A 113,666-nucleotide genomic window follows, 5' to 3' on the forward strand; every position below is an offset into this window, starting at 1 on the left:
CACCCCCCCCACCGCCGAGAAGTCAGTTTCTGACGCCGAGAAGTCAGTTTCTGGCGCCGAGGAGTCGGTTTTTGGCGCCGAGGAGTCGGCTTCTGGGACTCGTCGGGAATCGACCTCTCGCTGTCGAGAACTGACCTCTCGCTGTCGAGAACTGACCTCTCGCTGTCGAGAACTGACCTCTCGCTGTCGAGAACTGACCTCTCGCTATCGAGAACTGACCTCTCGCTGTCGAGAACTGACCTCTCGGCGTCAGGAATCGACCTTTCGGCGGGGGCGGCGGGCGGCCAAGTAGTCCGGCGGCATGGCTGGGCCGGGGCGTACGACCACCTCGGTCGGGGGGATGGGGCCGTGGTGGTCGCAGCGCGTCTCGAGGCGGACAGCGCCGCCGCAGTCTGCGTGTCGGTAGTCGATCGGACGGCCGTCAGGAGCGAACCACGTGTCGCCCCACTCGGTGAGTGCGATCAGCGCGGGACGTAGCCCTTCAGCCATGGCGGTCGGCCGGTAGTCGCCAGCGTCGTCGCGCGTCATCAGGCCGGCCTCGACGAGCGAGGCGAGGCGCGTCTTCAGGATGTTCGTGGAGATGCCGAGGTTGTGCTGGAAGTCGCCGTAGCGCGTGACGCCGGCGAAGATCGCGTCCCGCAGGATCAGCAGGGTCCAGCGCTCGCCCACGATCTCCAGCGACCGGGCGATGGAGCAGATCTGGCCGTCGTAAGTCTTTCCGAGCACGGTGAAGACTCTAGCAAACCACTTGCATGATGAAAGTTCGCAGGTCTACGGTGGTGCTTGCATGATGCAAGTGAGCCGACTTCAAGGAGACACCCGTGAGCGACCTGACCGCAACCTTCACCGTCGACGCCACACCTCAGCAGGCGTACGAAGCCATCAACGACGTACGTTCCTGGTGGGGGCACCACATCGCCGGACCCACCGACCAGGTCGGCGCCGAGTGGTTCTACCTGGTGCCGGACATCCACTTCTCGAAGCAGCGCGTGAGCGAGCTGGTCCCGGGGGAGCGCGTCGTGTGGGAGTTCACCGACGGCTACCTCGACTTCATCGCGGACAAGAAGGAGTGGGTCGGCACGACCGGACGCTTCGACATCGTCGCCGACGGCGGACAGACTCGCGTGACCTTCACCCACGAAGGCCTCGCGCGCGGCGACGAGTGCTTCGACGTCTGCTACGACGCCTGGACCCACTACATCACCGTCAGCCTCAGGGGCCGGATCGAGTCCGGAGAGGGCACGATCCGGACGCAGGACGAGGACAAGGCCGCGGTGGGCCGGTAACTCCTCGAGCGGTCGATGGGCCGTCAGTCGGGCTCTCGTGCCTGGTATTACTTGAACATGCTGAAGACCTGGCCCGGCCGCGGTCGTCTGGCGTTGTACGTCGCCGCGCTCGTGCTCGGGATCGTGGAGGCTGCGGTCCTCACCACCGACCCCTACGAGGTCGCGGGCGGGGTCGCTCTGCTGCTCGGTGTCACGCACGCCGCCTCGATTCCGTTGGCGCTCCGGCGTCCGGTGGAGGCGGCCGGCCTCTCGTTGGTCGCGGTCACCGTGGCCGCATTGGCGATCGCGAGGGTGGGCGAGGGCGGATGGCCATGGATGGTGCCGCCGCCGACCCTGACCCAGCTTCTGGTGCTGGTGGTGCTGACCCTGGTCGCCGGGTGGCGGCTGGCGGCGATCACCCTCGGCATCCAGGTCGCCGTCGGGGTGGTTCTGGCCGTGGTCGGGATGGCTTGGAACGACGTCGTCGACTCGCTCGTGGCGGTGGCCAACTTCGCCTCGCTCGCGCTGCTGCTGGGCGCCCTCGCCGCCGTCGCCAGACGGCTGGCCGAGAGTCGCAGCGCCTTGCGCGAGGAGCACGAGCGCCGCTCGGTGGTCGAGGAGAAGGCCCGCATCGCCCGCGAGCTCCACGACGTGATCGCCCACAACATGTCGCTGATCACCGTGCAGGCCAGGTCGGCGCCGCACCGGGTGGACGACGTCAGCCCGGCGGCCGAGGCGGAGTTCGCCGAGATCGCCGACCTGGCGGCCTCGGCGCTGCGGCAGATGCGCGGGGTGCTCGACGTGCTGCGTACGGAGGAGGGTCAGTCGGGCCGGGTCCCGGTGCCGGGCATCGACGGGCTGGCCGAGCTCTTCGAGTCGGCCCGCGGGACCGGCCAGCGGGTCCAGGTGCGCGGCGACATTCCGGAGCTCGCCGACGTCGCGCCGGAGGTGGGCACCGCGGCCTACCGGATCGTGCAGGAGGCGCTCAGCAACGCCCGCCGCCACGCTCCCAGCGAGCCGGTCAGCGTCGATCTGACGATGGGGGAGAAGGACCTCGAGATCCGGGTCGCCAACGCTCTCGATGGCGCCACTGCAGCGTCCGACAAAGAGGCGGCCGGCGGGGGTCATGGGCTGATCGGGATGCGGGAGCGAGCCAATGCGGTCGGTGGGAGCGTCACCGCCGGTGCCCGTGACGGGAACGAGTTCGTCGTCGAAGCGGTGCTCCCGGCCCAAACCGCGGTGCGCACACCGGCCAAACGCGGTAGGAAGACTCCGTGACGGTGAAGATCGTGGTCGTCGACGACCAGGAGATGGTGCGCTCCGGCTTCGTGGCGCTGCTCAGCACCCAGCCGGACATCGAGGTGGTCGGCACCGCCGCCGACGGCTCCGAGGCGTTGCAGGTGGTGCGGCGTACGCATCCCGACGTGGTGCTGATGGACGTCCGGATGCCGGTGATGGACGGGATCGAGGCGCTCCGGCAGCTGTCCGAGAACCCGGCGACCGCACAGACCAAGGTGGTCATGCTGACCACCTTCGACGCCGACGAGTACGTCCACGAGTCGCTGCGCCTCGGCGCCAGCGGGTTCCTGCTCAAGGACGCCTCGCCCGACGAGCTCGCGTCCGCCATCCGGGTGGTCCACGCCGGCGAGGCGCTGCTCTCGCCGTCGGTGACCCGGCAGGTGATCGCGCAGTTCGCCCGCGCCCCGCGCAAGCGCAAGCAGGACCCGCGTCTCAAGCAGCTCACCGAGCGCGAGCGCGAGGTGCTCGAGAACATCGCCCGCGGCAGCTCCAACAGCGAGATCGCCGCCGAGCTCTTCCTGGCCGAGCAGACCGTGAAGACCCACGTCAGCCGCATCCTCGGCAAGCTCGGGCTCCGCGACCGCGCCCAAGCGGTGGTGTTCGCCTACGAGAGCGGCCTGGTCGCGCCACACGTCTAGGGCGTCCTCGGGGACATCCCGCACTACCCCGGTAGGGGGTCGAATGGCTCCCGGGAGTGACGTGGAGCGGCACACCTGCTTCCTAACGTCACAGCCATGACAGTGACGCCGCTCAGATACGGCCTCGACGAGGCCGACGCAACCATCGGACCCCGGCTGCTCGCCTGCGACCCTCCCGGTGGCGCACGTGTGGTGGAGGCCTTCGGAGACGTCGTGAACGCCGACCACATCGCGGTCGTCGTGCCCGGCAACGGTCACCACCTCGGCAACTACTTCACCAGCCAGGAGGCGCACAGTCCGCGCTCCCGCGGCCAGCTCCTGCTGCGTACGATGCAGCAGCTCGCCCCCGAGAGCCGGTCGGCCGTCGTGGTCTGGGTGGGCTACCACGCCCCGCCGGAGTGGTACAACGCGATCACCAACGACGCCGCCTACGCCGGCGCGAGCGACCTGGCCGCACTCACCCACTACCTGCCGCGCGACGCCCACATCACGCTGGTCGGGCACAGCTACGGCTCCACGGTCGCCGGTCTCGCGATGGCCGGTGCCCGCGCCGAGGACTGCGTCGCGCTGGGCAGCCCGGGGATGGGTGTGGTGCACCGCTCCGAGCTCGGCACCGGGACCCGGCTGTGGGCCGGCTACGGCGAGACCGACCGGATCCGGCTGATCCCGCAGGTACGCCTCGGCCGGCTCGGCCTGGGCCGCAACCCGCTGCACCCCGAGCTCGGTGCGACCAGCTTCGGCACCGGCGACATCCCCGGCCACTGCGGCTACTACGCCGAGGGCAGCGAGTCGCTGCTCAACATCGCCCGGATCGCGCTGGGCCGCTACGACGAGGTGACATCGGCCGGCCTGGTCTCGACAAGCTCGACCACCGAGAGCCGGCCACCCCGATCCGCACGATCCATCGCAGCCATGGAGGCAGCAGCATGATCACCGACGAACCCGCCATCTGGACCCAGGCACTCCGCAAGAGCTACCCCGGCCGCGGCGCCGCCCTGGACGGCATCGACCTCGCCGTCCCCGCCGGCACCGTCCACGGCCTGCTCGGCCCCAACGGCGCCGGCAAGACCACGACCGTACGCATCCTGGCCACCCTCGCGAGCTTCGACTCGGGCCAGGCGTGGGTCGCCGGCCGCAACGTCGCCCGCGACCGGGCGGGGGTGCGAGCGCGCATCGGCATCGCGGGACAGTACGCCGCGGTCGATGGGATCCTGAGTGGCCGTCAGAACCTGGAGATGTTCGCCCGTCTGCACCGAATGCGGGCCCGGGAGGCACGAGCCCGCGCGGACGAGCTGCTGGAGCGCTTCGACCTCGTCGAGGCCGCCGGCCGCCCGGTCAAGGGCTACTCCGGAGGCATGCGCAGGCGGCTCGACCTGGCGGTCAGCCTCATCCGCAGCCCGCGCGTGCTGTTCCTCGACGAGCCCACCACCGGCCTCGACCCGCGCAGCCGGCTCGAGGTCTGGGACGCGGTCCGCGAGCTGGCCGACTCCGGCACGACCGTGCTGCTGACCACCCAGTACCTGGAGGAGGCCGACCGGCTGTGTTCACGCATCACGATGGTCGTCCGCGGTCGTGTCGTCGCCGAGGGGTCGCCCGCCGAGCTGAAGTCCAGCGTCGGCGGCCGTGACCTCGACGAGGCGTTCCTGCTCATCACCGAAGGAGCCTGAAATGACTGTGTCCATTTCTGGGGCGATGACCGACGCCGTCACCCCCCACGGATCACGCATCACGTGGGCGGCGGTCGACACCTGGGTCGTGGCCAAGCGCCACCTCCTCCATCTCGTACGCCGCCCCGACGAGCTCCTCGGCACCTTGATGATCCCGGTGATGGCGGTGGCCATGTTCGGCTTCGTCTTCGGTGAGGCATTCGGGGTCGCGATGGACGTGCCGGGCGCGGAGTACCGCGAGTTCCTGCTCCCCGGCCTCTTCGCGCTCACCATGGCGTTCGGCATCGGCAACACGACGATCTCGATCGCCGAGGACGTACGCGGCGGGGTGCTCGACCGGATGCGATCCCTCCCGATGTCGCCGGTGGCGATGCTGGCCGGGCGAGCCCTGGCCGACATGATCCTGGCCGTGGTCGAGCTGACCATCCTGCTGGCGCTGGGGACACTGTTCGGCTGGCAGGCCCATCTCGGGATCGGCGCGGTGATCGCCGCGCTCGGGCTCCTGGTCCTCCTCAGGATGGCCTTCTCCTGGGTCGGCATCCTGCTCGGTCTGCTGGTCAGCGGTCCCGAGGCGGCGATGAAGTACTTCGCGCTCGTCTTCCCGCTCGCCATGGTCGCCGACACGATCGTGCCGACCGACCTGATGCCGGGCTGGCTCGCCCTCCCCGCCGAGTGGAACCCGCTCTCCTCCACGGTCATCGCCACCCGCGAGCTCTTCGGCAACACGGCCGCCCCGGCCACCACCTGGGTCGGCGAGCACGCGCTGACCATGGCCGTCCTCTGGCCGGTCGCCATCATCGCGGTCTGCCTCCCGCTGGCCATGGCGCGGCTGCGCCGCCTGGGGCGGTGACCGCGATGACCACGGTCCCGGCCCAGGCACACCGTCAGGTCAACGCCTACACCGAGCTGATGAGCCGCGTCCGGCAGGAAGGTCTCCTTGAGCGTAAGCCGAGGACGTACGCACGGCGTGCGGCGTTCCTCGGCACCGGCTTCGCGCTCGCGCTGATCGCCATGCTCGCCCTCGGGCAGACCTGGTGGCAGCTGCTGGTCGCGGCAGCCTTCGGGGTCCTGTTCACCCAGACGGCGTTTCTCTCCCACGACGGCGCCCACCGCCAGATCTTCGCCTCGGGCCCGAAGAACGAATGGGCCTCGCGCATCCTCGGCAACCTGGTCGTCGGGCTGAGCTACGGCTGGTGGATGCGCAAGCACACCCGCCACCACGCCAACCCGAACAAGGTCGACGCGGACGAGGACATCCGCCCCTCGGTCCTGCTGTTCACACCCGAGGACGTCGAGCGACGTACAGGTCTCAAGCGGTGGCTCACCGCCCGCCAGGGATGGCTCTTCTTCCCGCTGCTGACCCTCGAAGGCATCAACCTCCACGTCGGCGCCGTCCGCACGGTGATCGGCGACCGAGACCTCAAGCATCGGCGTACGGAGGCGGCGCTCCTGGCGCTACGGCTGATCGGCTGGCCGGTGCTGGTCTGCTCGGTCCTGGGCCTCGGCCTCGGCGCGGCGTTCCTGGGCGTGCAGCTGGCCGTCTTCGGTGTCTACATGGGTGCCAGCTTCGCCCCCAACCACAAGGGCATGCCGCTGGTCCCGCGGGACACCAGGATCGACTTCCTCTCCCGCCAGGTCCTGACCTCCCGCAACATCCGCGGCGGGCGCTGGGTCGACTGGCTCATGGGCGGCCTGAACCTGCAGATCGAGCACCACCTCTTCCCCAGCATGCCGAGCAGCAGCCTCCGCCGGGCCCAGCCCCTGGTCCGCGCCTACTGCGCCGAGCAGGGCGTCCCCTACACCGAGGCCGGTCTCCTGGAGTCGTACGTCATCGTCGTCCGCCACCTCAACCGCGTGGGCCTCGGCGACCGCGACCCCTTCGCCTGCCCGTTCGTCGTGGTCAACAGGACCGGGTGACCGGGTCGAGCGTCCACAAGTCTGCAAACACAGAACTGTGCGCGACCGAGCTCTCCCCGACGTACCCGCATCCACGGTAGACACGGCGCATCGCTGGGGTGGCCGAGTCTCACCCCGCTGAGGAGAACAGGACCCCGCATGAGCGTTCGAACGAGATCCCGCCGCGTCCGCGTGGGGGTGGTGATGGGTTCGGTCGGGCTCATGGCGCTGACGCCGTTCACGTCGGTCTCTGCCGACCCAGCCGACCAGCCCGACCAGACCTCGCACCCGTCGGTGATCACCGGTGAGAACGCCGGCCGTACGACGCCCGAGGACGCCACTGTGGCGGGCGCGGTCACGCTGATCACCGGTGACACGGTCACGGTCACCGCAACCCCCGACGGCCGCCATGCGGTCAGCACCGAGGCAGCGCCCGGCACCTCACCGGTGTTCCGGACCGAGACCGGGGCCGACGGCGGCACCTACGTCTATCCCGACAGTGCCGCCCGTGGCATCGCGACCGGACGCCTCGACAAGGAGCTGTTCAACGTCACCCGTCTCCTCGAGGAGGGCCACGGCGACGACGGGTCGGCGACGCTGCCGGTGATCGTCGACTATCCCGGTGCCCCGGACCGGTCGACGCTGCAGGCCCGGGCCGCCGCCCCGGGAGCGACCGAGCAGCGCCCGTTGGCCTCGATCGGCGCCACCGCGATGGAGGTCGACAAGGCCGAGGCCGGGGACTTCTACCGCTACGTCGCCGACCGCACCCCGAACGCCCGGATCATGCTCGACGGTGAGATCACCGGGATGCTGGACGTGAGCGTCCCGCAGATCGGTGCACCCGAGGTCTGGGAGAAGGGGTACGACGGCACCGGCGTCGACGTCGCGGTCCTCGACTCGGGCATCGACGCGACCCATCCCGACCTGGCCGGCCGCGTGGTGGCCGAGAAGAGCTTCATCCCCGGTCTGGGCATCCAGGACGGCACCGGCCACGGCACCCACGTGGCGAGCACCATCGTGGGCAGCGGCGCGGCGTCCGATGGCGTCTACCGGGGTGTCGCGCCCGGCGCCGACCTCATCGTCGGCCGGGTCCTGGACGGCCGCGGCAGTGGCGACGAGTCCGGTCTCATCGCGGCGATGGAGTGGGCGGTGGGGCAAGGCGCCGACGTCGTCAACCTGAGTGTCGGTGCGGAGACGACCGAAGGCAGCGACCCGGTGAGCCGGGCGCTCGACGAGCTCAGCGAGTCCAGCGGTGCGCTGTTCGTCGTCGCCGCCGGCAACACCGGGCCGCGCTCGTCCACGGTGAGCTCACCGGGCACCGCGACGACGGCGCTGACCGTCGGCGCTGTCGACGACGCCGACCAGCTGGCCGGGTTCTCCAGCCGTGGGCCGACGGCGTCCGGGGCGATCAAGCCGGAGATCACCGCGCCGGGCGTCGGCATCGTCGCCGCCCGTGCCGCGGGCACGCGCGGCGGGACCCCGGTCGGGACCAGCTACGTCTCGATCAACGGCACCTCGATGGCCACGCCGCACGTGGCCGGTGCGGCCGCTCTGCTCGTCCAGCAGCACCCGGACTGGGGCGCCAGGATGCTCAAGGACGCCCTGGTCTCCACCGCTCGCCCGGGCGAGGGCTACACCGTTTACCAGCAGGGTGCCGGCCGCGTCGCGGTCGACCGGGCCTCGGCCGGGAGCCTCTTCGCCACCGCCACCGCCGACTTCGGCGACCTCTTCGCGGACCAGACGGTCCGCACGCGAACGGTCACGTACACCAACACCGGTACGTCACCGGTCACCCTGGCGCTCGACCTCGCCCTGGACCGCGGCGACACGGTGCCCGATGGCGCCGTGACCCTCGCAGACCGTGAGCTGCTCGTACCCGCAGCGAGCACGGTCGCCACCACGATCAACGTGGACCCGAGGCTGGGCGGGCTCGGTCGCTACAACGGCTACCTGCGTGCGAGCGGAAGCGGCGTCGACGTGGTGACCGCGGTCGGGTACGTCAAGCAGCCGCCGCGGCGTACGGTCCGCTTCACCCTGACCGGCCGCGACGGCCGTGCGGCGGGGCAGACCACCTTGGTGGTCACCGATCTGGAGGCCACGGAGTCGACCGTCTACTCGGAGAGCCTCTTCGCCGCCGGTACGCACGAGATGGTGCTGCCCGAGGGGCGCTATGCGATCCAGGCCGTCCTGCGCACCTACGACGACGCCGGATACGTGCTCGCCGACGACATCTACGCCGAGCCAGAGGTGGTCCTCGACGCCGACGCGACCTTCGAGCTCGACGCCCGCGATGCGAAGCCCGTACGCGCCACGATCACCGACGAGGGCAGGTCGCTTCAAGGCGGACCGATCACCGTTCAGGCCGTGCGCGAGCGCGCCCCCGGAGTGACGGTCGCAGTCGGCACCAGTGCGAACCTGTCGGAGCAGAGCACGGAGTTCGGGGTGATCCCGTCGACGACGAGAGCCGCCGACGGCTTCGACCTGACCGTGGACCGGGAGCTGCACGATCCGATCGTCAGCGCCCGTTGGGCCAGCCCCTCGACCGGTGAGGCCGGTCAGGACTCTGCGACGCTCCCGCTCTACCTGCCCGCGCTAGGGCAGCGATTCGACGGCACCCGCCGGCTCGACGCGGTCGACGCCGGGGAGGGCCGCGACGAGGACTACGCCGGTCTCGCCGTGACCGGCAAGCTGGTCGTCGTCCGGGCCAACGGCTGGCTCGCCGACGAGGCCAAGACCGCGGTCGCGCACGGAGCCGCCGGGGTGCTGGCCGTACGCACCACGCCCGGCGTGACCGTGGTCCAGGACGACGGGGCCTCGACCCTTCCGGTCGTGGCGACCCCGTTCGACACCGGGCAGCCGCTGCTCGACGCGCTGAGCGACGGGCCGGTCACGGTCACGCTGCAGGGGCGGACGAACAGCCGGTTCACCTACCGTCTTCCGTTCCACGCCACCGGCGCGATCCCTGCCGACCCGACCGTCACCGCGACCACCGAGGACTTCGCGCGGCTGGTCAACACCTACTACGCCGACGGCACGGACCGGCTCGCCGCGGACACGACCTTCGCGCTCTACCCCTGGCAGGAGGCCACCTTCCGCACCAACTCGCTGCACTCGGCTCCGGCGACCCGCACGGACCTGGTGTATGCGGACGGCATGAGCTACATGCAGCACGTGAACCTGTCGATGGAGTCGAGCAGCTACCTGCGAGACACGCCGCAGGAGTACGAGGCGGGCCGGATCTACCACCGGGACTGGGGTCGGGCGCCGATGCACCCGACGGTGCCGCTGCTGCTCGCCTGCCCGCTGTGCCGCAGCAGCTCGGCGGTCTCCCTGGTCCTGGCCCCGCTGGGCGACTCGGACACCGGGCACTTCGGCGCTGACGGCACCAAGCAGACGGTCCGCTATTACCGCGACGGTGTGCAGCGATCGCCCGCCGAGCTCTTCGCCGCCGAGAAGGCCGACTATCGCGTCGACTACCAGGTCGAGCGCACCCGGCCCGCCGAGGATGCGCTGGGGATCCGGACCAGCACGTCGTTCCTGTTCCGGTCGCAGGCCCCCGCACCTGGCACCACCGCTCCGGGATGCGATGCCCTCACCCCGGACGCGGAGGGCTGCGAGGTGCTGCCCATGATCTTCCCGGGGTACGACATCCCGCTGGATCTGCACAACGCGGCCCCCACCGGGCACGGGTTCACCTTCGAGGTGTCAGGCACCCGTCCGGACGGCTACCAGGGTGCCCCGGTGACCGATGTCGCGGTCGAGGTGTCCTATGACGACGGGAGCACCTGGGTCGCCGCGGACCACGTATCGCGCGTCGTCGACGGCCGCGCCAAGGTGCGGGTGGACCACCCGAAGGTGCCGCCGGGTGCCGGCCACGTCTCGCTCCGCGTCACCATGGCGGATGAGCAGGGCACCCGTACCGAGCAGACTGTGCTGCGGGCGTACGCGTTGCGATAGACGGTGGGGCGGAGGCGACCGGTCTGGTCGTCTCCGCCATCTCATCCGACGAAGACCTCGCCGCTGACCCGCCCGTGGTTGGAGTAGCCCGAGTCGATCTCCACGGCGCCGGACGGGCCCAGCTGCTCCTTCCAAGCCCGCGAGATGACCTCGGTCTCGCCCTGCTTCCGGGCTCGCCGGTCGAAGGTGACGCGGGTGACGTACCCGTCGTCGGACCAGACCAGGACGCCGTCGACCTCGGCCTCGAACCGGCTGCCGTCGGGCAGTACCAGATCGACGTGCTCGCTGTCGTAGTCGCGCATCCCGGGGAAGTTCTCGCCGTCCTCGGGCAGGCTCGAGAGCTCTACCGGCTCGCGCAGGTCGAGCTCGATCGTGTCGGGGTCGCCGGTGAACTGTGCGAACACGATCAGCCCGGCGACGAAGAGGACGGGCACCGCGAGCACGCCGACCCCGGACCAGGCCAGCGGCTTCGGGTTGTTCCCCGACAGACGTACGGCCCCGGCAGCGACGAGCAGGAGCACACCGACCGCGACGACGGCCAGCAGGATCACCCCGACGACGAGAATCAGAACCGCGCCGCCCGCACCCATGGCCCCAGTATTGCGGCCGCAGCGGGTCAGGGCACCCGGTTAGGCGACAGTGTCGACGATGCAGATGGCCAGCGTGGAGAAGTAGACGACCCCGGCGAACAGGGCGTGGAAGCCGACCCGGAGCGGCAGCCTTCTGTTGAAGATCGAGCGGATGGCGAGCTTGTAGGTGTTGACGGTCGAGAGGTGGGTGCCGCCGCCCATCCGTCGCGTACGCCGCAGCAGCAGGTTGTCGCCGAAACCGTTGCCGATCGTGATCATGACGAGCGCGGCCCAGGCGTAGAGGACCTGGTCGGAGAGGACGTACGCGACCCACAGCCCGGCCCCGGCGACGGAGAGGACGACGTGGGTGACCACCACGCGCGAGTGGGCGCGGCCATGTCGGAACCAGCCGGTCAGCAACAGGACTCCGACTGCGGCCTGGACGAGCCACGCCACGAGGACGACGTACGCCATGATGCGACCGTACGGGCCCGCGCGGCGCCCCGGGCGTGGCGTACGGAAGGTCCCCGATAGAGGGGACACCGGGGCCGGCCTCGGTTCGATCACAAATCGTGATCAAGTGACCACAACGGCTGCCCAGGGGAGGCGGACGGTTCGTCGACCTCGCTAGCCTCGTTGCTTGTGAAAGTTGTCGTGCTCACCGGGGCCGGGATCTCTGCCGAGAGCGGTCTCGCGACCTTCCGGGACGCCGACGGGCTCTGGCAGGGCCACCATGTCGACGACGTGGCCACACCCGAGGCCTTCCAGCGCGATCCGGCGACGGTCCACCGGTTCTACGACGACCGCCGACGGGAGCTGCGGAAGGTGGAGCCCAACCGGGCCCATCGCGCACTGGCCAGGCTGGAGCAGGTCCTCGGCGACGACCTGCTGGTGGTCACGCAGAACGTCGATGACCTGCACGAGCGTGCTGGCTCCCGTCGGATCGTCCACATGCACGGCGAGCTGCTCTCGGCTCTGTGCGATTCCTGCCAGGGCCGGTTCGCCTGGGACGACGACCTCGGCGACGGGCCCGCCTGCCCGGGGTGCGGCAGTGACACGTTGCGGCCCGACGTGGTGTGGTTCGGCGAGATGCCCTACGACCTCGACCTGATCGAGCGGGCCCTCCTCGAGGCAGACCTCTTCGTGGCCATCGGCACCAGTGGCGCGGTCTATCCAGCCGCCGGATTCGTACGCATGGCGGCGATCGCCGGCGCCAAGACGCTCGAGCTCAACCTGGACTCCTCCGAGACGTCGCACCTCTTCGACGACGCCCGCCAGGGGCCGGCGAGCAAGCTGGTGCCCGAGTGGGTCGCCGACCTGCAGGAGTCTTCGCATTGACCCGTTCGCAATTTCTGTCACGATAGGCCGCGTGTTTCGCCAAGCCGTGCTCACGACCGCCCTCACCGTCGCGCTGACCAGCGCTCTTGCCGGCTGTGGCGAGGGGGAGGGCTCCCTGTCTCAGGCGCGTGACTATGCGAAGGAGCCCGGGAACCAGATCGCCGAGCACGCGCGGACCGCGATGCACGACCTCGACACCGTCCATGTCGAGGGCGACGTGCTCGACTCGGAGGGCACCAAGATCACCGTCGACCTCGATGTCTCCGCCGAGGAGACCTGTGTCGGCACGGTCGGCATCGGCGACGGCGAGATCTCGCTGCGCGCCATCGCCGGCTCGGCCTGGTATCAGGGCGACGAGGAGTTCTGGAAGTCGATCGCGCCGGCCAAGGGCGCGGGCGAGCGCATCGCCGAGCGGGTCGGCGACAAGTGGGTGAAGCTCGAGGGTGAGCTGGCCAGCGTGCGCGCCTTCTGCAGCATCGACAGTCTCACCGCCCAGATGGTTCCGGCCGAGGCGGAGGCAGAGGCGGTCGGTCCCGTGATGGCGGCCGACGGTCCCGCCGTACGCCTCGATGTCACCCACGGCGACACCCATAGCCGGACGGACGTCCTGGCCTCGGAGCCGCACCGGATCGTGAAGTGGACCCAGGGCGGGGCCGGCGAGCTCGTCTTCTCCGACTTCGACGAGGAGTTCCAGGTCGAGGAGCCCCCGGCCGACGAGGTCTTCGACCTCGCCGAGCTGGAGAAGTGAGAACAGGCGGACCGTTATTCTCACTTTTCAGGAAAAGTGAGAATACGAGCTCGCCGACCTGGACGTACGCATCGCGGCCCGCGCGCGAGTGGAATGACTCCCCAGGAATGAATGGGCAGTCGTGAGGCTTGCTAACCAATGTGTCCACTTCGATCAGGCCCACCCGCAGCTCGGTAGGACTTCGTAGCGAACGCGGACCGATCCTGCTCGCCGTGATGGTGTCGCTCAGCCTGGTGGCGATCGACATGACGATCCTGGCGACCGCGGTGCCGAGCGTGGTGAAGGATCTGGGCGGCTTCGAGCAGTTCCCGTGGCTCTTCTCGATCTACGTGCTGGCCACCGCGGTGACCACCCCGCTGTACGCCAAGGTCGCCGACCGGCTCGGCCGCAAGCCGGTCATGATCGCGGGGATCGTGGCCTTCCTGGTCGGGTCGCTGCTGTGCGGGCTCGCGTGGTCGCTGACCGCGCTGATCGTCTTCCGGGCGATCCAGGGCATCGGCGCCGGGGCGATCCAGCCGATGGCGATGACGATCGTCTCCGACATCTACACGCTGGAGGAGCGCGCGGTCGCGACCTCGTACGTCGCCTCGGTCTGGGCCACCGCCGCCATCGTCGGCCCGACGCTCGGCGGCCTCTTCGCCGACTACCTCGACTGGCGGCTGATCTTCCTGATCAACCTGCCGATCGGGGCGGTCGCGCTGTGGCTGCTGCGCCACTTCCACGAGGAGCGCCGGCCCGCCGCGACGACCGCGATCGACTGGTCCGGAGCCGGGCTGCTGACCGTCGGCGGGATCGCGCTGCTGCTCGGTCTTCTCGAGGGCGGGCACGCCTGGGCGTGGGCCTCCTGGCCGTCCTATCTGATCTTCGCGGTCGGCATCGCGGCCCTGGTCGCCTTCGGGTTCGTCGAGCGCCGTGCCGCCGACCCGGTCCTGCCGCCGTGGGTCCTCAGCCACCGCGTCCTCGCCCCGGCCAACGCCGCCAGCCTGATCGTCGGCGTGGTGATGCTCGGGCTCACGACGTACGTCCCGCTCTATGCCCAGAGCGTGCTCGGCCACTCGGCGCTGGTGGCCGGGTTCGCGCTCGCCGGGATGAGCATCGGCTGGCCGATCGCCGCCGCCACCGCCGGCCGGATCTACCTCTCGAAGGGGTTCCGGACCGCGGTCGCGCTCGGCGCCCTGCTGGTCATCGTCGGCGGGCTGGTGCTGGTCACGGTCGACGAGAGCTCGTCGATCTGGCACCTGGCGATCCCGTGCTTCGTGCTCGGACTCGGCTTCGGCTGGTCGGTCAACCCGGGCGTCGTCGCTGCCGGGTCGGCGGTGGACTGGGAGGTCCGCGGGGTGGCGACCGGGTCCAACATGTTCGCCCGCTCGGTCGGCTCGGCGCTGGGCGTCGCGCTCTTCGGGGCGGTCGCGAACGGGCTGGTCAGGCGTGAGTACGCCGGGGGAGAGGTGCCTCCGCTCGAGGCTCTGCCTGCCGACGTCCTCGCGCCGGCGCTGCACGTCGTCTTCGTCGTCGGGCTGGTCGTCTCGCTCCCGCTGCTGGTCGTGGCGTGGCGTACGCCGGTCAGGCTCACTCCTCGAACAGTGGTTACCACTGAGTAACCACTGCGTCGTAGACTCCGACGCATGCTGAAGCGCGACCACTATGAGGAAGACCACGAGGACTTCCGAGCCTCCGTCCAGCAGTGGCTGGAGCGTTCGGTCAAGCCCCACACCGACAAGCACATCGCCGACAAGGCGCTGCCCCGCGAGTTCTGGCTCGAAGCCGGTGAGAACGGCTTCCTCGGTCTCGCTATCCCGGAGGAGTACGGCGGCGCCGGCGCCGACGACTTCCGCTTCAACGCGGTCCTCGCCGAGGAGCTCGCCAAGATCGGCGCGGCCTACCCGACCTGCGTCGGCATCCACTCCGACATCACCGCCCCCTACCTGGTCCGCCTCGGCACCGAGGAGCAGAAGCAGCGCTGGCTCCCGGGCGTGGCCTCCGGTGAGATCCTGCTCGCCATCGGCATGACCGAGCCGTCCGGCGGCTCCGACCTGGCCGCGCTGAAGACCACCGCGGTCCGCGACGGCGACGAGTGGGTCATCAACGGTTCCAAGACCTTCATCACCAACGGCTACTCCTGCGACCTGGTCATCACCGCGGTCCGCACCGACCCGGAGAAGGGCGCCAAGGGCATCACCCTCTTCGCGATCGAGGCGACCAAGGAGGGCTTCTCGCGCGGCCGCAAGCTCGACAAGGTCGGCATGGAGGAGTCCGACACCGCCGAGCTCTTCTTCGAGAACGTACGCGTCACCGACGCCGAGATCATCGGCGAGCTCAACCGCGGCTTCATCCACATGATGGAGGAGCTCCCGCAGGAGCGCGTCTCGTGTGCGGTCGCCAACGTCGCGCAGGCCAAGCAGATCCTCCTCGAGACGGTGCAGTACGCCAAGGACCGCAAGGCCTTCGGCCAGTCCATCGGTGCCTTCCAGCACAACAAGTTCCTGCTCGCCGAGCTGGTCACCCAGATCGAGGTCGCCGAGGCGTACGTCGACAAGTGCGTCGCCGCGCACGCCCGCGGTGAGCTCACCCCCGTCGAGGCGTCCAAGGCCAAGTGGTGGTCCTCGCAGGCGCAGTCCGAGGTGCTCGACCACTGCGTCCAGATCCACGGCGGCTACGGCTTCATGAACGAGTACCGCGTCGCTCGCGCCTGGCGCGACGCCCGCGTCACCAAGATCTGGGCTGGTTCCAACGAGATCATGAAGGAGCTCATCGGCCGCGACCTGGGGTTCTGAGCTTCCAGACCGACTTCGTCCCTGGCGGGCGTCCACCATCGGGTGGGCGTCCGCCGGCGCTTTTGGGCCGCCCGCACCCGCGGCACTGGCCTAAACCGATCGACAGGTACGCGGAGCCCGGCATGATGGCGCCCATGACCCAGTGCTCCTCAGTCGCCATCACCAACGCGTACGTCGTCCCCGTAGCCGCCGACCCGATCGAGAACGGCACGGTGCTGATCCAGGACGGCGTGATCACCGCGGTCGGCCCTGACGTCGTCGTCCCCGACGGCATCGACACCATCGACGCGAAGGGCAGGTGGCTGCTCCCCGGCTTCGTCGAGGCGCACGGTCACATCGGGATCCACGAGCAGGGCGAGGGCTGGGCAGGGGACGACACCAACGAGATGACCGACCCCGACGGCGCGGCCCTGCGGGCGATCGACGCGGTCAACATCGAGGACGAGGGCTTCCGTGACGCCCTGGCCGGCGGGGTGACCACCGCGGTGATCAAGCCCGGATCCGGCAACCCGATCGGCGGTCAGACGGTCGCGATCAAGACTTGGGGCGGACGGACGATCGACGAGCAGGTCGTCTCCGACTCGGTCTCGGTCAAGAGCGCCCTGGGGGAGAACCCCAAGCGCGTCTACGGCGACCAGAAGAAGACCCCGTCGACCCGCCTCGGCGTCGCGAACATCATCCGGAAGGCATTCGTCGAGGCGCAGAACTACGCCGCAAAGAGGGCAGCGGCCGAGGAGAAGGGCGAACCCTTCGAGCGCGATCTCGGCAAGGAGACCTTGGCCCGCGTCCTCGCCGGCGAGCTCGCCTGGGACCAGCACACCCACCGCGCCGACGACATCGCCACCGCCATCCGGCTGAGCGAGGAGTTCGGCTACCGCCTGGTGGTCAACCACGGCACCGAAGGCCATCTGCTCGCCGACGTGCTCGCCGAGAAGGACATCCCGGTCATCTACGGCCCGATGTTCGTGAGCCGCTCGAAGGTGGAGGTGCGCAACCGGGCCAACCGCAACATCGCCGCGATGGCAGCCGCGGGCGTACGGGTCGCGATCACCACCGACCACCCGGTCATCCCGATCGACTTCCTGGTCCACCAGGCCTCCTTCGCCGTACGCGACGGCCTCCCGCGTGACACGGCGCTGGCCGCGATCACCACGAACCCGGCGAGCTTCCTCGGTCTCGACGACCGCGTCGGCGCGATCGCGCCCGGTCTCGACGGCGATGTGGTCATCTGGTCCGGAGACCCGCTCGACACCGACCACCGCGCCGAACGCGTCTTCATCACCGGGACCGAGGTCTACACCTGGGACGGCGAGACCGACGCAGGGCGCGGCGGCGGGAGCACGCGCGAGCGCGCCGCGCGGTTCGAGTCCTGAGGATGCGATGTGTGAAGGTGCCGGGCATGAGCCTCGGACGCAACGAACCCCGGACCGCGGACGTATCCAAGGTCATGACCCCCACCAACCACGGCACTGACAAGAGCAAGCGCATCCGGCCTGCGGCGTACGTCCTGCCTGTTCTGGCGCTGACGCTGGCGCCGATGTTGGCCGGATGTGGCTCCGAGGCGACCGACCCAGGCGCTAACGTGTCTGACGTGCCCAGCTCATCCAGCCCGACGCCCGCCGAAGACCCGAACGTCGCAGCCGCGATCGCCGACCTGGCCGAGCGTCAGGGGCTGAAGAGCGAGGAGATCACCGTCGTCTCCAACGAGAAGGTGACCTGGCGTGACGGCAGTCTGGGCTGCCCCGAGCCCGGGAAGATGTACACGATGGCGCTGGTCGACGGCGTCCGCGTCGTGCTCGAGGCTGCGGGGGAGACCTACGAGTATCACGGCGGCGAGAGCGGTCCGGTCCGTTTCTGCGAGAACCCGCAGGAGCCGGTCCCCGGTAACGGGAGCAGTGACTCTCCCCAGTGACGCTCCCCAGCGGTGGTGACCAGTGACGGCGACCGGTGAAGGGGCCCACGCGGGCCACGGCGACGCCGAGGAGCGGGCCGAGGGCCTGAACAACCGCCTCAACTGGCTGCGCGCAGGGGTCCTCGGCGCCAACGACGGCATCGTGTCGACCGCCGGTGTGGTGATGGGTGTCGCCGGCGCCACCACCGACGACACCGCGATCCTCATCGCCGGCGTCGCAGCCCTGGTGGCGGGAGCGATCAGCATGGCGGCGGGAGAGTACGTCTCCGTCTCGACCCAGCGCGACACCGAGGAGTCGCTGATCGCCAAGGAGCGGCGCGAGCTGGAGGAGATGCCCGAGGAGGAGCTGCGCGAGCTGGAGGGCTTCCTGCGGGAGCGCGGGCTCGAGGACGAGACCGCCACCGACGTCGCCCGGCAGCTCACCGAGCGCGACGCGCTGCGGGCCCACGCTGCGCTGGAGCTCGGGATCGACGTCGACGACCTCACCTCGCCCTGGGCCGCGGCCGGGGCCTCGATGCTCTCGTTCACGCTCGGAGCGCTGCTGCCGCTGCTGTCGATCACGCTCTTCCCCGACAGCGTCCGCACCTGGGCGACGGTCCTCGCGGTCGGGGCCGCGCTCGCCGTCACCGGCTGGACCAGCGCCCGCCTCGGCTACGCCCCGCCCGCGCGGGCGGCGTTGCGCAACGTCGCCGGCGGACTGCTGGCGATGCTGGTGACCTATGTCGTCGGCGACCTCCTCGGCACACAACTCGAGTGACCCGGCCGCCGCCGGCGGGCACAATGGGGACCGATGAATCGAATGTTCGTGGCGGTGGTCCCGCCGGAGTCGGTGATCGAAGATCTCGACGAGTTCCTGTCCGTACGCCGCGACGCGGCCTCCTTCCGCTGGTCGTCCCCCGACCAGCTCCATCTGACGCTCGCCTTCGCTGAGCACGTCCCCGACAGGTCCCTCGACGAGGCGATCGAGCGACTGGAGACGGCCGCGGGGCGGCGTACTCCCTTCACGCTGACCATCACGGGAGGCGGTGCCTTCCCCAACGTGGTCGAGGGCAAGGTCCTCTACGCCGGCGTAGAGACCGACGCGTCCGAGGAGCTCGACCGGGTGGCCGCCGGGGCTCGGAATGCCCTGGTCAAGGCCGGGGTCGAGGTCGACGGCGGACGGTTCCGGCCGCACCTGACGGTCGCCCGGACCGGCGTTCCGGTCGAGCTCAGCAACTGGGTGCGGTTGCTCGATGCGTACCGCGGCCCTTCCTGGACCGTCTCCTCGTTCGCCCTGGTGCGCTCACGTCTCGGTGGGGGGCCGAGGAAGCGTCCGGTCTACGAGGTCATAGCAGAGTTCCCTTTCGGTTGAGAGAAAGCCCCGGGTGGTAACGGCCCGGACCAGGCGTCGCTACCGTGTGCGGCCTGTTTCGACCTGACCCAGAGGAGAACCGGACATGAGTCGTCGAGTGGGGCGCAACGCCTACACCGGACTGTTCAACGATGTCGTGCTGCTCGCCGCCCGTGTGGTCGTCGGCGGGATCTTCGTCGCGCACGGCTGGCAGAAGTACGACCAGGGCTTCGCCGGCACCGAGCAGTTCCTCGGAGGCCTGGGGGTCCCCGAGCCCGCGATCGCAGCTCAGGTGGCCACCTACGTCGAGCTCGTCGGGGGTGCGCTGCTGATGCTCGGTCTGTTCGCGCCCATCGTCGGGGTGCTCCTCGCCGCTCAGATGGCGGGAGCGATCTGGTACGCCCACCGCACCACCGAGGTCTTCGTCGACCAGGGCGGCTGGGAGCTCGCCGCCGCGCTCGGCGTCGCAGCCCTCGTGCTCGGCCTGGTCGCTCCCGGCCGGTTCACCCTCGACCAGCTCCTGACCTGGCCCTTCAAGGCGATCTCGGCGAAGCGCAATGCCAAGAAAGCCGAGGCTGCCGAGACCGAGGCGGAGGCCGCTCAGCCGGTCGTCGAGGAGAAGGTCACCGTCAAGGCCTGAACCCGCTGGTCGACACGCTCGGCCGCAGACGGCCTCACGGCTCGACCAGCGGTGGTTTCGGCAGCTCAGCCTGCGACGCCGTAGAGCCGGTCGCCGGCGTCACCGAGACCGGGGACGATGTAGCCCTTCTCGTTGAGCTTCTCGTCCAGGGCCGCGGTGACGAGCCGGACCGGAGCCTCGATGCCGTCGAGGGCGTTCTCGAGAGCCTCGATGCCCTCGGGCGCGGCCAGAAGGGTGACCGCGGTGATGTCGTCGGCGCCGCGCGAGACCAGGAAGTCGATCGCCGCGGCCAGGGTGCCGCCGGTGGCCAGCATCGGGTCGACGACGTAGCACTGCCGACCGGAGAGATCGGCGGGGAGACGTTCGGCGTACGTCGTCGCCTCCAGCGTCTCCTCGTTGCGGACCATGCCGAGGAAGCCGACCTCGGCGGTCGGCAGCAGCCGGATCATCCCGTCGAGCATCCCAAGACCGGCCCGGAGGATCGGGACGATCAGCGGCTGCGGGTCGGTGAGGCGTACGCCTTGGGTCTGGGCGACCGGAGTGACGATGTCGACCGGTGCGACGCGTACGCCACGGGTCGCCTCATAGGCGAGCAACGTGACGAGCTCGTCCGCAAGCCGCCGGAAAGTCGACGAATCAGTCTCCTTGTTACGCAGTGTGGTGAGCTTGTGGGCGACGAGCGGGTGGTCCACAACGAGGGTCTCCATGGGTTGAACCCTACGATCGGTTCCCCTTCAGGTCACCAATTCCCCCTAGACCTTGGGCTGATTGGATGTCACTCTGGTCGTGTGTCTGATCAGCTGGAGCAGATCGAGGGTGTTGACTTCGCCGTCGCGATGTATCGCGAGAACGGCGCTTGGGTTGTGCGCGAGCTCGCTCACGACCTGCTGACCGACGTCGAGACTCTGACGCATGCGCTCCACCGCTTCCCAGGCGATGGCGGCGCGATCGCGATGGCAGCGATCGACGAGGACTTCTTCGTGATCGTCCGGGTCACCGGCGCCGCGACCAGGGTGCTGCTCTCCGACGTGACCGCGGCCGACGAGTGGGAGCTGGCGGCGTCGGCTCTCGACGTGCTCGGGCTGCCGCTGCCGGAGGAGGTCGAGGACGAGGAGGAGGCCGATCCGGCCGGCGACCTCGGCATCCTCGCCGACTTCGGGATGAGCGCGGTCGACATGGGCATGCTGCTCGACGACATGATCGAGGACGACCTCTACCCCGACGAGACGCTCTCCGAGATCGCCCGCGCGATCGGCTGCGGCGAGGCCTTCGACGACACCGTCGGCCTCATGCCCGCGTGACCCCAACCGAGCGGTGGGAGGCCCCGATGCGGGCCGCCCTCGACGAAGGTCGCGCTGCCCTGGCGACCGGTGACGTCCCGATCGGCGCGGTCGTCGTCGACCCGTCCGGGGCCGTGATCGGCACCGGACGGAACGTACGCGAGGCCGAGGCAGACCCGACCGGACATGCCGAGGTGGTCGCGCTGCGTGAGGCGGCCAAGGCACGCGGTGAGTGGCGGCTGGAGGGCTGCACGCTCGTGGTGACGCTGGAGCCGTGCACGATGTGCGCCGGTGCCGCGGTCCTGGCCAGGGTGGAGCGGATCGTCTTCGGTGCCTTCGACGACAAGGCCGGTGCGGTGGGGTCGCTGTGGGATGTCGTACGTGACCGCCGGCTCAATCACCGGCCCGAGGTCGTCGCCGGCGTGATGGCCGAGGAGCAGCGCGCGCTGCTGGCCGATTTCTTCGGGGCCCACCGAGGCGCCCCCGATTTCGGCGAGGACCACCCGAGGTTGTAACTTATTCGGCGGTGACGTGTCCGAGCGGCCGATGGTGCAACACTCGAAATGTTGTGTAGGGCGACCTACCGTGGGTTCAAATCCCACCGTCACCGCCACACGGAGAACCCCTGGGTGACCAGGGGTTCTCTGCTTTTCGCCCTCAGAGGTAGCGAGCGGCCACGGTGGCGGCGCGCGCGCCGTAGCTGCCGCCGAACATCGCCGCGTGGACGAGCAGCGGGAAGAGCTGGTGGAGGCCCTGGCGGTCCTCCCAGCCCTCGGCGAGGGGCTTCGTGTCCTCGTAGGCGGTCATCATCCGCTCCAGATGGGGCAGACCGAAGAGCGCGAGCATCGCGAGGTCGACCTCGCGGTGACCGGCGTACGCGGCAGGGTCGATGAGCCAGGCCTCGCCGCTGCGGTCCCAGAGCACGTTGCCGTTCCAGAGATCGCCGTGGAGAAGTGCAGGCGGCTCCTCCGGGATCAGCGACGTCAGCTTCCCGACGACCTGCTCGACCCGCTCGGCACCGGTGGCATCGATGGCGCCGCGGTCGCGGGCGGCCTTGAGGTAGGGGAGCAGGCGGCGTACGGCATAGAACTCGGCCCAGGTGTCCGCCGCCTTGTTGGGCATCGGCAGTCGGCCGATGAACCCGTCCTTCTCGGCGCCGAAGCTCGGGACCGGGGTGGAGTGCAGGCCCGCGAGCGCGCGGCCGAGCTCCTCGGCGGTCTCGGCGTTGGGGCGGCCGGGATCGATCCAGCGCAGCACCAGACAGTCGGGCTCGGCGGCGAGCACCTCGGGAACCCTCACCGCCCCCGACTCCTCCAGCCAGCGAAGCCCGCGGGCCTCGGCGGCGACGAAGTCGTCACGGACCGGGGAGAGAGCCTTCATCAGCACCAGCGAGCCGTCGCTGAGCCGGATCTTGGTGGCGGTCGAGATGTCGCCGCCCGCGACGGGAGATGTGCTCACCACCGCGGCCCCGAGCAGCTGTTCGGCACGTCGGGCGACCGCGGGCTGGCGGGTCACGAACCGCGCCTCGACGTGGCTAGAGTCGCGACGATCGCATCACTCGTACGTTCCACCATGGCCAGCACCTCCCGGAATCCCTCGGCACCACCGTAATAGGGATCGGGCACATCTCCGGGGCCTTCGGGATCGAAATCACGAAACATCCGCAGCCCGCCCCCGGGCGCCTGACCAGCCAGATCGGCTCGGTGGTCGAGCTTGTCGAGACCTCCGTCAGGCCACGACGCAGCTAGGTCGGCCAGGTTGTCCGCGTCCATCGCAAGCACGAGGTCGTACGTCTCTGAGTCCCCGACCGGCCATTGCTGAGCCCGGTGACGCTCGGGGTCATAGCCCGCCTCAGCCAGCGTTGCGGCCGCGCGGCGATCCATCTTCTCGCCGGCGTGCCAGCCGCCGGTGCCGGCCGAGACGAGCTCCACGTCGTCGAGCCCAGCACCGTCGAGACGGTCCCGCAGCACCACCTCCGCCATCGGAGAACGGCAGATGTTGCCCAGGCAGACGACCGCGATCTTCATGGACCGAGTTTTACATTTCGGCCAAGAATGCGGGCAGATGCCGCCGGTTCGGCTCAGTCCCTGGCGTCGGGCCAGGCGAGATCGAGGAACCAGTTCATGATCGAGATGACGATGCCGCCGAGCAGAGCTGCCCAGAAGCCATCGACGTGGAATCCGACGTCGGAGGGGAGAATCCAGGCGGTCAGGCCGAGCATCGCGGCGTTGATCACCAGCAGGAGCAGACCCAGGGTGAGCAGGATGAACGGAAGCGTCAAGAGCTTCACGATCGGCTTCACGAAGACGGAGACGATGCCGAGCACGAAGGCGACGAGCAGCAGCGGGAGGATCTTCTCCTTGATCTCGGCCATGCCGCTGGTGGCGCCGTCGAAGAAGATCCCGTCGACGAGCCAGGTAGCCACGGCCAGAGCGATGGCGTTGGTGATGAGCCAGGTCACGATGCGCATGTCGATGAGTGTCGCAGGCTCAGCGCCTCAGCGTAAGGAGGTCGGGCGACCGGTGTGGCGGGTCACTTCTCCAGGCGTAGTGCCTTGCAGATCGAGTGGGCCGCGTCGGAGAGGTGCTTCTGGAGGAACCGCTCGGCGTCGTGGATGTGGTCGGCGTCCAGGAGGCGGACCAGGGCGGCGTGGTCCTCCGCCTGGTCGTGGGCGTTGCGGCGGATGCGGTCGACCTGGGCGAGGGCGAGCTTGAGCTCGAGGACCAGCTGCTCCTGCATCGCGACCAGCCGAGGAGACCCGGTGAGTGCCACGAGCGAGAGATGGAAGGCGAGGTGGCGCTCGTTGAGCTCGCGGTAGGTCGAGTTCTCCGAGTGGACCGCCGAGATGTACGCATCGAGGGACTCGTGCACCGCCGTGCGGTTCTCCGCCGAGGCGTTGCCCCAGTTGCGCACCCCGGCCCCCTCGAGCACCCAGCGGGCGGCGCAGACGTCGCGGACCGAGGCGGCCTCGGGGGTGGCGACGGCGACGCCCTTGTTGGGCGCGCGGGTGGCCAGGCCTTCGGCGACGAGGATGGTCAGCGCTTCGCGGACCGTCGAGCGGCCGACGCCCAGGGACTCGGCCAGGCCGTGCTCGCGCAGCGGGGTGCCGGACTCCAGCTCACCCTCGAACACCGCCCGGCGGAGCTCGTCGGCGACGCGGTCGACCGTCGATGCGGGTTCGTCCAGGGTGAGCGACTCGAACATGGGACCCATTGTCCTACCTGCGCTCGCCCTCTGTGTGGACTGTCGGTGATGACCGTTCGTGCTCTACCCTATCGACAGAAGATTGTCTGACAATCAGTCAATCAGGCAATCGGACGATCTGAAGTCAATCAGACCTGAGAGGGGTACGAGTGAGCACATCGCTGAGCTGGGGCCGTCACTACCTGATGACCGAGCCGACGCACTACCGCATCGACTACGCCATCAACCCGTTCATGGACACCGAGATCCAGCCCGATCCGGCCCGTGCTCGCGCGCAGTGGGACACCCTGAAGGCGACCATCGAGGAGCTCGGCGGCCGGGTCGACGTCATCGCGCCGCGCGCGGACAGCCCCGACATGGTCTACGCGATGAACCTCGGCTTCGCCGCCACGCTCGCCGACGGCCGCCGCCACGTCATCCTCTCTCACATGCGCTTCCCCGAGCGACGCAACGAGACCCGCTCCGCGCTCGACTGGTTCGCCGCGAACGGCTGGGGGACGGCGTACGTCGGCAAGGACGGGATCGGGCCGTGCTTCGAGGCGGGGGACGTCTTCCCGTTCGCCGGTCACCTGGTCGCCGGCACCGGCCCGCGCACCGACGAGCTGGCGCTGAAGACCCTGGCGGCCGAGCTGAACGTGCGGGTGCTGGGCGTCCGGACGACCCACTCCGGGATGTACCACCTCGACCTCGCCTTCTGTCCGCTCGACGAGCGCCGCGCGATCATCTGCCCGGACGCGCTCGCGCCGGAGTCCGCGCAGGCGCTCCTCGACCTGATCCCGGAGCCGCTGGTCATCACCGAGGAGGAGGCGCTGACCACCTTCGCCGCCAACTCGATCGTGATCGGCCGCACCATCGTGATGCCGTCCTGCCCGGACCGGATCCGCACCGTCCTCGAGGGCTGGGGCTTCACGATCCGGATCGTCGAGATGAGCGAGCTCCACCTCGGCGGCGGGTCCGTCCGCTGCGTCACGAACCCGCTCGACATCGTGGTCGGCCGAGACGTCCCCGTGGTTTACGGTGGCGAGGTCGTCGCGACCTAAAGTTGTGACCATGACCACCCCACAGCCCCGTCCCAGTGTCGCCGCCATGCCTGCGTATGTCGCGGGCAAACCGCCGGCGGAGCGGCCGGGGCTGGTGACCTACAAGCTGTCGTCCAACGAGAACCCGTACCCGCCGCTCGACGGGGTCGTCGAGATCGCCGCCGCGGCGGCGGGTCGGGTCAACCGTTACCCCGACGCGGGCAGCACCGAGCTCTACGAGGCGCTCGCGACGAACTACCAGGTCCCGGCCGAGGAGCTCGCGCTCTCGACCGGCGCCGTGGCGCTGATCTTCCAGCTCGTCTCGGCCTACTGCGGGCCCGAGGACGAGGTCGTCTTCGCCTGGCGCAGCTTCGAGGCCTACCCGATCGCGGTGCTCGCCGCCGGGGCGACCGCGGTGAAGGTGCCGGTCGCTGACGACGGCCACCACGACCTCGACGCGATGGCAGCGGCCATCACGGAGCGTACGAAGGTCGTCTTCGTCTGCACGCCCAACAACCCCACCGGCACCTCGGTCACCCAGACCGAGCTCGATGCCTTCCTCGCGAAGGTGCCCGAGCACGTGCTGGTCGTGGTCGACGAGGCCTACGCCGAGTTCGTCCGGATGGACGACGCCGTCGACGGCATCGCCACCTACCGGGCCCGGCCCAACGTGGTCGTGCTGCGCACCTTCTCCAAGGCCTACGGGCTCGCCGGCTTCCGGGTCGGCTACGCCTTCGCGCCCGCGCCGATCGCCGCCACTCTGCGTGCGATGGCGCTGCCCTTCGGCGTCAACGTCGTCGCGCAGGCCGCCGGCGTAGCCTCGCTCGAGCGGAAGGCCGAGCTGCTGGCCCGCGTCGACGAGCTGGTCGCGGAGCGCACCCGTGTCGTCGAGGGCGTACGCGCCGCCGGCTGGGACGTCCCCGACGCCCAGGGCAACTTCGTCTGGTTCTCCTTCGGGTCGGTCGAGCGCTGCGCCGAGTTCGCCGCGGCCGCCGACGAGGTCGGCCTGATGGTCCGCCCCTACCCGCCCGAGGGCGTGCGCGTCTCGATCGGCGAGGCCGAGGCCAACACCCGCCTCATCGAGCTCGCCGGCTCATTCCCGAAGAGCTGACCTCGACGGTCTCGGTCGTTGTGGCCCCCGACCGGCAGGAGTGAAGTTACGGTGTTGCTCGTGCCGGTAGTTGATCCAGGGGGCCACCCGCAGCGGACGAGCATCGTGACCCGCGGCAGCCGCTGGCGTCGCGGAGTACGCATCTGTGGCCTGCTGGTGGCGGTCGTGGCTCTTGCTGCGCTCTCGCTCTGGTGGTTGGCGCGCGGATCGGGACCGGCGGAGGTCGCCCGCGAGTTCATGGAGACGACCTCTGTCGCCACCCTCTACGAGCTCGCCTCCGCCGAGGGTGACGAGCTCCTCGACGGCGGCGGCGCCCGCGCGATGATCGACGCCGCCGAGGGCGAACGGACCTACGCCGACCCCAACCCCCGCGCGGTGAGCCGGACCATGGTCTTCGCCGAGCCCGAGGTGGAAGGCGAGACCGCCCGCGTCGAGGTCGCCGTCTCGTACGCCGCCGAGGACGGTTCGGTCCCAGACGAGTCGATGGTCGTCGTCCTCGTCCGTGAGGACGGGGAGTGGCGCGTCGGGAGCTGGGGCACGGCCTGAGACGGCGGATGATCAGGAGCGACCTCAGCGCCTAAGGTGAGTCGCATGGGGGAGAAGGCGACCTACATCCAGCCCGGCAACGAGTTCGACCGGGACATGAACTACATCCCGGACCGGATCACCCGGGACGCGCGGAAGCCGGAGTTCGGGCCGGGCGACGTGCCGTTGTGGCCGGTCGAGCCGGGCCGCTATCGGTTGGTCGCGGCCACCGCCTGCCCGTGGGCCAACCGGGCGATCATCGTACGCAACCTGCTCGGGCTCCAGGACGTCATCTCCCTCGGTCTCGCTGGACCGACCCACGACGCCCGGTCGTGGACCTTCGACCTCGACCCCGGCGGGGTCGACCCGGTGCTCGGGATCGAGCGGCTGCAGCAGGCTTATCTCGAGCGCTACCCCGACTATCCGCGCGGCATCACGGTGCCGGCGATCGTCGAGGAGGTCTCTGGCAAGGTCGTCACCAACGACTTCCCGTGGATCACCCACGACCTCTTCCACGAGTGGACCGACTTCTTCGCCGACGATGCCCCCGACCTGTGGCCGCGCGCACTCCGTGATGAGATGGACGAGGTCAACAAGAGGGTCTTCACCGAGGTCAACAACGGGGTCTACCGGTGTGGCTTCGCCGGCTCCCAGGAGGCGTACGACGAGGCGTACGACCGGCTCTTCGCGGCTCTCGACTGGCTCGTGGAACGGCTGTCGCGGCAGCGCTACCTGGTCGGTGATCAGCTCACCGAGTCCGACATCCGGTTGTTCACGACACTGGCCCGTTTCGACGCGGTCTATCACGGCCACTTCAAGTGCAACCGGCAGAAGCTCGTCGAGCTGCCGGCGCTGTGGGCCTACGCTCGCGACCTCTACCAGACCCCGGGGATCGGCGAGACCCTCGACTTCGAGCAGATCAAGCAGCACTACTACATCGTCCACACCGACCTGAACCCCACCCAGATCGTCCCGCTCGGCCCGGACCTCTCCGGTTGGGACGAGCCGCACGGGCGCGAGTCCCTCGGCTGAAAGAAGAGTTTCCTTCAGCCGGCGTAGCCGGTGCGCTGTTGCCGCCTCGCTGCGCCGACTGCACCGAAGTACGCCGACGACGAGGGCAACCACAGCAGCACCAGGATGGCGACCACCAGCAGCGGGTCCACGACGGCGAGCACGATGTTGGCGGTCGACATCGGCATCGCCGCGCCACCGAGCGCGGCGCTGCCGGCGAGGTTGGCGACGGTCGACAGGCTGCCGAGCAACGAGAGGCCACCGAAGACGGTGGCGGTGATGCGAGCCCAATTGCGGCCCTTCCCGTTCGTGACCGCCATCCAGATCCACAGCCCGAGGGCGATCAGCCCGAGGACGGCGCCGCCGACCTGCATGATCGGGACGAAGACGTCCGCCATCTCCTGAGCGTCAAGGACCGTCGGGTCGTACGTCGGCTGCTTCTCCATCTCCGTCACCAGCTGCGTCTTCAGCTCGGTGGTGTCCATGGTGAAGAGGAACAGGGACGAGACGACAGAGAGCAGGCCTCCGACCCACATGCCGACCACGGCGTACGTCACGCTCTTCGGCCGCTCGAGTGGAGCAGCCGGGGGAGCGGCGGGCACGGGGTAGGGCTGGCTGTAGCCGTAGGGGTCGGACATCGGGCGGCTCCGGTGGGTCGAGGGGCCGCAACTCTAGCGGCGCTCTGGAGGCCCGACCACCGAAATGTCTGAACCCTTGACAGCGTGGCGGACCAGGGCCAAGATCAACAGGAATCCTGTCAATCAGGGATTCTGTCAAAGGAGATGTCTCGTGCGCCTCACTCGTTCGATGACCCTCGCCGCCGCTGTATGCGCCGGCGTGGTCGCCTCACCGCTCGGCCCTGTTGCCGCTGCCGCGCCCGCGCCCACCACGCTCACTGGGTCGCTGCCCAACGGCACGACCTGGCAGGCCGAGGTGCCCGAGGACTGGGACGGGACGACCGTTCTGTTCGCCCACGGATTCCGGATGGGCGCCGACAACCCCGCCTGGGACAACGGCTTCGCGCCGACAGCCGAGGCCCTGGTCGACCGCGGTACCGCGGTGGTCGCCTCGTCGTACGCCACGACTGGCTGGGCCCTCGGCACTGCCGCCCAGGACCAGATCGACGCGCTGGAGGCATTCGAAGCGCAGGCCGGAGACTCCGACCGGGTGATCGCGATGGGCCGGTCCATGGGTGGCCTGGTGACCAGCCTGATCGCGGAGCGTCCCGACGCCGGCGTGGACGCGGCGGTCAGCACCTGCGGCCTCGTCGGTGGGGGAGTCGCCCTCAACAACTATCAGCTCGACGCCGCCCACGCCGCGGTGCGGCTGCTCGCGCCGGATGCCGACGTCCCGCTCGTCGGGTTCACCTCGCCCGAGGAGGCCCAGGCGACCGTGGAGACGATCACGAAGGCGCTCGACGAGGCGGCTCGCAGTCCCCAGGGACGGGCTCGTGTGGCTCTCGTTGCGGCCTTGCTGAACACCCCGACCGAGCTCCCGGGCGTCGACCAGAGCGATCCTGTCGAGCTGGCTGCGGCTCAGGCTGAGCTGGTCCGGACCACGCTGCCCGAGGTGATCCAGCGGCGCAGCGCCATCGTCAACGCAGCCGGTGGCGACAGCGGCTGGACCGCGGGCGTCGACTACGGACAGTTGCTGCGCCGGTCCGCCCAGCACGGCCAGGTCCAAGCGCTCTACCGCAGGGCCGGCCTGAACCTGAACGCCGACCTCCGCCGGCTCACCGGCACGGCCGACGTCGAGCCCGACGAGGACGGCTTGAGCTGGATGAGTGCGACCTCCGTGCCGACCGGTGACCTGCAGGTCCCGCTCCTCGCGACCCACACGCTTGTCGACGTGCTGGCGCCGGTGGAGTACCAGGAGGAGTACGCCGAGACCATCCGCCAGGCCGGCCGATCGCCGCTGCTGCGTCAGGCCTACGTCGACGCCGTCGGCCACTGTGCCTTCACGGTCGCGGAGAACCTCGCCGCCATCGACGCCGTCGAGCATCGGCTCGACACCGGCCGCTGGGGGACCGCCGCGACCGCGGAGTCTCTCGACGCCGCGGCCGAGGAGCACGGCGAGGGCAGATACGTACGCTTCCGTCTGGCCGAGTTCGTCAACGACCGCACCTGGGGAGTTGAGAAGTGATGGCCGGCATCGATCGTCGCACCGTTCTCGGTGCTGCCGGGCTCGCCGCCGGCATCGTTGCCACCGGCGCCTCGACCGCGACAGCTGCCGAGGGTGCCGTCAAGGGTGGTCGCAAGCCGCTCACCGAGGCCGAGTTCGAACGGTTGGTCAGCTCGGTGCCGATGGACCAGATCGGCCTCGAGCTCGCCTACGAGTCCGTCGTTGACATCGAGCCGTCGATGGTGCTCGGGACGGGGCCGTGGGGTGAGCGCTGGATGGTGCCGATCACCGGCGGCCGCTTCGCCGGGCCCCGGATCCAGGGGACCGTCCTGCCCGGCGGCGCCGACCGTCAGGTGATGCGACGCGACGGCGTCAAGCAGCTCGAGGCACGCTACGAGCTGCAGACGGACGACGGGGCCGTTCTCGCTGTGGTCAACAACGTGATCATCGACGCCGCCGAGACCCCGCGCTATGCCCGGTCCTGGCTGACGATCGCGGCCCCGGACGGGCCCCACGCCTGGCTCAATCGCAGGGTGCTGGTCGGCACGCTGGGCTCGCTGAGGCCCCAGCGTGACGCGGTGCTGATCCGGGTCTTCGCGCTCACCTGAGCCTCACGCGGTTCACGGAGGTGATCCCCCGGCTGCTGCTGTCCGGGGGATCAGCCCGCGTCTGGGACGAACACGTGGCCGACGGCGGGATCCGTCGATCCGTCGTGAAAGCCGGCGATGACGCCGAGAGCATCGTCGAGGCCGGCGTGCTCGCGCAGTGTGATCGAGGGCTGGTCCGACGCTGCCACGCGCTCGAGGAACTCGCGCTCGTCGCGCAGATAGCGCTGCATGAACGTACGCGACTGGCCCTCGGCCTTGTAGGCGTCGAGCTGGAGGGCGGCGAAGAAGAACACCGGGGCCGGCCCGACGAGGCTGCTGTCCTCCTCGGGGAAGCCGTCGGCCTGGGTCGAACCGACGAGGCAGTCGAACGCGAGCTGGTCGCCGAAGTGCTCGTGGACCCGGCGGCGCAGGTCGCCGTCGCCTGACAGGTCGACGTAGACGGTCCGCTTGGTGGCATCGATGGCCGTCAGATCGGCGTACTCATGGGCGGCGTCATAGTGGCCGAGGCGGTTCACGAAGTCGACGTTGCGGGCGGAGGTGAGCGCGATCCTCTGTGCGGGTGAGTCGGCGAGGCAGTACGCGGCGCCGTACGCCGTCTTGCTCGAGGCGCTCGAGATCACGAACTGCTCGGCACCGAAGAAGTCGCGGTCCCGCAGGTAGTCCGCGGCGGTGTAGGAGGTGATGAACAGGGCGCGGTAGATCGCGGTGAGGCTGTCCAGGCGTGGATCGGCGTCCTGCGGCTGGAGCTCGTAGAGGTTGTAGACCTCCGGCGTCCCGGTGCGGTGCTCGGCCCCGTCGACGAAGCTGCGGGAGGTGACCTTCGTGGGTCGCATCGTCAGGTGGGTCGCGATGGGGAAGTAGCCGAAGACCCGCGTCCCGACCGGGACGCCGGGGGCCATCGACTCGACGATCTCCGCATACCCCCAAGCCGGCATGCAGCCGTAGCCGGGCCGGGTGGCCGGGAACAGGTTCCAATAGCCCAGGGCGTCGCCGTAGACCGCGTACGTCATGTTGTTCGTCGTCAGCGCGAAGCGTTCGATCCGGGCCAACACCTCGCCCTCGTCGAGCTGCGGTGTCGGGATGTCCACCAGCTCGGCCACTCCGAGGTCGCTCTTGAGCGACTCCACTCGGAAACTTCGAGTCATCGGTTCCTCATCTCCTGGGGCTCGGCGATCGGTTCCCGAGGAACGTACTAAGCGCTTGCTTAGTTGTCTACCGAATGCGTCGATCTTGCGGCGCCCGTTCCTCCCCCTGGGCGAGTACCGTGTGGCTATGCCGGTGTGCCACGGATCACAAGTCCGTGATCGGCGCAGCCAGCGGTGGCAACCCCACCCCGTGTGAAGGAAGTGTGATGACTGAGTTTCTGGATCCGAGTCCCAGCCACACCGACATGGTGCAGCTGCTGAACCCCGAGGGAGAACGGGTCTCGCACCCGGACTTCGAGTTCTCACCCGACCGACCTGAGGACGAGGCCGTACGCGGCTTCTACCGCGACATGGTGCTGACCCGCCGCCTCGACGTCGAGGCCACCGCGCTGCAGCGCCACGGCGAGCTGGGCCTGTGGGCTCAGCTGCTGGGCCAGGAGGCGGCGCAGATCGGCGCGGCCCGTGCGCTGGCGCCCCAGGACTTCGTCTTCCCGACCTACCGTGAGCACGGCGTGGCCTGGTGTCGTGAGGTCGATCCGATGCAGCTGCTCGGGCTCTTCCGGGGCACCGACCAGGGTGGCTGGGACCCCGCCGAGCACAACTTCGGGCTCTACACGATCGTCATCGGCGCCCAGACGCTGCACGCGACCGGCTATGCGATGGGCGTGCAGATGGACGGCCTCGTCGGCACCGGCGACCCTCTGCGTGACACGGCGGTGGTCGCCCACTTCGGTGACGGCGCCTCCTCGCAGGGTGACGTCAACGAGGCGATGGTCTTCGCCGCCTCCTACAACGCCCCGGTCGTCTTCTTCTGCCAGAACAACCAGTGGGCCATCTCCGAGCCGGTCGAGCAGATGGTCAAGGTGCCGCTCTACAAGCGCGCCCAGGGCTTCGGCTTCCCCGGGATCCGGGTGGACGGCAACGACGTGTTGGCGACGTACGAGGTGATGAAGTCGGCGCTCAAGCGGGCCCGCGAGGGTGGTGGGCCGACGATGATCGAGGCCTACACCTATCGGATGGGTGCCCACACGACCACCGACGACCCGACCCGTTATCGGCTCTCCGACGAGGTCCAGGCCTGGAAGCTCAAGGACCCGATCGCCCGGGTGGAGGCCTACCTGCGCCGTGGCGGCGGTGCTTCGACGTCCTTCTTCACCAAGGTGGAGGCCGAGGCCGAGGAGTTCGGCGAGCGGCTGCGCGCCGGGATCCACTCCCTGCCCGAGCCCGATCCCGTACGTCTCTTCGACAACGTCTACACCGAGCTGCCCGAGGAGCTGCGTGAGCAGCGCGACGGCTACGCGGCGTACCTGGCATCCTTCGAGGGGGCTTCGCGATGAAGATGACGCTGGCGAAGGCACTCAACGCGGGGTTGCGGCAGGCGATGGAGGACGACTCGAAGGTCGTCCTCATGGGCGAGGACATCGGTCGCCTCGGCGGTGTCTTCCGGATCACCGACGGGCTCCAGAAGGACTTCGGCGAGGCGCGGGTGATCGACACGCCGTTGGCGGAGTCGGGGATCGTCGGCACGGCGGTAGGCCTCGCGCTGCGGGGCTACCGGCCGGTGGTGGAGATCCAGTTCGACGGGTTCGTCTACCCGGCCTACGACCAGATCGTCTCGCAGGTGGCCAAGTTCCATTATCGGAGCGGTGGGCGGGTTGCGATGCCGATGGTCATCCGAATCCCGTTCGGCGGCGGCATCGGAGCCGTCGAGCACCACAGCGAGTCGCCGGAGGCGCAGTTCGCGCACACGCCAGGGCTCAAGGTGATGGCGTGCTCGAACCCGGTCGACGCCTACTGGATGATCCAGCAGGCGATCGCCCACCCTGACCCGGTCATCTTCCTGGAGCCGAAGCGGCTCTACCACTCGACCAAGGCAGACGTCGACGTCGACGCGACGCCGGGGGAGCTGTTCGAGTCGCGGGTCGTACGGTCCGGTTCCGACGTGACGGTGCTCGCCTACGGGCCCACCGTGAAGACGGCCCTGACCGCCGCCGAGGCGGCCGCCGGAGAGGGCAAGTCGCTCGAGGTGATCGACCTGCGCACCCTCTCGCCGCTGGACATGGCGCCGGTGCTCGAGTCGGTGCGGCGTACGGGCCGTGCCGTGGTCGTCCACGAGGCCCACGTCAACCTCGGCCTCGGCGCCGAGCTCGCCGCCCGGATCACCGAGACCTGCTTCCACTCCCTGGAGGCGCCGGTGCTGCGGGTGGGAGGGTTCGACACCCCCTATCCGCCGGCCCGGGCGGAAGAGCACTTCCTCCCTGACCTCGACAGAGTCCTCGACGCGGTGGACAGGAGCCTGGCATGGTGAACGAGTTCAAGCTGCCCGACGTGGGGGAGGGTCTCACCGAGGCCGAGATCGTCGAGTGGCACGTCGCGGTCGGCGATGTCATCAAGGTCAACGATCCCGTCTGCGACATCGAGACCGCCAAGTCCGTCGTCGAGCTCCCGAGCCCCTACGCCGGGGTCGTCCAGGAGCTCCTGGTCGAGGTGGGCGCCGAGGTCCAGGTGGGCACCCCGATCATCCGCATCGGCGACGCCCTCGCCGACTCCCCGGTGGCCGAGCCGGACGAGCCCCCCGCCGAAGAGTCAGTTCCTGACGCCGAGAGGTCGGTTTCTGACGCCGAGAGGTCGGTTTCTGATCCGGACGAGCATGAGAAGCCGCTGACGTTGGTCGGTTACGGCTCCAAGGAAGATGCAGTCGTACGCCGCAACCGCACCGTCTCCGCACCGGCCGCCGCCGCAGGCACCGGTGTGCTCGCCAAGCCGACCGCCCGGAAGGCGGCCCGGGATCGCGGGATAGATCTATCCAGCGTCACGCCCGCTCGGGCAGACGGCGTGATCACGACCACGGACCTCGACTCTGTTGGTTCCGACACGGGCTCCTTCGTACCTCAGACGTCCGGCTCGACCAGCGGGGACCGCGAGCGGCGCGAGCCGATCAAGGGTCTGCGCAAGCAGATGGGCCAGGCGATGGTCGACTCGGCGTTCACGCTGCCGCACGTCACGATCTGGACGACGATCGACGTGACCCGTACGTCCGAGCTCGTCGCCACCCTCAAGACCGACCGCGACTTCGCCGAGGTCCGGGTCAGCCCCCTGCTGGTCGTGGCCAAGGCGACGCTGCTGGCGATGCGACGTACCCCGATCATCAACTCCTGGTGGGACGAGGCCGCCCAGGAGATCGTCTTCAAGGAGTACGTCAACCTCGGCATCGCCGCAGCCACCCCCAGAGGATTGCAGGTGCCGAACGTGAAGGGCGCCGACCGGATGTCTCTGGTCGAGCTGGGCACCGCGATCAACGAGCTCACCGCTACGGCGCGCACCGGCAAGACCCCGCCGGCCGACCAGACCGGCGGGACGTTCACGATCACCAACATCGGCCCGTTCGGCATCGACGGCGGCGCCCCGATCATCAACCCGGGCGAGTCCGCGATCCTCTCCGTCGGCGCGATCAAGCGTCAGCCGTGGATCGTCGGCGCCGGGGACGACGAACGCATCGAGCCCCGCGACGTCTGCACCCTCGCCCTCAGCTTCGACCACCGCCACATCGACGGCGAAGCCGGCTCCCGCTTCCTCGCCGACGTGGCCAGGATCGTCGGAGACCCGAGCACGGCCCTGCTGTTCTGACCTGTTGTTCTGGCCAGTTCGACAATCGCTCCACAGAACGTCGATTCGCTACCCAGACGGGTATCGGATCTGGAACCATCCTCAGGCCCGCGCTGACGCGGGCCTGAGGATCTTCTGGAGGCAGGAATGGTGCTCCTGACGGGGCGCACGCTGCTTGCCGGGATCGTCGCGATGGCCGCTTCGGCGACCGTGCTCGTGGCGGCTCCCGCAAGCGCGGCGACAACATCCACCGGCGTACGTTGCACGATCGTCGGTACGCCCGGCGGCGATGTCCTGCGGGGCACGTCGCGCCGCGACGTCATCTGCGGTCGCGGAGGAAGCGACATCATCTACGGCAAGGGCGGAAACGATCTCATCGATGCCGGGTCCGGCGGCGACCACGTCTACGCCAGCTACGGCGCCGACCGGGTGATCGCTGGGGCCGGCGAGGACTGGGTCCACGGTGGTGGCGGGCCGGACAGCCTCAACGGAGGCACCGGTCAGGACAACATCTGGGGCGAGGACGGCGCTGACGTCATCTCCGGCGGCGACCACTTCGACGTGATCTCCGGCGGACCAGGGGCGGACCGCATCTACGGCGGGGCCGCCGGCGACAACATCAGCGGCGGGACGAACGGCGACACCATCTCCGGAGGGACAGGATCTGATTCGATCAGCGGAGGGGACGGCAACGACGTCGTGTATGGCGGCGACGGAAACGACCGCCTGTCAGGGAACTACGGTGACGACCAGCTCCACGGGAACAACCACCTGGACACCGTCAGCGGCGGACCTGGTCAGGACCGGCTCTGGGGTGAGAGCGGTGTCGACACCCTCAACGGTGGCGACGGCAACGACAAGCTCTCCGGTGGGAGCGGGGTGGACGAGGTGCACGGCAACGCCGGCACCAACACCTGCTACTACGACATCTACGACTACCTCTACGGATGCTTCCGCGATAGGAGCGCGCCGGTTGTCGTGGGGGCGTCTCTCTCCCCGACCGCGATCGACTCGGACTCCGGTGACACGAAGGTCCGGGTGCGGGTGCACGTGAAGGACGACCTTCGCGTCTCCCAGGTCCAGGGATGGGTTTCCGGACTCGCCGACGACAACCCGGCGCAGCTCTACACCAACTTCATGCCCATGGTCTCTGGCGGCGTGCGCGACGGCTGGTGGCAGGGATACGTCACTGTGCCCAGGTGGACTCCAGGGGGCAAGCTCTCGCTCGAGGCGATCGCGACCGACACCTCTGGGCGTACGACTGACAAGTTCGACGTCGCATCGATTCAGGTGACCAGCACCAACCCGGACACGGCGCCGCCGGTGGTGAAGCTCAAGAGTCTGAGCGCGACGTCTGTCGACGTACGTACCGGTGCGAAGACCATCAAGGCGGTGCTGTCCGTGACGGATCGTATCGGTGTGACGAAGATGAACGGGTTGAGATCGCTGACCGTGTGCTTCGGCCGCACGATGGACGGCGACTTCATCTGTGGAGCCGAACCGGTGCGTACGGCCGGCACCATCTACTCCGGTGAGTGGACGGTGAGTCTGACGGTCCCGAAGGGAACCCCGACCGGCGTCTATGACCTCCAGATCACTGCAGACGACCGAATCTTGGTCTCTGAGGACTACTACGGCCCGCACCTGTACCAAGAGTGGGTCGACACCTATCCGAGCTCGGTTCAGCCGGCGCAGGAGCTGTCGAACGCGACCTTCAAGGTCACCGGTTCCTGACCCGCCGAGACGTCAGCAACGCCGGTCGAGTGGGCACTGAGGTGCCCACTCGACCGGCGTACGTGACTTCTCGGCAGTGGGTCAGCTCGTGATGTCGCGGCGGCGGAAGCCGACGAACGCAGCCAGCAGCAGAACGGCTGCGACGGCGCTGAGGCCGATCATGTGTGATGCCTCGATGGGCTCCTGCGGGTAGCGGCCGACCCACCAGACCGGAGAGATGCCGGCGACGGCGTCCGGGAGGTCGAACAGGGGCCCGAACATCCCGGTGATGCAGGTGAAGGCGAAGAGCGCCCAGACGACCGGGGTGATCTTCGGGACCCAGGCGTACAGGGCCGCGGTCAGCGCCATGAAGACGGCCACTGCAGGCAGGAACGCCGCGCCGCCCTTCAGGAACGTCCCGAGCTCGACCTCACCGTTGACCAGCGCCCCGGCCCACAGCGCGAGCGCACCGGAGACCATGGTCAGTACGAAGGCGCCGACCGCCACGACCACGAGGTGCGAGGTGAACCAGCGACCGCGCGAGACCGGCTTGGCCAGTGTGATCTCGAGTCGACCCTCGGTCTCCTCCGTCTTGGCCCGCAGGGTGGTGGCGATCGCATACCCGGCGGCGGCGAGCGCGGCGTACAGGATCATGATCGCCAGGAACCCGGTGAGCGGGTCGTCACCGAACATCTTGGCCGCCTCGGGGTTCGCCGCGGCCATGTCGCTGACCATGTCCTCGACGCCCTCGCCGAGGTAGGTGCCGGTCGCCCCGAACATCACGAAGGTGCCGAGGAACCACCAGAACAGGGCCGTACGCTGCTGGCGCCACGCCATCGCGATCGGGGACGAGAGCATCCCGGTCGCCTCGGCCCGCCCGGAGCGGCCGGCGAGCAGGGCACCGTCGAAGTCGCGCTTTGAGGCCAGGAAGGCCCCGACCGCGAGCAGCACCAGCACCGCGACGACGCTCAGCGCGAGCGGCCACCAGCGCAGGTCGACGTACGCCCTCATCTGCTGCGTCCACGCGATCGGCGAGAGCCAGGAGAGCCAGGTGCCGTGCTCGCCGGGCTCGGCCCGCAGGTCGCCGATGCCACGCACCAGGACGGAGACGCCAAGCACCGCGAGAGCGAGGCCGGTGGCGCCGCGCCCGTGGGTGGTCAGCTGCGAGGTGACCAGCGCGACGGCAGCGAAGACCAGGCCGCTGACCGCGATCGACGTGGACAGGGCGAAGGTGTCGACGACCGCGAGGTCGCCCGCGGAGATCAGCAGCGCGCTTCCGAGCACCGCGAAGACGACGTTGGCGATGACCACCGTGAGCAGCGAGGCGGCGACCGCCGCGTGCCGGCCGACGGCGCCGGAACGGACCAGCTCGGCCCGCCCGCTCTCCTCCTCGGCGCGGGTGTTGCGGACGACCTCGAACATGTTCATGACCCCGAGCAGACCGATCATCCACAGGGTCATCTCGTTGGCGAACATGGCGCCGATCGTGTAGTCGTCCAGCCCGTAGTTCGGCCCGCCGAGGAAGATCGAGGCCGGCTGCTCCATCAGTGCAGCGCGCCCCTCGCGGTCCTCGGCCGTGGGGTAGACCGTGCTGAGCGCGGTGACGAAGTAGGCGTACAGCGCGAGCAGCGAGACGGTCCAGACGGTCAGCCGCACCCGGTCGCGCCGCAGCATGAACCGGGTCAGGTGCCAGGTGCCGGCGAAGGAGGTCAGAGGAGTACGCCGGGAGAGGGCCGGAGCGAGGGTGCTCATCGTGCGTCCTCCGTCTCGATGACGTCGCCGTAGTGCCGCATGAAGAGCTCCTCGAGCGACGGCGGCGTGATGGTCAGGCCGCGTACGTCGAGGTCGGTCAGGGTCTTGAGCACGTCACCGACGGCGTGGTTGTCCACGTCGAAGGCGACCCGGGTGCCGGCACCGTTCTGGCTGGTCACCAGGTCGTTGACGGCCTCGAGGCTGCCCAGCGGGGACGGGTCGCCGCCGACGGTGGCGACCACGGAGGAGCGGGTCAGGTGGCGCAGCTCGTCGAGCGTGCCGGACTCGACCGCGACCCCGGCACGGATGATCGTGACGGTGTCGCAGACCTTCTCGACCTCGCTGAGGATGTGGCTGGAGAGCAGCACCGATGAGCCCGCGGCCTTGGCCTCCCGGGCGTACTCCGTGAAGACGGCCTCCATCAGCGGGTCGAGGCCGGAGGTCGGCTCGTCGAAGATGTAGAGCTCGGACTCGTCGAGGAACGCCGCGACGAGAGCGACCTTCTGCCGGTTGCCCTTGGAGTAGGTGCGCGCCTTCTTGGTCGGGTCGAGCTGGAACCGCTCGAGCAGCTCGGCCCGGCGTGCCTTGCGCTTGGCCTTGTCGCCGCCCGGCTTGAGACGGGTGAGGTAGTCGATGCACTCGCCGCCGGTGAGGTTGGGCCACAGCGAGACGTCGCCGGGGACGTACGAGATCCGCTTGTGCAGCTCGACGGCGTCGCTCCAGACGTCACCGCCGAAGAGGCGGGCGGTGCCGGCGTCGGCGCGCAGCAGGCCGAGCAGGACCTTGATGGTAGTGGACTTGCCGGCGCCGTTGGGGCCGAGGAACCCGGCCACCTGGCCGGGCTCGACGGTCAGGTCGAGGCCGTCGAGGGCCTTGAAGGAACCGTAGGACTTGTGCAGGCCCGCGATCTCGACCGCGGGGGTGTTGTCGGACATGGGAACTCGCTTCCGCGTTGGGAGGATTGGAGGACGTGTGCCGACGGGCCTGGCGTCACTCGGACGGGGGCTCCGCGGCGGCGTCCTGCGGCGGGTCCGGGACGTAGAGCAGGTATTCGTCGAGCATCCGGCGGGTGGTGAAGACGCCCTGGGTGTAGAGCTCGATCATCGGGAGATAGCTCGTTGCCAGGAAGCCGCGCACGATGCCGCTGATGTCGCTGGGATCCTCTGACGGGTTGAGCGTCATCTCGAGCATGAGCGAGCCGAGGGCCGAGAGGACCAGATAGCGGGCCCTGGCCGTCTCGTCGAGGCTGGGTTTGATCAGCCCGGCTTCGATGCCGTGCTTGGTGTAGCCGACCGCATCCTCGATCATCTGCTCGATGAAGGTGCGGCCGACGGGGCCGCCGTCCTGCAGGGAGCGGAGGACGTAGCCGAGCATCGGTGCGTACTCGTCTGCGGCGGCGAACCTGTGCAGGATGCCCTGGCCCGAGGCCAGCTCGTCGATCGTCTCGTTCTTCGCTCCCCGGATCTCGGCGAGGACCCGCTCGTCGCACTCGGCGTGGAGCTCGTCCTTGGAGCCGAAGTGGTGGATCACCAGGGCAGCGCTCACCCCGGCATCGGTGGCGATGGAGCGGATCGAGGCGCCGAACCCGTCACGCGCGAACCGCAGCACCGCCGCGTCGCGGATTCGCTCGCGGGTGCTCTGGTCGGCCGGGGCTGAACGCATGTTCAATGCTAAACACGTGTTCAGCCCCGACGCAAGGGGTTACCCGATCAATTGATGGTCCAGCGGAAGTCGACAGCGATGGGGAAGTGGTCGGAGAGCATCAGGCCGCTGCCGTCCTCGCGGAAGTCAGCGTCCAGGTTGCGGTAGGAGATCGCGCTCAGATCGACGCCGCCCCCGTCGCGGTAGAGCACCTTGTCGACGACCTCGCACGCCACGCCGGGGTTCACCTCTGGGCACCCCAGGGCCGGGCTGCCGCGGTCGGGCTCATCCCCGTTGCGTACGAGCTCCACCCAGGCATCGGTGAGACCGTTCGCCGCGGCGAAGTCGGAGATCCGGTCGCCCTCGCGGGTGTAGCGCGTGTTGGTGTCGCCCATGACCAGGACGGCGCTGCCGGCGGAGTGCTCGGAGAGGTACGCCGTGAGCTGCTCGAGGTTGCCCCGGCGAGCGGCCTCGTCCAAGCGGCCGTCGCCCGCGTCGGCGTGCAGGTTGTAGACCTCGACCCAGGCGTCCGGGGCGATCTGGGCACGGTGGAAGGTGAACCCCTTGGGTGTCAGGCAGTCGGCCGAGCCGATCCAGCAGTGTTTCCACGTGACACGGTCGAGCGCGTCGTACGGCTGGTGGTGCAGGCTGTTCAGCCCGCTCCCGAACGGCACGCCACCTGAGGTCGGCGTGCGATGGGCGTGCACGTCGGTCTCGTAGAGATAGGCGTGGTAGTTGAAGTCCTCCTGGACGTTGACGATGTCGAACCCGGCGATCCGCCGGCCGATCTCGTTGGTCGCGCTCTTGCGGGGCGTCGGGGCGCTGGAGATGGCTTCGGGGAGACCGGCGATGTTGTACGTCAGTGCGCTGAAGCTCCCGTCCTGGGCCTGCGCCGGGGCGGCGCCGAGAACGGGTAGGGCGGTGGCGAGCGACATGGTCGCGACGGCGAGGAGGCGGTTGATCTGAGGCACGAGAAACTCCGATCGACAGTGTGGGGTGCTGCCGGAGCCGGCAGCGCCGAGCCACCCCATCGTGGCGGACGTCGCCGCAGGTGTCCTCGGATCGGCGCGAGTCAGCCTGCGTAACGAGCAGCCCGTGCCGCCGGGGCGCCCGGGCCGGCGGCGAGGAGCGCCAACAGCTCGTCTTCCAGGACCGTGCCGACCCGGCGGCAGAACGTCTCCGGTTCGTCGGCGGCGTCAGGCGTCTCTGCGACGATCCGGTCGACCACGCCGATCTGCTGGAGGTCGACCGCCAGGACTCGCTGCGCCTCGGCCATCTCGGCAGCATGGTCAGAGTCGCCGTACACGATCGCGCTCGCGCCCTCGGGCGGGAGCGGCGAGAGCCAGGCGTGCTGGGCGGCGACCACCCGGTCGGCGGGGAGGAAGGCGAGCGCGCCACCGCCGTTGCCCTCGCCGAGCATCAGGCTGAGCGTCGGGGCCTCGACGTTGACGAGCGCTCCCAGCGTACGTGCGATCTCGCCGGCGATGCCGCCGTTCTCCGCCTCCGGGGACAGGGCGGCGCCGGGGGTGTCGATGACGGTGACGACGGGGAGTCCGAGTCCGGTGGCGAGCTTCATCCCACGCTGTGCCTCGCGCAGTCCCTCCGGGCCGAGCGGCTGATGTGCCTGCTCGCGGCGGTCCTGGGCCAGCACCAGGCACGGCGCCGTCCCGAACCGGGCCAGCGCGATGATCAGGCCCGGATCGCGCTCGCCCTGCCCGGTGCCGTTGAGAGGTACGACGTCCGAGGCGGCGATCCGGAGCAGTGCTCGCGCCCCTGGCCGGTCGGTCCGTCGGGACCGCGTGATCGCGTTCCAGGTGTCGATCGCCGAGAAGTCACCGGCGCCGGCCGAAGCGTCACCGGCGCCGGCCGAAGCGTCACTCCCGTCGGCCGAAGCGTCACTTGCTGACGCCTCGGCCGACGTACGTGACGCCTCGGCCGACGTACCTGACGCCTCGGCTGGGCGAAGTGACAGGATCCCCAGGACGCGGTCGACGAGCCCGGCGAGCTCGCCGGGAGGTACGACGCCGTCGACGAGGCCGTGCGCGAACAGGTTCTCGGCGACCTGGACCCCCGAGGGGAAGGGTCGTCCGTTGAGCACTTCGTAGACCTTCGGTCCCAGGAAGCCCAGGAGTGCCTCGGGCTCGGCGACGGTGACGTGGCCCAGGGATCCCCAGGAGGCCATCACGCCGCCGGTGGTGGGATGGCGCAGGTAGACGAGGTAGGGGAGGCCGGCCGCCTTGTGCCGGGTGACCGCCTCGGCGATGCGCACCATCTGTACGAATGCCGGCGTGCCTTCCTGCATCCGGGTCCCGCCCGACGCCGGCCCGGCCAGCAGCGGCAGCCCTTCCTGGGTCGCCCGTTCCACGGCAGCGATCAGCCGATCGGCCGACGCGCGTCCGATCGAACCGGCGAGGAACCGGAACTCCGAGAGCACCACCGCCACCCGCCGGCCGGCGATCCGGGCCTCTCCGGTGACCACCGACTCATCGGTTCCGGCCCGCTCGCGAGCGCGAGCCAGGTCGGCGGCGTACGCCTCGGGGAGCTCGCCGTGGACGGGCGGCGTGTCCCAGGACGTCCAGGTGTCCGGGTCGAGGACGAGGTCGATCAGCTCAGCGGAGGTCAGGCCCATGGATCGGACGATACTCAAGAATTGGCTCAGTGGCTGAGCCAGTCTCAGGGAGCAACACCAAATGCGTTAGTCTATTAAGTAAGTACACAAACGCAAGGAGGCTGGAATGAGCGCCCCCACGAGCCCCGAGCTCCTCTGGTACCTGCCCAACTTCGTCGAGACCGGCCATCGCGGCGATACCGCGTCGCCGGAGGACGGCTACGGCACCCTCGACTACCAGGTCGGCCTCGCCGAGGCCGTCGAGGACGCCGGGTGGACCGGTGCGCTGCTCGGCACCAGTTGGGGGAGGCCCGACACCTTCACCGTCGCGACGGCCCTGGCCGCGCGCACCACGACCTTCGAACCGCTCATCGCGATCCGCCCGGGCTACTGGCGCCCGGCAAACTTCGCCACCTCCGCCGCCACCCTCGACCAGCTCAGCCGCGGCCGGGTGCGGGTCAACATCGTCTCCGGCCAGGACAACCTGGCTGCCTACGGCGACCGCGAGGACTCGCGTGCGGCCCGCTATGCGCGGACCAAGGAATTCATGCGGCTGGTGCGGCGACTGTGGACCGAGGAGGACGTCACGTTCGACGGCGACCACTTCCAGGTCACCGGCTCCACGATCACCCCGCACCCGTACGCCGCCGACGGCCGTCCCCACCCCAGGCTCTACTTCGGCGGCGCGTCTCCGGATGCGGAGGCGGTGGCCGCGACCGAGGCCGACGTCCAGCTCTTCTGGGGCGAGCCGCTGGACGGCATCGCGGAGCGGGTCGAGCGCCTGCAAGGCCTCGAGCAGTCGCTGGGCCGCGACCTGGCGCCGCTCGAGTTCGGGCTGAGGATCACCACGCTGATCCGCGACACCCGCGAGGATGCCTGGCGCGACGCCGAGGAGAAGGTTCGCCGGATGGCGGACTCGGTCGGGGACCGCGAGTTCCGGCGTGCAGGGCGGGCGGCGGTCGGACAGGGCCGCCTCCTCGACCTCGCCGACCGTGGCGACGTGCTCGACGAGTGCCTCTACACCGCTCCCGGGAAGTACGGCGGTGGCGGCGCCGGAACCACCTGGCTGGTCGGCTCCGCGGACGACGTCGCCGCCGCGCTGAGCCGCTACCAGGAGCTCGGCGTGACCCACTTCGTGCTCTCGGACACGCCCTACCGGACCGAGGTCGCTCGCGTCGGCGAGGCGCTGATCCCGAGGCTCCGTGAGTCGAGCCAGGTCGCGTTAACGGGCCCAAACGGCGTACGTCGGGCGTAGTCAACCGGAAAGACGCGGTGCTGACCTGGGAAAACCGTTGGTAGGTGGAGGGTGTTCGCTCTATTCTGGTAGCACCCGGTTTCGCAGCCGGGTGCGACCACTTGACCTTTTGAAGGACCCACCATGAGCACGCAGCACTCGACGACCACCACCGCCCCGGCGGCCTGGTCGCTGACCGCTGCGCACGAGCGCGACCCTCATGCTCGCGGGAGCCGACAGTGACCTGGGTGCATAGCTGCACCGGATCACTCCGGGCCGCTCCTGCGAGACATGTCCGTCTCGCCGGGGCGGCCCCCTTTTTGTTTCAGTCCAGTGTTTCCACCCGATCTCTATCCGACTCTCCTGGGAGGTAACCGAGCATGACCACGACCATGGGCGCCGTGACCCTGTACAACGCCTCCTTCGAGCCGCTCGGGAGGGTCTCGTTCAAGCACGCCGTGCGGATGCTGTTCCGCGAGGTGGCGGTGGTTCACGAGCAACAGGGCGACAAGATGATCGGGCCACATCCGTGGCCCAAGGCGGTGCGGCTGGTCCGCTACATCGCCATGCACTGGATGTATCGCCCGGCCGGCTACTCCCGCGAGGGAGTGCTCAAGCGCGACCAGCATCGTTGTGCGTACTGCGGTGGCCAGGCCCGCACCATCGACCATCTGCTGCCACAGTCACGCGGCGGCAGGTGGACGTGGATGAACACCGTGGCGGCGTGCGGGAAGTGCAACGGCCGCAAGGGCAACCGCACCCCCGAGGAGGCCCATATGGCCCTCCGTGTCACTCCGTACGTCCCGACACGTGCCCAGCTCGCCGCCATCGCCTGACCCGCCGAAAGGTCAGTTTCTGCCCCCGAGGAGTCGATTTCTGGCCGCGAGGCGTCATTTTCTGGTGCCGATCGGTCCAAGAACTGACGTCTCGCTGTCAGAAACTGACCTTTCGGCGTCAGAAAATGACGCGTCGACTTGACTCACCATTAATAAGTACGATGGACTAACAAACATGTCGAAGGCGAGGCGGCGCACGTTGCGGCCGATCGGGAAATTGCTGCAGGAGGATGCGCGGCGTCATCACCGTTCATTGGTGCTCCAGCACCTCTTCGCGGTGGGTCCCGCGAGCCGCGCCGATCTGGCTCGAGCCTCCGGTCTGACCCGGGCGACGGTCTCCGACCTGGTCGGCAGCCTGCTCGAGGACGGGCTCGTCGAGGAGCTCGGTGCGCCGGTGGAGAGTCGGGTCGGGAAGCCGCCGATGCTGGTCGGTCTGGCGGCCGACGCGACCCACATCGTGACCATCGATGTCTCCGGGGACGACCAGGTCGCCGGAGCAGTGCTCAACCTGACCGGTGACGTCGTCCGCCGCACCACCAGGTGCCGGGAGGGACGCACCGGAAGCGAGGCAGTGCGCCTCGTGACCGCCCTGGTCAGCGAGCTGATCGCCAGCTCCGCCCGGCCGATCCTCGGCATCGGGATCGGCAGCCCCGGTGTCGTCGCGGCCGACGGCACGGTGGTCGACGCACCCAACCTCGGCTGGGCCGATGTCGCTTTGGCGGAGCACGTGCGCCGCGAGACCGGCCGGCCGACGTACGTCGCCAACGACGCCAATACGGCGGTGCTGGGGGAGTACACCTTCGGCCAGTCCGGCGACGGCGGTCTGATGCTCATCCGGGTCGGCACCGGTGTCGGTGCGGGGCTCGTGCTCGAGGGGGCGCTGCTCCACGGGTTCGTCGACGCCGCCGGTGAGGTCGGGCACGTGACGGTCGACCCCGGAGGCGCGCTGTGCGCGTGCGGCCGCTCGGGCTGTCTGGAGACCTTCCTCGCGGTGCCGCGCCTGCGGGAGCGCCTCGAGACAGGCCACGACGATGCGCTCGTGGAAGCCGGCGAACATCTTGGAAAGGCATTGGCGCCCGTGGTGGGAACCCTCAACCTGCACGAGCTGGTCCTCTCCGGGCCCGCTGATCTCCTCGACGGACCGCTGCGGGAGACCGCCGACCGGATCATCCGCGAGCGGACGATGCCGGTCAGCGGCGAGCCGCTGGAGTTCCGTACGTCAACGCTCGGCGAGGACGTCGTCATCGTCGGTGCCGCGGTGCTCGTCCTCGCCGGCGAGCTGGGAGTGTCGTGATGCCGCCCTCATCAGCGGTCGAGACCCTGGCGTTGCGGGTCCAGGTGTCCGCCTTCGCAGGCGCCACGCTGCCGGCCGACCACGCCGACCTCCTTCGCGAGGGCCTGGGTGGGATCTGCCTCTTCGGCTCCAACACCGAGGCCGGTGAGGAGTCCGTACGCAGCCTGGCGGCCGAGATCCGCTCCGCCTCCGCCGCGGGCGGCTGGGCCCCGGTGATCACCATCGACGAGGAGGGCGGGGATGTCACCCGGTTGGAGGCGCTGACCGGCTCCTCTGTGCTCGGCGCTGCCGCCCTGGGTGCTGCCGACGACCTGGCGTTGACCGAGGAGACCGGCCAGGCCGTCGGATCTCGGCTGGCGTGGGCAGGCATCAACCTCGACCTGGCACCCGTCGCGGACGTGAACTCCAACCCCGACAACCCGGTGATCGCGACCCGGTCGTTCTCCCACGACGCCGGCGTCGCCGCCAAGCATGTCGCCGCCTGGGTGCGCGGCTTGCAGACGGCCGGCGTCGCCGCCTGCGTCAAGCACTTCCCCGGTCACGGTGACACCGGCCAGGACAGCCACGTCGCCCTCCCCGTTCTCGACGTCTCCCTCGACACCCTGCGAGATCGCGAGCTGGTCCCGTTCCTGGCGGCGGCCGAGGCCGGAGTCGCCTCGGTGATGACCTCCCACATCGTCGTACCGGCCCTGGACCCCGAGCTTCCCGGCACGCTGTCGGCGCCGGTGCTGGGGCTGCTGCGCGAGCTGGGCTACGACGGGCCGATCGTCTCCGACGCCCTCGACATGGCCGGAGCCTCGGCTCAGCGGGGGATCCCGGCTGCTGCGGTGCTCTCGCTCGCGGCTGGAGCCGATCTGCTCGTCCTCGGTCCCGACAAGCCCGCATCGCTGGTCCGCGACACGGCCGCCGCGATCGTGGCCGCGGTCGAGTCCGGTGAGCTGCCGCTGGAGCGGCTCCAGGATGCTGTCGCACGTGTCGACCGGCTGCTCGCCGACTTCCCCGGAACACAGCAGCACCCCGAGACCGATCCCCGGTTCGAGCAGCGCTCGATCGAGGGTGCCCGCCGTGCGCTCGCGACGGCGAGCGACCTCGCCGAGATCCCGGACCTCACCGGCGCCCGGGTGGTGACCATCGACACCGAGGCGAACATCGCCGTCGGCGACGTCCCCTGGGGCCTTCCACCGGACGTCGTCCTGCGCCCGGGCGAGCCGCTCCCGGATCTCCCTGACGCACCCCTCATCGTCCAGGTACGCGACGCCCATCGGCGTCCCGACGTCGGCCGGACCGTCGCACAGCTCCGCAGCGCCGCGGTGCTGGTCGAGTGGGGGTGGCCCGGGGCGTACGACGGACAAGGCTTGCCGCGGCTGTGCCCGCAGGGCTTCTCCCTGCCGGGCGTGACCGCCGTGACCGAGATGCTGCAACGATCGGGCTGGGACCCGACGACTGGCTCAGGACAACGCCGGTGAACGGCGCACGGGTCGGTCTCGACATCGGCGGGACCAAGGTCCACGGGATCGCGATCGGACCGGACGGTGCGGTGCTGGCCGAGGACCGTGCCGCCACCACCCCGGGCGCCGAGGGCGTCGTGAAGAGCGCGGCCGCAGTGGTCGCGAGCCTGCGCGATGCGCTCGACGACAGCGAGATCAGCTCGATCGGAGTCGGTATCCCGGGCATCGTCGACACCCGCGCGGGAACCGTGAAGCATGCTGTCAACGTGGGCCTCGACGGCAACGCCTTCCCGCTCGCGGCGCTTCTCGGCGCACGGACGGGCGCGGTCGTCACGCTCGAGAACGACACCAACGCGGCCACGCTCGGCGCACACGCGGTCGAGGACGTCGACGACCTGGTCTACCTCTCGCTCGGCACCGGCCTGGCCGCCGGCCTCTACCTCGGTGGAGCCCTGCGCCGAGGTTTCCACGGCGCCGCCGGGGAGGTCGGGCATCTCCCGGTCGACCCGGAGGGCCCGGTCTGCGGCTGCGGGCAGCGTGGCTGTCTCGAGCTGGTCGCCTCGGGAGCCGCGATCGCGGCCGCCTGGCCGACCGCCACCGGTCACCCCGCTGCCGCGCTCTTCGCGGCGGCGACCGCGGGCGATCCGGCAGCCGTCGCGGTGCGTGACCGCTTCGCCGACGGCGTCGCCGCGGCCGTACGCGCTCTCGCCCTTGCCGTCGACCCCGAACGTGTCGTCATCGGTGGCGGCGTGGCCGCGGTCGGCGAGCCGCTGCGCGAGGCGATCGCGGACGCGCTCATCAGGCAGACCCAGACCTCGCCCTTCCTCTCCTCCCTCGAGCTCGCCTTGCGACTGAGGGTCGTCTCCGCCGCTCCGGTCGCCGCCATCGGTGCCGCCCTGATCACTCCGACGAAGGACTGACATGGAAGTAGTTGTCCTCGACACCCCGGCCGAGGTGGCGTCCCTCGCCGCCGACACCATCGAAGACGTCGTACGCAGCGGCGCCTCCGCCGGCACTCCGGCGGTGCTCGGCCTGGCCACCGGTTCGACACCGCTGGCGACGTACGACGAGCTCATCCGGCGTGCCCGAGACGGCCGCGGACCGTCCTACGACGGCGTGGAGACGTTCAACCTGGACGAGTACGTCGGCCTGCCCGACGGGCACGAGCAGTCCTATCTGGCGACCATCCGGCGCGAGTTCACCGACGCGATCGGGATCCCGCCCGAGCGGGTCCACGGACCCGACCCGACCGCGGAGACCCTGCCGACGGCGGGGGAGCGCTACGAGGCGGCGATCGTGGCCGCGGGCGGCATCGAGGTGCAGATCCTCGGCATCGGCTCCGACGGCCACCTGGCCTTCAACGAGCCCGGCTCGTCGCTGGCCTCGCTGACCCGGATCAAGACGCTCACGGCGACGACCCGCAAGGACAACGCGCGCTTCTTCGGCTCACCGGACGCGGTGCCGCGCCACGTCCTCACCCAGGGACTCGGCACCATCACGAGGGCCGGTCATCTGCTGATGCTCGCCACAGGGGAGGGCAAGGCCGAGGCCGTCGCTGCCGCGGTCGAGGGGCCGGTCTCGGCGACCTGCCCGGCCTCGGTCCTCCAGCTCCACCCCCACGTCTCCGTGCTGCTCGACGAGGCCGCGGCCTCCCGCCTCGTACGCCTCGACTATTACCGCGAGGTCTACGCCGGAAAGCCGGACTGGCAAGGCCTCTGAGACTGGATCAGAGCGCCTCACGAAGTCGCTCGGCGGCGGTCTCCGGCGGGATGTCGTTGACCCAGAGCGCGACGCCGGACTCGATACCGGCCAGATACTTCAGCCGCCCCGGCGCCCGCCGGATGGTGAAGATCTCGGCGGCCAGGTGCCAGGTGTCCTCACGGCCGGTCGGGGCCTGCTGCCAGCCGGCGATGTAGGGCACCGGGCCGGCGTCGTCGAGCCCGTCCATCCGTCGCAGGCACTCCTGGTAGAGCGCGGCGAGGTCGTCCATCTCGTCGGCGGTCAGACCGGGAAGCGAGCCCACGTGGCGCCGCGGCACGACGCGGATCTCGTAGGGCCAGCGGCCGGCATAGGGGACGTACGCCACGAACGTCCCGTTCTCGGCCACCACCCGCGTTCCGTCGGCGATCTCGTCGGCGAGCACCGCACACTGCAGGCACTCGCCGGTCGCCTCGCGATGGGCGTCGGCGGCGTTCACCAGGGACTCGATCCGCGGCGGCAGCACCGGCATGGCGTAGATCTGCCCGTGCGGGTGCTGCAGCGTCACCCCGATCTCCTCGCCGCGGTTCTCGAAGCAGAAGACGTACGCCACCTCCGGCATCGCCGTCAGCTGCTCGGTGCGGTGGGCGAGCGCCGCGAGCACCGTCCGCACCCGCTCGGGAGGCAGGTCGACGAAGCTCTGCTCGTGGTCGCTGGTGAAGCAGACCACCTCGCACCGGCCACGCCCCGGCTGGGAGACGAAGGGCTCCCCGGTCGCCTCGCCGACCGCGACCGTCGAGAGCGCCGGGAACCGGTTCTCGAAGGCCACCACGTCATAGCTCTCGGCCGGGATCTCGGTGAGCCGCCCGTCGACCGACGGGCACAGCGGGCACTCGTTCGACGGCGGCTTGAACGTACGTGTCTGCCGGTGTCCCGCCACCGCCGTCCAGGTCGCGGTCAGCCGGTCCCAGCGCAGCTGCGACCCGCCGGCTCGCGGCTCCAGGGGCCGCTCGTCGTGCACCGACCGCAGCGTCGGCTGCTCGTCGAAGAACCAGATCTCGCGTCCGTCCGCCAGCTTCGCTGAGGTGGCCACGGGGTCGGTCGGCGCTGGGATGTTCGGCATGCGTCGATTATCTCCCGCCGGACTTCGGCCGCGACGACCGGATGCCGTCCCTGGCGGTAGAGGCGCGGAGCCGCGCCCGCGTTGCAACACTACATAGATCTAGGTAGTGTTGCAGATATGAAGGAGACGCGAGTGCCGATGACGGCTGCCTCCCGGATGGGTGTGTCTGCGCTGGCGGCCAAGAGCGCGGAGGGTCGAGTCGTCCTGACCAGTCATGGTCGAGCAGTGGCCGTGATCGGTTCGGCGGAGCATCTCGACGCCGATCTCCGTGCGCTGCGAGAGGCGACGGCTCGAGTCCTCGACGCGGCGGCCGACATCGTCTCCTCGCGTGGTGAGATGCTGTCGCTGGAGGAGACCTGCCTTCGGCTCGGGGTCGATGTGGGCCGGGTCCGTGAGCGGGCCGTCGCACGTCGTGACGTGGCCTGACCGCAGTGCGCGCAGGAGAGAGGTTTCCTGACGACCAGGCGTACGTCGAGTTCAACGATGCTTTCGTCGAGTCTCTCGAGCCGCTGACCGTAGCGCAACGCGAGTCTCTCCTGGCCGACGTCGTCGCTCTGTGCCGCAACCCGGCCGGGGCCCACCCGCTCAGCAACAGGGGCGGACAGAAGCTCGCGGGATGGAACACGCTGGACGTACTCCAGAAGGAGTACCGGGTGGTCTTCGCCAGCCGGATCGACATGGTCGACGGGGCTCCGGTCGGGATGATCGAGGTCCTGGTCGCGGGCCCGCGCAGAGCGGAAGCGGCGTACGACATGGCAGCTGCCCTAGTTCGCAGCGGGCGGATCGACCCGGATCTGATGACCGAGGTCTGGGAAGTGCTCGCGCTGGTCGAGGTGGTCGCGGAGGACGTCGGGCTCGACGGCTGGGACTACCGTCCCGAGCCAGCGCCACCCGGCATGATCAAGGCCGCTGTCGTGGCCGGGATCCTCGACGAGGCGACGGCGACGAACCTGTCCAAGGACGAGCTCGAGGCCGCGATGACCCATGGCTGGGACGCATCCGGCAACCCAGACCCGGTCGCCGCCCTCGGCGCGGCGATGCGACGTGCTCGCGCAGGCGTCGATCCGCTCGATCTGACCCGAATCATGTCAGGGCGCCGCGAACCACGCTGTGGTGCCATCCTCAAGCGTGCGAAGCGACCCTGCATCCGACGCGAGGGGCATCCCGGGCCGCACCGATCCAACTAGCTACTTCGACACGCAGGCCTGGGCGGCACCCTGGGAGACGTTGCCGTTCTCACCCAGCGAGCGGACCTGGATGCAGACCTTGCTGGCATCACCGAGGCGTACGACCGCCTTGGGGCGGTTCACGTTCCCGCTGGTGGAGTTGTCGCCGACCCACTTGTAGCCGGTGGCTCCGGGGACGCCGGACCAGGTGAAGACGGCGCGGTTGCCGTTGAGCGTGCCCTTCACCTTGCCCGGAGCGGCGGGCCCGGTGACGCCGGGGAGGTCGGTCTCGACGGGCGGTGGCGGGACCTCGTCGGGCTTCTCGTCCTCGCCACCACGAGAGAGCATGATGCCGATGGTGGCGGCGACGAGGAAGAGGATGACGACGCCGATGATCGCCGGCGTCTTGCTGCGGGTCTCGGCGGGTCGCGCGCCGGTGAGGACGGACGGGCCCTCCTCGGTACGCGGGTAGCTGAACCGGGTGCGGTCGCCGGAGGCCGACCCGGCATCCGCCACCGGCGCCGATGCGAGCGAGGCCGGCGGCTGGGAGATCGGTGCCTGCGCGATCACCTGGGACGGCGGCTTGAGCTCGGTGGCCTTCTCCATCTCCGGGTCGGAGGGCGGGGCGGGGAGATGCGCGCGCCCGGAGCCCGTGGTCGGACCCTCACCTCGCGCGGCCGGGATGTCGGGAACGACCGGGATCGACCCGGTGCCGCCGGTATCGCGGTCGAGAACCTGCACCTCGGTGCGGCCCAGCCGCAGCTCCTGCTCGATCCGCTGGAAGTGGCGGGCGAGGTCGAGGACCGTCCGCGGGCGGTAGGTCGGGTCCTTCGCCATCGCCTGTTGCAGGACCCGGTCCAGTGACGGAGGTACGTCGGGCCGCCCGGTCGAGGGCGGAGCCGTGTGCAGGATGCGGGAGAAGACGGCGCGGTCGGAGTTATTGCCGCGCTCTGCGAACGGCGAGCGGCCGACGAGCAGGTGCCACACGGTCGCGGCCAGCGAGTAGACGTCGGAGGCGACCGAGCCGTTGGAGGCGGAGGTGAGGACCTCGGGCGGCGACCAGGGCAGCGAGACGCCGATGTCACCCTCGTCGTCGCGGGGTCGGCCGGCGATGCCGAAGTCGGCGAGACCCGGCACGTCGTAGCGGGAGAGCAGGATGTTGGACGGCTTGATGTCGCGGTGGATGATCCCGGCGCGGTGGGCGGTCTCGACCGCCGAGGCCATCTGGATCCCGAAGCGCAGCGCGTCCTGCACCTTCATCGGGTTGTTGCGTACCCGGGCGCCGAGGTCGGCGTTGGGGTAGTAGCCCATCACCAGGTAGGGGCGGCCGTCCGGCGTCTCGCCGGCGCTGTGCACCGGCACGATGAACGGATGCTCGGCCAGCTCGGCCATCACCGCCGCCTCCGCGGCGAACTGCGCCCGCTGGGCCTCGGCGAGGTCGGCGGACCGCATCAGCTTGACCGCGACCCGGACCTTCGGGTGGTGACGTTCGTAGAGGTAGACGTCGGCGAAGCCGCCCGAGCCGAGCCGGCCCAGGCAGGTCATCCCGGGGAGCTCGGGCCCGAGCTCAGGAGGCTGGTTCACCCGAGTACCTCGTACGTCAGGTTGATCGAGCCGGCGAGGCTCACCACGGAGCCGGGCTCCATGGCGTACTCCTCCATCGGCCGCATCTGCTGCGGCCGTCCACCGGGCAGGGTCAGGTAGGACCCGTTGGCGGAGCCGAGGTCGCGGACGAGCACCTGCCACTCCTCGAGCCGCACCTCGGTGTGCAGCCGGCTGATGTCGGGCAGCATCACCTTCACCAGATGCGGAGGTACGCCGCCGGCCCCCGTGTTGCCGCCGGCATCCGCCCGCGGCGACCGCCCGAAGACCGCACCCCGGTCCAGGACGACGATCCGGCCGTCGTCCAGCTTGAGCTGGCCCAGCGCGGGGCGCGGGACCGAGACCGGCTGCTGATGGGGAGGCAGCGCCAGCCGGCAGATTCGACAGGTCGGGGAATAGGGCGGCGACGCGTGCCCCTGCGGGCAGTAGACCGCCCACACCGTGGGGCCGCCCGCGGGTGGGACCGGCGTCGGGGTCGGGGTGTTGCGGACGCGGGTCGCCATGTCGTTGGGCGGGTATGCCACCGGGGCCGGCGCGGGCGGGTGCATCGGCGGTGCGCTCTGCGGAGGCATGGCCGGGGGCGCGGGCTGCCGGTCGGGCGGCCCCCACGCAGGTTGGTCGGACTTCTTGGCCCCCTTCTTGCGCCACGGAAGGCCGTCGATGATGCCCTTCTTGGGCTCCGGCGCGGGCTGCTGCGGCGACATCGGAGGCGGCGGCACCGCGGCCGGGGGAGGGCTCGGGAACGAGGGGGCGCTCGGCATCGGCCCCGGCGCCGCAGGCGGCGCGACGGGAGGCGCGGCCGGCGGCGGAGAGGCAGCCAGGTCCGAACGCCGGATGGTGTGGTCCAGCGGCGCCATCGCCGCGTCCATCTGGGCCTGTGCGCCGAGGTCGGGGTCGAAGACGACGTCGAGCGAGCGTGCATGGGCGGTGTCGACCAGCGGCTGGTCCTCCTCCATGCCTCCCCAGGCGCCGTTGGCGAGCTCGGCGCGCTCGGGGACGGCAGCGAAGTGGCCGTCGGCCCACTTGCCGGAGACGTCGATGCCGTCGACGAAGACCGGCACCTCGTTGACGACAGCGGTCACCTTGGCCGGCGAACGTACGGCGTAACGCACCCGCGGGCCCTCGCGGCCGACGATCGCGAAGCCCGGAGCGCGCGGCCCGTCGGCGGAGAGCAGCCCGGCGATCGCATCGACAGGTCGGGGGTCGGCCAGGGCGGCCTGGACGCCGCCGACCCGCGGGTCACCGGGGCCCAGCTGGACCAGTGCCCAGCACCGGTCGCCCTGCAACGCGAGCCAGTGCCCGACACAGTAGGTAGCGGTATCACTCATAAGACGACGTGATGTCCCCTGAAGGTCGGGCAGGGTCCGTAGGAGCAGTGAAGAGCGATGGCGGAGGTGTCACGAGTACCACAGTGACATTGTCGCGCCCACCCGATGCAACCGCAGCGTCCACCAGTCTTTGGGCCAGGTTGTCGATGCTTCCGCCGACTCCGAGCGTCCTGGAAACGATCTCGTGGATCTCGTGGTCCTCGAGCTCGCCGGTGAGGCCGTCGGAGCAGAGCAGGAAGATGTCGTCGGGCGCCACGGCCATCAGCCAGGTGTCCGCCTCCGGCGACGGGAAGGTGCCGAGCGATCGGGTGATGACGTTGCGCAACGGATGGACGCGGGCCTCCGCGGCGGTGATCATTCCCGCCTCGACCATGGCGGCGACCTCTGAATGGTCGATGCTCACCTGCGTCACGCCCGCCGGTGAGAGCCGGTAGACGCGCGAGTCGCCGACGTTGAACACCAGCCAGTGGGGCGCGCCCTGCGACTCCACGAGCGCCACCCCGGTCAAGGTGGTGCCCATGCCCTGCTTCTCGGCGCTGCGGGTCGCCTCCGCGGTGATCGCGGAGTTGGCGGCGTGAACGGCGTCGAGGATGTCCTCGGGGACCGGGCAGACGGACGCGAAGCGGCTCTGGAAGGTCTCGACCGCGAGCGCGCTGGCGACGTCACCACTGGCATGACCGCCCATCCCGTCGGCGACGACGGCCACTGCGGGCAGCATGACGAACGAGTCCTCGTTCACCTCGCGGACCCGGCCGACATCAGTCGCCCCCGCGGCACGCAGGGCTGGGTATGCGGTCATGCTGTTCCTTTGTGGTGCCAGTGATCGGGACATCTCGGTCAGGATGCGAAATAGTGGTGCTGGGAGCGGACACTTTAGAACATCCCGTACGGTATCGGTGAGCGTGTTCACTGAGCCGTGTGCCACGTTTGGCTCATTCGTGTGGCTTCAACCCCGACGCGCGCCTAGAGTAAGCCCGGCTTTTTGCGTCGACCGGCTGATTTGCATGGAAGGACCTGGGGAGAGTCTTGGTGGCACGTTTCGGGATGGCGCCCGGTTGGATGCGGCGTCACCGCACCTCCATCGCCTCCTGGGCTGCGCTTGCGGTCGTTGCCAGCGGGCTGACCGTCTATGCCATCCAGTCGACGGGCTACCCGGTGCACAAGGCCGACCTCGACGACGGCGGCATCTGGGTGACCAACCAGTCCTGGGGCACCTTGGGCAGGCAGAACCGCCCCGTGGCGCAGCTCGACGGTGTCGTCTGGGCGGGCAACGAGACCGGGTCCAGGTCCGAGCGCAACGGGCTCGACGTGGTGCAGAACGGCATCGCCGTGGCCTCCATCGACCGCGACGCGCGCACGGTCACGCCGGTCAACACCAAGCTCGCCGAGGGGCTCGACGACGACGCGGTGACCGTCAAGGACAGCCGGGTGGTGATGGGCGGCAACACGATCGGTGTCGCCGAGCAGAAGACCGGCAAGGTCTGGCTCACCTCCGTCGACCCGGCCACCGGTGTCGGCGACCTCTCCGACTTGTCCGGGTCCACGAAGCCCATCGAGACGGTCGGCGCGGACGCGGTGCTCACGATCGGGACCGACGGGACCGCGTACGCCGTCTCTGCTGCCAAGCGGACGCTGACCGCCTTCGCGCCGGAGGGTGAGCGGTTCGCCGATCCGGTCGAGACCAAGCTCCCGAAGTCTCCGGAGTACGCAGAGACCCCGACGTCGGCGACCGTCGTCGGCGACGACGTCATCACTCTCGACGAGGCCGGGTGGCTGCTGGGTGCCGCGAAGGGCTCGGACATCGCCGTCGACTTCGGTGACACCGCGGAGAGCGCGGTCCTCCAGCAGCCTTCCGCCAAGGCAGGGGTCGTGCTCGTCGGAGATGCGACGGGCCTCAAGGCCGTCGACCTGGGCAACGGCGAGATCCGCCATGTGGCGGAGTCCGCCGGCGACCCCGCGGCTCCGGTCCGGCTCGGCGACTGTGTCTTCGGTGCCTGGGCCAACGGTTCGACCGGTTCGGTGGTGACCCAGTGCGGCGAAGGCGAGCCGGTCCTGGGCGAGATCCCGACGCTCGGCCCGGCCGCCGAGCTGGAGTTCCGGATCAACCGCGGCCAGCTGGTGCTCAACGACCTGCGCAACGGGGACGTCTGGGAGATCGACGGCGCCGACATCAAGAAGATCTCCAACTGGGAGGCGTTCCAGCCGCAGACCCAGAAGCAGAACCAGAAGAAGGACAAGCAGCAGCAGCAGACCAAGGCCGCTCAGGCGCCGAAGGCCAAGGACGACCAGCTCGGGGTCCGGGCCGGACGCACCACGGTCCTGCACGTCCTCGACAACGACTCCTCGGCGAAGGACTCGATCCTGAGCGTGGTCTCGGTCGGCAAGGCCTCCGTCAAGGGCGTCGAGGCCACCATCGCCCCCGACCGGCAGTCGATCCTGGTCACCACGCCCGAGGCGACCGAGGGCAAGAAGACCAGCTTCAAATACACCGTCGACGACGGCCTCAAGGGCAAGGCCGGCCAGGACGACGCCAGCGTCGAGCTCAAGATCCAGGGCTCCGAAGGCACCGGCAAGCCGACCCTGCGCGAGCACTACACCCCGACCGACTACACCGTCGCGGCCGGCGGCACCGTGGAGATCCCTGTGATCGGCGACTGGCGCGACGAGCGCTACGGCGACCCGGTCACCGCGCAGTCCCCGGAGGCCTCCAAGGGCAAGGCGAGCGTGACCCCCGACGGGCTGCTGCGCTACACCGCCGCCCCGGACGCCTCGGGGAACGAGAACCTCGGCTATCAGGTCAGCACCGGTGGAAAGACGGCCAAGAGCAAGGTCCGCGTCAACATCGTCGCCGGCGCGACCACCGCCTCTCCCGAGCCGAAGGACGATGTCGCCGAGGGGACCCAGGGATCCTGGGTGACGATCCGGCCGCTCGACAACGACATCCCCGGCGCCGACCCGTCCAACCTCGACGCGACCCTCACGCTCGCCGGCGACGTCCCGCCCAAGGGCGGCCTCGAGGTGAGCACCGACCGGGAGACCGGCGTGGTGCGAGCCAGAGGCAGCTCGCCAGGCACCTATCAGCTCAGCTACAACGCCGGCTTCGGCGCGGCCAAGCCCGCTTCCGCGAAGATCCGGGTCGACGTCAAACCGGCCTCCCAGGCCGCGGACGAGCCGATCGCGACCCCGGACACGACCGCCGTCCTCGGCACCTCGACCCGCACCTTGGACGTCCTCGCCAACGACTACGACTCCCAGGGCCGGCTCCTCGCCGTGACCCATGCCGAGCCGGTCGGCGACAGCGACCTGACGGTCGCGGTGCTCGACGGACGGTGGCTGCGGATCCAGGCATCCAAGCCCGACATCTCCCCGTCCACCCAGGCGATCCGCTACACGATCAGCAACGGCGCGGCCGAGGCCGAGGGGTCGGTGACGGTGAGCCAGCGCCCGGCGCTGCGCGGTGCCGCGAACGCTCCCGAGGCGGTCGACGACGAGGCGACGGTGAGGGCGGCCGACTCCGTCTCGATCCCGGTGCTCGACAACGACTCGACGCCCTCGGGCGACCCGGTCGGTCTCGTGGTCGACCAGACCCAGGAGACCAAGGGACAGCTGCAGGTGCTCGGCCAGCCGGCCGTCGGCGAGGCCTACATCGACGGCAACCGGGTCCGCTACGTCGCCCCCGACGACGTGAACGGGCCGGTCGATGTCGACGTCCGCTACGTCGTGCAGAACACCGGCGACCCCTCCGCGGAGCACTCCTCGGGCAACATCCGCGTCCATGTGAAACCGCTGCCGAAGAAGAAGGCCGACAACTCCGCGCCCGCGCCGAAGGCGCTGGAGTCGCGGGTGGTCCAGGGCGACGAGGTCACGCTCCGTCTGCCCACCGTCGGCACCGACCCCGACGGCGACTCGGTCTCGGTGACCCGGATCAACAGTGCGCCGTCCTTTGGCCGTGTCCTGGCCCACGGGGCGAACACGATCACCTACCAGGCCTTCCCCAACGCTGCGGGCACCGACGAGTTCACCTACGAGGTCAGCGACCCGTTCGGTGCCGTCGCGACCGGCACCGTGCGGATCGCCGTCGTCTCGCCCGGAGCGCCCCAGCGCCCGGTGGCCGTCGACGACCTGGTCACGCTCGACCCGAGCAAGAAGCTCACCTATGACGTGCTCGCCAACGACCTGCGTACGCCGGGGACGGAGCTTCATCTCGCCGCGACCGATGCGGCCAGCGGCGCCGGCGTCAAGCAGCGCTCCGACGGCATCGTCACCGTCACCGGCGGCTCCGAGGCGCCGTTCCAGAACATCCCCTACCGCGCCACCACCGGACTCCACGAGGACACCGGCGAGCTCGCGATCCGCTATCAGGAGGGCTACGACAACCCGCCGATGGCCGGGATCGTGGTCGCCAACCCAGAGGGTGACTCGGCGACGACCACCGTCGACGTGATGACCAAGGTGTCCGACATCGACGACTCGCTCGAGGACCTCACCGTCGACGCGGTCAAGGGCCCCTCGGTCGGCGAGGACGAGGCCAAGCCGAAGATCGAGGACGGCAAGGTGACCCTGCCGGTCGGCGACACGACCCGGGTCTGGACCTACCGGGTCACCGACCCCGACGGCGCCCAGGCGGTCGGCTCGATCTACGTCCCGTCCCGTCCCAAGGACGCTCCCTATCTGAAGCCGGGCTCCGAGCTCCAGCTGAACCCGGGCGAGACGAAGAACGTCGACATCACCGACTACGTCGAGGACCCCGAGGGCGATCCGGTGGTGCTGACCACCACCGACAAGATCGTGGCCGCCCCCGAAGGGATGCTCAACACCGGCGACACCACGGCGACGACCGTGCAGGTCACCGCAGGTGAGACGAAGGGCCCGGCGACTCTGACCTTCGAGGTCGCGGACCGCGAGAAGATCACCTCCGCCGACGCCCACCTCTCGGTGATCTCCCTGCCGGTGCAGGTCGGCAAGGAGGAGCCGGAGATCAACTGTCCGAGCACGCCGGTCGAGGTCCCCGAGAGCGGCGACGGCGCCCTGGTCGACATCGCCGCCATCTGCCACGTGTGGACCGCGGACCCGGGCGACGCCGACGACCTCGACTTCACCGCCGAGGTCGGCGACGGGCTCGACGGGGTCGAGGTCAAGCCCGAGGACGGCGGCCTGCGGCTCACCGCCGAGCACGCCGACGCCGGCGCCCAGGGTGCCCTGGAGATCGGCATCAAGGGCACGGACGCGACCGGTCAGCTCCTGGTCACCGTGATCGCGCTGCCGCCGCCGTCGCTCTCCCCGATCAAACCGCTGCAGACCGAGGCCGGCAAGACGGTGTCGATCGACATCGCCGACTACCTGCAGACCCCGGTGCCGTCGGGATCGCAGGAGATCGTGATCACCAAGCTCAACCCGATCGACGGCGACTCGCCCGACATGGGCAAGGTCAGCGGGTCGAAGATCACCTTCAACACGCCCGAGGAGGGCCACGGCCACTATCGCTACCCGATCGAGGTCAGCGACTCCGGCAAGGACTCCAAGCGGGTCAAGGCCACCGGCGTCATCGAGGTGGACGTCATCGACGTCCCCGGGGCGCCGACCGGGCTGCGTACGACCTCCGACTTCCTCTCCAACGTCGTCGCGCTGTCGTGGAGCGCGCCGAAGGACAACGGTGACGACCCGATCCAGCGCTACGAGGTGGAGGCCAACGGCGACCACGTCCAGGACTGTCCCTCGACCTCGTGCCGGATCACCGGCCTGAAGAACGGCGTCGTCTACGACTTCCGGGTCCGGGCCGTGAACTCAGTCGGGCCGAGCCGCGAGTGGAGCAACTCGGCCGAGGGCGAGCCCGACGCCTACACCGGTCCGGTGCAGAACCTTCGGGTCACCCGCCAGCGCGACCACCGCGTCGAGCTGAGCTGGGCTCCGCCCGCACCGTGCGACTGCTCGGACGTGCAGAAATACCGGATCAGCTGGCCGGGCGGCGGCATCAAGGACATCTCCGCAGGTCAGACGACCTATCCGGCCGCGGTCAGCTCCAACGGCGACCCGGTGCAGTTCACCGTCGTGCCGCTCAACGACAAGGGCGTCAAGACCAACAAGGGTCCGTCCTCGACCGTCGAGGGGATGGGCGCCGGCAAGCCGGACACCCCGGCGACGCCGACCTTCGAGTTCGCAAACACGGCCAACAACTCGGGCAAGACGGTGAACGTCTCCTGGAGCCCGGTCGCGCCCAACGGTCCCGCCCCGGTCACGTACGAGGTCCGCCGCACGGGCGGCTCCGGCGAGAAGACCGTCTGCTCCTGGGTGACCGAGACGAGCTGCCGTGACGATGTCCCCAACGACGGCACGATCTACACGTACGACGTCCGGGCACGCAACGCGGAGGCGACCTCGCCGCGCGAGACGGGATCGGGCGGCTCGCCGGACACGCACATCTCCAGCTACTCCGCCGGTGGCAAGGTCGAGGCGGCAGCGACGCCGGACGCGGTCTCCTTCGCCAGCGCGACCCCGACCGGGGCCAACGGCCAGGCGAAGATCGTCTTCACCCCCCGCGCCTCGCACGGTAAGACCAACCGGGTCGAGTGCACGCGCGGCGGGTCCTCCTGCGGGTCGTGGACCTACCCGCCCGACGGCGCCGGTGAGCAGACCAAGACGATCTCGGGATTCACCAACGGCAGCTCGACCCAGGTGCAGCTGCGCGCCTGCAACGACTCGTCCGGTGGCGCCGGTGCCGGGGACTCGTGCGGTCCGTGGTCGTCGAAGAACGTGACCACCTACGGCCCGCTCGGCACGCCGACCATCTCGGCGTCCGCGGTGTCGAACTCGAAGGACGTCCGGTGGAACATCAGCTACGACGCGAACGGCAACGCAGCCACCGTCATCGTCAAGCGAGGCGGCACCGTCATCGAGCAGTTCAACACCGGCACCGGCAAGGGCAGCCGCTCGGGCACGGACACGGCGCCGGACTGGAGCACGCGCTACACCTACACGGTGACGATCAGCGACAGCTCGCCCTCACGAAACGGCAAGTCCGACTCGACAGATGTGACCACGGACAACCCGCCGCCGCCCTCGATCAGGGCCTACAAGGGCGGCGAGTGCTCGGGCGCGAGCTGTCCGCAGCCGGAGGTCGCCTGCGGCGGCACCTGCTGGTACGTCGGTGCCGAGATCACCGACAAGGGCTTCCCGGGCAAGGACTGGCGGTGCGAGACCGACCAGACCAACTCGACGTGGACGGTGACCATCGGGTCCAACGGTGAGGGCCGTAACGCCGGCAACGGCTGGGTCGGTGCCAGGAACAAGACCACGATCACCTGCACGACATCAGGCAGACCGACCCAAGAAGTGACCTTCACTTGGTAACCATGAGAGAGAAATCATGACCGTCACCACTGAGCAGGCCCGCTGGTTCCACGACACCTTCGAGAAGTTGTGCGACAACGTCGAGAAGGCGGTGCTGGGCAAGCGCAACGTGATCCGCCTGGTGCTGACCGCGCTGCTCTCCGAGGGCCACCTGCTGCTCGAGGACTATCCCGGGACCGGCAAGACACAGCTCGCCCGCGCTCTGGCCAACACCGTCCAGGGCTCGCACGCGCGCATCCAGTTCACCCCCGACCTGCTGCCGTCCGACGTCACCGGCGTCACGGTCTACGACCAGGGCAAGGGCACCTTCGAGTTCCACCCGGGCCCGATCTTCCACTCGATCGTGCTGGCCGACGAGATCAACCGCGCCTCCCCGAAGACCCAGTCGGCGCTCCTGGAGGTCATGGAGGAAGGCCGGGTCACCGTCGACGGCGCCACCCGCGAGGTCGGCCGCCCGTTCATGGTGATCGCGACCCAGAACCCGATCGAGCAGGCCGGGACCTACCGGCTGCCCGAGGCGCAGCTGGACCGCTTCCTGATGAAGACGTCGGTCGGCTACCCGGACCGCAACGCCACCGTTGAGCTGCTGATGAACTCCTCGGTCCGCGACCGGGCCACGCTGGTCACCCCGATCATCACCGCGCCGACGGTCACCCAGATGGCCGAGATGGCCGATCAGGTCTACATCGACCAGGCGATCGTCGCCTACGTCTCCGCGCTGGTCGACGAGTCGCGTCGCCACAAGCACGTACGCCTCGGCGCCTCCATGCGTGGCTGCCTCGCCCTGGTGCGCACCGCCAAGGTCTGGGCGCTCGCCGAGGGCCGCTCCCAGGTGCTGCCCGACGACATCAAGTCGCTCGCCGAGCCGGTGCTCTGCCACCGGCTGATCCTCGACCCGGAGGCGATGTTCAACGGCGTCACCGTCGAGGACGTCATCGGCGACCTGCTCACCTCGGTCCCGGCTCCGCAGGAGCGCGTTTCGTGACATCCCCGCTGGTTGAGCCGGATCCGCGAGGAACGAGCGGATCCGTGTCGAAACCAACACGGTCCCCTCGGCGCTCGATGAGGACTGTGTTGATCTCGACACGCTCGCTGGCGCTCGCGGCTCGATCAGCGTTCGTGGGAGTGGCTCGACCAGCGGTGACGAAGTGGTTCGGCACGGTGACGTCGATCGGCTGGGGTGTGCTGCTGCTCGGTGCGCTCGCCTGGGTCGCTGCGACCGCGCTCGGCTGGATCGAGGCGGCCGTGGTGGCGATGGCGGCTCTGTTCCTGGTGATCGGCGCGGCGTTCTTCATGATCGGGCGCACCCGGCTCGCGGTGGCGACCGTGGTCGAGCCGCCGCGCGTCGCCGTCGGCCAGGCGCTGACCGGCGAGCTGCGGGCCCGCAACGAGGCGCGCGGCCCGCTCGTCTCGACGAGCCTCGAGTTCCCGATCGGCGCGGGCGGAGTGACGTACGACCTGCCGATGCTGCTCCCCAGTGCCGAGCACACCGAGCTGTTCGTGGTGCCGACCCAGCGCCGTGGCGTGATCGACGTCGGTCCCGTCCGGACGGTGCGCGGCGACCCGCTCGGGCTCTTCCGGCGGGTGCAGGAGTGGACCGACCGTACCGAGGTGTTCGTCCACCCGCGTACGACTCATCTGGAGCCCTTCGGGGTCGGTCTGGTTCGCGACCTCGAAGGGTCCACGGCACAGAACACCTCGATGAGCGACCTCGCCTTCCATGCGCTGCGCGAGTACGTCCCCGGCGACGACCTGCGCCACATCCACTGGCGCTCATCTGCCCGTCACGGGCAGCTGCTGGTCCGCCAGTTCCTCGACACCCGCCGCTCCCACATCGTCGTCATCGTCGACTCCTCGCCGACGTCCTACGACAGCGAGGAGGAGTACGAGACCGCCATGTCGATCGCGGGCTCCCTGCTGCGTCGCGGGATCCTGGACGAGTTCGACGTCTCGTTCGCGACCGGCGACGTGCTGATGGTGCGGGCCACCGCGGCGAACGGGGGAGGGCGCTCCGCCCTGGACACCTGCTCCCGGGCGACCCCGCAGCAGGCCAACCTGATCGAGATCACCGCCGAGGCCGCCCGGCAGGCGCCGGACGCGTCGCTGGTGATGCTGGTGACCGGGCGCTATCCCGAGTTCGTGACGCTGCAGCGCGCGGCCGGCCAGTTCTCGGTCGACGCGACCACCGTCGCCGTACGGGTCGACTCCTCGCAGCGGGCCGGTTTCAAGGCCGTCGCCGACCTGCCGATGCTCACCCTCCCCGACCTGGACCAGTTGCCGATCGTTCTGTCGAAGGGGTTGTCCGGATGAAGCAGCATCATCTCGTCGACGCCCTTCTCCTCTTCCTGCTCGGCACCATCGCGTTCCTCGGCTTCGACGACACCTACGCGGGCTGGACCTATCTGGTCGCCGGCGTCGCCGGGCTCCTCCTGGGGATCCTCATCGCCTTCGTCGGTCGCGGGCAGCCGGTGGTCGTGCTGGCCGTCGGTCTGCTGGCCGCCTTCTTCGTGCTCGGCGGCGCGGTCGCGCTGCACGGGCTCGGCAACCTCTCGATCCTCCCGGTCCCCGACACCATCGGCACCCTCGCCGACAACTCCGTGCACGGCTGGAAGCGGCTGCTGACCACGCTGCCGCCGGTCGACGGCGGCGCGCTGCTGACGATCCCCTACATCCTCGGCCTGGTCACCGGCTGCCTCGGCTTCGCGCTGGCCGTACGGATGAAGGCAGCGCTGCCGCCGGTGCTGGTCGCCTTCGCGTTGATGGCCGGCGTGATCCTGCTCGGCGTGCAGGACCCGTCCAAGACCGCCCTGCTCGGCGCGCTCTTCGGGGCGGTCGCGATCACCTGGCTCTGCATCCGCGGGCTGCGGGCTCGTGCCCTCGCCGCCGGTGGCCGTCGCCTCTCCCGGACCGTCATCGGAGCCGGACTGTGTCTCGGCGCGGCCGGGCTGGCGTTCCTCGTCGGGCCGTTGCTCCCGGGGCTCGCCCCCGAGCGCACCGTGCTGCGCGGCGAGATCGAGCCGCCTTTCGACGTCGGGAAGTATCCCTCGCCGCTGGCCGGCTTCCGGATCTACACCAAGGGCTACCAGACACCGGAGGACGATCGCCGGCTCTACGAGAAGGACCTCTTCACCGTCTCGGGCCTGCCCGAGGGGACCCGGGTCCGGGTCGCCGCCATGGACTCGTACGACGGCACCGTCTGGCGCGCGGCCAACGACTCCGGCGAGACCGAAGGCCCCGACGACACCTTCCAGAAGATCAGCTCGACACTGCGCAACCCGCTCGCCGACGGCAAGCAGGTGCGCGGGACGATCACGGTCGGCGAGGACTTCGGCGGCGTCTGGGTGCCGCTGCCGACCGCCCTCACGCACATCTCGTTCGACGGTCCTGACGCCGACTCGTTCCGCTACAACCTGGCCACCTCGACCGGTGTGCTGCCATCCGCTCTGAAGCCCGGCGACTCCTACTCCTTCACCGCCTCCGTCGCGGACGAGAAGGTGAGCGAGAGGAGCGAGTCCTGGTCGGGCGGGTCGCCGATCGGTGACGAGGCCGCGCAGTTCCAGGCGCTCGCGGCCGAGTACGCCGGCGGCGGTGACTCACCGATCACCAACGCGCTGGCGGTGGCGGAGAAGCTCAAGGAAGAGGGCACCTACACGGACGGCGAGCCACCCAACCAGCAATACCCGGCCGGCCACTCGCTGCGCCGCCTCGCCGACTTCACCGCCAAGGGCGGCCAGCTCGCCGGCAACGACGAGCAGTACGCCGCGCTGATGGCGGTCCTGGCCAACCAGGTCGGCGTCCCCGCCCGGGTCGTCCTGGGGGCCGTCGTCGGCTCCGACGGTGTCGTCCAGGGCAAGGACATGCACGCCTGGGTCGAGCTGCGGATGTCGGACGGTTCCTGGGCGACGCTGGACTGGAACGAGTTCATGAACACCGAGAAGCCGCCCGAGCAGAACGCTCCCCAGCCCGAGGAGCTCGTCACCGGCAAGGTCGTCCCGCCGCCGGCTCCGGTGCGCCCGCCCGCGACCTCCGGGGATCCCTTGGACGAGTCGGTCAACCAGAAGGCAAACTCCCGTCCCGACGGGTTCGTCCTGCCGGGCTGGGTGGTGGCCATCTTCAAGTACGTCGGCCTGCCGTTGCTGCTCATCGCCGCCCTGTGCGGAGCCATCATCGGGGCCAAGATCTGGCGTCGCCATCGCCGACGCACCCGAGGGACACCGGTCGCCCGTCTCTCGGGAGGCTGGCGCGAGACCCTCGACCACGCCCGTGATTTCGGCGTCGGGGCACCCGCTGGGGCCACCCGTCGCGAACAGGCGTCGGTGCTGGCCGCCTCGCCGGGCATGGATGGTGCGCCAGGTCTGGCGCTGCTCACCGACACCACGATGTTCGGCGAGGCCGGACCCGACGACGCCGAGGTGGAGGCCTTCTGGGAGCAGGTCGGGACGCTTCGCTCATCGGTCTCCGACTCGCGCACCAAGTGGCAGCGCATCCGAGCGGCGATCAACCCGCTCTCGCTGCTGCCCTCTCGGCTGTGGGGGAAGCGCTAGTTGGTGCGTCCGGAGGCCGCCGGCGTCTACCGCCGTACGCAGGCGGAGCGCGACGATCAGTGGCTGTCGTGGAACCGCACCGACCAGGCCTTCTTCGCCTCCGGCGCGTGCCACATCCTGGCGTGGGCCTGCCGCGAGGCGTATCCCGAGCGTGCGGTTGGGATCGCCGCGATGCGGTTCGTGGGGGAAGCGCGGGCCTTTCATGCGTACGCGACGTGGGGATCGTGGAGTTTCGACCACTCCGGGTGGAACGCCGAGCCCGACCTTCTCGCCGTGAACTCGGATTTCGAGGGGCGCCGCATCGAGCGCTTCGAGGTCAGGTCTGGGTTGGCCTCCTTCTGCCAGGATCACTATTCCCGGATGCCCGCGGACTACTGGGAAGACCCACGGAGGCGGGCTCGGTCGTACGTCCGTCGGTTCGAGCCGCCCTGGCTAGGAGTCGAGCCCGTACTCGATGATCCGGGTCGGAGTGATCCTCAGGATCTCGCGTGACATGCCCTCCATCGGCGGATCGATGTCGGTGAGGGCCTCGGCGGTGCCGCGGATCTCGACCATCCGCGGCTGCCAGGGGTTGGTGGATCTCAGGTCGTCGACGACGAAGGCGACCTGATCGTGCTGCTGGGCGTTCTTGAACTTTCTGGACCTGCCCATCTGGTAGCCGCCGATCAAGATCCGGTGCTCCTCGTCGATCTTGAAGCCGACTGGGTTGTTCTGCAGGCCGCCGTCGGGGGCTAGCGTCGCTAGCCTGCCGAGGTGTTGGGTGCGGAGGTAGCGGAGCTGGGTGTCGGTGAACTTCATGGATCCAGCGTCGGGGTTCAAGCTGGGTTGAGGTCAAGGGTTCTTCCCGCTGGTCGAGTCTGGACCGCCCCGCTGGTCGAGCCGCCGGAGCCGCTAGGCGGAGGCGTGTCGAGACCAACACGGTCGGTTCGGGATACCTCGCTACGCGACTGTTTCTTCGTACCTGATCGAGAAAGATCTCGCCAGTATCGGGGCGGCGGCGAGGGTGTGGCGAGGGGATTACGTTACATGTTCGCGGACCGCGTAATGCAGTATTGACCAGCACAAACAGGTAGAAACAGTGCACTGAATTGCATATAATCGGGCGCATGAACGAGACCGTCGACCAACTCCTCACTGGGCCGCCACTGGGTGCGTCCGAAGGTGAGCTGGTCGACTGGATCAGCTGGGTGGGGGCGCCGCCTCACAGGTTGCGCTGGCGCGGCGGATCTCACCCGCCAAGGCCGCCAGCTTCCTTGGCCTCGACCCGAGGCCTCGTGGCGTCGGCACCGCCACGTCCGGTGACGCGGTCGACCAACGTGTCGGCCATGGCCTGACCACGGGTCCGCTCATCACCAGCGAGCTTCTTGGCAGCGTTCTCGAGCTGCTTGAGACCCATGGTCACCACTGCAGACGTGCTCCTGGACCACGGTCTCGCCGCATGAGGCGGTATGCGGAAGTCTTGCGTCCGGAACCCTGCCTAGCCTGACGGGCATGACCACCACCGACACCACCCGGCCCGTCGACATGACGCCAGTCATGGACGAGACCGGGACGCTGCTCAGCACACTCGACCGCATCCGGCGTACCTTCGCTTGGAAGTGTGGCGGGCTCACCGACGAGCAGCTGCGGCAGCGACTCGAGCCGTCGGCGATCACGATCGGCTGGCTCCTCAAGCACCTCGCCTTCTGTGAGGACCACTACTTCACCGCTGTTCTCGCGGGCAGCGGATACCCAGACGTCTGGGATCGCTACGACCCACGCCAGGAAGGCTGGGACCGGCGGACCGAGGCGGAGGACACCGCGTCCGAGCTGATGGCGCTCTGGGAAGGGGCGGTGGCGAGATCCCGCCGCGCCATCACCGAGGCCCTCGCTGTCGACGGCTGGGACACCGTCGCACCCAACCCTGAATGGCAGGTCGAGGCCAACGCCCGCCGCTACGTCGCCGACATGATCGAGGAATACGCCCGCCACACCGGCCATGCCGACCTGATCCGCGAGTCCATCGACGGCCTCGTCGGGGAGGACCCACGTGATTGACCAGGAGACGTAGAAAAGTTCTATTTATCGGGTTATCCTGAATGCATGAGCGAAGTGCGGGTGGGTGAGCTGAACCAGCAGACAGGCCGAGTGCTGAGGCGTGTCCAGAGTGGAGAGTCCCTGATCGTCACCGATCATGGCCGGCCGGTGGCGATGCTTGTCCCTGCGCCGACGAGTAGATTCGATCGGATGGTCGCTCTGGGGCAGATTCGGCTGCCTAGCAACAACGATTGGGGCCTGTTGGACGTCGAGCCGGTCACTCGATCGGAGGACCTGGACGACGTCCTCGCCGAGCTCCAAGCGGACACGATCTGATGCTCGCCTATATCGACACGTCGGCTGCGGCAAAGCTTCTGCTCGACGAGCCGGAGCGCTCGTCTCTCCGCGACCACCTGCGAGAGTTGAAGGATCGCGGTGACCGCTTGATCTCGTCGGACCTTCTTGACGTCGAGCTTGCGCGTGTCTGCGTCCGGCTGGGCATCGATCAGGCGCTGGCAGACCGGATCGTCGCGAGCGTGCCTCGAATGGGGATTCTTCCCGAGGTGATCGAGGAGGCGAAGGAGATCAAGCAGGTGGTCAAGTCACTCGATGCCATTCACCTCGGCACTGCGCTGCTCCTCGCCGATGAGGCCGAGGGGGACGAGGCGGTCGAGCAGTTCCTGACCTACGACGCCACGATGGCTCGGGTTGCCGAGGAGCTTGGCTTCGAGGTGGTCAGCCCAGGGCGACCGTGAGGGCGAGGAGCATCGCGGGGTCGTCGAGCCGATCGCCGTAGATGTCCCGCAGTTGCCCCATCCGATAGCGGACGGTCTGGGGGTGGATGAAGAGCTCGGCCGCGACCTCCTCGCGCCGGCCCTGGTGGAGGAGCCACGAGCGCAGGGTCTCGGTGAGCTTCTCTGCGGTGGCCGGGCGCAGATCGGCCAACGGGGCGAGCACCTGGGCGCGGAGGTCCTCACGGGCATCGGAGTCTGCCGACAACACCAGCTCGACGAGATGCTGCTCGGTGTCGGACCCGAGGTCCGCGAAGTGGACGCGGCGGGCGCGCTCGTAGGAGACCCGGGCCTCGCGCCACGGTTTGGCCGGCCCGACCACTGCGCGACGGCCCTCCAGCGCCTTCATCAACGGCCGCCGGCGGTGGCCGTGGGCGTCAGGGACGAACAGCAGGGTGTGATCGTGCAGGTCGCGCAGATCGTCGAACTCCAGCGTGGATTGGTTGACCTTGGCGAGGATGCTTCCGACCTGGGAGTTCGGAACGAGCACGGCGGTCAGTGTGCTGGGCGGAGTCCACTCGGCGCGGGCCGCGGCGTCGTCGAGCTCCTCCGGAGTCGTCGTCTCGGCCAGCAGCCTCCGGGCCAGGCGTTCGCGCAGCTGCCGCTGCACACGTCCGGTGGTGGCGCGCTCGTCGGCATGCCCGGCGGCCGAGGCCTCCGAGATCTCGTCGATCCAGGCGAAGACCAGCGCGGAGAACTCCACCAGCATCGCCGGCTCCATGCCGCCTTCGACGGCCTTGCTGGCGAGCTCTCGCCAGGCGACCCGGGCGCCGATGCGGTAGGCCGCGAGCAGGGCCTCCATCGTGCGACCGCTCCGGGCCTCACCGCGCCCCAGGTCGTACGCACCCTGGAGCGCGGGCGGGGTCGCGGCCGACACGTCGGCGGCGAGGCCGGCGCCGGAGGCGAGGGACAGAAATCCGCCCAGCGCCACTCCTACAGCGGTCCGGATGGTCTCGCCCATGTGTCCGGAGAGCGCATCCTGGTAGGGCGGAACCTCGGCGATGACCGCGGCGACCACGTCTTCGCCGACCTGGGGGAGCACCTCGCGGATCGAGGCGATGACCTCGGGGGTCAGCTGGACGTCGTACGAGGAGAGAGAAGGGATATCTCGGGAACTTTTGTTCGTCACGTACAAATCCGCCTATCAGATTCACGTCGCTAACACAGGAGTTTACCTCGTTTAAGTAGCACCATGGATACATGGCTGAGATCTCCACATCCACCGCCTTGCTCACGCCGAGCAAGGCCAGGCGCCCCGGGCTGCGGGAGCGGTTCTCGCGCAAGGCGTGGGAGCTCGCTGAGACGATCGCCACCCCCCTGGCCCCGGCCGACTACCTCGACCTCTTCAACCCGCTCCGTCCCGGTGCTGACCTGCGCGGACGCATCGTCAAGGTCACTCCGGAGACCGCCGACGCGGCCACCATCGAGATCAAGCCCGGCGCCGACTGGGAGGGTCACACGCCCGGCCAGTACGTCCGCGTGGGCGTCGAGGTCGACGGCGTACGCCACTGGCGGGCCTACTCGCTGACCCACGGCCCTCGCAAGGACGGCCTCATCTCGATCACCGTCAAGGCCGTCCCCGACGGCAAGGTCTCCAGCCACCTGGTGCGTCGCCTGCACCCGGGCAAGATCGTGCACCTCGAGCAGGCGGCCGGCGAGTTCGTCCTGCCCAGCGACCTGCGCGGCCACAAGTTCCTGATGGTCACCGCCGGCTCCGGCGTGACGCCGGTCATCGGCATGCTGCGCAACCTCTTCCCGGTCACCGACGAGGGCGTCGTCGAGCACCAGCGTCTCGACGTCACCGTCGTGCACGTCGCTCCGAGCCGCCCCGACTCGATCTTCATCCGCAACCTCGAGTCCCTCGACGAGGCCGGCGCGATCCGCCTCGTCACCCGCTACACCGGCTCCGAGGGTCGCCTTGACGTCGACGCTCTCACCGAGCTCGTCCCCGACCTGAAGGAGCGCAGGGCGTACGCCTGCGGCCCCGCCGGTCTCCTCGAGACCCTGCAGGCCTGGTACGACACCGAGGGCCTCCCGCTCCAGACGGAGCAGTTCCGCCTGGCCACCGTCGTCACCAGCGAGGGCGGCACCGTCGCGTTCAAGGGCAAGACCGTCGAGGCCGCCGGAGACAAGCCGATCCTCGACGCCGCCGAAGAGGCCGGCGTCCTGATGCCGAGCGGATGCCGTATGGGCATCTGCTTCGGCTGTGTGCTTCCGATGAAGGAGGGCGCCGTCCGCGACCTCCGCAACGGTGAGCTCACCGTCGCCCGACCCGGTGAGACCGGGCCCGAGGGCATCCCCATCCAGACCTGCATCTCCGCCGCCGCCGGCGAGTGCGTCATCGACCACTGACCTCCACGAGAGAGCGAGACAGAACATGACCATCGCACCCGAGGCCCCCGCTTACACCGGCCCGATCGCCCACCTCAGCCGTGAGGACGTCGAGCAGCTCGGCCGCGAGCTCGACGCCATCCGTCAAGACGTCCTCGACACCCGTGGTGAGCGCGATGCGGCGTACATCCACAAGGTCATCAAGGTCCAGCGCTCCCTGGAGCTCGGCTCCCGCGCGATCCTGCTGGGCAGCATCTTCCCGCCGGCGTTCGTCGTCGGCACCGTCGGTCTCTCGATCGCCAAGATCCTGGACAACATGGAGATCGGCCACAACATCATGCACGGCCAGTGGGACTGGATGCGTGACCCGAAGATCCACTCCTCCGTGTGGGAGTGGGACAACGCCTCGACGAGCGAGGGCTGGAAGCACTCCCACAACGAGCTGCACCACACCTACACCAACATCGTCGGCAAGGACAACGACCTCGGTTGGGGCATCATGCGCGTCGACGAGGAGCAGCGCTGGACGCCGGCTTCGCTCGCGCAGCCGCTGATGAACTTCCTCAACATGTGCATCTTCGAGTACGGGATCGCGGCCTACGACCTCGAGCTCGGCAAGATGCGACGCCTCAAGAAGAGCGGCCGTGACATGCCCGAGGGCTGGCACGAGATGGCGCGCAACACGGTCAAGAAGATCCGTCGCCAGGCGTTCAAGGACTACGTCGCGCACCCGCTGCTGTCGATGGCGACGCTCTCCGGCCCGACGACGCTGGTGGCCAACCTGACCGCCAACTTCGTACGCAACGTCTGGACCCACTCGGTGATCATGTGCGGTCACTTCCCCGAGGGCGTGGAGACCTTCGAGCTCAAGGACATCCCCGAGAACGAGACGCGTGGCGAGTGGTACGTCCGCCAGATGCTCGGCTCGGCCAACATCTCCGGCTCGAAGTTCCTGCACCTGATGTCGGGGAACCTCTCCCACCAGATCGAGCACCACATTTTCCCGGACCTGCCCTCGAACCGTTACGCCGAGATCGCTCCCAAGGTCCGCGCGCTGTTCGACAAGTACGGCCTGAACTACCACTCCGCGCCGATGCCGCAGCAGGTCGCTTCGGCCTGGCACAAGGTCCTGCGCCTCTCGCTGCCCAACGGCTTCCTGGAGTCGACCAACGTCCGCAACGCGCCCAAGCAGTTCGGCAAGCTGATCAAGGCGGTCCGCGGCGACACCCGCACCCGCCGCCGCCTCCTGAAGGAGTTCGAGGCGGCCGGCGCCGCCTCCGTCGGCAAGGCTGTCTGACGCCTCGATACGACGGGACGTTCTCGTCGGTTACCTGCGGGTAGACCGACAAGAACGTCCCGTCGTATCTGCTTTTCAGGCGTCGTACGCACCAGCGGCGATGTCGTCCAACAGGGTCGGGCCTGTCGGCTCCCAACCCAGCGTCTTCCGGGTGATCTCGGAGGAGGTCGCGCCGTCGAGGCTGAACATCATCGCCATCCAGCCGAAGTGGGCTGGCGCGTCCTCCGGGCTGATCGACCGCACGGGCAGGTCCAGGCGCTTGCCGAGGGCCTCGGCGAGCTCGCGGGTCGGGATGCCCTCCTCGGCGACCGGGTGCGCACGGAACCCGGCCGGCGCCTTCTCCAGGGCGAGGCGCACGGCGCGCGCGGCGTCGCGGCGGTCGACGGTGGCCCAGCGGCTGCTGCCGTCGCCGATGTAGCCAGACACTCCCTGCTTCCTGGCGATCTGGGCCAGGTAGGCGACGAAACCGGGGTCGCCGTCGCGGCCGTGCACGATCGGGAAGCGGAGCGCCACGGGGTGTACGCCCTTGTCGGCATAGCCGAGCGCGAGGTTCTCGCTGCCGCCCCGCATCGAGTCGGGTCCGTGGAACGGGCTGGGATCGTCCTCCGTCGCGGGTCGGCCGGTGGCGGCTCCCGCGGCGCCACTGGCGAAGAGGAACCGCTTGTCGCTGCCCTCGAGGGCCTCGAGCATGGCGCTCACGACGGTGCGCTCGGTACGCCCGGCGGCGTCGTAGTTGTCGAAGTCGTGGTTGAACGCCAGGTGGATGACGGCGTCTGCCGCCTCAGCAGCGGCGGCGAGCGAAGCGGGGTCGTCGAGCGAGCCGCGGTGGGCGGTCACGCCCTTGGCCTCCAGCGCGGCAGCGCTCGCGTCGGAGCGGGCCAGCCCCGTGACGGCGTAGCCGTGGGCGAGTAGCTCGTCGGTGACCGCCGAGCCGATCCAGCCGGATGCTCCGGTGACGAAAACCTTCATGATGAATCCTCCGATGTCAGTGACTGACATCGACGGTAGCACGTGATGTCAGAGACTGTCATTGCGTACGATGGGCGCATGGGTCGTTGGGAGCCGGACGCGCGAGGTCGGATGCTGGACGCTGCCATCGAGCTGTTCGGGGAGCAGGGCTTCGACAAGACGACCGCGGGCGACATCGCGGCCCGCGCGGGCGTCACCGAGCGCACCTTCTTCCGACACTTCGCCGACAAGCGAGAGGTGCTCTTCTCCGGCCCGGGCTCGCTCGATGAGATGGTCGCCAAGGGGGTCGCGGCCGCCGACGAGGATGCATCCCCGTTGCAGATGGTCATCGCCGGCGTACGCCAGGCGGCGGTCGAGCTGGTCGCGGTACGGACCCGGGAGCAGGCTGCGGACCGTGTCCGGATCGTCGAGGCGACACCAGCGCTGCGGGAGCGCGAGCTGCTCAAGATGGCGACGATGACGGCCGCTGCGCAGGCCGCGCTCGTCGAGCGCGGTGTCGGTGAGCCGACCGCCGGCCTGGCTGCCCACAGTGCGGCTGCGGTGTTCCAGACGGCTTTCACCCGGTGGGTATCGGGCGACACCGACCTCGGACTTCCGGAGTGCGTCGACGAAGCCGCTGCCGCTCTGCGCGATCTCTACTGAGTCACGGTGACGAATCTCGTATGGACATCGTCGGCGGTGACCGGTAGACAACTAGCCACTATGGAGAACGAGTTGATTCCCGGCACCGGGTCGCAGACCGCAGTACGCAGCTATGTGACCGCCAACCAGCCGAACGCCTCGGCGCTCGCCGACGGTCTGTGGGTGCTGCCTCCCGACGTGCTCTCCAGCGGCGACCGGGCGGTGCTCTTCGAGCAATACAAGCTCTATGTCGCCGAGGCGGAGCGGCTCAGCGTGCGGCGTACGCTCACCAGCGCGTTCCTCCTGATCCTCAACGTCGGGCTGCTGGTCGCCGGGACGGCGCTCCTGGCCAGCGCCCCGGAGCGGCCGTGGCTCTTCACCGTCGCCCTGGTCGCCGCCCTCGGCACCTGCCTCGGCTGGTTCTGGATCATCCGCTCCTACCGGCAGATGGCGAGCGGGAAGTACGCCGTCATCTCCCACCTGGAGAAGCAGCTCCCCGCGGCGCCGGGTGTCGCGGAGTGGTCGGCGGTCGGCCTCGGTCGTGACAGCTCGCGCTACCTGCCGATGAGCAACGTCGAGGTGTGGGCGCCGGCGCTCTTCGGCTTCTGCCACGTCGCGACGTACGCCCTTCTCTACCTGCCTTAGTCGAGCACCCGCACGTCCAGCGTGGCCTCCCCGTCTTGCCCGACGGCGTAGGCGACTCCGTCGGGCCGCTCGCTGATCGCCTCGACCAGCTCCCCGTCGCGCCACAGCAGGGCGACGCCGTCATCAGCCGCGTAGCCCGCGGGCAGTGCTCCGGAGCCGACGAACCGAACGTACGTCTCGCGCCGGTCCTCCTCGCCGAGATAGTGCGGGCAGAACGAGCCGGGGAGGAAGCCCAGTCCGTCGGGGAGCGGGGCGGTGGGGCCGAACGAGTCGGTCGAGGAGGCCTCGTACCAGCAGTTGGCCCCGGCCGAGATCCCCGCCAGGATCGTGCCGCCTGCGGCCGCTTTCTCCAGCAGGGCGGGCAGGCCGTGCAGCCGCCACACCGCGAGCAGGTTGGCCGTCGACCCGCCGCCGACGTAGACGATGTCCTGGTCGAGCAGCTGCTCGAGCCCGTTGATCGGGAGCTCGTACCCCTCGGGGGCCTTGTTGAACAGGGACAGCACCTTCGCCTCGGCACGGTCGGCGTACGCGGCGAGGAACTTGTCGTGATAGCTGTCCGCGTCCCCGCTCGCGGTCGCGACGAAGCAGACCCGGGGCCGCTCCTTCCCGCTCATCCGGGTCAGCTCCGAGTCGAGCGGGGAGAAGTCCCGCCCGTGCACCTCCGGCATCGAGAAGCCGCCACCGCCCAGGGTCAGGATCGTTCCGCGCATGGGCTGAGTGTAGGGACACAGAGAGCCCCGCCGGACTGGTTCCGGCGGGGCTCCTGAGGGTGTGACTGTTGGTCGGTCGACCCTGACTACTTGACCGTGACGGTCACCGTCTTGGTGATCGCCTCGTTCCTCCGGTCACCGGAGTAGGTCACCTCGTAGGTGTGCGTGCCTCGGTTCGCCCGGAAGATCGCTTCCTCGTCCTTCAAGGTGAAGCGACCGACGCGCTTGCCGTTCTCGCTGACGACGATCTCGCCGCCGGCGCGCTCGCCGTCGACGGTGATCTCGACCTTGCCCTTCTTCGGCGACTCGGCGGAGATCTCCGGGACTGCCTTCTCGGTGCAGTAGCTCACCGAGACGTTGTCGATGGCCCAGCCCTCGACACCGTTGCAGCCGTCACGACCCATGTCGAAGCGGAACTTCACGGTGTCGCCGGCGTCGGCGATCGCGTCCAGGTCGACGATGGTGGTGCCCCACTCGCCGGTGAACTCGCCGCCGTCGGTGCCGGTCCAGGCCGGCTGGCCCTCCATGTAGCCGCTGCCCGCACCGAGCGTGCCGCCGGGTGCGTTGAAGAGGTACGCAGCCTGGTCGACGAGCGCGAAGTCGCCGCCGTTGACCGACACCTTGACGTTGCCGCCGTCCCAGCCGGCCTCGGTGCGTACCGAGTGGTCGAAGGTGAGGCGCGGAGTCTGGCCTGCGGGCACGGTGATCTCCGGGGAGACCAGGCCGTTGCGCGAGGTCAGGTCGTCGGGGTCGTTCGGACCACCACAGGAACCGAGGTCGGCGGGGTCAGGGCCCCAGGCGACTCCGGTCTCGTTGCCTTCGATGTCGGAACGGGCCTCCCACGGGAAGGCGTCGGTGCCGTTCCACGCCTCGGCGTCCTGGGTCCAGCCGGTGAGGCCGTCCTCGAAGGTCTCGGTGTAGGTGGAGACCTCGTTGGTGCCCTCGCCGCAGACGGCGGGGGTGTCCTGGTCGAGCAGCGGACCGAAGTTGCACTGGACGGGCTCGTCGGCGAGCTCGGTGGCCGTGTTGGCCGCGGCAACAGCAGCACAGTCAGCAGCCGTGATCGGCTCGAGCGCCGGCGCCGTGGCCTCGCCACCCGGGGTTTCGCCGCCGCCGGTCTGCGGGGTCGAGGTGCCGAGGGTGAGCTTCTTGAGGTTGGTGGCACCGGTCAGGTCGGCGCACGAGGTGACCATCGCCTGGGCGTACTCGGGGAAGCCCGAGGTCGGCGTCAGGTAGTTGGTCTGGGTGTGCCAGATCAGGTTGGCTGCCTTGTCCAGGCCGATGCTGGGCACGGTGACGTCGTTGTAGGCGCCGCCGTCCACGAGCAGGGCGAAGTGGTGGTTGATGACACCCGAGTTGGAGTGCACGCCGCCCGAGTCCGAGGTGTCGCAGTGGTATTCCTGGTCCGACACCTTGCCCGGGTCGCCGTAGCAGGTCGGGTTCCACATGTCGCGGATCGCGCCGCCGAAGGCGGTGGAATCCTCACCCACGAGCCAGCGCTCGGACTCGGCGGTGTTGGTGGTCTGCGAGATCGTCGCGGTCGCCGAACCGGCCGTACGCACCTTGTCCGCGTGCGCCTTGTCGATCATGACGCCGGGGATCGTCGAGGTGCCGCTCATCGAGCCGGGCGCCGCAGCTGTGTTGGTCCCGACCACGAGGCCGGCGGCACCAGCCGCGACCGCGTTGTCCGCCTTGATCTGGAAGGAGCAGGTGCCCCGGTCGACATAGGCCCACTTGCCGGCCACGTCGGCAGCGTTGGAGTAGGCGGTGCAGCCGTCGGTCTCGGACGGACCCGCCGTGTCGGCGGCGTCACGGGCGACCACGATGTTCGCGGTCACCGGCGAGGCGAACGCGTCGGGCGCGGTCCAGGAAGCCGACGCCACCTGGCAGAGGCCCGCGATGTCCTCCGGCGCGGTGATCTCGAACTTCACCCGCGCGGGCGAGGAGGTCGAGCAGGCGTCGTCGGTGCGGCGTACGTCGTCGGTGGTGTTCTCGCGGGTGTTGATGATGTCGACGGCGTTGCCCCACATGTCGGAGTACGCCTCGTTGAGCGCGCCCGACTGCCACTGGTAGATCAGGCCGGAGGTGTGCTCGGTGTAGGCGTGACCCCACTCGTGCGCCACCACGTCGTCGGAGGTGACCCCGGAGCAGTAGTTGGTGGTCGCGCCGTTCCAGTTGGCGTTCGGGCACGAGATCGCCGGGTCGTTGTTGACCGTGACCATCTTCGCGCCGGAGCCGTCGTACGAGTCACGGCCGAAGGTGTTCTTGTAGAGCCAGTAGGACTCGCCGGTGGTGGCGACCTCGTTGGCCTGGTCCTGATCGAGCGTGCCGGGGAAAGCGTCGTTCTCGTTCCAGACGGTCGCGTCGTCGGAGGTGTCGGGGGTGTTGTGCTTCTCGATCAGCTCGCGCTCGTTGGCCGAGTGGATCATCGAGTAGCGGTTGACCGGCTTGCCGTTGGCCGCGTCGAGCACAACCGTCTCACGCACGGTGGACTTGTTGGAGACCTCGATGACCCAGGCGAGCAGGCTCTTGCCGCTCACGCCCTGGGCGGCGCCCATGCGGTAGACGTTGAGATCGGCCTTGGCCACCTCGACGCCCAACGTGCTGACCTGGCTGTCGGCGTGCGCGTCGGCGGGCTTCGCCTTCACGAGCTCGAGCGCCTTGGCGCTCGCCTTCTCCTTCGACCACTTCGGGGTCGTGCTGAGGTCGAGATCGGGGGCGGCGAAGCCGTTGACCGAGGTCAGGTCACCGGCCTTGTCCACGTGGGCCTTCAGGACGCCGGCGAAGACCGGCACACCCTCGTACTCCTGCTTGAACTCGACGGTCCAGCCGGCGGGGTTCGTGGTGACCTTCGACTGGTCGAGCTGGTCGGCCTCTGCCCCGAAGACCGGGGCGTACTTGTCGAGGTACTTGCGGGCCTTCTCGGCCGCCTTCGACTTGCTGTCGGCGGCGACCTCTGGCATCAGGTCACCCTTGGTGGACACGAAGCCGATCTGGCCGGTGGCACCCTCCTTCTCGAGTGTGACCGTCTTGTCGGCATCGGCCCTGAGCTGGTCGATGGCACTTGGATCCGGCTGTGCGGCGACGGCGGCGATCGGTGTGGCCACCATGCCTGCCGCGACGAGTGCAAGGGTGATTCCCTGCATTCCGAGCTTCACGGGTTGCTCCTCTCGGGATTACGCCGCGTCAGGTCGCGGCGCTTTCGCATCGTAGAGAGATTTGCCTCACACGGATGCGCAAACGCATATCACGAGTCCAAAACGATTCGAGCTGGACGGCCGGCGCACTGCTCAGCAAGGACCTCAGGGGCGATCTAAGGTAGTTTCCCGATGCGCGGGCCTACCTCAGGCGCAGATTCTCGAGTGGTGCCCTTGGAGATCATCCCGCCTCTGTACGCCGCCGGCCTGCCGTGCCACGGAGACGACTCTGCGTTGTGGTTCTCAGAGTCCCCCGCCGCCCTCGAGGTGGCCAAAGACCGCTGCCTCGACTGCCCGGTGATGCGCGAGTGCCTCTCCGGTGCACTGGCCCGATCGGAGCCCTGGGGCGTCTGGGGCGGCGAGATCGTCGAGCGCGGCCAGGTCGTCACCCACAAGCGCGGCCGCGGCCGGCCCCGCCGCCAGGCGGCCTAGCAGGCAAGCAAGAGCCCCGCCGGACTTGGTCCGGCGGGGCTCCCGAGGGTGAAACGGCTGGTGCTCTAGTTCTTGTTCTTGTTCTTGACGTCGACCGTCACCGTCTCGGTGACCGCCTCGTTGCTCCGGTCACCGGAGTAGGCCACCTGATAGGTGTGCGTGCCCGGAAGTGCCCGGAAGGTCGCCGTCTCGTCCTTCTTCAGCTTGAACCGGCCGACCCGGATGCCGTTCTCGGTGACGACGACCTCGCCGGTGGCGCGCTCGCCGTCGACGGTGATCTCGACCTTGCCCTTCTTCGGCGACTCGGCGGAGATCTCCGGGACGGCCTTCTCGGTGCAGTAGCTCACCGAGACGTTGTCGATGGCCCAACCCCGGGCCCCGCCGCAGCCGTCACGACCGAAGTCGAAACGGAACCGCACCGAGTCCCCGGCGGCGGCGACGGAGTCCAGCTTCACGATGCTGGTGCCCCACTCGCCGGTGAAGGCGTTGCCGTCAGACCCGGTCCAGGCCGCCTCGCTCGCCATGAACCCGCTCTCGGGATCCATCGTCCCGCCTGGTGCGTTGAAGGCGTACGCGGCCTGGTCGACGGGCGCGAACTCGCCGCCGTTGACCGAGACCTTGAGATTCCCGCCGTCATAGTTCCACTCGGTGAGGACCGAGTGATCGAAGGTCAGCCGGGGCGAGAGGCCTTCCGGGATCGTGAGCGCCGGGCTGATGAGGCCGTTTCGGCTGGTGATGTCACCGGTCGCGGACCCGCAGGCACCCTCGTTGGGGTCAGGCGCGAACGCAAGACCGCTGTCGTTGCCCTCGACGTTCGATCCGGCCTCCCAGGGGTAGTCGTTGCCGGGGACGAGTGCCTCGGCGTCCTGGGTCCAGCCGGTCAGGCCGTCCTCGAAGTCCTCGGTGTAGGTGCTGACCTCGTTGGTGCCCTCGCCGCAGACGGCCGGGGTGTCCTGGTCCAGCAGCGGACCGAAGTTGCACTGGACCGGCTCCTCGGCGAGCTCGGTGGCCGCGTTGGCCGCCGCGACCGCCGCGCAGTCGGCAGCCGTGATCGGCTCGAGCGCCGGAGCCTCGGCCGCGCCACCCGGGGTCTCGCCGCCGCCGGTCTGCGGGGTCGAGGTGCCCAGGGTCAGCTTCTTGAGGTTGGTGGCCCCGGTCAGGTCGGCGCACGAGGAGACCATCGCCTGGGCGTACTCGGGGAAGCCCGAGGTCGGCGTCAGGTAGTTGGTCTGGGCGTGCCAGATCAGGTTGGCCGCCTTGTCCAGGCCGATGCTCTCGACGTCGACCTCGTTCGAGGTGCCGCCGTCGACGAGCAGGGCGTAGTGGTGATTGACGACGCCGGAGTTGACGTGGACGCCACCGGAGTCGGTCGCACCGTCGCAGTGGTACTCCTCGTCGGAAACCTTGCCCGGGTCGCCGTAGCAGTTCGGGTTCCACATGTCGCGGATCGCGCCGCCGAAGGCGGGCGAGTCCTCACCCATCAGCCAGCGTACGGACTCGTCCTTGGTCTCGGACGAGGCGTCTTTGATGGTGATGTTGACCGTGCCGGTGGCGTTCTTGATCTTCTGGCCGGTGGCGTAGTCGGTGGTCGCTCCGTAGATGTCAGAGTTGCCGGAGATGGTGCCGAGCGGCTGGCCCTGCAGGAACGCGATCACGACGCCCTTGGCGCCGGCGTTCTTCGCGTTCGTGACCTTCTGAGTGAAGGCGCAGGTGCCGCGGTCGACGAGCACGAACTTCCCGTTGACCTCGGCGGCGTTCTCCAGCGGGGAGCAACCGTCGGTGGTCGTCGGACCGCTGCTGTTGGCGGCGTCGAGGCCGACCACGATGTCGCTGGTGACACCCGAACGCGGGTAGACCGGCCCGAAGTTGGCGGCCGCGGCCGGACAGTCGCCAGCCACGTCGGCCGGCGTGTTGATGGTCAACGAGATCGCGCTGCGCGTGGACGTCGAGCACGTCCCCGCCGTACGAGCCACGTCGTCGGTGGTGTTCTCGCGGGTGTTGATGATGTCGAGGGTGTTGCCCCACATGTCGGAGTACGCCTCGTTGAGCGCGCCCGGTTGCCACTGGTAGATCAGGCCGGAGGTGTGTTCGGTGTAGGCGTGGCCCCACTCGTGGGCCACGACGTCGTCGGAGGTGACCCCGGAGCAGTAGTTGGTGGTCTCGCCGTTCCAGTTCGCGTTGGGGCACGAGATCGAGGGGTCGTTGTTGACCGTGACCATCTTCGCGCCGGAGCCGTCGTAGGAGTCACGGCCGAAGGCGTTCTTGAAGAGCCAGTAGGACTCGCCGGTGGTGGCGACCTCGTTGGCCTGGTCCTGGTCGAGGGTGCCTGGGAAGGCGTCGTTCTCTGTCCAGACGGTTGCGTCGTCGGTCGTCTCCGGGGTGTTGTGCTTCTCGATCAGCTCACGGTCATGGGACGCATGGATCATCGAGTAGCGGTTGACCGGCTTGCCGCTGCTGGCGTCGATCACCAGGGTCTCGCGCACGGTGGACTTGTTGGAGACCTCGATGACCCAGGCGAGCAGGCTCTTGCCGCTCACGCCCTGGGCGGCGCCCATGCGGTAGACGTTGAGGTCGGACTTCATCACCTTGACGCCCGACGTGTCGACCTTGGAATCGGGGTGGCCCTCGGCGGGTTTCGCCTTCACCAGCTCGAGCGCCTTGGCGCCGGCCTTCTCCTCCGACCACCTGGGTGTGGTGCTGAGGTCGAGGTCAGGGGCGGCGAATCCGTTGACCGAGGTCAGGTCGCCCTTCTTGTCGACGTGGGCCTTCAGGACACCGCCGAAGACCGGCACATCCTTGTAGACCTGCTCGAACTCGACCGTCCAACCGGCAGGGGTGGTGCTGACCTTGGACTGGTCGAGCTGGGCAGGCTCGGCGCCGAAGACCGAGGCGTACTTGTCGAGGTACTTGCGTGCCTTCGTGGCGGCCTCCGACCTGCTGTCGGCCGCGACACCGGGCATCAGGTCGCCCTTGGTGGCTGCGAAGCCGATCTGGCCGGTCGCCCCCTCCTTCTTCAGCACGACCGTCTTGTCGGCATCGGCCTTGAGCTGGTTGATGTCGCTGACATCCGGCTCTGCGGCGATCGCGGCGACCGGTGTGGCCACCAGACCCGCCGCGATGAGCGCAAGGGTGATTCCTTGCTTTCCGAGCTTCACGGGTTGCTCCTCTCGGGATTGCGCCGCGTCAGGTCACGGCCCGTCCGCATCGTAAGGAGATATGGGTCACGAAAAGTTCCAAACGCGCGTAACAAGACGTAAACGTTAAATCTTGAGTCCAACTAACTGTGGGCCGACTCGAGCCCCAGGGTCTCGGCGAGCTTCGCGACCTGGGTCGGGGCTGCGTACGCCTCGATCTCGGTGATCCGGCCGTCGACCACGGTGAAGGCCATGACGCTGAAGAGCTTGCCGTGGAAGGTGACCGCGACGCCGGCGGCGCCGTTGACGAGGGCCGGATGGGTGACCCGGTCGGCGTGGGCGTACATGACCGCGTTGCCGGCGACCTTCGCTGCGCCGCGGTAGGTGGTGATCCCCTGACCGAGGTCGGCTCGTAGGACGACCTCGGGGTGGAGGGCACCGATGAGCCGGTCCAGGTCGCCGTCTTGGGCGGCGGCGAAGAAGGCGTCGACGAACTCGCGCTGTGCGGCCACCTCGCGCTGCGGCGTACCGCCTCGGACTCGGCGTCTCGCTCTGCTCGCGAGCTGCCGGGTCGAGTCCGAGGAACGGTCGAGCATCGTCGCGATCTCGTCGAAGGGCACGGCGAAGAGATCGTGGAGTACGAAGGCCAGCCGCTCGTCCGGGGAGAGCTGGTCGAGCACGACCAGGAGCGCCATGCTGACCGAGTCGGCGAGCATCGCCCGCTCGGCCGGGTCCTGGGTCGCGCCGTCGTCGAGGACGACCACAGGGTCCGGCAGCGCCGCCCCGAACGGTCCGGCATCCAGGGACACCTCGCCGCGGGTCTTGCGCGAGCGCAGCATGTTGAGCGAGACCCGAGCCACCACCGTCGTCAGCCACGCACCGATGTTGTCGATGGCGTCCGTGTCGCTCCGGCTCAGCCGCACCCAGGACTCCTGGACGGCGTCCTCGGCCTCCGTGGTCGACCCGAGCATCCGGTAGGCCACCCCGAACAGCTGTCGCCGCTCGTCCTCGAACCGCTCGGCCAGCCATTCCTGCTGCATCATCCGTCCTCCGGGTCCCTGGGTCGGTGGTCTCCACAGGCCCGACACGTGAAGCAGACCAGATGTGACCGATCCGGCGAAAGAATCTTTTCTTTCGCCGACCTGTCACATCTGTCCGGCCCCGCGGGACGAGATGGCATGAGCAACCGAATGAAGAACCCCGCAGAAGTCATCCCGCAGGCATTCAAGGGCATCGGCAACCTCCTGGCCGCCGTCGCCGAGGGCGGCCTCCCCGAGTCCACGACCGAGCTCGTCGCCATCCGGGTGAGCCAGCTCAACGGCTGCGCGGCCTGCCTCCAGGGCCACGCCGTACGTCTCGCCGACGTCGGCATCCCGATCGAGAAGGTCGTCGGTCTGGCCGCCTTCCGTGAGTCGCCCTTCTTCGACGACGCCGAGAAGGCAGCACTCGCCCTCGCCGATGCCCTCACCCGCCTCGCCGACTCCGAGGATGCGGTGCCCGACGAGCTCTGGCGCGAGGTCACCAAGCACTACGACGAGAAGCAGACCGCCGCCCTGGTCCTCTGCATCGCCACCCACAACCTCTTCAACCGAGTCAACGTGACGGTGAGAGAAGACGCCGAGAATCCCTTCTGGCTCCGCTGACCGCCGAGAAGTCAGTTTCTGATCGCGAGAGGTCGATTTCTGGCGGCGAGTGGTCCATTCGGCGTCAGAAATCGACTCTTCGGCGTCAGAAATCGACGTCTCGGCGGGATGGTCAGGTCAGGGCGGCGGAGACGACCGCCTTGGCCTCCTCCTGGACCTTCGCCCGGTGGTCGGGGCCGCGGAAGGACTCGGCGTAGATCTTGTAGACGTCCTCGGTCCCCGACGGCCGGGCGGCGAACCAGGCCGACTCGGTGGTCACCTTGAGGCCACCGATGGCCGCTCCGTTGCCGGGTGCCTCGGTGAGCTTGGCGGTGATCTCCTCGCCGGCCAGGGTCGTCGCAGTGACGGCGTCGGGGGAGAGGGCTGCCAGCTTCGCCTTCTCCTCCCGCGTCGCGGGCGCGTCGATACGGGCGTACGCCGGCTCGCCGTGGGCTGCGACCAGCTCCGCGTAGCGCTCCGACGGCGACTTCCCGGTGCGCGCCAGGATCTCGGAGGCGAGCAGGGCCAGGATGATGCCGTCCTTGTCGGTGGTCCACACGGTGCCGTCGAAGCGCAGGAACGAGGCGCCCGCGGACTCCTCGCCGCCGAAGCCGAACGAGCCGTCGATCAGCCCCGGTACGAACCACTTGAACCCGACCGGCACCTCGACCAGCGGCTTGTCGAGCGCGCCGGCGACCCGGTCGATCATCGATGACGAGACCAGGGTCTTGCCGATCCGCGCCGTCGCCGGCCAGTCCGGACGCGCGCCGCCGAAGAGGTGGTCGATCGCGACCGCGAGGAAGTGGTTCGGGTTCATCAGCCCGGCGTCGCGGGTGACGATCCCGTGCCGGTCGGAGTCGGCGTCGTTGCCGGTGGCGATGTCGAACTCCGGATTGTTGTCCAGGAAGCGCACCAGCTCGGCCATCGCGCTGGGGGAGGAGCAGTCCATCCGGATCTTGCCGTCCCAGTCCAGCGGCATGAAGCGCCAGGTCGGGTCGACCAGTTCGTTGACCACGTTGAGCTTGAGCTTGTGCCGTTCGGCGATCTCGCCCCAGTAGGCGACCGAGGCGCCCCCGAGCGGATCCGCCGCGATCCGCACGCCAGACTCACGGATGGCGGCCAGATCGACCACGTTGGGCAGGTCGTCGACATAGGTGCCCAGGAAGTCGTATGTCTCGGCCTTCCGTCGCGCGGCAGCGAACGGCACCCGCTTGACGCCGGAGAGTCCGGCGCGGATCAGCTCGTTGGCGCGGGCGGCGATGACCTTGGTGGCGTCGGAGTCCGCGGGGCCACCGTGGGGCGGGTTGTACTTGAAGCCGCCGTCGGAGGGCGGGTTGTGGGACGGGGTCACGACGATCCCGTCGGCGAGGCCGGCGCCGGACAGCCGCCCGGCGTTGGCGCGGAGGATGGCGTGCGAGATCGCCGGCGTCGGCGTGTAGCCGTCACGGTCGTCGACCAGGACGCGTACGTCGTTGGCGGCCAGCACCTCGAGCGCGCTCGCCCATGCGGGCTCGGAGAGGCCGTGGGTGTCGCGGCCGATGAACAGCGGCCCGTCGATCCCCTGCGAGGCGCGGTAGTCGACGATCGCCTGGGTCGTGGCCAGGATGTGCGTCTCGTTGAAGGCTGACTTGAGCGAGGACCCGCGATGCCCCGAGGTGCCGAAGACGACCTGCTGGGCCGGATCGTCCGGGTCCGGCTGCAGGTTGTAGTAGGAGGCGACCAGGTGAGGTACGTCGACCAGGTCGGCGGGCGTAGCGAGCGTTCCAGCGCGTGGGTCAGCCATGTGCCCCATCATGCCTACTGCCCCGTAATGTTCTCCCCATGCCCCTCGTCACCACCGAAATCAACGACGGCATCGCCCAGGTGCGCCTCAACCGCCCTGACAAGCTCAACGCGCTGACGCTCGAGCTGCTCCGGGAGCTGGTCGACACCGCCAAGGAGCTCGGCAAGAACCACGACCTGCGCGCCGTGGTCATCGCCGGTGAGGGGGACGCGTTCACCGCCGGCCTCGACTTCGCCTCGGTCCTGCGCGACCCGAAGAAGGTCGTCGGTGCGCTCCTGCCGGTGCCCTTCCGCGGCACCAACCTGTTCCAGGAGTCGGTGTGGGCCTGGCGCCGGCTGCCGGTCCCGGTGATCGCGGCGGTCCACGGCCACTGCCTCGGTGGCGGCGTACAGATCGCACTCGGCGCGGACTTCCGCATCGCCGAGCCCGACTCGCAGTGGTCGGTCCTCGAGGGCAAGTGGGGCATCATCCCCGACATGACCGGCATCCGGTCGCTCTCCGAGGTCGTCGGCATCGACACCGCCAAGAAGCTGACCATGACCGCCGAGCAGTTCTCCGGCGAGCGCGCCTACGAGCTGGGCCTGGTCACCGAGCTCTCCGCCGACCCGGTGGCCACCGCGACCGCCTTCGCCCGCAAGCTCTCCGAGCGTTCCCCCGACCAGCTCGCCGCCGCCAAGCGCCTCTTCAACGACACCTGGTACGGCCCCATCAAGCGCACCTTCTCCCGCGAGCGCATCGAGCAGGTCCGCCTCCTCTTCGGCGAGAACACCAAGATCGCCCGTGAGGCCGCCTTCAAGCGCGAGAAGCCGACCTACAAGCCCCGCCGCTGACCCTCCTCAGCCGAGACGTCACCCGCGTCGGTCGAGGCGTCACCCCGGTCGGTCGAGGCGTCACCCCGGTCGGTCGAGACGTCACCCCGGTCGGTCGAGACGTCACTTGCGTCGGTCGAGGCGTCATCCGCTGCCTTCTCGGCCGACGTACGTGACGCTTCGGCCGACGTACGTGACGCCTCGGCGTGCTTGCGGCGGCGCTTGATCTCGCCCTGGGCCAGGACGAAGGCTAGGACGACGGGCCAGATGTACTTCAGGTGGTTGGCGACCCACTTGACCCACTCGGGGACCTGTACGTCCGGAAGGTCCGGCCACGGGATCGACGGCCACGGGATGCTGGGGAGGTCGGGGAGGGGCAGGTCGGGGAGGTCCGGCAGGTTCGGGAGCGGGAGGTCGATGTCCGGGAGCGAGATCCGGGAGACGATCCAGGCGACGACCATGGCGCCGACGATGCCCGCGATCACGCCGCCGACACCGCCGAGGGTCTCGATGAGCGCGTAGCGCTTGGGATGCTCGATCACCCGACGTTCGTACGCAGCGGCCCGCGACCCCGGTTCCGGAGTGAGATCGACGCCGCCGACGCCGGTCATCCCGGCCAGGCCCTCGTCAGGCGTGAAGTACGTCGCTCGCCGCGGCGTACCGAGCCCGGAGTGGATCACGAGCAGGCTCCCGTGCTCCTTGCTCTCCAGCCGTGCCCGGTCGTCGGCGGTCTTCCGGGTGAGGACCTCTTCGTCGTCGACGGTCCACACGAACGTACGGATGATGTCCCCGGTCACCTCGAGGTGGTGGGTCTGCCCGGAGATCGTCCGCGACCAGATCTGGACCTTCTTGCTCACCCTTCGAATCTAGAAGCCGGGGCGCCACGGCGGCATCGGCCACAGGTAGCGACCGGGATCAGACTTTGGTCAGGGGTAGGCGACGCCGGTGGTCTGCTCGGAGAGCTCCCACAGCGCCCGCGCAGCCTCCGGGTCGCGCGCGAGACGGGATGCGGAGACCGGCTTCGGCGGGCCACCACCCTCGAAGGCGCCGCTCGGTCCGATGTACGTCGCGGGCTCGAGCCCCGGGTAGGTCGCCGCCATCAGCGCCGGCCAGGCGCCGGCCTCCGGAGTCTGTGCCATCGCCCGGACGGCCGCCTCGCCGATGCTGGCGATCGGCGCGATCATGGTCCGGGAGGCGCCGTTCGCCATGAGGTGGGTCGCGGCGAGCCCCGGGTGGGCGGCGTACGCCGCGACCGGCAGCCCCGCCTTCTCCAGGCGCCGCTGGAGCTCGAAGGTGAAGAGCAGGTTGGCGAGCTTTGACTGCGAGTAGACGCCCCACGGCGAATAGCGCCCGACCTGCGCCGTCGGGAAGCCGAGCGGCGCCTTGCGGGCGACCTTGTGCGCCACGCTCGACATGGTCACGATCCGCCCCTCACCGCTCTCGGCCAGCGGCTCGAGCAGCAGTCCGGTCAGCAGGAATGGTCCGAAGTGGTTGGTAGCCATCTGCAGGTCGAGGTCGTCCACGGTCCGCGACTGCGGTGTCGCCATCACCCCGGCGTTGTTGACCAGCAGATGGAGCGGACCGCCGCCCTCGAAGGTCGCCGCCGCGATCGCCTCGGCTCCCGCGCGCACGGCCTGGAGAGAGGAGAGGTCGAGCGCGACCCGGTCGAGCCTGGCGCCCGGGACCTCCTCGTCCAAGGCTGCCGCGGCCGCGTCGAGCTTCTCCCAGGACCGTCCCGCGAGGATCACCCGCGCTCCTGCCGCCACGAGGCCACGCGCGACGTAGTACCCGATCCCGCCCAGCGTCGGTCCGGTCACCACGGCGTTCTTGCCGGTCAGGTCGGGAATGTCGGAGGTCGTCCACGCCATGCGGCCACACTAGGCGGCCGGTCAACACAACGGACGCATTTGATCCCGGCCCGCCCGGTCAGCCCATCCCGGTCAGCCCATCCCGGTCAGCCCAGCCCGGTCAGCCCAGCCCACCCAGTGCGAGCCCGGCGGCGATCGCGATCATCGTGCACCCGATGAGTGTGTCCAGCACCTGCCACGCCCGCCGGCTGGCGAGCAGCGGTCGCAGGAACCGGGCGCCGTACCCGAGCCCGGCGAACCAGACGATGCTGGCAACGCACCCGCCGATCGCGAATCCCCAGCGGGCCGAGCCGTACGTCGCCGCGATCGACCCGTGGAGCACAAGTGTGTCGATGTAAACATGCGGGTTGAGCCAGGTGAAGGCGGCGGCCTTGGCGATCACGCGGGGGAGCGTCTCGCGAGGTGCGTCCGCGGCATCCAGGGCGGTGGGCCGCAGCGCCCGGCGGAACGAGCTGATGCCGTACCAGCCGAGGAACGCGACCCCGAACCAACGCAGCATCTCCAGCGCCCACCCGGCGTGCGAGACGACCGCGCCCATCCCGCCGACCCCCGCACAGATCAGGACGAGGTCGGAGATCGCGCACACGCTCACCACGACCAGCACATGCGAGCGGAGGATGCCCTGCCGCAAGACGTACGCGTTCTGTGACCCGATGGCGACGATCAGGCTGAGTCCGGTGAGAAGGCCGGCGAGGATGGCGGTGATCACGACGGTGACGCTAAGGCCGCACAGATCTGCAGACCAGCGAAAGAATCTTACCGAAGACAAGCCACACTTAAGGCATGCCCTCGCTCGACCCGACTCAGCTCGAGACCCTCGTCGTCATCGCCGAGGAAGGCACCTTCGACGCCGCGGCCCGACGTCTGCACATCACGCCGAGCGCCGTCAGCCAGCGGATCCGCGCGCTCGAGCGAGCCGCCGGCCAGGTGCTGGTGCGGCGTACGACACCGTGCACGCCCACCGAAGCAGGCGAGCCCCTGATCAGGCAGGGCCGACAGCTCCGTCTGCTGCTCGCCGAGGCGGCGGCGAGCCTGAACGCCGGCGGCGACAGCAGCGACGGCGCCGTCGTCGACCTCTCGGTCGTGGTCAACGCGGACACTCTCGCCACCTGGTTCCGGCCGGTGCTCGACGAGGTCGCGACCTGGGACCGTACGGCGCTGCGGATCACGGTGGAGGACCAGGGCTACTCCGCCGACGCGCTGCGTCGTGGTGAGGTGCTCGCCGCGGTCACCAGTGAGCCGAAGCCGGTCCAGGGCTGCACGGTCGAGCCCCTCGGGCGCCTCCGCTACACCCCCGGCGCCGCGCCGGCGCTGATCGAGCGTCATCGCAGGGGGAGAGGCATCGATTGGGGCTCGATGCCGATGATCGTCTTCAACGAGAAGGACCATCTCCAGGACGAGGTGCTGGCGGCACACGGCGCGACCCGGCCGCCGGTCGTCCACCGGGTCCCGAGCAGCCACGACTTCCACGAGGCCATCCGCCGCGGCCTCGGCTGGGGGATGCTCCTCGACGCCCAGGCGGCGGCCGACCTCGAGAGCGGTACGACGATCCCGCTTCCCGGCGCGAAGCCGATCGACATCGAGCTCTTCTGGCAGCGCTGGCGCCTCGACTCGGTCGCCCTGGACGACCTGAGCGAGGCCGTACGCCGCGCTGCCCGGGCGCAGCTACGCCGCCCGCGTGGCCAGCGAGCCGGCCAGCGAACCGATCAGCCGCGGCCGCCGGGGTAGCTCCCGCCGTACTGCTGACCAGGGTGGGGGCTCCCCTGCGACGGCTGACCCGCCGGTGGGTAGTGGCCCTGGGGCGGCGCCGGAGGACCAGGAGGGTAGGACCCCTGAGGTCCGCCACCGTAGGGGCCGGGGTCGTACTGACGGTGTTCCACGGCGGTCGTGTGCTGGGACCGGTTCACCGACAGCAGGACGCCGATCCCGATCGCGAGGCCGCCGGCGATCACGAAGATCCAGCCGAGCGGCTCGCTGGCGATCGCGTTGGCGACGTCGTCGGGCAGGTCCACGGCGCCCGTGAGCAGGATGAGTCCGAGGACCAGCAGGATGATCCCTAGGCCGATGGTCATGAAGAGCTCCAGAGGTTGGGGGTGGCGCGCCACGCTACCCAGCCGCTTCAGCCGCCAATACCGTCCCCCGCATCAACGACCTGGTCTCGGTCTGAGACGCATCACGGCCCGCCCGGGTGAACCGGGCGGGCCGTGACGTACGCGGGGATCAGCCTCAGAAGGCCGACTCCGGCAGGTCCATGATCGAGTTGTCGATCGCCTCGGCGATGGCCCGCTCAGCGGTCAGCTTCGGCAGGTTGTAGGAGGCGAAGAACTTCGCGGCGGCCACCTTGCCGGTGTAGAAGTCCTTGTCCTTGCCCGGCTCACCCGCGAGGGCGGCGAGGGCGATCTCGGCCTGGCGCAGCAGCAGCCACGCGACCACGACGTCGCCGACGGCGAGCAGCAGGCGCGAGGTGTTCTGGGCGACCTTGTAGATGTTGGTGATCTCCTCCTGGGAGGCCATCAGGTCGTTGAACATGTGCCCGACCATCGCGTTGACGTCCTCGAGCGCGGTGGCGAGCAGGGCACGCGACTCCTTGAGCTCGGCGGAGCCCTCGTTGTCGAGGAAGGCCTGGATCTCGCCCGCGACCTGGCCGAGCGCAGCACCCTGGTTCTTCACGATCTTGCGGAAGAAGAAGTCCTGGCCCTGGATCGCGGTGGTGCCCTCGTAGATCGAGTCGATCTTGGCGTCGCGGACGTACTGCTCGATCGGGTACTCCTGCAGGAAGCCCGACCCGCCGAAGGTCTGCAGCGACTCGGTGCCGAGCAGCACCCAGGCGCGCTCGGAGCCGTAGCCCTTGACGATCGGCAGCAGCAGGTCGTTGACCGCGGCGGCCAGCTTGTTCTCGTCGGAGCCGTCCTCGGTGAGGACGACCTTCTCCTGCCACGAGGTCGTGTAGTAGATCAGCGCGCGCATGCCCTCGGCGAACGACTTCTGCACCAGCAGCGAGCGGCGTACGTCCGGGTGGTGGGTGATCGTGACGCGCGGGTCCGTCTTCGCGGCGGCGACGAGGTCGGCGCCCTGGACGCGGGTCTTGGCGTACTCCAGCGCGTTCAGGTAGCCGGTCGACAGGGTCGCGATCGCCTTGGTGCCGACCATCATCCGAGCGTTCTCGATGACGTCGAACATCTGGCGGATGCCGTCGTGCACCTCGCCGAGCAGCCAGCCCTTGGCGGCCTCGCCGCCGCCGACCTGCGGGTCGCCGAAGGTGAGCTCGCAGGTGTTGGACACCTTGATGCCCATCTTGTGCTCGACGTTGGTGACGTACACGCCGTTGCGCTCGCCGGTGAGCTCACCGGTCTCGTGGTCGAAGTGGTACTTCGGCACGAGGAAGAGGGAGAGGCCCTTGGTGCCCGGGCCGCCGACGCCCTCGACGCCCTTCGGGCGCGCGAGGACGAGGTGCATGATGTTCTCCTGCAGGTCCGACTCGGCGCTGGTGATGAAGCGCTTGACGCCGGTGATGTCCCAGGAGCCGTCCTCGTTGGCGGTGGCGACGCTCTTGCCGGCGCCGACGTCCGAGCCCGCGTCGGGCTCGGTCAGCACCATCGTGGAACCCCACTGCCGCTCGACCATGATCTCGGCGATGCGCTTGTCGCGGTCGTTGCCGTTCTCGTAGACGACCTTCGAGAAGAACGGGCCGGCGCCGTACATCCAGATCGCCGGGTTGGCGCCCAGCAGCATCTCGGCGGTCGCCCAGATCAGCGAGTTCGGGGCCTTCTGGCCACCGATCTCCTCGGGAGTCTGCAGGCTCCAGAAGCCCGACTCCATCCACGCGTCGTACGACTTCTTGAACGCGGCCGGGACCGGCGCGGTGTTGGTCGTGGGGTCGAAGACAGGCGGGTTGCGGTCGGCCTCGACGAACGACTCGGCGAGGTCCTCGCGCGAGAGACGCTCGACCTCGGCGAGGATCTCCTTCGCGGTGTCGACGTCCAGGTCCGCGAACGGACCGGTGCCGAGGACCTTGTCCGTGCCGAAGACCTCGAACAGGTTGAACTCGATGTCGCGGAGATTGCTCTTGTAGTGGCTCACTGATCCACCTTCATAACCTTTGTCGGATTTACCAGTTGCGGGAGCGCCGGTCGGCACGAACTACTGGCGGGTAACATTAAGAATAGGCTCGCCCTCAAGGGGTGGCAAGCCCAGGTCTACTCACGAGTAGGGGCCTTGCTCACATTCGCCGGCAATCTGTTGGTAGAACACGTTTCAGTTTCGGCGTACGATCTGCCGCATGATCTCCTCCGACGCCATCACCTGGAACGCCCCCAACGAGGAACACCCCGCACGTACGGCCGGGCAACGCTCCTACTCGGCGGTCGCCAAGGGCGACCTCGACGAGTGGCTCACGATCTACGCCGAGGACTGCGTGCTCGAGGACCCCGTCGGCCCGTCGATGTTCGACCCCGAGGGCAAGGGCCACCACGGCCACGAGGGCCTCAAGGCGTTCTGGGAGAAGGCGATCGCCTCGGTCGACAAGTTCGAGTTCGAGATCAACGACTCCTTCGCCAACCCCGGCGGCAACACCTGCGCCAACATCGGCAAGATCAAGACCAGCTTCCCCGACGGCAGCTACACCACCACCGACCTGATCATGGTCTACACCGTCAACGACGAGGGCCGGATCGCCTCGATGAAGGCCTTCTGGGAGCCCGAGCGCACGATGGCGAGCTTCACCAAGCCCTGACGCCGGATAGTCCGGGACGTTCTTGTCCGTCTACCGACTGGTAACGGGCGGACACGTCCCGGACTATCTCGCACTGGTCCTGGTCAGGGGGTCCAGTAGGTACCCCCGGAGGGCGGTCCGGTCGGCAGGTGGCGTGTGGCCAGGCAGGAGTACGTCGCACCGGCGCCAGGCTCGGAGGCGCACTGATCCGCGCCGGACTCGCCTCGCACGACATCGGCGAGCGGGCCGCCGTTGAGCCGGTCGTTCCCGCCGCCACCGAGAAGTCGGTCACGGCCGTCTCCGCCGACGAGCGAGTCGACGTCCGTGCCGCCGGCCAAGTAGTCGGCGCCGCTGAAGCCCTTGAGCCAGTCGCTACCGGAACCACCATAGATCCGGTCGTTCCCGGACATGCCGTGGAGGCTGTCCCGCCCGGCGTTGCCGTAGATGAGGTCGGAGCTGCTGCCGCCGACCACTACGTCGGCGCCGTCTCCGGCGTAGATCTGGTCGTCCCCGATGCCGCCGGCGAGATCGTCGTTCCCTGCTGCGCCCCACATCCTGTCGTTGCCGCCTCCACCGCTCAGCGCGTCCGAGCCGTCCTCGCCGTAGAGGCGGTCGTTGCCTCCTTGGCCGTGGAGGAAGTCCCGGCCGCTGCCGCCGTAGAGGGCATCACCGCTGTCGGTTCCCGCGGTGGAGTCGAATGTGCCGGAGATGTAGTGCCCAGCGATCGTGTCGCTCCCGACGCCGCCATAGATGGTGTCGGCACCAGTGCCGCCGGTGAGTTCGTCGTTGCCGGAGGTTCCGTAGAGCCTGTCGTTGCCTGATTCTCCGTTGGCCCAGATGCTGCCCCGGATCTCGTCGTTCCCTGGGCCGGCGAGCACGCGACTTCCGCCGCGGATCCGGTCGTCTCCCGAGCCGCCGCAGACGACGTCGTTGGAGTCGGCAACGATCGAGTCGGCGCCGGGCGTACCGAGGATGACGTCGCGGATCGCCGGATCCGTCCGCTTCTCACCATGGTTCAGGTCGACGGTCACGGCCCTGCTGATGCAGCTGGTCGCGGCTACGCTGCTCGAGCTGGTGAGCAGCATGAAGCCAGGGAGGATCAGGAGCGAGGCTGCCCCGGCGAGGGAAAGAGAGGTACGCACGGCGCACACCGTAGTGGGTATCCCGCGGCAGCGCATCAGGTATCAGGCTACGGCGTGCTCGGCGATCCACTCGACCAGCGGACGTATAGCCCGCCAGTCCTTCTTCACCTCGCCGACGAGGTCGGGGGTGTGGATGATCGGCTCGAAGCCGATGGTGCGGCCGAGGTGGATCGACTTGTAGCGGAGGAGCTCGATCTTGGGGTGCTCCTTGTCGAAGCCACGGGGCGCGGTCTTGAGGCGGTCGCCGGTGACCTCGTAGCCCTTCTTCTCCGCGACCGCGAGACGTTTCTCCAGGTCTGCGCCGTAGTGGTCGTGGACGATCGCATCGCGGAAGGCGGCCAGCCGGGGCGGCTCGAACCAGTAGCAGCCGCCGCCGGTCCGGATGCCGCGCGGCGAGACCTCGACGTAGTAGCCCGTCTGAGGCGCCACCGCCACGAAGGCGCCCTGGTGGGTCTTGTAGGGCAGCTTGTCCTTCGAGAAACGTACGTCGCGGTAGGGCCGGAAGATCTTGGCCGTGCCGAACTCCTCGGCGAGCTCGTCGGTGAGCGCCTTCATCGGCGCGTGCACCGACTCCTTGTAGATGTGCTTGTGGGCTTCCCAGAACGACTTGGTGTTGTCGACCTCGAGGTCGTCGTAGAAGTCGAGCGCAGCGACGGGGAAACCTTCAAATACCACGTACGCAGCCTAACGATGCCGGCACAACAAGAGGATCACGCGGAGGGGATCTGGATGCTGTCCGCGACCCGGCGGGCGTGCTCGGCCATGGCGCGGGCGATGTTGGCGGACTCGCCGAGGTGGCGAGCAGGGTCGAGCAGTCCGTCGATCTCGTCGCGGCTGAAGTGGGTCGAGACCTCGGGGGAGTCGGCGAGGAGCGAGGCGAAGTCGATGTCGTCGACCGCGGAGCGCTGGGCGAGCTCGAAGACGACGTCGTGGGCGACCTGGCGGCCGATGCGCTCACCGAGCTCGAGCATCAGCGACTCGGACCCGATCAGCCCGCCGGAGAGCCGGAGGTTGGCGCGCATCCGGTCCTCGTCGAAGGTCAGCCCGGTGAAGATGACCACGAGCCTGGCGAGCACGTCCCCGGCCAAGCGCGACGCCTGCGCGACCGCGTCCTCCAGGATGCCGGTCATCGCGCCGTTGGCCTCGTGGTCGTGGAGCATCGACTCCATCGCCGGGGCGACGAGCCCGCGCAGCTGGGTGGCGGCGGTGATGACGTCCAACGTCAGCTGCGGGTTGCGCTTGTGGGGCATCGTCGAGGAGCCGATGGTGCCTTCGGGGATCGGCTCGAAGGCCTCACCGAACTCGGGCTGCATCATCGAGTAGACGTCCTTGCCGATCTTCCCGGCGGTGCCGCCGAGCAGACCGAGGATGGAGACCCACTCGACCATGCCGTCGTTGATCGCCCGCGAGGGGACCGGCATCGAGCCCATGTCGAGCCGGGACGCCGTCTCCGTCTCGATCGCCCGGGCATGGGACCCGAAGGAGGCCATCGTGCCCGCCGCCCCGCCCATCAGAAGACGGAAGACCCGGTCCTCGACCGAGCGGAGCCGGTCGACGTGGGCCGCGACCTCGTCGATCCAGATGGCGACCTTGAAGCCGAAGGTGATCGGGACCGCGTGCTGGGAGTGCGTACGTCCCGGCATCGGCACCTCGGCACCGGCCTCGGCGACCTTCGACAGCGAGCGGAGCAGGTCGCCGAGCAGGTCGAGGATCTTGTCGTGCGCCTGGCGCAGCAGGATCAGGTCGGCGGTCTGGGTGATGTTCTGCGTGGTGGCGCCCCAGTGGACCCAGCCGCCGTGCTTCTTGCCGACGACCCGGCAGAGCTCCTCGACCAGCGGCGTCAGCGGGTGGCTGTGCTCGGCGGTGGCCTTCTCGATGCGGTCCAGGTCGAGCTTGTCCAGGTCGGCGGCCTCGGCGATCGCCTCGCCGGCCTCCGCCGGGATCACCTTCACGGCCGCTTCGGCCTCGGCCAGCGCTGCCTCGACGTCGAGCCGTGCCTGCAGGCGCGCCTCGTAGGTGAACAGGTCTCCGATGCCGTGGTCGGGGACTCGTCCGTCGGTGAATCGGCTGGTCGAGCCCGCGGGCATGTCGGGTGATCCTTTACGTCTCGTTCACACGGTGATTGGAAAACAGAGACCCAATCTTAATGGACGAAGGGCCGAAACAGCGGGGATCGTGTGCGGCCTCACTTGGATCGTGCAAGTGAACGGAACCGGGCCGCACCAAGAGGCACGGCCCGGATCATTGGAGCGGACGACGAGATTCGAACTCGCGACATCAACCTTGGGAAGGTTGCGCTCTACCAACTGAGCTACGTCCGCAGGTGCGACGGGAATGCTACCGCACGCTCCCCGGTAGGTGTGAAAAGCGGTCCGGAAAGTCGCGCCGTCGTCCCTGGCGCCCGGCTGCGTTAGGTTTGCCTCGTGCTGCTGAGCGACAAGGACATCCTGACCGAGATCCAAGACGGGCGGATCGTCATCGAACCCTGGGACGAGTCGATGCTGCAGCCGTCGTCCATCGACGTACGTCTGGACCGGTTCTTCCGGGTCTTCGACAACCACAAGTACGCCACGATCGACCCGGCCGTCGACCAGTCCGAGCTCACCCGGCAGATCGAGACCGAGGGCGACGAGCCGTTCATCCTGCACCCGGGGGAGTTCGTGCTCGGATCGACCTACGAGACCGTCAGTCTTCCCGACGACATCGCGGCGCGCGTGGAGGGCAAGAGCTCGCTCGGGCGGCTCGGGCTGCTCACCCACGCCACCGCCGGCTTCGTCGACCCCGGCTTCTCGGGGCATGTGACGCTCGAGCTGGCCAACGTCGCGACGCTGCCGATCAAGCTCTACCCGGGCATGAAGATCGGGCAGTACTGCTTCTTCAAGCTCACCTCGCCCGCGCAGAACCCCTACGGCTCGGAGAAGTACGGCAGTCGCTACCAGGGCCAGCGTGGGCCGACGGCCTCGCGCAGCTTCCAGAGCTTCCACCGCACCAAGATCTGAGCGGCCGGTGGGCGAGGTCTTCGCGGGGCGCTACGAGCTGCTGGAGCCCATCGCGGAGGGAGGGATGGGCGCGGTCTGGCAGGTCCACGACCGTCGCGAGGGTGACATCAAGGCGGCCAAGCTGCTGCGCCAGCGCGATGCCTCCTCCCTGCTTCGGTTCATCCGGGAGCAGGCCACCCGGATCCACCACCCGCACGTCGTGACCCCGCTCGGCTGGGCCGGCGAGGACGACAACGTGCTGTTCACGATGCCGCTGCTGCGCGGCGGCTCGGTCGCCATGCTCGTGGGTGACTACGGCGCACTGTCCGAGCAGTGGGTCGCCGCGATCCTCGACCAGACGCTCTCCGGCCTCGAGGCGGTGCATGCCGCCGGGGTGGTGCACCGCGACGTCAAGCCGGGCAACCTGCTGCTGGAGGTGACCGGTGCCGGTGTCCCGCATGTGCGGCTCTCCGACTTCGGGGTGGCCGTCCCGTCCGACCAGCCGCGGCTCACCGAGGCCAACGTGATGATCGGTACGCCGGGCTACATGGCGCCTGATCAGGGCTTCGACCCGGATCCCCGCGACGACCTCTACGCCACCGCCGTCACCGGCCTGCACCTGCTCACCGGGACCAGACCACCGCACGACGCTGCGTACGTGCCGAGGACCCAGCTGGGTCAGCTGCTCCTGCGCGCGGTCGGCGAGGATCGTGCCGCCCGGCCGCAGTCCGCCGCCGAGTTCCGCGAGCTGCTCGCCCGGGCCGTCCCGGCCCGGCCCTGGGAGCCGGGCGAGGCCGAGGTCCTGGATCAGTACGCCGCGGGGCGAACGTCGCCGCCTCCGCCGCCTCCGCCACTGACCCCGCGGGAGACTCCGGAGAAGACCGCGCTGCGACGTACGAAACAGCACGACGACCGGCCGGTGTGGCCGATCGTCGTGCTGATGCTCGCCGGGATCCTGCTGCTGGCGGGCGGCGTCTTCCTGCTGAGCTAGGCGCGCCGTCTCCGGATCAGCAGCACAGCCCCCGCTGCGAGCGCGATGAGCCCGAGGCCGGTCCCGCCGATGCCGGCGACCAGCTCGAGCGTGTCAGACCCCTTTCCGCCCTGGTCGGAGCCGGAGATGGTGGTCACCGTGTTCCGACCGGAGCTGTCGGGGCTGCCCGAGGCGCCCGGTCCCTCTGGTGCCTCGGCGCCGTCGGCGGCGTTCAGGTTGAGATCGGCGGTGGGCGCGGTCAGTCCGGAGACCTTCTCGTAGTCGGGTTCGCCCTCGCCGTCCTCGCCGACGGTCTTGACGATGAGGGTGTACGGCACGTTGATGTTCTCGTCGAGGCCGTACTGCACCCGGACGTAGTGGACGCCCGGCAGGCCGGTCGAGGCCGCGGCGTCGGCGAAGTCGAAACGGTTGCGGTAGGCGATGACGTTGGACAGGGTGCCGGTCCGCCAGGCGTCCGGGCAGTTCTGGAGCAGGCCGGGGCGGCACCAGCTCTCCGGCACATCGGTGCCGAGGTCGATCGTGGCCTGGCCGCCGAGCGGTCCGATGACATCGAGCTGGATGCCCGCTCCGACTCCCCACTCGCGACGGATCGCGTCGGTCAGCCTGGCGTCGAACTGGGCCTGCAGGTGCTGGCCCCAGCCGACGGGGACGCCGATGACCTGGTTCTCGCCCGGGTTGATGTCGAACGAGTAGGTGCCGTCCTCGACGATCGGCGCGTTGGCGATCGCGCTGCCCGGGATCAGGCCGGCGGTCGGCTCGGCCGGCGTCAGCTCGGTCCACGTCGGCGGGTCGGGCTGGGCGGGCAGCGCATCGAGGGCGGCCGCGCTGAGCGAAGGCTCCTCGTAGACCATCAGCTGGACCTGCTTGCCGGCGATGGCACCGGTGTCCTTGCCGCCGGACTTGGTGTCGAAGAACAGCTCGTCGGCGGTGTTGCAGGGCGCTTCCGGGTCGGTGTCCGCGCTGTGCGTGGAGCCGAAGATCAGCCGGCTGCCGTCGCCGTGGGTCGTGCTCTGCACGACCGCTCGCCGGCACTGGGTGAGATCGCCGTTCTCGTCCTCGACGCTGATCTGCGCGTTCAGGTTGCTGACCAGATCCTCGGACTCGCCCTCGAAGATCAGCCCGAAGTGCACCGTGGTGCCCGGCGCGGTGCGCTTGAACCGGTAGTAGCGCTCGCCGCGGGTCTGGATCGTGTCCAGATACTGCCCCGTCTTCACGGTGGGCGCGTCTGCGGCGTCGGGGGTGCCCTTCACCGGGGTGCCGGTGAACTCGAACGGTCGCAACGCGCGCTGCGAGGCGCCGGAGATCGACTCACCGATGCCCTCGGCGTCGTCGGCGTCGTAGTAGGTGCCGTTGCCCTTCTCGGCGATGCACTCGAGCTGTTTGCGGGCCTTGCCGGAGACCGAGAGCCCGACGACGTCGATCTGCAGGTCGATGCCCTTGTCTGAGAGTGCCTGCGCTGCCGGGCAGGGGTCGCCGCAGGTCGACTCACCGTCGGAGACGAGGACGATCGATCGCTTGCCCTCGGACCCGATGTCCTCGGCGGCACGCTCGAGCGCGATCGGGATCGGGGTCTCGCCGTAGGGCTTGTAGCCGCTCACCGCCGACCTCAGGTCGTCGCGGTTTCCGGTGCCGGGCTCGACAACGAGCTGGGTGTCCTGGCAGGCGCCCTTCTGCTTGCGTCCGAAGACCTTCGCGCCGAAGACCCGCATGCCCACGTCGGCGCTCTCGGGCAGGTCGTCGATCACGGTGTCGAGGGCCTGTTTGGCCGCCTGGATCTTGGTCGTGCCGCCGCCGGCCGGCTCCTTCATCGAGCCGGAGGAGTCGAGCACGAGCATCATCCGCCCGTACGTCCCTTGCTGCTGTTCCTCGGCGGCGGCGGGGGCTGCCCCGGCGCCGGCCACGGCCAGGACCAGGGCGCCGGCGAGGCCGCTGGTGATCGCGAGTCTGTTCCGCATGCCCGCACCTTATGTTCACTAATGTATACGACGCAAGTACGTTTGCGAACTTGTCGTCTACGTGTGTATATTCACGTCATGAGTGTCGAGGAGAACATCCGACGGCAGCGCGAGCTGTACGGCGAGCCGCTGGGCGAGCTGGTGCGACGTGCGACCGCCCCGTTGGGCCTCACTCAGGCGACGACCGCCAAGGTTCTGGGACTGAGCCCGGCGATGCTGTCGCACTTGATGACCGGGCAGCGGGTCAAGATCGCCAACCCGATCGCGCTGGGGCGCCTGCACGCGCTGATCGACCTCGGTGCCAGCGCGGGCGAGCTCACAACCTCCCAGATCAACGCGCGGCTCGACGAGATCCGTGAGCTGTCCTCGGAGCTGACAACCGGGGCACGTGTCATGGCCGCCGAAGGGGGCGCGGTCGTGCGCGGCGTACTGCGCGCCGTCGCCTCCGGTCGCGAGCTCCAGCAGGCCGCCGATGCCCTCCGCGACGTGGCCCCTGGCCTTGCCGACGTGCTCCGGATCTACGGCTCCGGGACCGACGAAGAGCTCCGCACCCACTTCGCCTCGATCCGTCACCTGCTCTGATCGAGAGTCGCCATGGACCGAGCCCCCGGGCCGGTCGGAACGATCATCGGCTCGTCGAAGCGCGCGCGATGACGACCGGTGTGGGGCTGTGGGCTACGGCGACTTGCCGGCCGTTCAGCAGGCCGAGCAGCAGGTCGGCGACGCGCGTGCCGATCACCGGTAGGTTGAGATCGAGTGCGGTGATGGCCGGTTGGGCAAGCGCGGCCCGTCGACCGTCGTAGTTGGTCGCGACCATCAGGTCGTCAGGCACCGTGCGGCCCAGGTCGACCGCTGCGCGGAGCCCGCCCGCGGCGAGTGCATCCAGAGGTGCGTAGACGGCGTCGATCGACGGGTCCGACACCAATGCCTCCCGTACTGCGACGTATCCCCCCTCCTCGCCTGCGCTCGCGTCGGCGCGGATGACGCTGACACGCAGATGCTCGTCGGATCGGGACTCCAGGTAGGCGAGGTGTGAGTCTGCGAGCGAATAGGGTTGGCGGCTCAGGGCGACGGCTACGTGGCGTGCTCCGGCGTCTGCAAGGTGGTCGAGCATGACGTCGGCACCACCGGCTCCGCGGTCGAGGTAGGCGTCTGCGGCGCCCGCGCCGTCCTTGCCGACCGTGACCACCGTGACGCCGCGGGACCGGAAGCGGTCGGCGATCGGGTCATCGGCGCGCGGGTCCACGACGATCGCTCCGTCGATGTCGAGCTGGTCGAGGGCGGCCAGGTCGGAGACCGGTGGGACGAGGAGCATGGAGTAGCCGTTCCGCAGACACTGCTCGGCGATGGGGAACGACAGCTCGAGCAAGAACCCCAGATGGGCTGCCTCGCTGACGATCTGGGCCGGCAGGGCGGTGACCAGCGCGACCACTGAGGAGCGGCCGGTACGCATCCGCTGTGCGCGCACGTTCGGTCGGTAGCCGAGCTCCTGGGCGACGCGAACGACTCGGTCGCGGGTCGACTGACTCACCCGATCACGGCCGTTGAGAGCCTTGGAGGCGGTGGAGAGGGAAACCCCGGCCGTCGCTGCGACGTCGACGATCGTCACCTGTCCTTCGGTCATGCCCGCGGCCACCTCTTCAACATCGTTCCTGTCCCTCGCCGGGGGCGGGGAGCAACTTTTGCGAAAACCTTTCGCCACACTCTTCCACATCACCGACGGGCGTGTATACGCTGCCGTGCGAAAACGTTTCTCCGATGAAGGGTCCCAACAACGATGCTGCTGATCGACACCGATCCAGGGCTAGACGACGCCCACGCCCTGGCGATGGCGTTCGGCCGTATGCCGGCGGACGAGCTGATCGTCACGACGGTGGCAGGCAACGTCGGTATCGACGCTGTCACCCGTAACGCACAACACCTCGTGCGCGCGATCGCTCCGGGCATCCCGGTAGCGCGTGGAGCGGCCGCGCCACTCCTCGGCACGCCTGTCGAAGCCCCCCATATTCACGGAGCGGACGGGATCGCTGGATTCGCCTGGCCCGACACCGACCTGGGGCCGTTGCACCCGAGCCATGCGGCGGAGGTGATCATCGAAGCGGCCCAGGTGCATGGCAAGGATCTCGCCGTCGTCGCACTCGGGCCGCTCACCAACCTGGCCCTCGCCATCCGACTCGAGCCGGGGATCATCGACCAGATCGGGCGTGTCGTCTCGATGGGCGGATCACCCTCGGGGCGTGGCAATGCCAGCGTCACGGCGGAGTTCAACGTGTTCGCCGATCCGGTTGCCGCTGAGATCGTCTACTCCACGGTGCGCAACCACACCGTCATCACCTGGGATCTCTCCCTCGACAACAGGTTCACTCGCTCCGAGCTCGACGGCTTCTGGGCCGGCACCACTGCCGCAGCGAGCACCCTGCGTGCCATCGATGCGCATCGCCAGAGCACCGAGCCGCAGTATGACACCGCGAGCACCTTCGGACGGGTCGACCCGTTGGCGATGGCGGTCGCGCTGGACCCGAGCGTCGTGACGGCAGAGGACGAGCACGCGGTGCTCGTCGACACCACCGACGGGCTCGCTCGCGGCTACACCGCCGTCGACTGGAGCGACTCCGTGGGCGAGCGCCCCAAGATCCTGATCCCTCGCGCCATCGACCGCGACCGTGCCTGCGCCCTCTTGACGCTCTGACGACGCCGACATCGCCCCACCCTCACCCCTGATTGCCAAGGAGCCCCTCTCATGTCCACAACCTTCCAACCCTCACGCTCGCGCCGCTGGCGCAGCATCGCCGGGGCCACGGCGGCCGTCGTCGCGCTGAGCGGCCTCGCGGCCTGCGGCAGCGACACCTCCGGGGGCGGCGTGGACACGGCGAACTTCCAGCTCGGCTGGTTCCCCAACGTCGAGGCGATGGGTCCGATCGTGGCCGACGACAAGGGCTACTTCGAGGACGAGGGCATCAACGTGTCCTTGCTGCCCGGCGGGCCAGAGGTCACGGCCGACGCCCAGATCGTCAGCGGCAACGCATTGATGGGCACGATGTCGAGCGAGGCCCTGGCGGACAGCGTGAAGGCCGGTGCGCCCCTCGTCGCTGTCGGTGCGATCTACCAGACCTCCTCGTCGGCCATCGTCACCCTTGCCGACAGCGGCATCACCGAGCCCAAGGACCTCGAGGGCAAGCGCTTCGGAGTGTCCCAGACCGACATGCGTGTGTACGAGCCCTTCTTCAAGCTGACCGGTGTCGACGCCGACAAGGTCGAGATGGTGTCCACCGGTTCTGATCCCGCTTCGTTGATGTCGGGAGAGGTCGACGCGATGTCGGGAACGCTGGCCAACCAGCCTATCGCCATCCAGGACCAGGGTGTCGACACGAACGAGATCCGGCTGGCCGACTACAGCTACAACCGTTGGAGCAACCTGCTGGTCGTGCGGCAGGATTCGCTGGAGGACCCCGAGGAACGGGCCGCTGTCCGTGCGCTTCTCGCCGCGGTCACCCGCGGCGTGCAGGATTCGGTCGAGAATCCGGACGCGGCGGCCCAGATCGTCGTCGACGAGTACGGCGAGCAGGTCGGTCTCGATCTCGACCAGCAGCGTGCCAGCGCCCAGGTCTGGGCCGACCTCGCCGAGGAGGGCACCGAGGATCAGGGTGTTGTCCGCCTCACCGAGGGCGGCGTCTCCGGCCAGCAGAAGTTCTTCGACTCGATCGGCCTCGAGGTGAACGCTGCTGACCTGTTCGACCTCTCCGTGCAGGCGGAGGAAAAGTGAGCGCCGGATTCGTCACTGAATCGGTCTCCAAGGTCTTCGAGACCTCCGAGCAGACCGTTACCGCCCTCGACGAGGTGACGTTGCGGGCGGACAAGGGGTCCTTCGTCGCGCTCATCGGCCCGTCCGGGTGCGGCAAGTCGACCTTGCTGCGCATGTTCGCGGGCCTCGATGTCGCGACAGGTGGACAGGTGTCGCTGCTGGGCAGGACGCCGGCGGAGGTGCAGCGCGAGCATGCGATCGGAGTCGCGTTCCAGGACTCCGCGCTCCTCCCGTGGCGTACTGTCGAGGCGAACATCGCCCTTCCGCTGCAGATCGCGGGCAAGAAGATCGACCACCGCGCCATCGCCGACCTCATCGCGCTGACAGGACTGACCGGATTCGAACGGGCGCGGCCGGCACAGCTGTCTGGCGGCATGCGCCAGCGGGTGGCCATCGCCCGCTCTCTCGTGCTCGAGCCCGACGTGCTTCTGCTCGACGAGCCCTTCGGTGCGCTCGACGACATGACGCGTCAGCAGATGAACATCGAGCTCCAGCGGATCTGGACCGAGCGCCCGACCACCACGCTCCTGGTCACCCACTCCCTGGACGAGGCAGCCTTCCTCAGCGACCGGGTCTTCGTCATGGCTGCCCGGCCGGGCCGGATCGTCGCCGAGCTCGACGTGCCCTTCGAACGTCCGCGTACGCCGGACATCCAGCAGGAGGAGCGGTTCCACCGCTTCACCGACCAGCTGTCGCGGTTGCTCTTCGACGCCAAGCGCTCCCGGGGCGCCGTGGCGCCGTCCGCGGAGGCCGAAGGCGGGTCGACGTCGTGAGTACGACGGCAACGGTGGCGCACCGGGCCGATCGCCGGGGCCTGAGCAGGGAACGGCGCCAATCGCTCGTACGGGCCGGTGTGGTCGGCGTATCGCTGCTCGGGGTCTGGCTCGCGCTCGCCACCGCCCTTCGCGGGCGGCACCTGATCCCCTACCCGGCGGACCTGCTGGCGCAGTTCGTCGACGACTGGTCGCTCATCGTCGCGAACGCCGGACCGACACTCGAGGTCGCGGCGCTGGGCTTCCTGATCGGTACGCTCGCTGTCCTGCCACTGGCGGCGGTGAGCGTGCTCGTGCCGACGCTGGAGCCAGTCGTGATCCGGGTGGCGGTGGCGATCCACGTGATCCCGTTCGTCGCGATCGCGCCGATCATCGTCATCACCTTCCAGGGGGAGGCGGCGCGGATCGCCATCGCCGCCCTGCAGGTCTACTTTCCGTTGTTGATCGGCGTGCTGCTCGGTCTGCACTCGGCCGATGACCGGGCACTGGACGTCGTGCGTGTCACGGGTGGACGGGAGCGGTCAGCGTTGCGCTTCGTCCGGGTGCCGTCAGCGCTGCCGAGCCTCATCGCGGGCCTGCAGATCGCGGTGCCGGCCGCCATCCTGGGTGCTCTCGTCGCCGAGTTCTTCGGCGCGCCCGAGGGGCTGGGTGTAGTCCTGGTCAACGCTCAGGACTCGCTGATGACCGACCGGGTGTGGGTCATCGCGGTGACGATCGGTGCGCTGGCCACGGTCGGCTACGTCGCCGTGGCGCTTCTGGCCAGGATCCTGGTGCCGTGGGCGGGGAAGGGCGCCATGTCCGGCACCTCCGTCGCCGGGGGCGCGACGGGCGACCTGTCTCGCCGGCAGGCGGTGCTCGGGATGGTCGTGTCGACGGGACTGCTGCTTGGCATGTGGTGGTCGCTACGACCGGTCTTCGGTCTCCAGCCGTTCTTCGTGAAGAGCCCCGGGGACGTCGTCGGGTTCCTGGTCGAGGGAAATCCGGCCACCGGTGCACCGGCCGGAGAGTTCTGGGACGCGTTCCTCACCGCCACCGGCCAGACCGCGGTGCACGCCGGGGTCGGCTTCGTCGTCGGAACCGTCGTCGCCGCTCTCGGTGCGGTCGTTCTCGTGGCCACGCCGGGCCTCGAGCGTGTCGTGATGCCGTTCGCGATCATGCTCCGCTCGGTTCCGCTGGTGGCGCTCACTCCGCTCATCGTGCTGCTGTTCGGGCGCGGACTGGTCGGAGTCACGGTGCTGGTCACGCTGGTCACGTTCTTCCCGACCTTGGTGACCGTCATCCTGGGGCTGCGGTCGGCTCCCGAGAATGCCATCGACGTGGTGCGCGCATCAGGCGGATCCGCGTTCGACGCCGCGGCGCGCGTGCAGGTCATGTACGCCGTGCCGGCGATCACCGCCGCGGCGCGCATCGCGGTGCCCGCGGCTGTGAGCGGCGCGATGCTCGCCGAGTGGCTGGCCACCGGAGACGGTCTGGGCAGCTTGATCACCCTCGCCGCCGTCAGTGCCGACTACCTCACGCTGTGGAGCGCCGGCGTCCTCGTCGTGGTGCTCGTGCTCCTGCTGTACGCCGCCATCAACTGGATCGACACGACCATCTCTCGTCGCCTCGGCATCGCGCTGTGAGCGCGCCCGCCCGACGACACGACACGGAAAGTCCCATGATCGAGCACGCCGACACCATCCTGCAGAACGTCCACCTCGTCACCTTCGACGACGACGCCACCGTGATCCCGGATGGGGCGGTCGCGATCTCCGACGGTGTGATCGTCGACCGTGGCCCCACCGCTGAGGTGTGTCAGCGGTGGACCACCGACAACCGCGTGTTCGGCGGTGGCCAGATCGCCATCCCCGGCCTGACGGATGCGCACTTCCACACCGCCCAGAGCCTGATGCGTGGCGTCCTCACGACGCTCCAGCGGACGCGGCGGCTGCGCGTACCGACCTGGCGCGAGTACTACCTGCCCTTCGAGGCCGCGCTGACCCCCGACGACGTACGCCTGTCCGGCGAGTTCGCCTACACGACGATGCTGCGCTCAGGCACCACCGCATTCTTCGAGGCGGGCGGCCCGCACCCGGAGAGCATGGCCGACGCCGCGATCGCCACCGGGATCCGCGGGATCGTGTCGCAGTCGACGATGGACGGCGGGTCGCGTATCCCTGAGTCCATGGTCATGACCACCGAAGAGGCGATCGCTCGGAACATCGCCGTCGCCGACGCCTATCCGGCCAGCCCGGACGGTTCGCGGCGGGTGACGGGTGCGATGTCGCTCCGCCAGATCATCACGTGCAGCACCGAGCTGATCACCACCGTGCACGAGGAGGCGACCCGCCGCGGGGTGAAGGTGCACACCCATCTGGTGGAGGGCACCTACGAGATCGACTATGCCCTCGAAAGGTTCGGGAAGCGGCCGATCGAGCACCTCATCGACCTCGGGGTGTTCGACCGCACGCTGCACTGCGCCCACTCGATCCTGGTGAGTGACCAGGAGATCGGCGAGTACGTGACGCGTGGTGCCTCCGCGTGTCACTGCGCCAAGGGCAACTACTCCATCGGCTCGGCTCCCGCGATGCGGATGTGGCGCCGCGGCGTCGACATCGGGACCGGTACCGATGGCGTCGCGACCCTGGGCACGCTCGACCTGTTCCGGATCGCGATGCTGACCCGGATCGGCCAGCAGCTCGTCGACGGTACACCCAACCACAACCGCAACAGCGTGCAGGCCGCTGAGCCGCTCGAGATGGCCGTAGTCGGCGGCGCGCGTTCTGTTGGTCTGGGCGATGTGACCGGCTCGCTCGTCGTCGGCAAGCGTGCGGACATCGTCCTTCTCTCGACGATGGGACCCGAGGCCGCTGGGTTCGCCTCGCCCGAGGCGTTCCTCTACGAGGCGGCCAGCGGCCGTGACGTGACCACTGTGTTCGTCGACGGCCAGAAGGTCGTCGCCGACGGCGAGGTGGTCACGATCGACGAGGCCGAGGTGAGGGCACGTGCGTCGGCCCGTCAGGCCGCGCTGCTCGGTGAGGTGGCCTGAGATGTCTGCCCGCCACGACCGCGACCCGGACGGCGCTCGGAGGCGGGGCGACGTCTTGGTGATCGGCAGCATCTCGGTCGACGTCTCGGTCTCGACCCCGCACCTGCCGAAGCCTGGCGAGACCGTCATCGGCGCCGGTGTCGAGATCGGGACAGGTGGCAAGGGTGCGAACCAGGCGGTCGCCGCAGCACGGTATGGCGCCCGGACACGCATCGCTGGCTGCGTCGGCGACGACGCCTTCGCCGAGCTGGCCCTGACCGAGCTCGGGGAGTCGGGGGTGGACGTCAGTGAGGTCCTCCGGCGGAACGGAGGGACCGGCCTGGCGCAGATCCGGACAGACGCGTCAGGCGAGAATGACATCGTCGTCGCTCCGCTGGCGAACGCCCTGGTGACCCGCGAGCAGGTCGACGAGGTCTTCTCACGCGTGGCCGGCGACACGGCCGTTCTCCTTGTCCAGCTCGAGATCCCGGTCGACGTGGCGTTGCATGCCATCCGGCGTGCCCACGACGCCGGTATCTGCGTCATCCTCGATCCCGCGCCGGCTTTCCCGCTCCCGGAGGAGATGTGGTCATCGATCGACATCGTGACCCCGAACGAGACCGAGGCGGCCGCGATCACCGGCGAGCCGGTCGACGACGCCGCCGGATCTGAGGCCGCGGCGGAATGGTTCGCCCGGAAGGGCGCCCGATCATCGATCATCACCCGCGCCGGCGGTGGAGCCACGCTGCTGACCGACGGTGTCACCATCGAGTACCCGCCGCATCAGGTGCGGGCCGTTGATTCCACGGCGGCCGGCGACGCCTTCGCAGGCGTGCTCGCCGCGTCGATCGCGCTCGGCATGCCACTGCCGCGCGCAGTCGAGGAGGCGATGCTGGCCGGTGCGCTGACCGTCACCCGACGAGGCGCGCTCCGGTCGATCCCGACCAAGCACACCATCGACGAGTTCGCCGCGGACCGAGAGGTTCGGTAGGGGTGATAAGGCCTCGGCTCGCCGGGACCACGGGGCGGATCGTAGTCGGCGGTCGCGGCTAGAGTCGGGTGGATGAGCGAAGCACCCTTCCTTGCTCCCGACGGCCAGACGCGTTGCGCGTGGGCCGGTGGGGCGCCGGAGTTCCTGGGCTACCACGACACCGAGTGGGGTTTCCCGGCCGGCGGTGACGTCCGGCTCTTCGAGAAGATCTGTTTGGAGGGGTTCCAGAGCGGCCTGTCGTGGCGCACCATCCTCAACAAGCGGCCCGCGTTCCGCGAGGTCTTCGAGGGGTTCGACTTCTACAAGGTGGCCGAGTTCGACGAGGGCGACGTCGAGCGGCTTCTGCTGGATGCCAGGATCATCCGCCACCGCGGCAAGATCGAGGCGGCGATCAACAATGCCAGGCGTGCGGTCGAGCTCGTCGAGGAGCGTGGGTCGCTGGCTGCGTACGTCTGGAGCTTCGAGCCGGAGCCGCTGAAGGTCCCGGAGGTGGTGGCGACCTCGCCTGCCTCGGTCAGCCTGTCCAAGGACCTCAAGAAGCGCGGCTGGAAGTTCGTCGGACCGACGACGATGTATGCCTTCATGCAGTCGATGGGGATCATCAACGACCACTCGCTCGACTGTGTGATCCGGGATCGGGTCGAGGACGAACGGGCGGCATTCGTCAGACCCTGACTTCGACGCGGGAGGACCAATGTGATTAGGCTGTCCTAACTAAGCATTGCCTAACCCGAGGGCGATGTCCCCAGCCTGTCGAAGGATGGTTCCCCAGTGATCCGTCGATCCGTACTCATCGCAGCGAGCGTCGTGCTCGCTGCCAGCGGCCTGGCTGCGTGCAGCACGGGCGCGACCGACTCCGCGGACAGCTCCGCGGACTCCGCATCGAAGGCCGACTCGGGCGCCTTCCCCGTCACCGTCGAGCACGCCTACGGCAGCACCGAGATCACCAAGGAGCCGACCAAGGTCGCCACCATCGGCTGGTCCGACCACGATGTCGCGCTCTCGCTGGGTGTCGTCCCGGTCGCTGCTCAGGCGATCACCTGGGGCGGCAACGACCAGCAGTCGACCGACTGGTTCGACGCCGAGCTGAAGGAGGTCGGCGGTGAGCAGCCGGTGCGCTACAACGCCGACACCAGCATCCCGTTCACCGAGATCAGCAAGGCGACCCCCGACCTGATCCTGGCCACCAACTCGGGCATCTCCGAGCAGGACTACAAGAAGCTCAACGAGATCGCCCCGACCGTCGCCTTCCCCGGTGACCCGTGGCTGACCTCCTGGCAGGACTCGCTGGAGATGATCGGCAAGGCCACGGGCCGAGTCACCCTGTCCGAGGAGGTCAAGAAGGAGACCGAGGACGCGATCGCCCAGGCCCAGAAGGACCACCCGCAGATCGTCGACGCCGAATACCTGGTCACCGGTGTCCAGGACAACTCCAAGCTCGGCACCATCGGCCTGTACGGCGCCGGCGACGCCCGCCCGCAGATGCTGACCCAGCTCGGGATGAAGCTCGCTCCGGTCGCCGACGAGCTCGTTCCGGCCGGCCAGTTCTACACCGACGTCTCTGCCGAGAAGGCTCCCGAGCTGGAGTCGGAGGTGCTGATCAACCTCGGCTACACCGAGGGCAGCTTCGAGGCCCTGCAGCAGGACAAGCTGCTCAGCCAGATCCCGGCGATCAAGAGTGGCCACTACCTCGACATCACCGACCAGCCGTTGTCCCTGACCTTCTCCGCCGCGAGCACCCTGTCGATCCCTTACTTCATCGACGAGCTCGTTCCCTCGATCGCCGAGGCGGTCGACGGCGGGAAGGTGAACGTCACCGCGGAGAAGTGACGGCTCCGTTGACCACCCCCACGCCCCTCGCCCCGGTCGCCCCGGCAGCGCCTGCTGCCGCGGTCGTCCGGGGTCGGACGCTTCCCGGGATCGGGCTGATCCTGGGGATGCTCGTCCTCGCTGCGGTCGTCTCGATCCTGCTCGGCTCCGAGTGGGTTCCGCCGACCGCACTGCTGGACGAAGGCAGCTTCGGGCACGCGATCCTGGAGAACCGGATCGCCCGTACGGCGACCGCCTTCGCTGTCGGCGGTGCGCTCGCGCTCGGCGGTGCTTGCCTGCAGGGGCTCACCCGCAACCCGCTGGCCGACCCCGGGCTGCTCGGCCTCAACGCGGGCGCGGCGTTCGCGGTCGTGGTGGCGCTCGTGTACGTCGGGGCCACCGGCCTGAACTCGCTGCTGTGGGCCGCCTTCATCGGTTCGGCGCTGGCCGCGATCCTCGTGCACGGCATCGCCGCGATCGGGCGCGACGGTGCGACCCCGGCCAAGCTGGTGCTCGCCGGTGCCGCGCTGACCGCGGCGCTGACCAGCTGGACCAGCGGCATCCTGCTGATCGACCACCAGGGGCTGGAGGTCTTCCGGCAGTGGCAGGTCGGCACCATCGGCAGCGACTGGGGAGACCTCGCCGTCTGTGCCCCGTTCCTCGTCGTGGGGGCCCTGCTGGCCCTGTTGAGCGCCCCCGTGCTGGACGCGCTCGCGCTCGGTGACGACCTCGCCAAGGGCCTCGGCCGCCGCACCGGTCTGGACCGAGTGGTCGTCGGTGTCGGGGTGGTCCTGCTCTGTGGCACCGCCACCGCTCTCGTCGGGCCGGTCGCCTTCGTGGGTCTGGTCGTCCCGCACGCCGTACGCGCCCTGGTCGGCCCCAGCTACACCTTGGTGCTGCCGCTCTCGATCGCCGCCGGCGCCGCGCTCACCGCCATCGCCGACGCGCTGGGCCGGGTGGTGCTGCCGCCCACCGAGGTGCAGGTCGGCATCATGACGGCCGTCGTCGGCGTACCTGCGTTCATCTGGTTCCTGCGGCGCGGACGGATGGCGGGCCTGTGAGCATCACCGCGCCTACCGAACCGACGCGGGCCGTCGACGTCGTACGCAAGGCCCGGCGTGCACCGCGACGGCACCACGCCTACGTCGTCGCCGTCCTGGCGGCGCTCCTGTTCGGAGCCTTCGTCGCTCGGGTGCTGCTCGGCGACTACATCATCACCGTGCCCGACTTCTTCCGGATCCTCGGCGGCGCCGAGATCCCCGGCGCCACCTTCCTGCTGATGTCCGAGAAGCTGCCGAGGGCGATCCTGGGGGTGCTGGTCGGCGTCGCGTTCGGCATCGCTGGCGCGGTCTTCCAGAGCACCCTGCGCAACCCGCTGGCCAGCCCTGACATCGTCGGCGTCTCGCTCGGCGCCAGCGCTTCGGCGGTCTTCGCGATCGTGGTGCTCGACCTCGAGGGCCTGGCCCTGAGCGTCGCCGCGATCCTGGGCGCGCTCGCGATCGCGGTGGCCGTCCGGCTCGTCGCCGGCTCCGACGGCAGCTACCGGCTCGTCCTCGTCGGCGTCACCGCCGCGGCCGCGATGACCGCCGTCGTCCACTATCTCTTCACCCGTGCCAACGAGTTCGACGCGCTGCTCGTGCTGCGCTGGCTCACCGGCGCGCTCAACGGCGTCACCTGGCCGACCATCTGGATCCTGCTCGGCTTCCTCGTCGTGCTCATCCCGGCGCTGGCCTGGATCTCCCGCTCTGCTCAGGCCCTTCAGCTCGGCCCGGACGTGGCCACCGGCCTGGGCGTCAGCCGGCGGCGTACGGACCTGCTGCTCCTGCTCGCGGTCCTGCTCACCGCTCTCGGCGTCGCCGCCGCCGGGCCGGTCGCCTTCGTCGCGTTCGTGGCCGGACCGATCTCGCGGGCGCTCAACGGCGGGCGTACGACCCTGGTCGGCGCTGCGCTGGTCGGCGCGATCGTGATGGTGGCGGGCGACTACATCGCCGACTATGCGGTCCCCGGCGTCTCCTTCCCGGTAGGCGTCGTCACCGGTGCGTTCGGGGCGCCGTTCCTACTGTGGTTGCTCACAAGGGCGCGCCGATGACCCGGGCCCTGCTGCGCGACGCGCTGGACGGGCGCTGGCGGCGTTGCCACCGCTCGACGGACAACCCCGGTCCGCCTTCGCGGCGGCGCCTTGCCATCACCCGCCCATCGCGCCGCTCGCGACGGGCCCGAGTCATCGGCGCGCCCTGCGGCCGAGCTGGAAGGAAGGCTTGATGAGACTCGCTGCGGAGAGTGTG

General features: G+C 69.3%; 105 protein-coding genes and 2 tRNA genes (1 of these 107 cut by a window edge). 68 read left to right on the plus strand and 39 right to left on the minus strand.

Annotated elements, in window-relative coordinates; translation table 11 throughout:
* Window positions 1-249: 249 nt before the first annotated feature.
* The gene (locus IEY84_RS12005; RefSeq protein WP_183547472.1) at window positions 250-726 is read right to left on the minus strand and encodes a winged helix-turn-helix transcriptional regulator; all 477 of its coding nucleotides are present in this window, start codon (window positions 724-726) and stop codon (window positions 250-252) included.
* Window positions 727-821: 95 nt separating this feature from the next.
* On the opposite strand from IEY84_RS12005, the gene IEY84_RS12010 reads away from it, so the two are divergent.
* The 8 genes from IEY84_RS12010 (at window position 822) to IEY84_RS12045 (ending at window position 10,722) form a co-directional block, all read left to right on the plus strand.
* The gene (locus tag IEY84_RS12010) at window positions 822-1,286 is read left to right on the plus strand and encodes an SRPBCC family protein (RefSeq protein ID WP_183547475.1); all 465 of its coding nucleotides are present in this window, start codon (window positions 822-824) and stop codon (window positions 1,284-1,286) included.
* 57 nt (window positions 1,287-1,343) lie between these two features.
* Window positions 1,344-2,543: a sensor histidine kinase gene (locus IEY84_RS12015; protein WP_183547479.1), complete on the plus strand. Its 1,200-nt coding sequence runs from the start codon at window positions 1,344-1,346 to the stop codon at window positions 2,541-2,543.
* Entirely contained in the window at window positions 2,540-3,202 is a 663-nt protein-coding gene (locus IEY84_RS12020) for a response regulator (RefSeq protein WP_183547482.1), read from the plus strand. The genes IEY84_RS12015 and IEY84_RS12020 overlap by 4 nt, the downstream gene beginning before the upstream one ends.
* Before the next feature lie 96 nt (window positions 3,203-3,298).
* Entirely contained in the window at window positions 3,299-4,132 is an 834-nt protein-coding gene (locus IEY84_RS12025; RefSeq protein WP_183547485.1) for an alpha/beta hydrolase, read from the plus strand.
* Window positions 4,129-4,869, plus strand: a complete 741-nt coding sequence (locus IEY84_RS12030; protein ID WP_183547499.1) for an ABC transporter ATP-binding protein — start codon at window positions 4,129-4,131, stop codon at window positions 4,867-4,869. Before IEY84_RS12025 ends, IEY84_RS12030 begins: the two co-directional genes overlap by 4 nt.
* 1 nt (window position 4,870) lies before the next feature.
* Window positions 4,871-5,719 (plus strand): ABC transporter permease, encoded by an 849-nt coding sequence (locus IEY84_RS12035; protein ID WP_183547502.1) that lies wholly within the window; start codon window positions 4,871-4,873, stop codon window positions 5,717-5,719.
* Between the two features lie 5 nt (window positions 5,720-5,724).
* Window positions 5,725-6,786 (plus strand): fatty acid desaturase family protein, encoded by a 1,062-nt coding sequence (locus IEY84_RS12040; RefSeq protein WP_221209004.1) that lies wholly within the window; start codon window positions 5,725-5,727, stop codon window positions 6,784-6,786.
* 138 nt (window positions 6,787-6,924) lie between these two features.
* Entirely contained in the window at window positions 6,925-10,722 is a 3,798-nt protein-coding gene (locus IEY84_RS12045; protein ID WP_183547508.1) for a S8 family serine peptidase, read from the plus strand.
* 41 nt (window positions 10,723-10,763) lie between these two features.
* On the opposite strand, the gene IEY84_RS12050 is transcribed toward IEY84_RS12045, so the two are convergent.
* Both IEY84_RS12050 and IEY84_RS12055 read right to left on the minus strand, forming a co-directional pair.
* Window positions 10,764-11,312: a hypothetical protein gene (locus IEY84_RS12050; RefSeq protein ID WP_183547511.1), complete on the minus strand. Its 549-nt coding sequence runs from the start codon at window positions 11,310-11,312 to the stop codon at window positions 10,764-10,766.
* Between the two features lie 39 nt (window positions 11,313-11,351).
* Complete coding sequence (locus IEY84_RS12055) at window positions 11,352-11,765, minus strand: hypothetical protein (protein WP_183547514.1); 414 nt, start codon at window positions 11,763-11,765, stop codon at window positions 11,352-11,354.
* Window positions 11,766-11,933: 168 nt separating this feature from the next.
* Here IEY84_RS12055 and IEY84_RS12060 point away from each other — a divergent pair, with 168 nt between their 5' ends.
* The 9 genes from IEY84_RS12060 (at window position 11,934) to IEY84_RS12100 (ending at window position 20,033) form a co-directional block, all read left to right on the plus strand.
* Window positions 11,934-12,629: an NAD-dependent deacylase gene (locus IEY84_RS12060; protein ID WP_229788611.1), complete on the plus strand. Its 696-nt coding sequence runs from the start codon at window positions 11,934-11,936 to the stop codon at window positions 12,627-12,629.
* 31 nt (window positions 12,630-12,660) lie between these two features.
* A complete protein-coding gene (locus tag IEY84_RS12065; protein WP_183547520.1) occupies window positions 12,661-13,377 on the plus strand; it encodes a hypothetical protein in 717 nt (238 codons plus the stop codon).
* 140 nt (window positions 13,378-13,517) lie between these two features.
* Window positions 13,518-14,978: an MDR family MFS transporter gene (locus IEY84_RS12070; RefSeq protein ID WP_183547523.1), complete on the plus strand. Its 1,461-nt coding sequence runs from the start codon at window positions 13,518-13,520 to the stop codon at window positions 14,976-14,978.
* A 24-nt stretch (window positions 14,979-15,002) separates the two neighbouring features.
* Entirely contained in the window at window positions 15,003-16,151 is a 1,149-nt protein-coding gene (locus IEY84_RS12075; protein WP_373292297.1) for an acyl-CoA dehydrogenase family protein, read from the plus strand.
* 134 nt (window positions 16,152-16,285) lie between these two features.
* Window positions 16,286-17,524, plus strand: a complete 1,239-nt coding sequence (locus IEY84_RS12080; RefSeq protein WP_183547526.1) for an amidohydrolase — start codon at window positions 16,286-16,288, stop codon at window positions 17,522-17,524.
* 26 nt (window positions 17,525-17,550) lie between these two features.
* Window positions 17,551-18,063 carry a DUF8738 domain-containing protein gene (locus IEY84_RS12085; protein ID WP_183547529.1) on the plus strand — a complete coding sequence of 171 codons (513 nt, stop codon included), beginning with the start codon at window positions 17,551-17,553 and terminating at the stop codon, window positions 18,061-18,063.
* A 22-nt stretch (window positions 18,064-18,085) separates the two neighbouring features.
* The gene (locus tag IEY84_RS12090; protein WP_183547532.1) at window positions 18,086-18,820 is read left to right on the plus strand and encodes a VIT1/CCC1 transporter family protein; all 735 of its coding nucleotides are present in this window, start codon (window positions 18,086-18,088) and stop codon (window positions 18,818-18,820) included.
* Between the two features lie 33 nt (window positions 18,821-18,853).
* The gene (gene thpR / locus IEY84_RS12095; protein ID WP_183547535.1) at window positions 18,854-19,414 is read left to right on the plus strand and encodes an RNA 2',3'-cyclic phosphodiesterase; all 561 of its coding nucleotides are present in this window, start codon (window positions 18,854-18,856) and stop codon (window positions 19,412-19,414) included.
* An 85-nt stretch (window positions 19,415-19,499) separates the two neighbouring features.
* Window positions 19,500-20,033: a DoxX family protein gene (locus IEY84_RS12100; RefSeq protein WP_183547538.1), complete on the plus strand. Its 534-nt coding sequence runs from the start codon at window positions 19,500-19,502 to the stop codon at window positions 20,031-20,033.
* 65 nt (window positions 20,034-20,098) lie between these two features.
* Here the strand turns inward: IEY84_RS12100 and upp are convergent, their stop codons facing one another.
* Entirely contained in the window at window positions 20,099-20,740 is a 642-nt protein-coding gene (upp, locus tag IEY84_RS12105) for a uracil phosphoribosyltransferase (RefSeq protein WP_183547541.1), read from the minus strand.
* A gap of 81 nt (window positions 20,741-20,821) precedes the next feature.
* On the opposite strand from upp, the gene IEY84_RS12110 reads away from it, so the two are divergent.
* The 3 genes from IEY84_RS12110 to IEY84_RS12120 all read left to right on the plus strand — a co-directional run bounded on the left by IEY84_RS12110 (window position 20,822) and on the right by IEY84_RS12120 (window position 21,926).
* Entirely contained in the window at window positions 20,822-21,334 is a 513-nt protein-coding gene (locus tag IEY84_RS12110) for a tRNA adenosine deaminase-associated protein (protein ID WP_183547544.1), read from the plus strand.
* 26 nt (window positions 21,335-21,360) lie between these two features.
* Window positions 21,361-21,828 (plus strand): nucleoside deaminase, encoded by a 468-nt coding sequence (locus IEY84_RS12115; protein ID WP_183548078.1) that lies wholly within the window; start codon window positions 21,361-21,363, stop codon window positions 21,826-21,828.
* A 10-nt stretch (window positions 21,829-21,838) separates the two neighbouring features.
* Window positions 21,839-21,926: transfer RNA gene (locus tag IEY84_RS12120), tRNA-Ser, on the plus strand.
* Window positions 21,927-21,970: 44 nt separating this feature from the next.
* Here IEY84_RS12120 and IEY84_RS12125 read toward each other — a convergent pair.
* The 4 genes from IEY84_RS12125 to IEY84_RS12140 form a co-directional block, all read right to left on the minus strand.
* The gene (locus IEY84_RS12125; protein WP_183547547.1) at window positions 21,971-22,828 is read right to left on the minus strand and encodes a fructosamine kinase family protein; all 858 of its coding nucleotides are present in this window, start codon (window positions 22,826-22,828) and stop codon (window positions 21,971-21,973) included.
* Window positions 22,825-23,340, minus strand: a complete 516-nt coding sequence (locus IEY84_RS12130) for a low molecular weight protein-tyrosine-phosphatase (RefSeq protein ID WP_183547550.1) — start codon at window positions 23,338-23,340, stop codon at window positions 22,825-22,827. Before IEY84_RS12130 ends, IEY84_RS12125 begins: the two co-directional genes overlap by 4 nt.
* Before the next feature lie 53 nt (window positions 23,341-23,393).
* The gene (locus IEY84_RS12135; protein ID WP_183547553.1) at window positions 23,394-23,783 is read right to left on the minus strand and encodes a phage holin family protein; all 390 of its coding nucleotides are present in this window, start codon (window positions 23,781-23,783) and stop codon (window positions 23,394-23,396) included.
* A gap of 62 nt (window positions 23,784-23,845) precedes the next feature.
* Window positions 23,846-24,517, minus strand: coding sequence for a GntR family transcriptional regulator (locus IEY84_RS12140; RefSeq protein ID WP_183547556.1), 672 nt, complete (start codon window positions 24,515-24,517; stop codon window positions 23,846-23,848).
* Window positions 24,518-24,666: 149 nt separating this feature from the next.
* Here IEY84_RS12140 and IEY84_RS12145 point away from each other — a divergent pair, with 149 nt between their 5' ends.
* The 4 genes from IEY84_RS12145 to IEY84_RS12160 are packed head-to-tail and all read left to right on the plus strand — an operon-like array spanning window position 24,667 to window position 28,204.
* Window positions 24,667-25,557: a dimethylarginine dimethylaminohydrolase family protein gene (locus IEY84_RS12145; protein ID WP_183547559.1), complete on the plus strand. Its 891-nt coding sequence runs from the start codon at window positions 24,667-24,669 to the stop codon at window positions 25,555-25,557.
* A 10-nt stretch (window positions 25,558-25,567) separates the two neighbouring features.
* Complete coding sequence (gene hisC, locus IEY84_RS12150; RefSeq protein WP_183547562.1) at window positions 25,568-26,647, plus strand: histidinol-phosphate transaminase; 1,080 nt, start codon at window positions 25,568-25,570, stop codon at window positions 26,645-26,647.
* A 60-nt stretch (window positions 26,648-26,707) separates the two neighbouring features.
* A complete protein-coding gene (locus IEY84_RS12155) occupies window positions 26,708-27,193 on the plus strand; it encodes a nuclear transport factor 2 family protein (RefSeq protein ID WP_183547565.1) in 486 nt (161 codons plus the stop codon).
* A 45-nt stretch (window positions 27,194-27,238) separates the two neighbouring features.
* Window positions 27,239-28,204: a glutathione S-transferase family protein gene (locus IEY84_RS12160; RefSeq protein ID WP_183547568.1), complete on the plus strand. Its 966-nt coding sequence runs from the start codon at window positions 27,239-27,241 to the stop codon at window positions 28,202-28,204.
* Window positions 28,205-28,218: 14 nt separating this feature from the next.
* Here IEY84_RS12160 and IEY84_RS12165 read toward each other — a convergent pair whose 3' ends face one another.
* Complete coding sequence (locus tag IEY84_RS12165) at window positions 28,219-28,821, minus strand: hypothetical protein (RefSeq protein ID WP_183547572.1); 603 nt, start codon at window positions 28,819-28,821, stop codon at window positions 28,219-28,221.
* Window positions 28,822-28,972: 151 nt separating this feature from the next.
* Here IEY84_RS12165 and IEY84_RS12170 point away from each other — a divergent pair, with 151 nt between their 5' ends.
* Together IEY84_RS12170 and IEY84_RS12175 are read left to right on the plus strand one after the other, a co-directional pair.
* A complete protein-coding gene (locus IEY84_RS12170; protein WP_183547575.1) occupies window positions 28,973-30,325 on the plus strand; it encodes an alpha/beta hydrolase family protein in 1,353 nt (450 codons plus the stop codon).
* Window positions 30,325-30,912 carry a DUF3237 domain-containing protein gene (locus IEY84_RS12175; RefSeq protein WP_183547578.1) on the plus strand — a complete coding sequence of 196 codons (588 nt, stop codon included), beginning with the start codon at window positions 30,325-30,327 and terminating at the stop codon, window positions 30,910-30,912. The genes IEY84_RS12170 and IEY84_RS12175 overlap by 1 nt, the downstream gene beginning before the upstream one ends.
* A gap of 50 nt (window positions 30,913-30,962) precedes the next feature.
* On the opposite strand, the gene IEY84_RS12180 is transcribed toward IEY84_RS12175, so the two are convergent.
* On the minus strand, window positions 30,963-32,057 hold the full coding sequence (locus tag IEY84_RS12180) for a DUF2855 family protein (protein ID WP_183547581.1): 1,095 nt from the start codon (window positions 32,055-32,057) through the stop codon (window positions 30,963-30,965).
* A 206-nt stretch (window positions 32,058-32,263) separates the two neighbouring features.
* Here IEY84_RS12180 and pdhA point away from each other — a divergent pair, with 206 nt between their 5' ends.
* The 4 genes from pdhA (at window position 32,264) to IEY84_RS12200 (ending at window position 37,397) form a co-directional block, all read left to right on the plus strand.
* Window positions 32,264-33,394 (plus strand): pyruvate dehydrogenase (acetyl-transferring) E1 component subunit alpha, encoded by a 1,131-nt coding sequence (gene pdhA, locus IEY84_RS12185; protein WP_221209007.1) that lies wholly within the window; start codon window positions 32,264-32,266, stop codon window positions 33,392-33,394.
* Window positions 33,391-34,365 (plus strand): alpha-ketoacid dehydrogenase subunit beta, encoded by a 975-nt coding sequence (locus tag IEY84_RS12190; RefSeq protein WP_183547587.1) that lies wholly within the window; start codon window positions 33,391-33,393, stop codon window positions 34,363-34,365. The genes pdhA and IEY84_RS12190 overlap by 4 nt, the downstream gene beginning before the upstream one ends.
* Window positions 34,359-35,684 (plus strand): dihydrolipoamide acetyltransferase family protein, encoded by a 1,326-nt coding sequence (locus tag IEY84_RS12195; RefSeq protein ID WP_183547590.1) that lies wholly within the window; start codon window positions 34,359-34,361, stop codon window positions 35,682-35,684. Before IEY84_RS12190 ends, IEY84_RS12195 begins: the two co-directional genes overlap by 7 nt.
* Window positions 35,685-35,810: 126 nt before the next feature.
* Entirely contained in the window at window positions 35,811-37,397 is a 1,587-nt protein-coding gene (locus IEY84_RS12200) for a calcium-binding protein (RefSeq protein WP_183547593.1), read from the plus strand.
* Between the two features lie 81 nt (window positions 37,398-37,478).
* Here the strand turns inward: IEY84_RS12200 and IEY84_RS12205 are convergent, their stop codons facing one another.
* The 5 genes from IEY84_RS12205 to IEY84_RS12225 all read right to left on the minus strand — a co-directional run bounded on the left by IEY84_RS12205 (window position 37,479) and on the right by IEY84_RS12225 (window position 43,398).
* On the minus strand, window positions 37,479-39,128 hold the full coding sequence (locus tag IEY84_RS12205; protein WP_183547596.1) for an ABC transporter permease: 1,650 nt from the start codon (window positions 39,126-39,128) through the stop codon (window positions 37,479-37,481).
* On the minus strand, window positions 39,125-40,063 hold the full coding sequence (locus IEY84_RS12210; RefSeq protein WP_183547599.1) for an ABC transporter ATP-binding protein: 939 nt from the start codon (window positions 40,061-40,063) through the stop codon (window positions 39,125-39,127). The genes IEY84_RS12205 and IEY84_RS12210 overlap by 4 nt, the downstream gene beginning before the upstream one ends.
* A 55-nt stretch (window positions 40,064-40,118) precedes the next feature.
* Window positions 40,119-40,790 (minus strand): TetR/AcrR family transcriptional regulator, encoded by a 672-nt coding sequence (locus IEY84_RS12215; protein ID WP_183547602.1) that lies wholly within the window; start codon window positions 40,788-40,790, stop codon window positions 40,119-40,121.
* 47 nt (window positions 40,791-40,837) lie between these two features.
* Window positions 40,838-41,740 (minus strand): exonuclease/endonuclease/phosphatase family protein, encoded by a 903-nt coding sequence (locus IEY84_RS12220; RefSeq protein WP_183547605.1) that lies wholly within the window; start codon window positions 41,738-41,740, stop codon window positions 40,838-40,840.
* A 101-nt stretch (window positions 41,741-41,841) separates the two neighbouring features.
* Window positions 41,842-43,398, minus strand: coding sequence for a carboxyl transferase domain-containing protein (locus IEY84_RS12225; protein WP_183547608.1), 1,557 nt, complete (start codon window positions 43,396-43,398; stop codon window positions 41,842-41,844).
* A gap of 106 nt (window positions 43,399-43,504) precedes the next feature.
* Between IEY84_RS12225 and IEY84_RS12230 the strand changes: the two genes are divergently transcribed.
* The 6 genes from IEY84_RS12230 to nagB all read left to right on the plus strand — a co-directional run bounded on the left by IEY84_RS12230 (window position 43,505) and on the right by nagB (window position 49,908).
* On the plus strand, window positions 43,505-44,632 hold the full coding sequence (locus tag IEY84_RS12230) for an LLM class flavin-dependent oxidoreductase (RefSeq protein WP_183547612.1): 1,128 nt from the start codon (window positions 43,505-43,507) through the stop codon (window positions 44,630-44,632).
* A gap of 359 nt (window positions 44,633-44,991) precedes the next feature.
* Window positions 44,992-45,447: an HNH endonuclease gene (locus IEY84_RS12235; protein ID WP_229788613.1), complete on the plus strand. Its 456-nt coding sequence runs from the start codon at window positions 44,992-44,994 to the stop codon at window positions 45,445-45,447.
* Window positions 45,448-45,622: 175 nt separating this feature from the next.
* Complete coding sequence (locus tag IEY84_RS12240) at window positions 45,623-46,741, plus strand: ROK family transcriptional regulator (protein WP_183547615.1); 1,119 nt, start codon at window positions 45,623-45,625, stop codon at window positions 46,739-46,741.
* Window positions 46,741-48,207 carry a glycoside hydrolase family 3 protein gene (locus IEY84_RS12245; protein ID WP_183547619.1) on the plus strand — a complete coding sequence of 489 codons (1,467 nt, stop codon included), beginning with the start codon at window positions 46,741-46,743 and terminating at the stop codon, window positions 48,205-48,207. Before IEY84_RS12240 ends, IEY84_RS12245 begins: the two co-directional genes overlap by 1 nt.
* Window positions 48,204-49,109 (plus strand): ROK family protein, encoded by a 906-nt coding sequence (locus tag IEY84_RS12250; RefSeq protein ID WP_183547622.1) that lies wholly within the window; start codon window positions 48,204-48,206, stop codon window positions 49,107-49,109. The genes IEY84_RS12245 and IEY84_RS12250 overlap by 4 nt, the downstream gene beginning before the upstream one ends.
* 1 nt (window position 49,110) lies before the next feature.
* Window positions 49,111-49,908, plus strand: coding sequence for a glucosamine-6-phosphate deaminase (nagB, locus tag IEY84_RS12255; RefSeq protein WP_183547625.1), 798 nt, complete (start codon window positions 49,111-49,113; stop codon window positions 49,906-49,908).
* 7 nt (window positions 49,909-49,915) lie between these two features.
* On the opposite strand, the gene galT is transcribed toward nagB, so the two are convergent.
* Complete coding sequence (gene galT / locus IEY84_RS12260; RefSeq protein ID WP_183547628.1) at window positions 49,916-51,010, minus strand: galactose-1-phosphate uridylyltransferase; 1,095 nt, start codon at window positions 51,008-51,010, stop codon at window positions 49,916-49,918.
* Between the two features lie 117 nt (window positions 51,011-51,127).
* Between galT and IEY84_RS12265 the strand changes: the two genes are divergently transcribed.
* Both IEY84_RS12265 and IEY84_RS12270 read left to right on the plus strand, forming a co-directional pair.
* Window positions 51,128-51,436, plus strand: a complete 309-nt coding sequence (locus IEY84_RS12265) for a hypothetical protein (RefSeq protein ID WP_183547631.1) — start codon at window positions 51,128-51,130, stop codon at window positions 51,434-51,436.
* Window positions 51,437-51,441: 5 nt separating this feature from the next.
* Window positions 51,442-52,197: a hypothetical protein gene (locus IEY84_RS12270; protein WP_183547634.1), complete on the plus strand. Its 756-nt coding sequence runs from the start codon at window positions 51,442-51,444 to the stop codon at window positions 52,195-52,197.
* Here IEY84_RS12270 and IEY84_RS12275 read toward each other — a convergent pair whose 3' ends face one another.
* From IEY84_RS12275 to IEY84_RS12285, 3 genes are read right to left on the minus strand one after another with little or no spacing between them, the layout of a single operon-like run.
* On the minus strand, window positions 52,198-53,760 hold the full coding sequence (locus IEY84_RS12275) for a serine/threonine-protein kinase (protein WP_183547637.1): 1,563 nt from the start codon (window positions 53,758-53,760) through the stop codon (window positions 52,198-52,200).
* Window positions 53,757-55,106 carry an FHA domain-containing protein gene (locus IEY84_RS12280; protein ID WP_183547641.1) on the minus strand — a complete coding sequence of 450 codons (1,350 nt, stop codon included), beginning with the start codon at window positions 55,104-55,106 and terminating at the stop codon, window positions 53,757-53,759. Before IEY84_RS12280 ends, IEY84_RS12275 begins: the two co-directional genes overlap by 4 nt.
* On the minus strand, window positions 55,099-55,905 hold the full coding sequence (locus IEY84_RS12285; protein ID WP_183547644.1) for a PP2C family protein-serine/threonine phosphatase: 807 nt from the start codon (window positions 55,903-55,905) through the stop codon (window positions 55,099-55,101). Before IEY84_RS12285 ends, IEY84_RS12280 begins: the two co-directional genes overlap by 8 nt.
* Window positions 55,906-56,135: 230 nt before the next feature.
* On the opposite strand from IEY84_RS12285, the gene IEY84_RS12290 reads away from it, so the two are divergent.
* The 4 genes from IEY84_RS12290 (at window position 56,136) to IEY84_RS12305 (ending at window position 66,997) form a co-directional block, all read left to right on the plus strand.
* Window positions 56,136-62,453 carry an Ig-like domain-containing protein gene (locus IEY84_RS12290; protein ID WP_183547647.1) on the plus strand — a complete coding sequence of 2,106 codons (6,318 nt, stop codon included), beginning with the start codon at window positions 56,136-56,138 and terminating at the stop codon, window positions 62,451-62,453.
* Between the two features lie 16 nt (window positions 62,454-62,469).
* On the plus strand, window positions 62,470-63,438 hold the full coding sequence (locus IEY84_RS12295) for an AAA family ATPase (RefSeq protein ID WP_183547650.1): 969 nt from the start codon (window positions 62,470-62,472) through the stop codon (window positions 63,436-63,438).
* Between the two features lie 89 nt (window positions 63,439-63,527).
* Window positions 63,528-64,763: a DUF58 domain-containing protein gene (locus tag IEY84_RS12300; protein ID WP_183547653.1), complete on the plus strand. Its 1,236-nt coding sequence runs from the start codon at window positions 63,528-63,530 to the stop codon at window positions 64,761-64,763.
* On the plus strand, window positions 64,760-66,997 hold the full coding sequence (locus tag IEY84_RS12305) for a transglutaminase TgpA family protein (protein ID WP_183547656.1): 2,238 nt from the start codon (window positions 64,760-64,762) through the stop codon (window positions 66,995-66,997). Before IEY84_RS12300 ends, IEY84_RS12305 begins: the two co-directional genes overlap by 4 nt.
* 432 nt (window positions 66,998-67,429) lie before the next feature.
* On the opposite strand, the gene IEY84_RS12310 is transcribed toward IEY84_RS12305, so the two are convergent.
* Both IEY84_RS12310 and IEY84_RS12315 read right to left on the minus strand, forming a co-directional pair.
* The gene (locus IEY84_RS12310; RefSeq protein WP_183547659.1) at window positions 67,430-67,795 is read right to left on the minus strand and encodes a PPOX class F420-dependent oxidoreductase; all 366 of its coding nucleotides are present in this window, start codon (window positions 67,793-67,795) and stop codon (window positions 67,430-67,432) included.
* Between the two features lie 430 nt (window positions 67,796-68,225).
* On the minus strand, window positions 68,226-68,393 hold the full coding sequence (locus IEY84_RS12315; protein WP_183548116.1) for a hypothetical protein: 168 nt from the start codon (window positions 68,391-68,393) through the stop codon (window positions 68,226-68,228).
* Between the two features lie 95 nt (window positions 68,394-68,488).
* On the opposite strand from IEY84_RS12315, the gene IEY84_RS12320 reads away from it, so the two are divergent.
* The 3 genes from IEY84_RS12320 to IEY84_RS12330 are packed head-to-tail and all read left to right on the plus strand — an operon-like array spanning window position 68,489 to window position 69,768.
* Entirely contained in the window at window positions 68,489-69,034 is a 546-nt protein-coding gene (locus IEY84_RS12320) for a DinB family protein (RefSeq protein ID WP_229788615.1), read from the plus strand.
* 45 nt (window positions 69,035-69,079) lie between these two features.
* Window positions 69,080-69,349 (plus strand): type II toxin-antitoxin system Phd/YefM family antitoxin, encoded by a 270-nt coding sequence (locus IEY84_RS27110; RefSeq protein WP_183547662.1) that lies wholly within the window; start codon window positions 69,080-69,082, stop codon window positions 69,347-69,349.
* Window positions 69,349-69,768 carry a type II toxin-antitoxin system VapC family toxin gene (locus IEY84_RS12330; RefSeq protein ID WP_183547665.1) on the plus strand — a complete coding sequence of 140 codons (420 nt, stop codon included), beginning with the start codon at window positions 69,349-69,351 and terminating at the stop codon, window positions 69,766-69,768. Before IEY84_RS27110 ends, IEY84_RS12330 begins: the two co-directional genes overlap by 1 nt.
* Here IEY84_RS12330 and IEY84_RS12335 read toward each other — a convergent pair.
* Window positions 69,749-70,933: a PucR family transcriptional regulator gene (locus IEY84_RS12335; protein ID WP_183547669.1), complete on the minus strand. Its 1,185-nt coding sequence runs from the start codon at window positions 70,931-70,933 to the stop codon at window positions 69,749-69,751. The genes IEY84_RS12330 and IEY84_RS12335 overlap by 20 nt on opposite strands.
* A gap of 71 nt (window positions 70,934-71,004) precedes the next feature.
* On the opposite strand from IEY84_RS12335, the gene IEY84_RS12340 reads away from it, so the two are divergent.
* Window positions 71,005-72,156 (plus strand): ferredoxin reductase, encoded by a 1,152-nt coding sequence (locus IEY84_RS12340; RefSeq protein WP_183547672.1) that lies wholly within the window; start codon window positions 71,005-71,007, stop codon window positions 72,154-72,156.
* A gap of 25 nt (window positions 72,157-72,181) precedes the next feature.
* Window positions 72,182-73,432 carry a fatty acid desaturase family protein gene (locus tag IEY84_RS12345; RefSeq protein WP_183547676.1) on the plus strand — a complete coding sequence of 417 codons (1,251 nt, stop codon included), beginning with the start codon at window positions 72,182-72,184 and terminating at the stop codon, window positions 73,430-73,432.
* A 75-nt stretch (window positions 73,433-73,507) separates the two neighbouring features.
* Here IEY84_RS12345 and IEY84_RS12350 read toward each other — a convergent pair whose 3' ends face one another.
* On the minus strand, window positions 73,508-74,401 hold the full coding sequence (locus IEY84_RS12350) for an SDR family oxidoreductase (RefSeq protein WP_183547679.1): 894 nt from the start codon (window positions 74,399-74,401) through the stop codon (window positions 73,508-73,510).
* 78 nt (window positions 74,402-74,479) lie between these two features.
* Here IEY84_RS12350 and IEY84_RS12355 point away from each other — a divergent pair, with 78 nt between their 5' ends.
* Window positions 74,480-75,043: a TetR family transcriptional regulator gene (locus IEY84_RS12355; RefSeq protein ID WP_183547683.1), complete on the plus strand. Its 564-nt coding sequence runs from the start codon at window positions 74,480-74,482 to the stop codon at window positions 75,041-75,043.
* A gap of 60 nt (window positions 75,044-75,103) precedes the next feature.
* Window positions 75,104-75,667, plus strand: coding sequence for a RipA family octameric membrane protein (locus IEY84_RS12360; protein ID WP_183547686.1), 564 nt, complete (start codon window positions 75,104-75,106; stop codon window positions 75,665-75,667).
* Here IEY84_RS12360 and IEY84_RS12365 read toward each other — a convergent pair.
* Complete coding sequence (locus IEY84_RS12365) at window positions 75,664-76,377, minus strand: Type 1 glutamine amidotransferase-like domain-containing protein (RefSeq protein WP_183547689.1); 714 nt, start codon at window positions 76,375-76,377, stop codon at window positions 75,664-75,666. The genes IEY84_RS12360 and IEY84_RS12365 overlap by 4 nt on opposite strands.
* A gap of 86 nt (window positions 76,378-76,463) precedes the next feature.
* A complete protein-coding gene (locus tag IEY84_RS12370; RefSeq protein ID WP_183547692.1) occupies window positions 76,464-79,535 on the minus strand; it encodes a M4 family metallopeptidase in 3,072 nt (1,023 codons plus the stop codon).
* 207 nt (window positions 79,536-79,742) lie between these two features.
* Here IEY84_RS12370 and IEY84_RS12375 point away from each other — a divergent pair, with 207 nt between their 5' ends.
* A complete protein-coding gene (locus IEY84_RS12375; RefSeq protein WP_292649912.1) occupies window positions 79,743-80,006 on the plus strand; it encodes a WhiB family transcriptional regulator in 264 nt (87 codons plus the stop codon).
* A gap of 65 nt (window positions 80,007-80,071) precedes the next feature.
* On the opposite strand, the gene IEY84_RS12380 is transcribed toward IEY84_RS12375, so the two are convergent.
* Window positions 80,072-83,161, minus strand: coding sequence for a M4 family metallopeptidase (locus IEY84_RS12380; protein ID WP_183547698.1), 3,090 nt, complete (start codon window positions 83,159-83,161; stop codon window positions 80,072-80,074).
* Window positions 83,162-83,283: 122 nt separating this feature from the next.
* Window positions 83,284-84,180, minus strand: coding sequence for a sigma-70 family RNA polymerase sigma factor (locus IEY84_RS12385; RefSeq protein WP_221209009.1), 897 nt, complete (start codon window positions 84,178-84,180; stop codon window positions 83,284-83,286).
* Window positions 84,181-84,318: 138 nt separating this feature from the next.
* Here IEY84_RS12385 and IEY84_RS12390 point away from each other — a divergent pair, with 138 nt between their 5' ends.
* Window positions 84,319-84,783, plus strand: coding sequence for a carboxymuconolactone decarboxylase family protein (locus IEY84_RS12390; protein ID WP_229788616.1), 465 nt, complete (start codon window positions 84,319-84,321; stop codon window positions 84,781-84,783).
* A gap of 112 nt (window positions 84,784-84,895) precedes the next feature.
* Here the strand turns inward: IEY84_RS12390 and pgm are convergent, their stop codons facing one another.
* Window positions 84,896-86,545, minus strand: coding sequence for a phosphoglucomutase (alpha-D-glucose-1,6-bisphosphate-dependent) (pgm, locus tag IEY84_RS12395; RefSeq protein ID WP_183547704.1), 1,650 nt, complete (start codon window positions 86,543-86,545; stop codon window positions 84,896-84,898).
* A 38-nt stretch (window positions 86,546-86,583) separates the two neighbouring features.
* Here pgm and IEY84_RS12400 point away from each other — a divergent pair, with 38 nt between their 5' ends.
* Window positions 86,584-87,375: a crotonase/enoyl-CoA hydratase family protein gene (locus IEY84_RS12400; RefSeq protein ID WP_183547707.1), complete on the plus strand. Its 792-nt coding sequence runs from the start codon at window positions 86,584-86,586 to the stop codon at window positions 87,373-87,375.
* Here IEY84_RS12400 and IEY84_RS12405 read toward each other — a convergent pair.
* The 3 genes from IEY84_RS12405 to IEY84_RS12415 form a co-directional block, all read right to left on the minus strand.
* Window positions 87,357-88,211, minus strand: coding sequence for a hypothetical protein (locus IEY84_RS12405; RefSeq protein WP_183547710.1), 855 nt, complete (start codon window positions 88,209-88,211; stop codon window positions 87,357-87,359). The genes IEY84_RS12400 and IEY84_RS12405 overlap by 19 nt on opposite strands.
* Before the next feature lie 69 nt (window positions 88,212-88,280).
* Complete coding sequence (locus IEY84_RS12410; RefSeq protein ID WP_183547713.1) at window positions 88,281-89,222, minus strand: oxidoreductase; 942 nt, start codon at window positions 89,220-89,222, stop codon at window positions 88,281-88,283.
* A 100-nt stretch (window positions 89,223-89,322) separates the two neighbouring features.
* Window positions 89,323-89,931, minus strand: a complete 609-nt coding sequence (locus tag IEY84_RS12415; protein ID WP_183547717.1) for a LysE/ArgO family amino acid transporter — start codon at window positions 89,929-89,931, stop codon at window positions 89,323-89,325.
* Between the two features lie 74 nt (window positions 89,932-90,005).
* Here IEY84_RS12415 and IEY84_RS12420 point away from each other — a divergent pair, with 74 nt between their 5' ends.
* Window positions 90,006-90,950 (plus strand): ArgP/LysG family DNA-binding transcriptional regulator, encoded by a 945-nt coding sequence (locus IEY84_RS12420; protein WP_183547720.1) that lies wholly within the window; start codon window positions 90,006-90,008, stop codon window positions 90,948-90,950.
* On the opposite strand, the gene IEY84_RS12425 is transcribed toward IEY84_RS12420, so the two are convergent.
* Window positions 90,929-91,294 carry a hypothetical protein gene (locus IEY84_RS12425; RefSeq protein WP_183547723.1) on the minus strand — a complete coding sequence of 122 codons (366 nt, stop codon included), beginning with the start codon at window positions 91,292-91,294 and terminating at the stop codon, window positions 90,929-90,931. The two genes, IEY84_RS12420 and IEY84_RS12425, sit on opposite strands and share 22 nt — an antisense overlap.
* A gap of 154 nt (window positions 91,295-91,448) precedes the next feature.
* A complete protein-coding gene (locus IEY84_RS12430; protein WP_183547726.1) occupies window positions 91,449-93,302 on the minus strand; it encodes an acyl-CoA dehydrogenase in 1,854 nt (617 codons plus the stop codon).
* Between the two features lie 199 nt (window positions 93,303-93,501).
* Between IEY84_RS12430 and IEY84_RS12435 the strand changes: the two genes are divergently transcribed.
* The gene (locus tag IEY84_RS12435) at window positions 93,502-93,954 is read left to right on the plus strand and encodes a nuclear transport factor 2 family protein (protein ID WP_183547729.1); all 453 of its coding nucleotides are present in this window, start codon (window positions 93,502-93,504) and stop codon (window positions 93,952-93,954) included.
* 83 nt (window positions 93,955-94,037) lie between these two features.
* Here the strand turns inward: IEY84_RS12435 and IEY84_RS12440 are convergent, their stop codons facing one another.
* The 4 genes from IEY84_RS12440 to IEY84_RS12455 all read right to left on the minus strand — a co-directional run bounded on the left by IEY84_RS12440 (window position 94,038) and on the right by IEY84_RS12455 (window position 97,396).
* Window positions 94,038-95,075, minus strand: a complete 1,038-nt coding sequence (locus tag IEY84_RS12440; RefSeq protein ID WP_183547732.1) for a calcium-binding protein — start codon at window positions 95,073-95,075, stop codon at window positions 94,038-94,040.
* A gap of 42 nt (window positions 95,076-95,117) precedes the next feature.
* Complete coding sequence (locus tag IEY84_RS12445; protein ID WP_183547734.1) at window positions 95,118-95,750, minus strand: DUF2461 domain-containing protein; 633 nt, start codon at window positions 95,748-95,750, stop codon at window positions 95,118-95,120.
* A 35-nt stretch (window positions 95,751-95,785) separates the two neighbouring features.
* Window positions 95,786-97,162, minus strand: a complete 1,377-nt coding sequence (locus tag IEY84_RS12450) for a class-II fumarase/aspartase family protein (protein WP_183547737.1) — start codon at window positions 97,160-97,162, stop codon at window positions 95,786-95,788.
* Window positions 97,163-97,320: 158 nt separating this feature from the next.
* Window positions 97,321-97,396, minus strand: a tRNA-Gly gene (locus IEY84_RS12455).
* A 102-nt stretch (window positions 97,397-97,498) separates the two neighbouring features.
* Between IEY84_RS12455 and dcd the strand changes: the two genes are divergently transcribed.
* Both dcd and IEY84_RS12465 read left to right on the plus strand, forming a co-directional pair.
* Complete coding sequence (gene dcd, locus IEY84_RS12460; protein ID WP_183547740.1) at window positions 97,499-98,074, plus strand: dCTP deaminase; 576 nt, start codon at window positions 97,499-97,501, stop codon at window positions 98,072-98,074.
* Window positions 98,075-98,081: 7 nt separating this feature from the next.
* Window positions 98,082-99,044 (plus strand): serine/threonine-protein kinase, encoded by a 963-nt coding sequence (locus IEY84_RS12465; protein WP_183547743.1) that lies wholly within the window; start codon window positions 98,082-98,084, stop codon window positions 99,042-99,044.
* Here IEY84_RS12465 and IEY84_RS12470 read toward each other — a convergent pair.
* Window positions 99,041-100,999 carry a vWA domain-containing protein gene (locus IEY84_RS12470; protein ID WP_183547746.1) on the minus strand — a complete coding sequence of 653 codons (1,959 nt, stop codon included), beginning with the start codon at window positions 100,997-100,999 and terminating at the stop codon, window positions 99,041-99,043. The two genes, IEY84_RS12465 and IEY84_RS12470, sit on opposite strands and share 4 nt — an antisense overlap.
* Window positions 101,000-101,077: 78 nt before the next feature.
* On the opposite strand from IEY84_RS12470, the gene IEY84_RS12475 reads away from it, so the two are divergent.
* Window positions 101,078-101,581, plus strand: a complete 504-nt coding sequence (locus IEY84_RS12475) for a DNA-binding protein (protein ID WP_183547749.1) — start codon at window positions 101,078-101,080, stop codon at window positions 101,579-101,581.
* A gap of 43 nt (window positions 101,582-101,624) precedes the next feature.
* On the opposite strand, the gene IEY84_RS12480 is transcribed toward IEY84_RS12475, so the two are convergent.
* Window positions 101,625-102,623, minus strand: a complete 999-nt coding sequence (locus IEY84_RS12480) for a substrate-binding domain-containing protein (protein ID WP_183547752.1) — start codon at window positions 102,621-102,623, stop codon at window positions 101,625-101,627.
* A gap of 153 nt (window positions 102,624-102,776) precedes the next feature.
* Between IEY84_RS12480 and IEY84_RS12485 the strand changes: the two genes are divergently transcribed.
* The 11 genes from IEY84_RS12485 to IEY84_RS12535 form a co-directional block, all read left to right on the plus strand.
* Window positions 102,777-103,688 (plus strand): nucleoside hydrolase, encoded by a 912-nt coding sequence (locus IEY84_RS12485; RefSeq protein ID WP_183547756.1) that lies wholly within the window; start codon window positions 102,777-102,779, stop codon window positions 103,686-103,688.
* Window positions 103,689-103,739: 51 nt separating this feature from the next.
* Window positions 103,740-104,762 (plus strand): ABC transporter substrate-binding protein, encoded by a 1,023-nt coding sequence (locus IEY84_RS12490; RefSeq protein WP_183547759.1) that lies wholly within the window; start codon window positions 103,740-103,742, stop codon window positions 104,760-104,762.
* Window positions 104,759-105,574: an ABC transporter ATP-binding protein gene (locus tag IEY84_RS12495; RefSeq protein ID WP_183547763.1), complete on the plus strand. Its 816-nt coding sequence runs from the start codon at window positions 104,759-104,761 to the stop codon at window positions 105,572-105,574. The genes IEY84_RS12490 and IEY84_RS12495 overlap by 4 nt, the downstream gene beginning before the upstream one ends.
* A complete protein-coding gene (locus IEY84_RS12500) occupies window positions 105,571-107,196 on the plus strand; it encodes an ABC transporter permease (RefSeq protein WP_183547766.1) in 1,626 nt (541 codons plus the stop codon). Before IEY84_RS12495 ends, IEY84_RS12500 begins: the two co-directional genes overlap by 4 nt.
* A 35-nt stretch (window positions 107,197-107,231) precedes the next feature.
* A complete protein-coding gene (locus IEY84_RS12505) occupies window positions 107,232-108,602 on the plus strand; it encodes an amidohydrolase family protein (RefSeq protein WP_183547778.1) in 1,371 nt (456 codons plus the stop codon).
* A gap of 1 nt (window position 108,603) precedes the next feature.
* Window positions 108,604-109,572 (plus strand): ribokinase, encoded by a 969-nt coding sequence (locus IEY84_RS12510; protein WP_183547780.1) that lies wholly within the window; start codon window positions 108,604-108,606, stop codon window positions 109,570-109,572.
* A 72-nt stretch (window positions 109,573-109,644) separates the two neighbouring features.
* Window positions 109,645-110,247, plus strand: coding sequence for a DNA-3-methyladenine glycosylase I (locus IEY84_RS12515; protein ID WP_183547781.1), 603 nt, complete (start codon window positions 109,645-109,647; stop codon window positions 110,245-110,247).
* A 96-nt stretch (window positions 110,248-110,343) separates the two neighbouring features.
* The gene (locus IEY84_RS12520; RefSeq protein ID WP_183547783.1) at window positions 110,344-111,402 is read left to right on the plus strand and encodes an ABC transporter substrate-binding protein; all 1,059 of its coding nucleotides are present in this window, start codon (window positions 110,344-110,346) and stop codon (window positions 111,400-111,402) included.
* Window positions 111,403-111,410: 8 nt separating this feature from the next.
* Window positions 111,411-112,442, plus strand: coding sequence for a FecCD family ABC transporter permease (locus IEY84_RS12525; RefSeq protein WP_229788618.1), 1,032 nt, complete (start codon window positions 111,411-111,413; stop codon window positions 112,440-112,442).
* Window positions 112,439-113,470 (plus strand): FecCD family ABC transporter permease, encoded by a 1,032-nt coding sequence (locus IEY84_RS12530; protein ID WP_229788619.1) that lies wholly within the window; start codon window positions 112,439-112,441, stop codon window positions 113,468-113,470. Before IEY84_RS12525 ends, IEY84_RS12530 begins: the two co-directional genes overlap by 4 nt.
* Before the next feature lie 172 nt (window positions 113,471-113,642).
* Window positions 113,643-113,666, plus strand: the 5' end (the start) of a protein-coding gene (locus tag IEY84_RS12535) for an ABC transporter ATP-binding protein (RefSeq protein ID WP_275944484.1). The gene runs 792 nt beyond the window's last position; only the first 24 of its 816 coding nucleotides appear in the window; it begins with the start codon at window positions 113,643-113,645; its stop codon lies off the right edge, out of view.

Source organism: Nocardioides albus (assembly GCF_014648255.1).
Taxonomy (GTDB): domain Bacteria; phylum Actinomycetota; class Actinomycetes; order Propionibacteriales; family Nocardioidaceae; genus Nocardioides; species Nocardioides albus.

What these genes read in the sequence shown, in the direction of transcription:
- IEY84_RS12505 (WP_183547778.1), top strand. Translation starts at nt 107,232, where the DNA reads ATGATCGAGCACGCCGACACCATCCTGCAGAACGTCCACCTCGTCACC.
- IEY84_RS12175 (WP_183547578.1), top strand. Translation starts at nt 30,325, where the DNA reads ATGGCCGGCATCGATCGTCGCACCGTTCTCGGTGCTGCCGGGCTCGCC.
- IEY84_RS12080 (WP_183547526.1), top strand. Translation starts at nt 16,286, where the DNA reads ATGACCCAGTGCTCCTCAGTCGCCATCACCAACGCGTACGTCGTCCCC.
- IEY84_RS12305 (WP_183547656.1), top strand. Translation starts at nt 64,760, where the DNA reads ATGAAGCAGCATCATCTCGTCGACGCCCTTCTCCTCTTCCTGCTCGGC.
- IEY84_RS12295 (WP_183547650.1), top strand. Translation starts at nt 62,470, where the DNA reads ATGACCGTCACCACTGAGCAGGCCCGCTGGTTCCACGACACCTTCGAG.
- IEY84_RS12340 (WP_183547672.1), top strand. Translation starts at nt 71,005, where the DNA reads ATGGCTGAGATCTCCACATCCACCGCCTTGCTCACGCCGAGCAAGGCC.
- upp (WP_183547541.1), bottom strand. Translation starts at nt 20,740, where the DNA reads ATGGAGACCCTCGTTGTGGACCACCCGCTCGTCGCCCACAAGCTCACC.
- IEY84_RS12475 (WP_183547749.1), top strand. Translation starts at nt 101,078, where the DNA reads ATGAGTGTCGAGGAGAACATCCGACGGCAGCGCGAGCTGTACGGCGAG.
- IEY84_RS12425 (WP_183547723.1), bottom strand. Translation starts at nt 91,294, where the DNA reads ATGACCATCGGCCTAGGGATCATCCTGCTGGTCCTCGGACTCATCCTG.
- IEY84_RS12355 (WP_183547683.1), top strand. Translation starts at nt 74,480, where the DNA reads ATGGGTCGTTGGGAGCCGGACGCGCGAGGTCGGATGCTGGACGCTGCC.
- IEY84_RS12195 (WP_183547590.1), top strand. Translation starts at nt 34,359, where the DNA reads ATGGTGAACGAGTTCAAGCTGCCCGACGTGGGGGAGGGTCTCACCGAG.
- galT (WP_183547628.1), bottom strand. Translation starts at nt 51,010, where the DNA reads ATGCCGAACATCCCAGCGCCGACCGACCCCGTGGCCACCTCAGCGAAG.
- IEY84_RS12030 (WP_183547499.1), top strand. Translation starts at nt 4,129, where the DNA reads ATGATCACCGACGAACCCGCCATCTGGACCCAGGCACTCCGCAAGAGC.
- IEY84_RS12435 (WP_183547729.1), top strand. Translation starts at nt 93,502, where the DNA reads ATGATCTCCTCCGACGCCATCACCTGGAACGCCCCCAACGAGGAACAC.
- IEY84_RS12085 (WP_183547529.1), top strand. Translation starts at nt 17,551, where the DNA reads ATGAGCCTCGGACGCAACGAACCCCGGACCGCGGACGTATCCAAGGTC.
- IEY84_RS12280 (WP_183547641.1), bottom strand. Translation starts at nt 55,106, where the DNA reads ATGAGTGATACCGCTACCTACTGTGTCGGGCACTGGCTCGCGTTGCAG.
- hisC (WP_183547562.1), top strand. Translation starts at nt 25,568, where the DNA reads ATGACCACCCCACAGCCCCGTCCCAGTGTCGCCGCCATGCCTGCGTAT.
- IEY84_RS12315 (WP_183548116.1), bottom strand. Translation starts at nt 68,393, where the DNA reads ATGGGTCTCAAGCAGCTCGAGAACGCTGCCAAGAAGCTCGCTGGTGAT.
- IEY84_RS12310 (WP_183547659.1), bottom strand. Translation starts at nt 67,795, where the DNA reads ATGAAGTTCACCGACACCCAGCTCCGCTACCTCCGCACCCAACACCTC.
- IEY84_RS12485 (WP_183547756.1), top strand. Translation starts at nt 102,777, where the DNA reads ATGCTGCTGATCGACACCGATCCAGGGCTAGACGACGCCCACGCCCTG.
- IEY84_RS12160 (WP_183547568.1), top strand. Translation starts at nt 27,239, where the DNA reads ATGGGGGAGAAGGCGACCTACATCCAGCCCGGCAACGAGTTCGACCGG.
- IEY84_RS12165 (WP_183547572.1), bottom strand. Translation starts at nt 28,821, where the DNA reads ATGTCCGACCCCTACGGCTACAGCCAGCCCTACCCCGTGCCCGCCGCT.
- pgm (WP_183547704.1), bottom strand. Translation starts at nt 86,545, where the DNA reads ATGGCTGACCCACGCGCTGGAACGCTCGCTACGCCCGCCGACCTGGTC.
- IEY84_RS12510 (WP_183547780.1), top strand. Translation starts at nt 108,604, where the DNA reads ATGTCTGCCCGCCACGACCGCGACCCGGACGGCGCTCGGAGGCGGGGC.
- IEY84_RS12345 (WP_183547676.1), top strand. Translation starts at nt 72,182, where the DNA reads ATGACCATCGCACCCGAGGCCCCCGCTTACACCGGCCCGATCGCCCAC.
- IEY84_RS12130 (WP_183547550.1), bottom strand. Translation starts at nt 23,340, where the DNA reads ATGAAGATCGCGGTCGTCTGCCTGGGCAACATCTGCCGTTCTCCGATG.
- IEY84_RS12350 (WP_183547679.1), bottom strand. Translation starts at nt 74,401, where the DNA reads ATGAAGGTTTTCGTCACCGGAGCATCCGGCTGGATCGGCTCGGCGGTC.
- IEY84_RS12215 (WP_183547602.1), bottom strand. Translation starts at nt 40,790, where the DNA reads ATGCGTTCAGCCCCGGCCGACCAGAGCACCCGCGAGCGAATCCGCGAC.
- IEY84_RS12205 (WP_183547596.1), bottom strand. Translation starts at nt 39,128, where the DNA reads ATGAGCACCCTCGCTCCGGCCCTCTCCCGGCGTACTCCTCTGACCTCC.
- thpR (WP_183547535.1), top strand. Translation starts at nt 18,854, where the DNA reads ATGAATCGAATGTTCGTGGCGGTGGTCCCGCCGGAGTCGGTGATCGAA.
- IEY84_RS12050 (WP_183547511.1), bottom strand. Translation starts at nt 11,312, where the DNA reads ATGGGTGCGGGCGGCGCGGTTCTGATTCTCGTCGTCGGGGTGATCCTG.
- IEY84_RS12045 (WP_183547508.1), top strand. Translation starts at nt 6,925, where the DNA reads ATGAGCGTTCGAACGAGATCCCGCCGCGTCCGCGTGGGGGTGGTGATG.
- IEY84_RS12230 (WP_183547612.1), top strand. Translation starts at nt 43,505, where the DNA reads ATGAGCGCCCCCACGAGCCCCGAGCTCCTCTGGTACCTGCCCAACTTC.
- IEY84_RS12420 (WP_183547720.1), top strand. Translation starts at nt 90,006, where the DNA reads ATGCCCTCGCTCGACCCGACTCAGCTCGAGACCCTCGTCGTCATCGCC.
- IEY84_RS12390 (WP_229788616.1), top strand. Translation starts at nt 84,319, where the DNA reads ATGAGCAACCGAATGAAGAACCCCGCAGAAGTCATCCCGCAGGCATTC.
- IEY84_RS12200 (WP_183547593.1), top strand. Translation starts at nt 35,811, where the DNA reads ATGGTGCTCCTGACGGGGCGCACGCTGCTTGCCGGGATCGTCGCGATG.
- IEY84_RS12265 (WP_183547631.1), top strand. Translation starts at nt 51,128, where the DNA reads ATGAAGGAGACGCGAGTGCCGATGACGGCTGCCTCCCGGATGGGTGTG.
- IEY84_RS12015 (WP_183547479.1), top strand. Translation starts at nt 1,344, where the DNA reads ATGCTGAAGACCTGGCCCGGCCGCGGTCGTCTGGCGTTGTACGTCGCC.
- IEY84_RS12235 (WP_229788613.1), top strand. Translation starts at nt 44,992, where the DNA reads ATGACCACGACCATGGGCGCCGTGACCCTGTACAACGCCTCCTTCGAG.
- IEY84_RS12055 (WP_183547514.1), bottom strand. Translation starts at nt 11,765, where the DNA reads ATGGCGTACGTCGTCCTCGTGGCGTGGCTCGTCCAGGCCGCAGTCGGA.
- IEY84_RS12135 (WP_183547553.1), bottom strand. Translation starts at nt 23,783, where the DNA reads ATGCGCATCGTGACCTGGCTCATCACCAACGCCATCGCTCTGGCCGTG.
- IEY84_RS12075 (WP_373292297.1), top strand. Translation starts at nt 15,003, where the DNA reads ATGCTGAAGCGCGACCACTATGAGGAAGACCACGAGGACTTCCGAGCC.
- IEY84_RS12100 (WP_183547538.1), top strand. Translation starts at nt 19,500, where the DNA reads ATGAGTCGTCGAGTGGGGCGCAACGCCTACACCGGACTGTTCAACGAT.
- nagB (WP_183547625.1), top strand. Translation starts at nt 49,111, where the DNA reads ATGGAAGTAGTTGTCCTCGACACCCCGGCCGAGGTGGCGTCCCTCGCC.
- IEY84_RS12515 (WP_183547781.1), top strand. Translation starts at nt 109,645, where the DNA reads ATGAGCGAAGCACCCTTCCTTGCTCCCGACGGCCAGACGCGTTGCGCG.
- IEY84_RS12285 (WP_183547644.1), bottom strand. Translation starts at nt 55,905, where the DNA reads ATGACCGCATACCCAGCCCTGCGTGCCGCGGGGGCGACTGATGTCGGC.
- IEY84_RS12240 (WP_183547615.1), top strand. Translation starts at nt 45,623, where the DNA reads ATGTCGAAGGCGAGGCGGCGCACGTTGCGGCCGATCGGGAAATTGCTG.
- IEY84_RS12480 (WP_183547752.1), bottom strand. Translation starts at nt 102,623, where the DNA reads ATGACCGAAGGACAGGTGACGATCGTCGACGTCGCAGCGACGGCCGGG.
- IEY84_RS12410 (WP_183547713.1), bottom strand. Translation starts at nt 89,222, where the DNA reads ATGGCGTGGACGACCTCCGACATTCCCGACCTGACCGGCAAGAACGCC.
- IEY84_RS12035 (WP_183547502.1), top strand. Translation starts at nt 4,871, where the DNA reads ATGACTGTGTCCATTTCTGGGGCGATGACCGACGCCGTCACCCCCCAC.
- pdhA (WP_221209007.1), top strand. Translation starts at nt 32,264, where the DNA reads ATGACTGAGTTTCTGGATCCGAGTCCCAGCCACACCGACATGGTGCAG.
- IEY84_RS27110 (WP_183547662.1), top strand. Translation starts at nt 69,080, where the DNA reads ATGAGCGAAGTGCGGGTGGGTGAGCTGAACCAGCAGACAGGCCGAGTG.
- IEY84_RS12040 (WP_221209004.1), top strand. Translation starts at nt 5,725, where the DNA reads ATGACCACGGTCCCGGCCCAGGCACACCGTCAGGTCAACGCCTACACC.
- IEY84_RS12320 (WP_229788615.1), top strand. Translation starts at nt 68,489, where the DNA reads ATGACCACCACCGACACCACCCGGCCCGTCGACATGACGCCAGTCATG.
- IEY84_RS12210 (WP_183547599.1), bottom strand. Translation starts at nt 40,063, where the DNA reads ATGTCCGACAACACCCCCGCGGTCGAGATCGCGGGCCTGCACAAGTCC.
- IEY84_RS12180 (WP_183547581.1), bottom strand. Translation starts at nt 32,057, where the DNA reads ATGACTCGAAGTTTCCGAGTGGAGTCGCTCAAGAGCGACCTCGGAGTG.
- IEY84_RS12140 (WP_183547556.1), bottom strand. Translation starts at nt 24,517, where the DNA reads ATGTTCGAGTCGCTCACCCTGGACGAACCCGCATCGACGGTCGACCGC.
- IEY84_RS12450 (WP_183547737.1), bottom strand. Translation starts at nt 97,162, where the DNA reads ATGCCCGCGGGCTCGACCAGCCGATTCACCGACGGACGAGTCCCCGAC.
- IEY84_RS12365 (WP_183547689.1), bottom strand. Translation starts at nt 76,377, where the DNA reads ATGCGCGGAACGATCCTGACCCTGGGCGGTGGCGGCTTCTCGATGCCG.
- IEY84_RS12115 (WP_183548078.1), top strand. Translation starts at nt 21,361, where the DNA reads ATGCGGGCCGCCCTCGACGAAGGTCGCGCTGCCCTGGCGACCGGTGAC.
- IEY84_RS12025 (WP_183547485.1), top strand. Translation starts at nt 3,299, where the DNA reads ATGACAGTGACGCCGCTCAGATACGGCCTCGACGAGGCCGACGCAACC.
- IEY84_RS12470 (WP_183547746.1), bottom strand. Translation starts at nt 100,999, where the DNA reads ATGCGGAACAGACTCGCGATCACCAGCGGCCTCGCCGGCGCCCTGGTC.
- IEY84_RS12385 (WP_221209009.1), bottom strand. Translation starts at nt 84,180, where the DNA reads ATGCAGCAGGAATGGCTGGCCGAGCGGTTCGAGGACGAGCGGCGACAG.
- IEY84_RS12190 (WP_183547587.1), top strand. Translation starts at nt 33,391, where the DNA reads ATGAAGATGACGCTGGCGAAGGCACTCAACGCGGGGTTGCGGCAGGCG.
- IEY84_RS12245 (WP_183547619.1), top strand. Translation starts at nt 46,741, where the DNA reads ATGCCGCCCTCATCAGCGGTCGAGACCCTGGCGTTGCGGGTCCAGGTG.
- IEY84_RS12400 (WP_183547707.1), top strand. Translation starts at nt 86,584, where the DNA reads ATGCCCCTCGTCACCACCGAAATCAACGACGGCATCGCCCAGGTGCGC.
- IEY84_RS12225 (WP_183547608.1), bottom strand. Translation starts at nt 43,398, where the DNA reads ATGGGCCTGACCTCCGCTGAGCTGATCGACCTCGTCCTCGACCCGGAC.
- IEY84_RS12330 (WP_183547665.1), top strand. Translation starts at nt 69,349, where the DNA reads ATGCTCGCCTATATCGACACGTCGGCTGCGGCAAAGCTTCTGCTCGAC.
- IEY84_RS12490 (WP_183547759.1), top strand. Translation starts at nt 103,740, where the DNA reads ATGTCCACAACCTTCCAACCCTCACGCTCGCGCCGCTGGCGCAGCATC.
- IEY84_RS12360 (WP_183547686.1), top strand. Translation starts at nt 75,104, where the DNA reads ATGGAGAACGAGTTGATTCCCGGCACCGGGTCGCAGACCGCAGTACGC.